Annotated in this window: 97 protein-coding genes, 1 tRNA gene, 1 pseudogene and 3 riboswitches (1 of these 102 running past the window's edge); of the genes and pseudogenes, 41 read left to right on the forward strand and 58 right to left on the reverse strand. The window is 72.9% G+C overall.

All coding sequences use genetic code 11. The features are described from left to right. Positions 1-152: 152 nt before the first annotated feature. Genes AB0D10_RS02120 through AB0D10_RS02130 form a run of 3 tightly spaced genes read right to left on the reverse strand, consistent with a single transcriptional unit; the run spans position 153 to position 3,381 of the window. Positions 153-1,229, reverse strand: a complete 1,077-nt coding sequence (locus AB0D10_RS02120; RefSeq protein ID WP_360250614.1) for a low specificity L-threonine aldolase — start codon at positions 1,227-1,229, stop codon at positions 153-155. After that, positions 1,226-1,984 carry an SDR family NAD(P)-dependent oxidoreductase gene (locus AB0D10_RS02125; RefSeq protein ID WP_360249744.1) on the reverse strand — a complete coding sequence of 253 codons (759 nt, stop codon included), beginning with the start codon at positions 1,982-1,984 and terminating at the stop codon, positions 1,226-1,228. Before AB0D10_RS02125 ends, AB0D10_RS02120 begins: the two co-directional genes overlap by 4 nt. Next, positions 1,981-3,381, reverse strand: a complete 1,401-nt coding sequence (locus AB0D10_RS02130) for a DUF6421 family protein (RefSeq protein ID WP_360249747.1) — start codon at positions 3,379-3,381, stop codon at positions 1,981-1,983. The genes AB0D10_RS02125 and AB0D10_RS02130 overlap by 4 nt, the downstream gene beginning before the upstream one ends. A 603-nt stretch (positions 3,382-3,984) precedes the next feature. Between AB0D10_RS02130 and AB0D10_RS02135 the strand changes: the two genes are divergently transcribed. The 5 genes from AB0D10_RS02135 to AB0D10_RS02155 all read left to right on the forward strand — a co-directional run bounded on the left by AB0D10_RS02135 (position 3,985) and on the right by AB0D10_RS02155 (position 8,703). Continuing rightward, positions 3,985-4,872, forward strand: a complete 888-nt coding sequence (locus tag AB0D10_RS02135) for an ABC transporter substrate-binding protein (protein WP_360249750.1) — start codon at positions 3,985-3,987, stop codon at positions 4,870-4,872. Positions 4,873-4,979: 107 nt separating this feature from the next. Continuing rightward, positions 4,980-5,870: an amino acid ABC transporter permease gene (locus AB0D10_RS02140; RefSeq protein WP_360249753.1), complete on the forward strand. Its 891-nt coding sequence runs from the start codon at positions 4,980-4,982 to the stop codon at positions 5,868-5,870. Next, positions 5,867-6,622: an amino acid ABC transporter ATP-binding protein gene (locus AB0D10_RS02145; RefSeq protein ID WP_360249756.1), complete on the forward strand. Its 756-nt coding sequence runs from the start codon at positions 5,867-5,869 to the stop codon at positions 6,620-6,622. Before AB0D10_RS02140 ends, AB0D10_RS02145 begins: the two co-directional genes overlap by 4 nt. A gap of 401 nt (positions 6,623-7,023) precedes the next feature. Continuing rightward, complete coding sequence (locus tag AB0D10_RS02150; RefSeq protein WP_360249759.1) at positions 7,024-7,587, forward strand: DUF5134 domain-containing protein; 564 nt, start codon at positions 7,024-7,026, stop codon at positions 7,585-7,587. A gap of 168 nt (positions 7,588-7,755) precedes the next feature. Then, on the forward strand, positions 7,756-8,703 hold the full coding sequence (locus AB0D10_RS02155; RefSeq protein ID WP_360249762.1) for a M56 family metallopeptidase: 948 nt from the start codon (positions 7,756-7,758) through the stop codon (positions 8,701-8,703). An 81-nt stretch (positions 8,704-8,784) separates the two neighbouring features. Here the strand turns inward: AB0D10_RS02155 and AB0D10_RS02160 are convergent, their stop codons facing one another. Beyond that, positions 8,785-9,219, reverse strand: coding sequence for a MarR family transcriptional regulator (locus tag AB0D10_RS02160; protein WP_360249764.1), 435 nt, complete (start codon positions 9,217-9,219; stop codon positions 8,785-8,787). Positions 9,220-9,306: 87 nt separating this feature from the next. On the opposite strand from AB0D10_RS02160, the gene AB0D10_RS02165 reads away from it, so the two are divergent. Both AB0D10_RS02165 and AB0D10_RS02170 read left to right on the forward strand, forming a co-directional pair. Next, positions 9,307-10,821 (forward strand): MFS transporter, encoded by a 1,515-nt coding sequence (locus AB0D10_RS02165; protein WP_360249767.1) that lies wholly within the window; start codon positions 9,307-9,309, stop codon positions 10,819-10,821. Between the two features lie 229 nt (positions 10,822-11,050). Continuing rightward, positions 11,051-11,656 carry a helix-turn-helix domain-containing protein gene (locus AB0D10_RS02170; protein ID WP_360249769.1) on the forward strand — a complete coding sequence of 202 codons (606 nt, stop codon included), beginning with the start codon at positions 11,051-11,053 and terminating at the stop codon, positions 11,654-11,656. A 79-nt stretch (positions 11,657-11,735) separates the two neighbouring features. Here AB0D10_RS02170 and AB0D10_RS02175 read toward each other — a convergent pair whose 3' ends face one another. Next, positions 11,736-12,602, reverse strand: coding sequence for a helix-turn-helix transcriptional regulator (locus AB0D10_RS02175; protein WP_360249772.1), 867 nt, complete (start codon positions 12,600-12,602; stop codon positions 11,736-11,738). A gap of 418 nt (positions 12,603-13,020) precedes the next feature. Here AB0D10_RS02175 and AB0D10_RS02180 point away from each other — a divergent pair, with 418 nt between their 5' ends. Next, the gene (locus tag AB0D10_RS02180; protein WP_360249775.1) at positions 13,021-13,602 is read left to right on the forward strand and encodes an ATP-binding protein; all 582 of its coding nucleotides are present in this window, start codon (positions 13,021-13,023) and stop codon (positions 13,600-13,602) included. Between the two features lie 568 nt (positions 13,603-14,170). Here the strand turns inward: AB0D10_RS02180 and AB0D10_RS02185 are convergent. After that, positions 14,171-14,434 carry a DUF397 domain-containing protein gene (locus AB0D10_RS02185; RefSeq protein WP_360249778.1) on the reverse strand — a complete coding sequence of 88 codons (264 nt, stop codon included), beginning with the start codon at positions 14,432-14,434 and terminating at the stop codon, positions 14,171-14,173. 558 nt (positions 14,435-14,992) lie between these two features. On the opposite strand from AB0D10_RS02185, the gene AB0D10_RS02190 reads away from it, so the two are divergent. The 3 genes from AB0D10_RS02190 to AB0D10_RS02200 all read left to right on the forward strand — a co-directional run bounded on the left by AB0D10_RS02190 (position 14,993) and on the right by AB0D10_RS02200 (position 18,354). Beyond that, positions 14,993-15,952: a hypothetical protein gene (locus tag AB0D10_RS02190; protein ID WP_360249781.1), complete on the forward strand. Its 960-nt coding sequence runs from the start codon at positions 14,993-14,995 to the stop codon at positions 15,950-15,952. Between the two features lie 525 nt (positions 15,953-16,477). Next, a riboswitch (cyclic di-AMP (ydaO/yuaA leader) is annotated at positions 16,478-16,635 on the forward strand. Then, the gene (locus AB0D10_RS02195) at positions 16,622-17,896 is read left to right on the forward strand and encodes a transglycosylase family protein (RefSeq protein WP_360249784.1); all 1,275 of its coding nucleotides are present in this window, start codon (positions 16,622-16,624) and stop codon (positions 17,894-17,896) included. (Overlaps the previous riboswitch by 14 nt.) Before the next feature lie 257 nt (positions 17,897-18,153). Next, the gene (locus AB0D10_RS02200) at positions 18,154-18,354 is read left to right on the forward strand and encodes a DUF2191 domain-containing protein (protein WP_360249787.1); all 201 of its coding nucleotides are present in this window, start codon (positions 18,154-18,156) and stop codon (positions 18,352-18,354) included. 73 nt (positions 18,355-18,427) lie between these two features. Here the strand turns inward: AB0D10_RS02200 and AB0D10_RS02205 are convergent, their stop codons facing one another. The 5 genes from AB0D10_RS02205 to AB0D10_RS02225 form a co-directional block, all read right to left on the reverse strand. Then, positions 18,428-19,447 carry a LacI family DNA-binding transcriptional regulator gene (locus AB0D10_RS02205; RefSeq protein WP_360249790.1) on the reverse strand — a complete coding sequence of 340 codons (1,020 nt, stop codon included), beginning with the start codon at positions 19,445-19,447 and terminating at the stop codon, positions 18,428-18,430. Between the two features lie 25 nt (positions 19,448-19,472). Continuing rightward, complete coding sequence (locus AB0D10_RS02210; RefSeq protein WP_360249793.1) at positions 19,473-21,170, reverse strand: glycoside hydrolase family 13 protein; 1,698 nt, start codon at positions 21,168-21,170, stop codon at positions 19,473-19,475. 65 nt (positions 21,171-21,235) lie between these two features. Beyond that, entirely contained in the window at positions 21,236-22,141 is a 906-nt protein-coding gene (locus AB0D10_RS02215) for a carbohydrate ABC transporter permease (protein WP_360249796.1), read from the reverse strand. Between the two features lie 40 nt (positions 22,142-22,181). Further along, the gene (locus AB0D10_RS02220) at positions 22,182-23,183 is read right to left on the reverse strand and encodes a sugar ABC transporter permease (protein WP_360249799.1); all 1,002 of its coding nucleotides are present in this window, start codon (positions 23,181-23,183) and stop codon (positions 22,182-22,184) included. Positions 23,184-23,334: 151 nt separating this feature from the next. After that, positions 23,335-24,612 carry an extracellular solute-binding protein gene (locus AB0D10_RS02225; protein WP_360249802.1) on the reverse strand — a complete coding sequence of 426 codons (1,278 nt, stop codon included), beginning with the start codon at positions 24,610-24,612 and terminating at the stop codon, positions 23,335-23,337. Between the two features lie 310 nt (positions 24,613-24,922). Here AB0D10_RS02225 and AB0D10_RS02230 point away from each other — a divergent pair, with 310 nt between their 5' ends. After that, positions 24,923-25,426 carry a GNAT family N-acetyltransferase gene (locus AB0D10_RS02230; protein ID WP_360249805.1) on the forward strand — a complete coding sequence of 168 codons (504 nt, stop codon included), beginning with the start codon at positions 24,923-24,925 and terminating at the stop codon, positions 25,424-25,426. Between the two features lie 165 nt (positions 25,427-25,591). On the opposite strand, the gene AB0D10_RS02235 is transcribed toward AB0D10_RS02230, so the two are convergent. Both AB0D10_RS02235 and AB0D10_RS02240 read right to left on the reverse strand, forming a co-directional pair. Then, positions 25,592-26,656 (reverse strand): aldose epimerase family protein, encoded by a 1,065-nt coding sequence (locus AB0D10_RS02235; protein ID WP_360249808.1) that lies wholly within the window; start codon positions 26,654-26,656, stop codon positions 25,592-25,594. 200 nt (positions 26,657-26,856) lie between these two features. Beyond that, positions 26,857-29,868 (reverse strand): AAA family ATPase, encoded by a 3,012-nt coding sequence (locus tag AB0D10_RS02240; protein ID WP_360249811.1) that lies wholly within the window; start codon positions 29,866-29,868, stop codon positions 26,857-26,859. Positions 29,869-30,177: 309 nt separating this feature from the next. Here AB0D10_RS02240 and AB0D10_RS02245 point away from each other — a divergent pair, with 309 nt between their 5' ends. The 3 genes from AB0D10_RS02245 to AB0D10_RS02255 all read left to right on the forward strand — a co-directional run bounded on the left by AB0D10_RS02245 (position 30,178) and on the right by AB0D10_RS02255 (position 33,783). Then, positions 30,178-31,125 carry a terpene cyclase gene (locus AB0D10_RS02245; protein ID WP_360249814.1) on the forward strand — a complete coding sequence of 316 codons (948 nt, stop codon included), beginning with the start codon at positions 30,178-30,180 and terminating at the stop codon, positions 31,123-31,125. 585 nt (positions 31,126-31,710) lie between these two features. Next, positions 31,711-33,234, forward strand: a complete 1,524-nt coding sequence (locus AB0D10_RS02250; protein WP_360249817.1) for an aldehyde dehydrogenase family protein — start codon at positions 31,711-31,713, stop codon at positions 33,232-33,234. Between the two features lie 225 nt (positions 33,235-33,459). Then, on the forward strand, positions 33,460-33,783 hold the full coding sequence (locus AB0D10_RS02255) for a nuclear transport factor 2 family protein (RefSeq protein WP_360249820.1): 324 nt from the start codon (positions 33,460-33,462) through the stop codon (positions 33,781-33,783). 91 nt (positions 33,784-33,874) lie between these two features. On the opposite strand, the gene AB0D10_RS02260 is transcribed toward AB0D10_RS02255, so the two are convergent. After that, positions 33,875-35,095, reverse strand: coding sequence for a serine hydrolase domain-containing protein (locus AB0D10_RS02260; protein WP_360249823.1), 1,221 nt, complete (start codon positions 35,093-35,095; stop codon positions 33,875-33,877). 102 nt (positions 35,096-35,197) lie between these two features. Here AB0D10_RS02260 and AB0D10_RS02265 point away from each other — a divergent pair, with 102 nt between their 5' ends. From AB0D10_RS02265 to AB0D10_RS02275, 3 genes are all read left to right on the forward strand, one after another. Then, positions 35,198-35,719 (forward strand): NUDIX domain-containing protein, encoded by a 522-nt coding sequence (locus AB0D10_RS02265; RefSeq protein ID WP_360249826.1) that lies wholly within the window; start codon positions 35,198-35,200, stop codon positions 35,717-35,719. Between the two features lie 90 nt (positions 35,720-35,809). After that, entirely contained in the window at positions 35,810-36,730 is a 921-nt protein-coding gene (locus AB0D10_RS02270) for a TetR/AcrR family transcriptional regulator (protein WP_360249829.1), read from the forward strand. A 175-nt stretch (positions 36,731-36,905) separates the two neighbouring features. Then, positions 36,906-38,888 (forward strand): hypothetical protein, encoded by a 1,983-nt coding sequence (locus AB0D10_RS02275; RefSeq protein ID WP_360249832.1) that lies wholly within the window; start codon positions 36,906-36,908, stop codon positions 38,886-38,888. Between the two features lie 70 nt (positions 38,889-38,958). Here AB0D10_RS02275 and AB0D10_RS02280 read toward each other — a convergent pair. From AB0D10_RS02280 to AB0D10_RS02335, 12 genes and pseudogenes are all read right to left on the reverse strand, one after another. Continuing rightward, positions 38,959-40,008 (reverse strand): annotated as a pseudogene (locus AB0D10_RS02280) (TetR/AcrR family transcriptional regulator C-terminal domain-containing protein). A 139-nt stretch (positions 40,009-40,147) separates the two neighbouring features. Next, positions 40,148-40,858 carry a spermidine synthase gene (locus AB0D10_RS02285; protein WP_360249835.1) on the reverse strand — a complete coding sequence of 237 codons (711 nt, stop codon included), beginning with the start codon at positions 40,856-40,858 and terminating at the stop codon, positions 40,148-40,150. Positions 40,859-40,987: 129 nt separating this feature from the next. Further along, on the reverse strand, positions 40,988-42,067 hold the full coding sequence (locus AB0D10_RS02290; RefSeq protein WP_360250617.1) for a putative sulfate exporter family transporter: 1,080 nt from the start codon (positions 42,065-42,067) through the stop codon (positions 40,988-40,990). Positions 42,068-42,126: 59 nt separating this feature from the next. Beyond that, the gene (locus AB0D10_RS02295) at positions 42,127-42,708 is read right to left on the reverse strand and encodes a cysteine dioxygenase family protein (protein ID WP_360249838.1); all 582 of its coding nucleotides are present in this window, start codon (positions 42,706-42,708) and stop codon (positions 42,127-42,129) included. A gap of 76 nt (positions 42,709-42,784) precedes the next feature. Continuing rightward, positions 42,785-43,690, reverse strand: coding sequence for a LysR family transcriptional regulator (locus AB0D10_RS02300; RefSeq protein WP_360250620.1), 906 nt, complete (start codon positions 43,688-43,690; stop codon positions 42,785-42,787). A 140-nt stretch (positions 43,691-43,830) separates the two neighbouring features. Continuing rightward, positions 43,831-44,700, reverse strand: a complete 870-nt coding sequence (locus AB0D10_RS02305; RefSeq protein ID WP_360249841.1) for an amino acid ABC transporter permease — start codon at positions 44,698-44,700, stop codon at positions 43,831-43,833. Next, positions 44,697-45,341: an amino acid ABC transporter permease gene (locus AB0D10_RS02310; protein ID WP_360249844.1), complete on the reverse strand. Its 645-nt coding sequence runs from the start codon at positions 45,339-45,341 to the stop codon at positions 44,697-44,699. The genes AB0D10_RS02305 and AB0D10_RS02310 overlap by 4 nt, the downstream gene beginning before the upstream one ends. A gap of 15 nt (positions 45,342-45,356) precedes the next feature. Continuing rightward, positions 45,357-46,238: a glutamate ABC transporter substrate-binding protein gene (locus AB0D10_RS02315; protein WP_360250623.1), complete on the reverse strand. Its 882-nt coding sequence runs from the start codon at positions 46,236-46,238 to the stop codon at positions 45,357-45,359. 93 nt (positions 46,239-46,331) lie between these two features. Next, positions 46,332-47,105: an amino acid ABC transporter ATP-binding protein gene (locus tag AB0D10_RS02320; RefSeq protein ID WP_360250626.1), complete on the reverse strand. Its 774-nt coding sequence runs from the start codon at positions 47,103-47,105 to the stop codon at positions 46,332-46,334. 2 nt (positions 47,106-47,107) lie between these two features. After that, on the reverse strand, positions 47,108-47,353 hold the full coding sequence (locus AB0D10_RS02325; RefSeq protein WP_360249847.1) for a LapA family protein: 246 nt from the start codon (positions 47,351-47,353) through the stop codon (positions 47,108-47,110). Between the two features lie 231 nt (positions 47,354-47,584). After that, the gene (locus AB0D10_RS02330) at positions 47,585-49,357 is read right to left on the reverse strand and encodes an ABC transporter ATP-binding protein (RefSeq protein WP_360249850.1); all 1,773 of its coding nucleotides are present in this window, start codon (positions 49,355-49,357) and stop codon (positions 47,585-47,587) included. A 55-nt stretch (positions 49,358-49,412) separates the two neighbouring features. Beyond that, positions 49,413-51,188, reverse strand: a complete 1,776-nt coding sequence (locus AB0D10_RS02335; RefSeq protein WP_360249853.1) for an ABC transporter ATP-binding protein — start codon at positions 51,186-51,188, stop codon at positions 49,413-49,415. 688 nt (positions 51,189-51,876) lie between these two features. Here AB0D10_RS02335 and AB0D10_RS02340 point away from each other — a divergent pair. Then, on the forward strand, positions 51,877-52,740 hold the full coding sequence (locus AB0D10_RS02340; protein WP_360249856.1) for an aldo/keto reductase: 864 nt from the start codon (positions 51,877-51,879) through the stop codon (positions 52,738-52,740). A gap of 192 nt (positions 52,741-52,932) precedes the next feature. On the opposite strand, the gene AB0D10_RS02345 is transcribed toward AB0D10_RS02340, so the two are convergent. Beyond that, entirely contained in the window at positions 52,933-53,829 is an 897-nt protein-coding gene (locus AB0D10_RS02345) for a MarR family winged helix-turn-helix transcriptional regulator (protein WP_360249859.1), read from the reverse strand. 371 nt (positions 53,830-54,200) lie between these two features. Between AB0D10_RS02345 and fabG the strand changes: the two genes are divergently transcribed. Continuing rightward, a complete protein-coding gene (gene fabG, locus AB0D10_RS02350) occupies positions 54,201-54,968 on the forward strand; it encodes a 3-oxoacyl-ACP reductase FabG (protein ID WP_360249862.1) in 768 nt (255 codons plus the stop codon). A gap of 231 nt (positions 54,969-55,199) precedes the next feature. After that, complete coding sequence (locus AB0D10_RS02355) at positions 55,200-56,156, forward strand: phosphatase PAP2 family protein (RefSeq protein WP_360249865.1); 957 nt, start codon at positions 55,200-55,202, stop codon at positions 56,154-56,156. Here the strand turns inward: AB0D10_RS02355 and AB0D10_RS02360 are convergent. Then, positions 56,107-56,325 carry an I78 family peptidase inhibitor gene (locus AB0D10_RS02360; RefSeq protein ID WP_360249868.1) on the reverse strand — a complete coding sequence of 73 codons (219 nt, stop codon included), beginning with the start codon at positions 56,323-56,325 and terminating at the stop codon, positions 56,107-56,109. The genes AB0D10_RS02355 and AB0D10_RS02360 overlap by 50 nt on opposite strands. A gap of 77 nt (positions 56,326-56,402) precedes the next feature. Here AB0D10_RS02360 and AB0D10_RS02365 point away from each other — a divergent pair, with 77 nt between their 5' ends. Beyond that, positions 56,403-56,675, forward strand: a complete 273-nt coding sequence (locus AB0D10_RS02365; RefSeq protein WP_360249871.1) for a DUF6343 family protein — start codon at positions 56,403-56,405, stop codon at positions 56,673-56,675. Positions 56,676-56,743: 68 nt separating this feature from the next. Here AB0D10_RS02365 and AB0D10_RS02370 read toward each other — a convergent pair whose 3' ends face one another. The 15 genes from AB0D10_RS02370 to AB0D10_RS02440 all read right to left on the reverse strand — a co-directional run bounded on the left by AB0D10_RS02370 (position 56,744) and on the right by AB0D10_RS02440 (position 74,384). Next, positions 56,744-58,144, reverse strand: a complete 1,401-nt coding sequence (locus AB0D10_RS02370; RefSeq protein WP_360249873.1) for an aspartate aminotransferase family protein — start codon at positions 58,142-58,144, stop codon at positions 56,744-56,746. Further along, entirely contained in the window at positions 58,134-60,044 is a 1,911-nt protein-coding gene (gene dxs / locus AB0D10_RS02375; RefSeq protein ID WP_360249875.1) for a 1-deoxy-D-xylulose-5-phosphate synthase, read from the reverse strand. Before dxs ends, AB0D10_RS02370 begins: the two co-directional genes overlap by 11 nt. A 112-nt stretch (positions 60,045-60,156) precedes the next feature. After that, entirely contained in the window at positions 60,157-61,185 is a 1,029-nt protein-coding gene (gene hpnH, locus AB0D10_RS02380) for an adenosyl-hopene transferase HpnH (RefSeq protein WP_360249877.1), read from the reverse strand. Between the two features lie 2 nt (positions 61,186-61,187). Next, positions 61,188-61,868, reverse strand: coding sequence for a 1-hydroxy-2-methyl-2-butenyl 4-diphosphate reductase (locus AB0D10_RS02385; RefSeq protein ID WP_360249880.1), 681 nt, complete (start codon positions 61,866-61,868; stop codon positions 61,188-61,190). Then, a complete protein-coding gene (gene shc, locus AB0D10_RS02390) occupies positions 61,865-63,871 on the reverse strand; it encodes a squalene--hopene cyclase (RefSeq protein WP_360250629.1) in 2,007 nt (668 codons plus the stop codon). Before shc ends, AB0D10_RS02385 begins: the two co-directional genes overlap by 4 nt. 88 nt (positions 63,872-63,959) lie before the next feature. Continuing rightward, complete coding sequence (locus tag AB0D10_RS02395) at positions 63,960-64,991, reverse strand: polyprenyl synthetase family protein (protein WP_360250632.1); 1,032 nt, start codon at positions 64,989-64,991, stop codon at positions 63,960-63,962. 251 nt (positions 64,992-65,242) lie between these two features. Next, on the reverse strand, positions 65,243-66,676 hold the full coding sequence (hpnE, locus tag AB0D10_RS02400; protein ID WP_360249883.1) for a hydroxysqualene dehydroxylase HpnE: 1,434 nt from the start codon (positions 66,674-66,676) through the stop codon (positions 65,243-65,245). A gap of 127 nt (positions 66,677-66,803) precedes the next feature. After that, positions 66,804-67,661: a presqualene diphosphate synthase HpnD gene (gene hpnD / locus AB0D10_RS02405; RefSeq protein WP_360250635.1), complete on the reverse strand. Its 858-nt coding sequence runs from the start codon at positions 67,659-67,661 to the stop codon at positions 66,804-66,806. Between the two features lie 41 nt (positions 67,662-67,702). Continuing rightward, entirely contained in the window at positions 67,703-68,650 is a 948-nt protein-coding gene (gene hpnC / locus AB0D10_RS02410; RefSeq protein ID WP_360249886.1) for a squalene synthase HpnC, read from the reverse strand. A 320-nt stretch (positions 68,651-68,970) separates the two neighbouring features. Beyond that, positions 68,971-69,780, reverse strand: coding sequence for an ABC transporter ATP-binding protein (locus AB0D10_RS02415; RefSeq protein WP_360249889.1), 810 nt, complete (start codon positions 69,778-69,780; stop codon positions 68,971-68,973). Further along, positions 69,773-70,714: an ABC transporter permease gene (locus tag AB0D10_RS02420; RefSeq protein ID WP_360249892.1), complete on the reverse strand. Its 942-nt coding sequence runs from the start codon at positions 70,712-70,714 to the stop codon at positions 69,773-69,775. Before AB0D10_RS02420 ends, AB0D10_RS02415 begins: the two co-directional genes overlap by 8 nt. 140 nt (positions 70,715-70,854) lie before the next feature. After that, positions 70,855-71,700 (reverse strand): glycosyltransferase, encoded by an 846-nt coding sequence (locus AB0D10_RS02425; protein ID WP_360250638.1) that lies wholly within the window; start codon positions 71,698-71,700, stop codon positions 70,855-70,857. A gap of 50 nt (positions 71,701-71,750) precedes the next feature. After that, a complete protein-coding gene (locus AB0D10_RS02430; RefSeq protein WP_360250641.1) occupies positions 71,751-72,488 on the reverse strand; it encodes a CDP-alcohol phosphatidyltransferase family protein in 738 nt (245 codons plus the stop codon). Positions 72,489-72,579: 91 nt separating this feature from the next. After that, the gene (locus AB0D10_RS02435) at positions 72,580-73,641 is read right to left on the reverse strand and encodes an iron-containing alcohol dehydrogenase family protein (RefSeq protein ID WP_360249895.1); all 1,062 of its coding nucleotides are present in this window, start codon (positions 73,639-73,641) and stop codon (positions 72,580-72,582) included. After that, positions 73,629-74,384 carry a phosphocholine cytidylyltransferase family protein gene (locus tag AB0D10_RS02440; protein ID WP_360249898.1) on the reverse strand — a complete coding sequence of 252 codons (756 nt, stop codon included), beginning with the start codon at positions 74,382-74,384 and terminating at the stop codon, positions 73,629-73,631. The genes AB0D10_RS02435 and AB0D10_RS02440 overlap by 13 nt, the downstream gene beginning before the upstream one ends. 573 nt (positions 74,385-74,957) lie before the next feature. On the opposite strand from AB0D10_RS02440, the gene idi reads away from it, so the two are divergent. Then, entirely contained in the window at positions 74,958-75,605 is a 648-nt protein-coding gene (gene idi, locus AB0D10_RS02445) for an isopentenyl-diphosphate Delta-isomerase (protein ID WP_360249901.1), read from the forward strand. Positions 75,606-75,732: 127 nt separating this feature from the next. Here idi and AB0D10_RS02450 read toward each other — a convergent pair whose 3' ends face one another. After that, positions 75,733-76,347 carry an ATP-binding protein gene (locus tag AB0D10_RS02450; protein ID WP_360249904.1) on the reverse strand — a complete coding sequence of 205 codons (615 nt, stop codon included), beginning with the start codon at positions 76,345-76,347 and terminating at the stop codon, positions 75,733-75,735. Positions 76,348-76,712: 365 nt separating this feature from the next. On the opposite strand from AB0D10_RS02450, the gene AB0D10_RS02455 reads away from it, so the two are divergent. Then, a tRNA-Leu gene (locus AB0D10_RS02455) sits at positions 76,713-76,797 on the forward strand. A gap of 353 nt (positions 76,798-77,150) precedes the next feature. Beyond that, the gene (locus tag AB0D10_RS02460) at positions 77,151-78,809 is read left to right on the forward strand and encodes an APC family permease (protein WP_360249907.1); all 1,659 of its coding nucleotides are present in this window, start codon (positions 77,151-77,153) and stop codon (positions 78,807-78,809) included. 166 nt (positions 78,810-78,975) lie between these two features. On the opposite strand, the gene AB0D10_RS02465 is transcribed toward AB0D10_RS02460, so the two are convergent. After that, positions 78,976-79,977, reverse strand: coding sequence for a class I SAM-dependent methyltransferase (locus tag AB0D10_RS02465; protein WP_360249910.1), 1,002 nt, complete (start codon positions 79,975-79,977; stop codon positions 78,976-78,978). A gap of 597 nt (positions 79,978-80,574) precedes the next feature. On the opposite strand from AB0D10_RS02465, the gene AB0D10_RS02470 reads away from it, so the two are divergent. Next, the gene (locus tag AB0D10_RS02470; RefSeq protein WP_360249913.1) at positions 80,575-82,017 is read left to right on the forward strand and encodes an aldehyde dehydrogenase family protein; all 1,443 of its coding nucleotides are present in this window, start codon (positions 80,575-80,577) and stop codon (positions 82,015-82,017) included. 93 nt (positions 82,018-82,110) lie between these two features. Here the strand turns inward: AB0D10_RS02470 and AB0D10_RS02475 are convergent, their stop codons facing one another. Next, positions 82,111-83,568 carry a glycine hydroxymethyltransferase gene (locus tag AB0D10_RS02475; RefSeq protein WP_360249916.1) on the reverse strand — a complete coding sequence of 486 codons (1,458 nt, stop codon included), beginning with the start codon at positions 83,566-83,568 and terminating at the stop codon, positions 82,111-82,113. A 20-nt stretch (positions 83,569-83,588) separates the two neighbouring features. Continuing rightward, a riboswitch (ZMP/ZTP riboswitch) is annotated at positions 83,589-83,685 on the reverse strand. Between the two features lie 361 nt (positions 83,686-84,046). Here AB0D10_RS02475 and AB0D10_RS02480 point away from each other — a divergent pair. Beyond that, positions 84,047-84,457 (forward strand): cytidine deaminase, encoded by a 411-nt coding sequence (locus AB0D10_RS02480; protein ID WP_360249919.1) that lies wholly within the window; start codon positions 84,047-84,049, stop codon positions 84,455-84,457. A gap of 131 nt (positions 84,458-84,588) precedes the next feature. After that, positions 84,589-85,152 carry an EF-hand domain-containing protein gene (locus AB0D10_RS02485; protein ID WP_360249922.1) on the forward strand — a complete coding sequence of 188 codons (564 nt, stop codon included), beginning with the start codon at positions 84,589-84,591 and terminating at the stop codon, positions 85,150-85,152. A 110-nt stretch (positions 85,153-85,262) separates the two neighbouring features. Here AB0D10_RS02485 and AB0D10_RS02490 read toward each other — a convergent pair whose 3' ends face one another. Next, positions 85,263-85,838 carry a TetR family transcriptional regulator gene (locus tag AB0D10_RS02490; RefSeq protein ID WP_360249925.1) on the reverse strand — a complete coding sequence of 192 codons (576 nt, stop codon included), beginning with the start codon at positions 85,836-85,838 and terminating at the stop codon, positions 85,263-85,265. A 251-nt stretch (positions 85,839-86,089) separates the two neighbouring features. On the opposite strand from AB0D10_RS02490, the gene AB0D10_RS02495 reads away from it, so the two are divergent. Then, on the forward strand, positions 86,090-86,716 hold the full coding sequence (locus AB0D10_RS02495; protein WP_360249928.1) for a dihydrofolate reductase family protein: 627 nt from the start codon (positions 86,090-86,092) through the stop codon (positions 86,714-86,716). Here AB0D10_RS02495 and AB0D10_RS02500 read toward each other — a convergent pair. Beyond that, a complete protein-coding gene (locus AB0D10_RS02500; protein WP_360249931.1) occupies positions 86,655-87,764 on the reverse strand; it encodes an EamA family transporter in 1,110 nt (369 codons plus the stop codon). The two genes, AB0D10_RS02495 and AB0D10_RS02500, sit on opposite strands and share 62 nt — an antisense overlap. 132 nt (positions 87,765-87,896) lie before the next feature. On the opposite strand from AB0D10_RS02500, the gene AB0D10_RS02505 reads away from it, so the two are divergent. From AB0D10_RS02505 to AB0D10_RS02530, 6 genes are all read left to right on the forward strand, one after another. Then, positions 87,897-88,325: a gamma-glutamylcyclotransferase family protein gene (locus tag AB0D10_RS02505; protein ID WP_360249934.1), complete on the forward strand. Its 429-nt coding sequence runs from the start codon at positions 87,897-87,899 to the stop codon at positions 88,323-88,325. A gap of 367 nt (positions 88,326-88,692) precedes the next feature. Then, positions 88,693-89,931 carry a precorrin-6y C5,15-methyltransferase (decarboxylating) subunit CbiE gene (gene cbiE / locus AB0D10_RS02510; RefSeq protein WP_360249937.1) on the forward strand — a complete coding sequence of 413 codons (1,239 nt, stop codon included), beginning with the start codon at positions 88,693-88,695 and terminating at the stop codon, positions 89,929-89,931. Further along, the gene (gene cobM / locus AB0D10_RS02515; protein WP_360249940.1) at positions 89,928-90,689 is read left to right on the forward strand and encodes a precorrin-4 C(11)-methyltransferase; all 762 of its coding nucleotides are present in this window, start codon (positions 89,928-89,930) and stop codon (positions 90,687-90,689) included. The genes cbiE and cobM overlap by 4 nt, the downstream gene beginning before the upstream one ends. Beyond that, positions 90,689-91,429: a cobalt-precorrin-6A reductase gene (locus AB0D10_RS02520; protein WP_360250644.1), complete on the forward strand. Its 741-nt coding sequence runs from the start codon at positions 90,689-90,691 to the stop codon at positions 91,427-91,429. The genes cobM and AB0D10_RS02520 overlap by 1 nt, the downstream gene beginning before the upstream one ends. Before the next feature lie 78 nt (positions 91,430-91,507). After that, a complete protein-coding gene (locus AB0D10_RS02525; protein ID WP_360250647.1) occupies positions 91,508-92,011 on the forward strand; it encodes a DinB family protein in 504 nt (167 codons plus the stop codon). Between the two features lie 45 nt (positions 92,012-92,056). Beyond that, complete coding sequence (locus AB0D10_RS02530; RefSeq protein ID WP_360249943.1) at positions 92,057-92,563, forward strand: protein phosphatase; 507 nt, start codon at positions 92,057-92,059, stop codon at positions 92,561-92,563. 39 nt (positions 92,564-92,602) lie between these two features. On the opposite strand, the gene AB0D10_RS02535 is transcribed toward AB0D10_RS02530, so the two are convergent. Together AB0D10_RS02535 and AB0D10_RS02540 are read right to left on the reverse strand one after the other, a co-directional pair. After that, positions 92,603-94,132, reverse strand: a complete 1,530-nt coding sequence (locus AB0D10_RS02535) for a UDP-N-acetylglucosamine 1-carboxyvinyltransferase (RefSeq protein ID WP_360249946.1) — start codon at positions 94,130-94,132, stop codon at positions 92,603-92,605. 146 nt (positions 94,133-94,278) lie between these two features. Continuing rightward, on the reverse strand, positions 94,279-95,442 hold the full coding sequence (locus AB0D10_RS02540; RefSeq protein WP_360249949.1) for a cobalt-precorrin-5B (C(1))-methyltransferase: 1,164 nt from the start codon (positions 95,440-95,442) through the stop codon (positions 94,279-94,281). A gap of 452 nt (positions 95,443-95,894) precedes the next feature. Here AB0D10_RS02540 and AB0D10_RS02545 point away from each other — a divergent pair, with 452 nt between their 5' ends. After that, on the forward strand, positions 95,895-97,634 hold the full coding sequence (locus AB0D10_RS02545) for a TIGR03767 family metallophosphoesterase (protein WP_360249952.1): 1,740 nt from the start codon (positions 95,895-95,897) through the stop codon (positions 97,632-97,634). Positions 97,635-97,739: 105 nt separating this feature from the next. On the opposite strand, the gene AB0D10_RS02550 is transcribed toward AB0D10_RS02545, so the two are convergent. The 3 genes from AB0D10_RS02550 to AB0D10_RS02560 are packed head-to-tail and all read right to left on the reverse strand — an operon-like array spanning position 97,740 to position 101,163. After that, positions 97,740-99,269, reverse strand: a complete 1,530-nt coding sequence (locus AB0D10_RS02550) for a precorrin-2 C(20)-methyltransferase (RefSeq protein WP_360249955.1) — start codon at positions 99,267-99,269, stop codon at positions 97,740-97,742. Beyond that, positions 99,266-99,892 carry a precorrin-8X methylmutase gene (locus AB0D10_RS02555; RefSeq protein WP_360249958.1) on the reverse strand — a complete coding sequence of 209 codons (627 nt, stop codon included), beginning with the start codon at positions 99,890-99,892 and terminating at the stop codon, positions 99,266-99,268. Before AB0D10_RS02555 ends, AB0D10_RS02550 begins: the two co-directional genes overlap by 4 nt. Then, positions 99,889-101,163: a hypothetical protein gene (locus tag AB0D10_RS02560; protein ID WP_360249961.1), complete on the reverse strand. Its 1,275-nt coding sequence runs from the start codon at positions 101,161-101,163 to the stop codon at positions 99,889-99,891. The genes AB0D10_RS02555 and AB0D10_RS02560 overlap by 4 nt, the downstream gene beginning before the upstream one ends. Before the next feature lie 291 nt (positions 101,164-101,454). After that, positions 101,455-101,540: riboswitch (cobalamin riboswitch) on the forward strand. Between the two features lie 47 nt (positions 101,541-101,587). Between AB0D10_RS02560 and AB0D10_RS02565 the strand changes: the two genes are divergently transcribed. The 3 genes from AB0D10_RS02565 (at position 101,588) to lnt (ending at position 107,148) form a co-directional block, all read left to right on the forward strand. Beyond that, positions 101,588-101,764: a hypothetical protein gene (locus tag AB0D10_RS02565; protein WP_360249964.1), complete on the forward strand. Its 177-nt coding sequence runs from the start codon at positions 101,588-101,590 to the stop codon at positions 101,762-101,764. After that, the gene (gene cobN / locus AB0D10_RS02570; protein WP_360249967.1) at positions 101,761-105,390 is read left to right on the forward strand and encodes a cobaltochelatase subunit CobN; all 3,630 of its coding nucleotides are present in this window, start codon (positions 101,761-101,763) and stop codon (positions 105,388-105,390) included. The genes AB0D10_RS02565 and cobN overlap by 4 nt, the downstream gene beginning before the upstream one ends. 132 nt (positions 105,391-105,522) lie before the next feature. After that, complete coding sequence (lnt, locus tag AB0D10_RS02575; protein ID WP_360249970.1) at positions 105,523-107,148, forward strand: apolipoprotein N-acyltransferase; 1,626 nt, start codon at positions 105,523-105,525, stop codon at positions 107,146-107,148. On the opposite strand, the gene AB0D10_RS02580 is transcribed toward lnt, so the two are convergent. The 3 genes from AB0D10_RS02580 to gdhA all read right to left on the reverse strand — a co-directional run bounded on the left by AB0D10_RS02580 (position 107,124) and on the right by gdhA (position 110,421). Then, positions 107,124-107,888, reverse strand: coding sequence for a VOC family protein (locus AB0D10_RS02580; protein WP_360249973.1), 765 nt, complete (start codon positions 107,886-107,888; stop codon positions 107,124-107,126). The two genes, lnt and AB0D10_RS02580, sit on opposite strands and share 25 nt — an antisense overlap. A gap of 101 nt (positions 107,889-107,989) precedes the next feature. Then, positions 107,990-108,865, reverse strand: coding sequence for an AraC family transcriptional regulator (locus tag AB0D10_RS02585; protein ID WP_360250650.1), 876 nt, complete (start codon positions 108,863-108,865; stop codon positions 107,990-107,992). 155 nt (positions 108,866-109,020) lie between these two features. Beyond that, positions 109,021-110,421, reverse strand: a complete 1,401-nt coding sequence (gdhA, locus tag AB0D10_RS02590; RefSeq protein WP_360249976.1) for an NADP-specific glutamate dehydrogenase — start codon at positions 110,419-110,421, stop codon at positions 109,021-109,023. 284 nt (positions 110,422-110,705) lie between these two features. Here gdhA and ribA point away from each other — a divergent pair, with 284 nt between their 5' ends. Then, on the forward strand, positions 110,706-111,344 hold the full coding sequence (gene ribA / locus AB0D10_RS02595; RefSeq protein WP_360249979.1) for a GTP cyclohydrolase II: 639 nt from the start codon (positions 110,706-110,708) through the stop codon (positions 111,342-111,344). A gap of 319 nt (positions 111,345-111,663) precedes the next feature. On the opposite strand, the gene AB0D10_RS02600 is transcribed toward ribA, so the two are convergent. After that, positions 111,664-112,728 (reverse strand): GNAT family N-acetyltransferase, encoded by a 1,065-nt coding sequence (locus tag AB0D10_RS02600; RefSeq protein ID WP_360249982.1) that lies wholly within the window; start codon positions 112,726-112,728, stop codon positions 111,664-111,666. 204 nt (positions 112,729-112,932) lie between these two features. On the opposite strand from AB0D10_RS02600, the gene AB0D10_RS02605 reads away from it, so the two are divergent. Beyond that, positions 112,933-114,255, forward strand: coding sequence for a hypothetical protein (locus tag AB0D10_RS02605; protein WP_360249985.1), 1,323 nt, complete (start codon positions 112,933-112,935; stop codon positions 114,253-114,255). 113 nt (positions 114,256-114,368) lie between these two features. Here the strand turns inward: AB0D10_RS02605 and AB0D10_RS02610 are convergent, their stop codons facing one another. Continuing rightward, positions 114,369-114,395: the 3' end of a hypothetical protein gene (locus AB0D10_RS02610; RefSeq protein ID WP_360249988.1), read on the reverse strand. Its footprint extends 3,192 nt past the window's final position; the window shows 27 of its 3,219 coding nt (coding positions 3,193-3,219); its start codon lies off the right edge, out of view; it ends in the stop codon at positions 114,369-114,371.

The following is a 114,395-nucleotide window of genomic DNA, read 5'->3' on the forward strand; positions in this document are numbered from 1 at the left end:
CCGTTTTCCGGAGTTTCATTCATCGGATTTGCTTTCCGCTTTGCGCCCCGGTCTCCCGCGGCGACTCCGGAACTGTACGGGGACGGACCCGCCACATGCAAATCGCCCCTGCCCGGGCTCCCGGGCAGGGGCGATTCGTCGTTCGAGCACCGTCAGGCGCGGCCCATCTCCTCGGCGATGGCCGCCGCGAAGGCGTCGATGTCGGCCTCCGTGGTGTCGAAGGCGCACATCCAGCGCACCTCACCGGTGTGCTCGTTCCAGAAGTAGAAGCGGTAGCGCTTCTGGAGCCGCTCGCTCACCTCGCGCGGGAGGATCGCGAACACCGCGTTCGCCTGGACCGGGCGGACGACCTCGACACCGTCGATGTTCCGGACCGCGGCCTCCAGGCGGCTGGCCATGGCGTTGGCGTGGCCGGCGTTGCGGAGGTAGAGGTCACCGGAAAGCAGGGCCTCGAACTGGACCGAGACGAAGCGCATCTTCGAGGCCAGCTGCATCGAGGTCTTGCGCAGGTACTTGATGTTGCGGACCCGCTCGGGGTTGAGCACCACCACGACCTCGCCGAACAGCAGGCCGTTCTTCGTGCCGCCGAACGACAGCACATCGACGCCCACGTCGGTCGTGAAGGCGCGCAGCGGCTGGCCGAGCGACGCGGCGGCGTTGGCCAGGCGCGAACCGTCGACGTGGACGAGCATGCCCAGCTCGTGGGCGTGCTCGGTGATCGCGCGGATCTCGTCGGCGGTGTAGAGGGTGCCGAGCTCGGTGCTCTGGGTGATGGAGACCGCGAGCGGCTGCGCGCGGTGCTCGTCGCCGTAGCCCCAGGCCTGCTGGTCGAGCAGCTCGGGGGTGAGCTTGCCGTCCGGGGTGGGGACGGTGAGCAGCTTGATGCCGCCCATCTTCTCCGGGGCGCCGCCCTCGTCCACGTGGATGTGGGCACTCTCGGCGCAGACCACGGCGCCCCAGCGCGGGAGCAGCGACTGGAGGGCGACCACGTTGGCGCCGGTGCCGTTGAAGACCGGGTAGGCCTCGGCCTTGTCTCCGAAGTGACGGCGGAAGACGTCCTGGAGGTGGGCCGTGTAGTCGTCCTCGCCGTAGGCGACCTGGTGGCCGCCGTTGGCGAGGGCGATCGCGGCGAGGACCTCCGGGTGCACGCCGGCGTAGTTGTCGCTGGCGAAGCCGCGGACGGCGGGGTCGTGCCGCCGTACCGCGTCCGTACGGGAGAGATCGGTCATCGGGCTGTCAGCCACAGGTGCTGTCCGTTCAGTTCTGCTGCGGGGCGGTCCCAGAGGCCCGCCAGGTGGTCGGCGAGGTCGGCGGTGTCGGTGAAGCCGGCGAACTTCGCCTCCGGCTTCTCGGCCCGCATCTCGGGACTGACCAGCGCCTTGATCACCAGGATCGCAGCCGCCGCGGTGGGCTCGCCGTCCGGGTCGGTGGTCTCCTTCTTGAAGGAGTCGGCCATGGCGAGGGTCCACGCCTCGGTGGCGGCCTTGGCGGCCGCGTAGGCGGCGCCGCCGGCGGTGGGCTTGTGCGCGGCCGAGGCGGAGATCATCGCGTAGCGGCCGGCGGGGCTCCGGACCAGCGCGGGCTGGAAGGCCAGCGAGGTGTGCTGGAGGGTGCGCACGACGGTGTCGTGCAGGAAGTCCCAGTCATCCAGCCGGGAGTCGAAGAAGGTCTTGCTGCCGCGCCAGCCACCGACCAGGTGGAAGAGGCCGTCGACGTGGCCGTGCTCGGACTCCAGGTGGTCGGCCCAGTCGTGGACCTCCTGCGGGTCGAGCAGGTCGATGACCTGGCCGCTGACCTTGGCTCCGCGCACGGCCACCCGGGTGGCGTCCAGGGCGGACTCCAGGCGCTGGGCGTCGATGTCGGCGCCGATCACGGTGGCACCGTCGGCGGCGAGGCGGCGCAGCACGGCGCGGCCGGCCGGGCCGCTGGCTCCGGCGACGGCGATGACCTTGCCGGACAGCGGGGCGTTGGTGGACGTGGTCACGCGGCGACTCCCTGGATGCCGTTACCGGTGATGCCGGTGGTGGAGGCGATGACGCCGCTCAGCTTCTTGTTGAGGGCTTCGTAGAACATGCTCAGCGGGAACTCGTCCGGGAGCACGGCGTCGCACAGGGCCTTGTTGAGGGCCTTGCCGTCGGTGATGTCGAGCGGGAGGGCCTCGGCGCCCTTCGCCCAGGTCGAGGCCGGGTGCGGGGTGAGGTACCGGGAGACCAGCTCGTAGGCGGCGATCCAGTGGGCCGGCTTGGGCCGGTCGATGCCGTCGCGGTACAGCTTCTCGATCTCTGCGCACAGGCCGTTGGTGACCTGCGGCGCGCGCTCCCAGTCGATGCTGAGGCGGTTGTCGCGCCAGCGCAGCGCGTCGTGCTTGTGCAGGTAGGCGAAGAGCAGCTGGCCGCCGAGGCCGTCGTAGTTGCGCACGCGGTCGCCGCTGACCGGGAAGCGGAACATCCGGTCGAAGAGGATCGCGTACTGGACGTCGCGGGCGTGCGGGTTGCCCTCGGTCTCCAGCTGCACCGCCTCCTTGAAGGTGGTGAGGTCGCAGCGGAGCTCCTCCAGGCCGTACATCCAGAACGGGCTGCGCTGCTTGATCATGAAGGGGTCGAACGGCAGGTCGCCGTGGCTGTGGGTGCGGTCGTGGACGAGGTCCCACAGGACGAAGGTCTCCTGCGCGCGCTGCTGGTCCCGGAGCAGGCCCTCGGCGTCGGCCGGGATCTCCAGGCCGAGCTGCTGGACGGCGCTGGTGGAGACGGCGCGGAAGCGGGCGGCCTCGCGGTCGCAGAAGATGCCGCCCCAGGTGAAACGTTCCGGCGCCTTGCGCACGGACACGGTCTCGGGGAAGAGCACGGCGGAGTTGGTGTCGTAACCGGCCGTGAAGTCCGTGAAGGTGATCGGCACGAACATCGGGTTGTCGAAGCGGGTGCGCTCCAGCTCGGCCAGCCAGTCGGGCCACACGACGCGCAGCAGGACGGCTTCCAGGTTGCGGTCCGGGTTGCCGTTCTGGGTGTACATCGGGAAGACGACCAGGTGCTCCAGGCCGTCCTCACGCTGGTCGGCGGGCTGGAAGGCGAGCAGCGAGTCCAGGAAGTCGGGCTCGCGGTAGCCGGTGTCGGCCCACTTGGCGAGGTCCGCGTCGACGGCGGCGAGGTACGCGGCGTCGTGCGGGAAGTTCGGGGCGAGCTCCTCGACGGCGGCGCGGACGGAGGCGACCAGCGGGTCGACGGTGTGCCGCTGGACGGCGGCCAGGTCGATCGAGCCGTCCTTGGACTGCAGCGGGCGCAGGGTCTCGACGGCCTCCTTCAGGCGCAGCCAGGCCGGGTGGCCGGCGAGGGTCGAGACCGGGGCGTCGGCCGCCGCAGCGAGCCTTGGCGAAAGATTCTGCATCGTGGACTCACTTCGACAGGAGTTATTTCAACGAGGACACCATATGTACGAAAGGTTCTCCCGTTCAAGGGGGTCCGGACAGGCAAAGCTGCGGCGACGCGGCGCTCCGGCCCGAAAACCTGTGCCAGGAAGCCCGGTGTCCGGGATGTGGACATTGATCTGGATGTTCTGGACAGATGCGCCGCGCTGATGCGAACCTCCCGGCATGTTCCCGGCGGTGATCACGGTGGCCGTACGCCACGACAGCCCGTTCCGGCTGCCCTCCCGTCGGCACGCCGGCTCCTGCTGTCGCCGTCGCGCCGACGCCCTCCGCTGCCGCTGTTGCCGCTGCTGCTGATCCGGCCACCGGCCGCCGCCCGGCCGCCGTCGATCCGGCCGCTGCCGATCCCGCTCGACGGGCGCCGCGGGCGTGGGCCCGTACGCCGACCATGCCGTGTGTGTTCCGGCGCCGCCACTGGGGGGAAGTGACCCGCCGGGAACCGGCCCGTCCCGCCGCGCCCTTCCGCACCACCGAACCGCGCCACCCGGCCCGCACCACGCGCCCCGCCCCGTGCGACCGGTCGCCCGACCCGTCACGCCCGGTCCTTCTCCTGGAGCCCCGCCATGACCCTCCGCAAGCCGTCCGCCGTACTGTCCCTCGCCGTGCTGGTCGCCGCCGCGGCCGCGCTGAGCGCGTGCGCGCCGCAGGACCCGAAGTCCGACACCGCCTCCGGCGCCCAGGGCACGGTCGGCACGGCGGCGGGCTGCGCGCCGGGCGCGCTGGCGACGCGGACGGCCGGGACGCTGACCATCGGCACCGACAAGCCCGCGTACGACCCCTGGTTCACCGAGGACAAGCCGGAGAACGGCAAGGGCTTCGAATCCGCCGTCGCCTACGCCGTGGCCGAGAAGCTGGGCTACCCGAAGGGCAAGGTCGACTGGGTCGTCGCACCGTTCGGCAAGGCCACCGCACCGGGTGCCAAGGACTTCGACTTCGACGTCAACCAGGTGTCCATCAGCGCCGAGCGCAAGCAGGCGGTGGACTTCTCCTCCGGCTACTACGACGTGCGCCAGGCCGTCATCGCGCTGAAGAACTCCAAGGCGGCGGCCGCGAAGAGCATCGCCGACCTGAAGGACGCCAAGCTCGGCGCGCAGGTCGGCACCACCAGCCTGGACACCATCACCGGCACCATCAAGCCGACCGGCCGGCCGGCCGTCTTCGACTCCAACGACCTGGCCAAGGCCGCACTGAGGAACGGCCAGATCGAGGCCCTGGTGGTGGACTTGCCGACCGCCTTCTACATCACCGGCGCCGAGGTGCCCGAAGCCCAGGTGGTGGGTCAGTTCGAGACGGCCTCGCAGGGCGAGCAGTTCGGCCTGGTGCTGGACAAGGGCTCCAAGCTGACCGGTTGCGTGTCGCAGGCGGTGGACGCGCTGCGCTCGGACGGCACGCTGGCGAAGCTGGAGAAGCAGTGGCTCTCCGACGCCGTCTCGGCACCGGTGCTGAGGTGAGCGCCGGCACGAGCCCCGGTGTGAGCGGGGACGCGACGGCGGCCGGCCACGCCGGGGCAGCGAAGGACGGAGGCGCACCGGGGCCCGCGAAGGACCCGGGCGCCGCTGTGTTCCCGAAGGACGCCGGGGTCACGGCCGCCGCAGCGGACGAGGGCTACCGCCCGTCCGCGCGGCGCCTCTCGCACGAGGCGTACCGGCGCGGCCGGGCCCGCCGCTCGGCACTGATCGCCGCCTCGTCGACCCTGGCGACGGCCGTCGCGCTCTACCTGCTGGTCGTCAACTCCCCCGGCTGGGAGGTGACCCGGCGGACCTTCTTCAACCTCGACTACGCCCGGCAGGCGCTGCCCGAGGTACTGCGGGGGCTGCGGGTGAACCTGGAGCTGATGCTCGGCTGCGGGGTGCTGATCCTGGTGCTCGGCCTGCTGCTCGCGGTGCTGCGGACACTGCGCGGACCGGTGTTCCTGCCGGTGCGGCTGCTGGCCACCGCGTACGTGGACTTCTTCCTCGGGCTACCGATGATCATCTGCCTGCTGGTGATGATCACCGGGGTGCCGGCGCTCCGGCTGACCGGGGTGACCACCGATCCGCTGCTCCTGGGCGGGGCGGCGCTGGTGCTGACGTACTCGGCCTACGTGTCGGAGGTGTTCCGCTCCGGCATCGAGTCGGTGCACCCGAGCCAGCGGGCGGCGGCGCGGTCGCTGGGGCTGACCAACGCCCAGGCCATGCGGTACGTGGTGCTGCCGCAGGCCGTCCGGCGGGTCGTGCCGCCGCTGCTCAACAACCTGGTGAGCCTGCAGAAGGACACCGGGCTGGTCTCGATCGGCGGCGCGATCGACGCGGTGTACGCGGCAAAGATCATCGCGTCGCGGTCCTTCAACTTCACGCCGTACCTGCTCGCGGGGCTGGTGTTCATCGTGTTGACCGTTCCGCTGACCCGGATCGCCGACTGGCTGACCGCGCGGATGAACCGGCGGCAATTCCAGGGAGGTGCGGTGTGACGGCGGAGGTGCTCCGGCTGGAATCGGTGCGCAAGGCCTTCGGCACCCAGGTGGTGCTGCGCGACGTGGACCTCGCCGTCCCCGAGCACTCGGTCACGGCGCTGATCGGGGCCTCCGGCTCCGGGAAGTCCACGCTGATGCGGTGCGTCAACCTGCTGGAGGGCATCGACGACGGCGCGGTCTTCCTCGACGGCGAGGAGATCACCGATCCGCGCACCGACGAGGACGCCGTACGGCGCCGGATCGGGGTGGTGTTCCAGTCGTACAACCTGTTCCCGCACATGACCGTGCTGGAGAACGTCACGCTGGCGCCGCGCCGGGTGCACGGCGTCGGGCGGGCCGAGGCGGAGGCCCGGGCGCTGCACCTGCTCGACCGGCTCGGGCTGGCGGCCAAGGCCGCCGAGTACCCGGACCGGCTCTCCGGCGGACAGCAGCAGCGCGTCGCCATCGTGCGGGCGCTGGCCACCGGGCCCCGGCTGCTGCTCCTGGACGAGATCACCGCGGCGCTCGACCCGGTGCTGGTCGGGGAGGTCCTGTCGGTGGTGCGGGACCTCAAGGACCAGGGGATGACGATGGTCCTCTCCACGCACGAGATGGGCTTCGCGCGCGAGGTCGCCGACCAGGTGTGCTTCCTCGACGGCGGGGTGGTGCTCGAACAGGGGCCGCCGGAGCAGGTGTTCGGCGATCCGCGGGAGGAGCGGACCCGGCAGTTCCTCAGCCGGGTGGTCGCCTCGGGGCGGCTCCAGGGCTGAGCCGCAGAGGAAGGGGAGAGCGGGAGGAGGGGAAGAGCGGGAGGAGCGCAGGGGCGGGAGGGCGAGGACGGGGAGAGCGGCACGGAGAACGGGCCGGAGGGCGAGGCAGAGGGCGAGGCGGAGAACGGGCGCCACCGGACGGCGGGGGCACGGCCACGGCTTCACCACGGCGGGCACCACTGTGCGCCCCTGTACGCGCCCTGGCCGCGCCCGGCCGCCAGCGGTGATCGTGGAGCAAACGATCGTCGCCGCGCACAGGGCCGGCAAGCCGACGAACAGATGACAACCGACAGATGTCAGCTGACAGATTTCATCATCTGTTCGCTGAAATCTGTTCGCCGCTCTCCGGCCGCTGTTCGCCGCTCGCCACCCCCGTCGCCCACCGCCCCGGGAGGCCGCCGTTGCACGGACCCATCCTGGTCAACTGGCTCCTCGCCCTCCTCACCGCCGCCGCCGGCGCATCCTGCCTGGTCCGACTGCGGCGGTCCCCGTGCGCCGTGGACGCCCCGACCGACGCGCACCGCCCGCTCGCCCGGGAATCGGACGCCGCCGAGGCCCTGATGGGGCTGGGCATGGCCGCGATGGCCGTCGCCGGCGCCACCGTCCCGCCTGCCGTCTGGGCTGCACTGTTCGGCCTCCCGGCCACCGCCTTCCTGCTCGCCGCCGTCCACGCCTCCGTCGGCCGGGCCCACCGGCTGCACCACGCGGTCGGCGCGCTCGCCATGACGTACATGGCCCTCGCGATGGCGGCCACCTCCGGCGGCGAGCACCACCACGCGGCCGGCCCGGGCGTCCCGCCGCTGACCGGCGCCCTGCTCCTCTACTTCGGCGGATACACCGTCTGGGCCGGCAGTCGGCTGCTGCGCACGTCGTCGGGCACCCTCGCGGTCGGCACCGCCGGACTGCCACAGGCCTGCCGACTGACCATGGGCATCGGCATGTTCGCCATGCTCCTGACGATGTGACGCGCCCACCCCCGCGCCGGCCCCCGCGCCGGCCCCCGCGCCGAGACCCGGCCGCCCGCGTGGCGTTGGTCACTGGCCGGTCGAAAGCCGTTCCACCGGGCGTCGGCGGCACATAGGTTGGCGGGGAGCGCGCTGTCGCGTTCCGTGCGTACTCGGGGAGCCCATGCGATGCCTGCCCTGATCGGCCTGCTGCTGCTCGGACTGATGCTCTCGACTGTCGCGCCCCGGCTGCTGGCCCGGGCCCGCTGGGTGGAGCGCGAACCGGTGCTGGCACTGCTGGTGTGGCAGTGCCTCGTGGTGGCGGTGCTGCTGTGCTGTGCACTGGGCCTGGTGCTGGCCGCCTCCGCCGCCCTCCCGGAGCTGCGCGCCCTGGTGTTCTCGGGCGCGCCGCACGGCGTGGAGGCGGCGTACGGCCTCCAGGGCGCCGAGGGCTGGGGCCGGCTGTGCGCCGCGGTGCTGGCCGCCGGCGCGGTGCAGACGGTGCTGGCGCTCACCAGGGAGGTCCACACGGCCAAGGCGCTACGCGACCGCCGGCACGCCCAACTGGCGACCCGTGCACCTGAGTTGCCGGAATCGATCGAGGCCGCCCGGAGCGACCGGGAGCGCCTGGTGGTGCTGGAGAACGTCCGCCCGGAGGCGTGGTCGCTGCCCGGTCCGAACTCCCGTCTGGTGGTCACCACCGGCGCCCTCCAGCAGCTGACCGACCGGGAGCTGGCCGCCGTGCTGAGCCACGAGCGCGGCCACGTCCGGGCCCGGCACCACTGGCTGCAGCAGTTCGCGCAGGCGCTGGCCTCCGGCTTCCCCGGCGTGGGCGTGTTCAGCGCCTTCCGGGACCAGGTGTCGGAGTTGGTCGAGCTGGCGGCCGACGACCGCGCCGCCCGTCGGCACGGTCGGCACACCACTGCCCTCGCGCTGGCCGAACTCAACCTGGATCGCGGGGTGTTCGGTTCCTGTCCGCCCGGTCTGGCGCAGTCCCCGAAGCGGGTGGACCGGCTCCTCGCCGGCCGGCCGCGGCTCTCCGTTCCGCACCGGCTCCGGCTCACCGTCGCGGCCCTCGCGGCACCCGCCGTGGTGGTCCTGTTGGCGGTCGCCCCGGGCCTGCGTTCGCTGCTCTGAGCCGACCGGCCCGCATCGGCGCACAACGATTTGACGAGCCGCCGGTTACGGCTGCCCTGCCGATCAGGGGGGTGCGCCCGGTCAGTCCGACGGGACTTCGCAGGCCTTTCCGGGGCCGCCGCCGAGAGTGAGCCCCAGCACTTCGCGGTGCAGCGGCCTGGCCTGTTCGTAGCGTTCCCGGCCGGCCTCGGTGAGGGTGAGGACGATGCCCCGCCTGTCGCTCTCGCACATCGCCCGGGTGACCAGTCCGGCCTTCTCCAGTCGGGCGATCAGCCGGGAGAGCGCGCTCTGGCTGAGGTGGACGGTGGGTGCGAGTTCGCTCACCCGCAGCGCGTGACCGCCGCCGGCGGCGCACCCCTCGACGAGGCGTTCCAGCACCTCGAACTCGCTCATGCCCAGCCCGAAGCGGTCGCCCAGCTCGCGGTCGAGCGCACAGGCGGCCGTCGCATGCCGGGCCAGCAGCTCGCGCCACTGCGCGACCAGGCCGGCCTCCGCCGGGGTGTCGAGTTCAGCCACCCCGCCACCCTAGCACCTGCAGCGTAAATTATTGCGTTCACATCTAATTCATTTGCATTGAATGCATGCGCATGTACTGTCCTCCCCATGACCACCGCGACCGTCACGCCACCCGACGCCTCGTCAACCAGCGGGCTGAACTGGACACCCCGCCTCTGGGGCACCCTGATCGTGCTCTGCGCCGCCATGTTCCTGGACGCCCTGGACGTCTCGATGGTGGGCGTCGCCCTCCCCTCCATCGGCTCCGAACTCGACCTCTCCACGTCCACCCTCCAGTGGGTGGTCTCCGGCTACGTGCTCGGCTACGGCGGCCTGCTACTGCTCGGCGGCCGCGCCGCCGACCTGCTCGGCCGCCGCCGGGTCTTCCTGGTCGCACTGGGCGCCTTCGCCGCCGCCTCGCTGATCGGCGGCCTCGTCGACGACGGCGCCCTGCTGATCGCGGCCCGCTTCCTGAAGGGCGTCAGCGCCGCCTTCACCGCCCCGGCCGGCCTGTCGATCATCACCACCACCTTCGCCGAGGGCCCGGCCCGCAACCGCGCACTGTCGATCTACACCACCTGCGCCGCCAGCGGCTTCTCGCTCGGCCTGGTGCTGAGCGGCCTGCTCACCTCGGTCGGCTGGCGCTGGACCTTCCTGATGCCCGTCCCGGTCGCACTGCTCGCCCTGGTCTTCGCGATCCGCCTGCTCCCCCGCCCGGTCGAGGAGCGCGCCAAGGGCGGCTACGACGTCCTGGGCGCGATCACCGGCACCGCAACCGTGCTGCTGCTGGTGTTCACCGTGACCGAAGCGCAGGGCGCCGGCTGGCTGAGCCTGCGCACGCTCGGATCGCTGGTCGTGGTCGCCGCGCTGGCCGCGGCGTTCCTGCTGGTCGAGAGCCGCACCGCCCACCCGCTGGTCCGGCTCGGCATCTTCCGCAACGGCTCGGTCGCCCGGGCCAACCTGGTCGCCTTCGCGATGACCGGCGCGTACGGCGGTTTCCAGTTCGTGGTGACGCTCTACCTGCAGCACCTGCTCGGCTGGTCGGCCCTCCAGATGGCCCTCGGGCTGCTGCCGGCCGGCGCCTTCATCGCCCTCTCGGCACCGTTCATGGGCCCGATCGTGGACCGCTTCGGCACCGGGCGGCTACTGCCGATCGGCCTGCTGGCCCTGGTCGGCGCCTTCGCCCTGTTCCTGCGGCTGGACGAGCACAGCTCCTACCTCGGCCTGGTGCTGCCCTCGATGCTGCTGCTCGGTGTGGGCTTCGCGCTCGCCTTCCCCTCGGTGAACATCGCCGCCACCGACGGCGTGGCCGACGAGGAGCAGGGCCTGGCCTCGGGCCTGGTGAACACCGCGATCCAGGTCGGCACCGCGGTGGTGCTGGCCGGGGCGACCGCGATGATCACAGCCGGCAGCGCGGGCGGCGACGGCCCGCAGGCCCAGCTGGACGGGTACCGCCCGGCGCTGGCGTTCGTCACGGCGGTCGCACTGGTCGGGCTGGTGGTCGCGGCGGTCGGCGCCCTGGTGGACCGGCGCCGGAATTCAGACCCCGTGCCGGTGCCTGATTATGATTATCCGTCAGTCGGGTCGACGACGACCCGGACCGAAGTCCTGAGCAAGCACTGATCCGTGGGCTCCGCCCGCAGCCGACCCCGGGCCGTCGGGCAATGGCGCCGGCTCCACCAAACCCCCGTGTTGGTGGAGCCGGCCGTCTTCGTACCGGCCGCCCGAGGCGGTGCCCGTCCGGGCACGGTTCCACAGGGCGGCTGTCGGCTTCGCAAGTATATTGGCCCGGAGCCAACGAACGTTCGGAGCAGTCACGATGGCACCTCGCGGGGATTCGGTCAATGAGGAGATGCGGCAACGCTCCCGCCGGCGCATCATGCGGGCCACCCTCGAACTGGTCGACCAGCGCGGTTACGCGGGCACCACGCTGACCGACATCGCCGAACGGGCCGGACTCGCCCGCGGACTGCTCTCCTACTACTTCGACGGCAAACGGCTGCTGATGCAGTCCGCAACCCACCGGATGATGCACCAGGCGCTGTCAGCCGCGCTGGCGGAACTGGCGCCCGGCTCCTCCCCCGAGTCCCGGCTGGCCCGCGCCATCGACGCCGTGCTCGGACTGGCGATGGACCACCCCCGGGTGATGCGCTCCCACCTGGCGCTGATCCTCGACCCCGACACCGGCGCCTTCGTCCAGGACCCCGAGCAGCAGCAGCTCGGCGCCATCCTCCAGGGGCTGCTGTGCGACTGGGGCGCGCCGGACCCGGTCGCCGAGCACGCGGTGCTGCGCAGTGCGCTGATGGGCGGCTGCATCGGAGTGCTGCTGCCGGGCGCCGAGATCCCGCTGGCCCCGATCCGGGCCGACCTCTTCCGCCGCTACGACCTGGCCTGGCACCTGGGCGACCCGCCGCAGACCGCCCCGCCGGAACGCGAAAGGCCGCCGGCCCGCGGTTGACGCCGGGTGGGCGGCCTGCAAGCGACCTGCTGCCGGGGGCTCCGCGGGGGAGGGGCCCGCGGGTCCGAACGGCAGCGGCTCAGCGCTCCTTCAGGATCGAGGCGAGCAGGTCTATGGTGCGCTCCGGCGTGAGGCTGTCCACACAGAGCCGCTCCATGACCTGGATGTACGCGTCCACGTCGTCCCGCTTGTCCAGGTAGAGCGCGCTGGTGAGCTGCTCCAGGTAGACCACGTCCGCGAGGTCCTGCTCCGGGAAGCGCAGGATCGTGAACGCCCCGGACTCGCCCGCGTGCGCGCCGAAGCGGAACGGCATGACCTGGATCACCACGTTGGCCTGCTCGGCGACGTCGATCAGGTACTGCACCTGACCGCGCATCACCTTGGGCCCGCCGACCGGCCGGCGCAGCGCGGCCTCGTCGATGACCGCCCACAGGCGCGGGCTGCCACCCTCGGCCAGCAGCTTCTGGCGGCGCAGCCGGAGGCTGACCCGCCGCTCGACCTCCTCCTCGCTGATGACCGGCCGACTCTGGCCGAAAACCGCCCGTGCGTACTCCTCGGACTGCAGCAGCCCGGGGATGAACTGCACCTCGTAGGTGCGGATCAGCTGAGCGGCCTCCTCCAGTCCGACGTAGGTCTGGAACCAGCCCGGCAGCACGTCGTTGAAGCTGTGCCACCACCCGGACTTGTTGGCTTCGCGGACCAGGCCGAGCAGGGCCTCCCGCTCCATCCCGTCGTCGACGCCGTACAGGCTGAGCAGGTCGGCGACGTCGCGCTCCTTGAAGCTGACGCGGCCGAGTTCCATGCGGCTGATCTTGGACTCGGAGGCCCGGATCGCGTAGCCCGCGTCCTCACGGGTGATGCCGCGCGCCTCACGCAGGCGACGCAACTGCGAGCCGAGGAGGATCCGGCGGACCATCGAGCCGCCGCCCGGCTGAACTGTGGTCATGCGGTCGAAACCTCCACCTAGGGCAAACAGCGCACAGTCTGCCATCAGTTGAGCGCTCACGGTGCCGATACTGACGGATGTTCCTATCAGTTCTGCACTCCGCACACCAGGATGCACGTGCATCCGGCGCTTGCATATGCCAATAGTGCGACTGCACGTGAATCGACTCTTGCATCTGCAGTGAGCGCACACCACCATGGTGCACGTGCACCTGCACATCCCTGGCAATCCCGCGGGCTCCGCGTCGACCCCACGCGCGACTCCGTGCACCGGCCCGACGGCGTCCCCCGCGCCATCGGGCGTTCGAGTGCGCGCGCGTGTGGTCGAGGGGGCGGCCGTGCGGCCGAGCGAGTCGGAGGTGACCGGCATGACCCCGGCGGGTCCAGCCGTGTCCGCCCCCTTATGGGAGGAGCTCTTCATGGGCACCGGTACGGCTTTGGCGGTTGACCCCCATGTGGTCACCTGTACGCTCGCTCCTCGCTTCGAAGCCGTCAGAACCGCGCGCGACTTCGCCCGGACCACGCTCCAGCGCTGGGGACTGCCGGAGCTGTTCGACGACGTCGCGCTGGTGGCCTCGGAACTAGTGACCAACGCGCTCCGGCATGCGATCGGCGCACGGCCCGACCCGTCGGGCGGCGCCCAGGGCGAGTATGACTTTCCCACACAGCCGACCCCGGACGGTCGGCTGCCGATCCGAATAAGCCTGGTGCACCGCGCACCCCAGGTGGTCTGCGCGGTGAGCGACCCGAGCAGCATCGGCCCGGTGGCCCGGGAGGCGGACTTCGTCGCCGAATCCGGCCGCGGACTGCACCTGGTGGAGTCCTTCAGCCGCTCCTGGGGCTGGCACCCGCTGGGCAGCGGCAAGGTCGTCTGGGCGATGTTCGAGGCGGAGCCGGCGGTCGGCCCGCTCGACGGACACCCGGAGATCGGCGGACGCCCGGCGCTGGAGGCGCTCGGCGGACCGGTCGACATCGGTGGACGGCACCGGCGCTCGGCCTAGCGCCGGGCGGCGTACGGCCCGCCCGGTGCCTGGTCGGAGGGCACAACCGGCACCCGCTCCGGTGGCACGCCGAACGGCGTGCCCGGCAACGGCCAGGACGACGGCCCCGGCGGTGGCAGCGCCGCGGACGGCAGGACCGGTGACGGACCGGACGTCAGACCCGACAGCGGGTCGGACGGACCACTCAGCGGCAGGTCGAGGGAAACCCCGGGAGGACCACGCCCCGGGTGCTTGCACCAGGCCCCGCCGGTGGTCGATCCCGGCCGGCGGCCCCGAGGGCGGCGGTGTCCACCGCGCCCCCCGCTGTGGCAGCACCGGAAGCAACGGCCCCGATTACGGCGGTCCCGAAAGCAACGGCCCCGATTACGGCAGTTCCGGAAGCAGCGGCCCCGATTACGGCGGCTCCGGAAGCAACGGCCCCGATTACGGCAGTTCCGGAAAAGGTGGCGGAAACGGCCCCGTTCGGGGCGGCTCCGAAAACGGTGGCGGAAACGGCTGCGGAAAAGACAAAGGCCGTCGTGGTGTCGGCACCCACGACGGCCCCCCGATGGTGAAACAGGACGGCTGGTCAGACCGCCAGGTGGTCGAACTCCCCGTCCTTGGCCCCCAGCAGCAGGGCGGCGATCTCGGCCCGGGTGTAGATGAGCGCCGGACCGTCCGGGAAGCGCGAGTTGCGCATCGCCACGTCGCCGCCCGGCAGGGCCGCGAACTCGACGCAGTTGCCCTGGGAGTTGCTGTGCCGGCTCTTCTGCCAGACCACTCCCCGGAGATCGGCCGCGGCCATCCCGTTGTAGGTGTCGTGCGAGCCGTGAGTGTCCTGCGAGTCGTGCATAGAAGTCTCCCGAAGAGCTCCGGAGTTGTTGTCCAGCGCGGCGCCCCCGGCACCGCCGAACGAACGGACCGGCCCCGTACCGGTCCGGCACAACGCCTCACTTGACGCGATGATAGCTGCAGTGCACGTGCATCAGCACGGGACATTGCAGGTGCACGAGGCCTTTCACCGGCGGCCCCGAACTCTTCACGGGGCCTTCTCCTGACGGTACGTAAACGGACATAGCCGACTGAATCGTCGGGGTCGCGATAACCGGCCGTGAGCGAATCCCCCCTGAATGTTGATCTTCGAATGCCGGGAGTCGCGCCGCCGTGACCCTCCGTCAGGCGACCTCCGGGCTGTGAGACATCTCACGCACCGCGGGTGCAACGCAGCGCCTCGCGGCGTACGTCAAGGCAATGGCCCGCGCCCGCACGGGGGTTGGGCGAAGAATGTCCGGATTGCGGGCAAACCGCCCGGACCGGCCCACCGAGGACACCGGGTCCGCACCGCCGCTGCGCGAAACCCGTACGGCAGCCGACTGCAGGCCGGACGGGCCGATGTCCTACGATCTCCGGCATGAGCACCGCAGCCATCCCGGGCGCGCCACTGCCCGTCCGCACTCCAGGCTCCCGTGCGCGGGGGCGCCACCGTCGTCCCGAGCGCCCCGAGATTCCCTCCGGCGCCCCGGCCCTGGTGCTCGCCGTACCCGCGACCGCCGGGCCCGAGTCCCGCTCGGTCGTCGAGGAACTGCTCTCGATCGTCCGCAGCGAGCAGAACGGCGTCCAGGCCACGGCCGGATACCTCCCCGGCGAGTCCGCCGAGGGTGAGGGCGGCGAGGAGCGCACCGTCGCCGAACTCCTGGCCACGGCCGCCGAGGCCGGGCTGCCGATGCCCGTCCTGGTGCCGCTGGTGCCCGGACCGCACGGTTTCCTGCCCGAACTCCACGCACTCGCTGCCGAGTACGGCGCGCCCGTCACCGACGCACTGGGCCCGCACCCGCTCCTGGCCGAGGCCGTGCACGTGCGACTGTCCGAGGCCGGACTGGCGCGCGCCGACCGAGCCCGTCTGTTCGCCATCGCGACCGCCGCCGACGGCGTGGTCCTGACCACCGTCGGCGGCGAGGACGCCGCCGCCGCGGCCGGCATCACCGGCGTGCTGCTGGCCGCCCGGCTGGCCATCCCGGTCGTGGCCGCCGCGCTCGACGTGCCCGGCTCGGTGGCCGCGGCCGTCAACCACCTCAGGGAGACCGGCGCGCAGCGCCCGGCGCTGGCCCCGCTGGTGATCGGGCCGGAGGCCGACTCCGAGCTGCTCGCCACCGCGGCCGAGGAGACCGGCTGCCCGTCGGCGGCGCCGCTGGGCGCGTACCCGACCGTCGGCCAGCTGATCGCCTCCACCTACCTGGCCGCGCTGCCCGCGCCCTCCCCGGAGGAGCTGGCGCGGGCCGAGGCGGAGGCGGCTGCCGCCGCCGAGGCCGAGGGGGCCGCAGAGGGCACCCGACGGGCCCACGCGGCCGCCGAGGGGCCTGCCGGACAGTAAGCGACACCGCGCGCCCGCCGGCGCGCACACGGGGCCCGGAACGGATTTCGTTCCGGGCCCTTCGCCGTACCCTCGCGCCCCCACAGGAGATTTGTGGGGGTTGTGACGATTGTGGAGGTTACGGGAGTTTCAGTGGCCACAGGAACCTTCGGGGGTTAACGGAGCTACGCGGCAATGATGGAGATTGTCCGTTCTTGCGTCATTTGCAAGGAAAAGGGGAGCACACTCATCAGCGCTCGAACTCCGGCCACTCCCCCGACTCGACCGATGCGCCACCGCGCACCTCGACGCACCGTCACGCGATTCCTGAAACCGAGCCAGTTGTGGATATCCGCAACGCGATTGCCGAAAAACGATCATTTACGATCATGGATACGCGCCATTTTGGCAGTTCCCACTAAACCGTGATGGGCGTCACAGCTGTTTGCAGTTTGAACTTAAGTCTGCTTAACGTGCTCCCCGTTCGTGACCACACGGACCCAGTTCATCCGCGACGCCGAGTCCTGCCGTCGGATGTCCTGGCAGCGCGAAAACGCACCACGGCAGGAGCGGGGGACCCACAGGTAAGTCGCCCCGGACCGTTCCCGGAACGGTTCAGGGCTAGGGGTGAAGCCGCGCCAAGCGCGGCCGGGCAACTCCAGCCCGAATCCGACAGCTCACCTCGCAGGCGTGGGAGAGGACCACGTCTTCATGCTGCCCACCAACGGCACCCGCCTGTCCAGCCGCACCCGCCGCGTGATCGCCGCCATCGGCGTCGCGGGCGTCGGCCTCACCGTCCCGTGCCTCGTCTCCGGCACCGCCTCCGCCGCCTCCGTCGCCACCTGGGACAAGGTCGCCCAGTGCGAGAGCGGCGGCAACTGGGCCATCAACACCGGCAACGGCTTCTACGGCGGCCTGCAGTTCACCTCCAGCACCTGGGCCGCCTTCGGTGGCACCTCGTACGCCTCGCAGGCCAACCTGGCCACCAAGGACCAGCAGATCGCCGTCGCCGAGAAGGTCCTCGCCTCGCAGGGCCCCGGCGCCTGGCCGGTGTGCTCGGTCCAGGCCGGCCTGACCAAGGGCGGCGCCCCGGCTGCCGTCGACACCTCGGCCGCCGCCAAGCCGGCCGCCCCGGCCGCCGCGGCCCCGGCTGCCAAGCCTGCCCAGGCCCCCGCCGCCAAGCCCGCCGCTCCCGCCCAGGACGACGCCAACGCCACCACCGACTCCGCCACCGGCAACTGGACCCAGAAGCACCAGCAGTGGGCCCAGGACGGCGACTACACCGTGGTCGCGGGCGACTGGCTGTCCTCGATCGCCGACAAGAACCACGTCCAGGGCGGCTGGCAGCGGCTGTACGAGCTCAACCGCGGCACCCTGACCGACGGTCCGGACAGCATCTACCCGGGCCAGCACCTGTCCTTCGGCGACCACGCCCAGGGCCCGAAGTCGGCCTCCACCGACAAGTCCGGCTCGGACTTCACCTGGTTCAACCGCTCGCAGAAGTCCGGCCAGTCCACGAACGGCGGTTCCGTGAACGCCAAGCCGGCCGCCCAGACCCAGACCCAGGCCGCGGCCCCGGCCCCGGCCCCGGCCCCGGCCGCCACCGGCAGCATGGCCGCCGCGGTCTCTTTCGCCGAGTCCAAGGTCGGCCAGGCCTACGTCTACGGCGGCACCGGCAACGGCGGCTGGGACTGCTCCGGCCTGACCCAGGCCGCGCTGCGCGCCGCCGGCGTCTCCGTCCCGCGCGTCGCCGCCGACCAGGCCGCCGCCAGCACCCACGTCTCGCTGGACAGCCTGCAGCCGGGCGACCTCCTGTTCTGGTCCAACAACGGCCAGGACTCGGGCGTCTACCACGTCGCGATCTACGTCGGCGGCGGCAAGTACGTCGAGGCCGCCAACCCGAGTTCGGGCGTGCGCGAGCAGACCATCGCCAACTGGGCCCCGGACTTCGCCGGCCGGGTCTGAGCACGACGAACCGGCTGACGGCCGACGGGTACCAGCCGACAGCCGACACGTAACAGTTGACGTGTAACAGATGACAGCTGACAGATTTCAACATCTGTCAGCTGTCATCTGTCACCTCTCGGCGGTCCGCCCGAACGCCGACCACCCGCCACCCCCGGAGAGAGTCTGGTCCCTCTCCCCGGGGGTTCCGGCGTATCCCCGTGGTGAAACCCCGCCCCGACGGGCGTGCTGCCGCTCCGCACCCGAGGAGAAGTCACATGGCCCGTGCCACCCTCACACTCGACGCGAACCGCGCGATCGACGCGACGATGCTCTCCGGCGCCGGGAACCCGCAGGACGTCGTCGAACTGGTCCTGCGCGACTGCCCGGCCCGCAGCCGCCGCACCGAGACCCGTACCGGCGACGCGGCCGACGGCCACCGCCCCACCTCCGACCGCCCCACCGCCCGGCAAGGCTGACCGGGCGCACGCCGAAGGGCCCCGGGGAGCGACTGGCTCTCCGGGGCCCTTCCGTCGGCCCTGCGACCGGCGCTCAGCGTGCGCAGGCCCCCGTGGATCCGCGCATCACCAGTTCCGGCTGGAACATGAACTCGCCGCGCTGGACGGCGTTCCCGCCGACCTCCTCCAGCAGCGCGTCCACCGCCGCCGTGGCCATCGCCTCGACCGGCTGGCGGATCGTGGTCAGCGGCGGCTCGGTGAAGGCGATCAGCGGCGAGTCGTCGAAGCCGACCACCGACACGTCCTGCGGCACCGACAGTCCGCGCCGGCGCACCGCCCGGATCGCCCCGAGCGCCATCATGTCGCTCCCGCACACGATCGCCGTACAGCCCTTGTCGAGCAGCGCTCCGGCCGCCGCGTGCCCGCCCTCCACGCTGAACAACGTGTGGTGGACGAGCTCCTCGGCCTCTTCCTGAGTGCGCCCGAACACCTCCCGCATCGCCGCCGTGAAGCCTTCTATCTTGCGCAGCACGGGCACGTACCGGCGCTGCCCGACGGCCAGCCCGATCCGCTCGTGGCCGAGTTCGGCGAGGTGCTGGACGGCCATCCACATCGCGGCCCGGTCGTCCGGCGAGATGAACGGCGCGTCGATCTTCTCGCTGAAGCCGTTGATCAGCACGAACGGCACCCCGCGCCCGGCCAGCCGCGCGTAGCGGTCGTGGTCGGCCGTGCTGTCGGCGTGCAGCCCTGAGACGAAGACGATGCCCGCCACCCCCCGGTCGACCAGCATCTCCACCAGTTCGTCCTCGGTGGATCCGCCCGGGGTCTGGGTGCACAGCACCGGCGTGTAGCCGTGCCGGCTGAGCGTCTGCTCGATCACCTGCGCCAACGCGGGAAAGATCGGGTTGCTCAACTCCGGTGTGATCAGCCCGATCAGTCCGGCGCTGCGCTGGCGCAGCCGGGTCGGCCGCTCGTACCCGAGCACGTCGAGCGCCGCCAGCACGGTCTGCCGGGTGGTGGCGGAGACGTTCGCCTTGCCGTTGAGCACGCGGGAGACGGTGGCTTCGCTGACCCCCGCCTGTGCCGCGATGTCTGAGAGTCGCGCCGTAGTCACGGTCCCAGAGCCTATTGCAACCACGTCAGACCGCCCACCAGCCGGTGCTGTCCGGAGCGAGTACCGTCTCGCCGCCGTCCACCACGAGGTCGGTCGAGGCGAGCAGCAGCGTGCCCGGGGCCGCGATCCGCACCGGCTCGCCGGTGGTGTTCACGGTGCAGACGAAGGAGCCGCGGCGGAAGGCGAGGGTGCCCTCGGGGCCGTCCAGCCACTCGACCCCGGTGCCGGCGCCGAGGTCGGCCTGCGCCCGGCGGACGGCCAGCGCGCTGCGGTAGAGCTCCAGGGTGGACGTCGGGTCGCCGGTCTGCGCCTCGACGCTCAGCTCCGCCCAGGAGGCCGGCTGCGGCAGCCAGGACGGCCCGCCGGCCGCCGGTCCGAAACCGTACGGGGCCTCGGTGCCGGACCACGGGATCGGGACGCGGCAGCCGTCGCGGTACCCGTCCTGCCCGGCCTGGCGGAAGAACGACGGGTCCTGGCGCACCTCGTCGGGCAGGTCGGTGACGTCGGGCAGGCCGAGTTCCTCGCCCTGGTAGACGTACGCGGAGCCGGGCAGCGCGAGCATCAGCAGGGTGGCGGCGCGGGCGCGGCGCAGGCCGAGCTCGCGGTCGCCGGCCGTGCGGATCTGGGTGCCGAGGCCGGGCTCGTTGGCGAAGCGGGTGGCGTGCCGGGTGACGTCGTGGTTGGACAGCACCCAGGTGGTGGGGGCGTCGACCGGGCGCATCGAGTCGAGCGAGAGGTCGATCACCTCGCGCAGCGCGGCGGCGTCCCAGTCGGTGCCCAGGTACTGGAAGTTGAAGGCCTGGTGCAGCTCGTCCGGGCGGACGTAGTTGGCGGTGCGCTGGACGGTCGGGGTCCAGGCCTCGGCGACGCCGATCCGCTGGCCCGGGTACTCGTCGAGAATCCTGCGCCAGCTGCGGTAGATCTCGTGCACGCCGTCCTGGTCGAAGAACGGCATGACGTCGTTGCCGAGCAGCTTGAGCTGGTCGGAGCCGCCGAGGTCGGGCAGGCCGGGGGCCTTGACCAGGCCGTGGGCGACGTCGATACGGAAGCCGTCCACGCCCATGTCGAGCCAGAACCGCAGGATCGAGCGGAACTCGTCGGCGACCGCCGGGTTGTCCCAGTTGAAGTCGGGCTGCTCGGGGGCGAACAGGTGCAGGTACCAGTCGCCGGGGGTGCCGTCCGGGTTCTCGGTGCGCGTCCAGGCCGGGCCGCCGAAGATGGACTCCCAGTCGTTGGGCGGCAGTTCGCCCTCCTCGCCCTTGCCGGGGAGGAAGTGGTAGCGGTCGCGCAGCGGGGAACCGGGGCCCTCGCGCAGGGCGCGCTGGAACCACTCGTGCTGGTCCGAGGAGTGGTTGGGGACCAGGTCGACGATGATCCGCAGCCCCAGGCCGTGGGCGTCCCGGATGAGGGCGTCGGCGTCCAGCAGGGTCCCGAACATCGGGTCCACCGCGCGGTAGTCGGCGACGTCGTAGCCCGCGTCCGCCTGCGGCGAGGCGTAGAACGGCGAGAGCCAGACCGCGTCCACGCCGAGGTCGCGCAGGTACGGCAGGCGGCTGCGGATGCCGGGCAGGTCACCCATGCCGTCGCCGTTGGAGTCGGCGAAGCTGCGCGGGTACACCTGGTAGATGACCGCGTCCCGCCACCAGCCTCTGGACGCGCCGACGTTCGCCTCGTGAGCGGTGTCGGCGGCAGGCCGGGAGGTGTCGGCCAGGTTCTGGGTCATGGACGGTATCCCTCGGGGATCGGAGGAGCGGGGGGCCTTGCGCGCGGGGTGTGCCGCGGCAGGCGTCACGACTTGGAGGCGCCGGCGGTCAGACCGGTGACCAGGTGGCGCTGCACCAGGTAGAAGAAGGCCGCGGACGGGATCGCGATCAGCACCGCGGTCGCGGCCATCAGGTTCCACTGCGCGTCGTGCTCGCTGACGAAGGTCTGCAGGCCGACGGCCAGCGTGTACTTGTCGGAGCTGAGCATGAACGTCGAGGCGAACGGCACCTCGGCCCAGTAGGTAAGGAAGGAGTAGAAGGCGGCGACCGCCAGGCCCGGGCGGGCGAGCGGCAACACCAGCCGCCAGAAGGTGCCGAACGGGCTGAGCCCGTCGACCCGGCCTGCCTCGTCGATCTCCACCGGGATGGTGTCGAAATAGCCCTTCAGCAGCCAGGCGCAGTACGGCACGGTGGTGGTCGAGTACACCAGGATCAGGCCGGTGTAGCTGTCCAGCAGGCCGAGCTCGGAGAGCATCGTGTACATCGGCACGATCAGCACCGCGATCGGGAACATCTGGGTGACCAGCAGCGACCACATCAGCGGCTTGTGCCCGGGGAACTTCATCCGGGAGACGGCGTAGCCGGTGGTGGCCGCGAGCATGACGCCGAACACGGTGGTGATGCCGGAGACCAGCAGGGCGTTGCCGAACCAGGTGAAGAAGTCGGTGTCGGACAGCACGTGCTGGTAGTTCGACAGCGTGAGCTTGTCGAGGATGTGGCCGGGGTGGAGGTAGTCGGTCTTGTCCGGGCCGAGCGAGACGAAGAGGATCCACCCGACCGGGAACAGCGCGATCAGGCTGGCCACGATCAGGGTGCCGTGGGACAGCGCCCGGACCAGCGGGCTGCTCTCGCCGCGGCGGCGGACCCTGACCGGCCGGGCGGCCGGGGCCGCGGTCGCTGCGGGGGCCGGGCGTTCGGTGGTGGTGCTCATCGGGGTTACCTGCCTTCGTGGGTCAACTGGGTCCGGGGCCTCAGCCGTTGGCCTGCTCGTTGCGGGCGAGCCAGCGCCGGTAGAAGGCGGTGAAGACGATCAGGATGGACAGCAGGATCACGCCGTAGGCGGCGGACTGCGCGTAGTCCCGGGGGATCTGGCCGAAGCCGAGGCGGTAGGCCCAGGTGACCAGCAGTTGGGCGTCGGGCGCGCCGGTGCCGAACAGCAGGAAGATGACGTTGAACTGGTTGAAGGTCCAGATCACGCCGAGCAGGACGACGGTGGAGGAGACGGTGCGCAGCCCGGGCATGGTGACGTACCGGAAGCGCTGCCAGGGGGTGGCGCCGTCCATCTCGGCGGCCTCGTACAGCTCGGCCGGGATCGACTGCAGGCCGCCGAGCAGCGAGATCATCATGAACGGCACGCCGGCCCAGGTGTTGACCAGGATGGCGGCCGCCTTCTGCGCCCACGGGTCGGTGAGCCAGCCGGGCTCGGGCAGGTGCAACACGGAGAGGATGCCGTTGACGACGCCGCCGTCGGCGAGCATCAGGCGCCAGGAGAAGACGGTGACGAAGGTCGGCACGGCCCAGGGCAGGATGAGCAGCAGCCGGTAGGCGGCGCGCCCGCGCAGCTTCTTGTTGAGCAGCAGGGCGAGGCCCAGCCCGAGGGTGTAGTGCAGGAAGACGCAGACCGCCGTCCAGGCGATGGTCCAGACGAAGTGCGACCAGAAGCGGTCGTACGAGCCGGGGCCCCACAGGATGTCGGCGTAGTTGTGGAAGCCGACGAAGTTGTAGCTGGCCGGGATCTCGTTGACGCCGATCTTGCGGGCGACGTTGAGGCTGTTGGCGTCGGTGAGGGTGAGCCAGATGCCCTCAACGAGCGGGTAGAGCACCAGCACGCCGAGCACCAGCACGACCGGCGCGATCATCGCGTAGGCGTACCAGTGCTTGGTGTAGGAGCGCTTGACGCGTTCCAGTAGGCCCGGACGCTGCTCGCGCTCCCGGCTGCCCTTGCCGGTGGCGCCCTGCACGGCGACTGACATCGTTCACACCTTCTCGGGGGGATTCTCGGGGGGAGCCGACGGCCCGGCCTGCCGGGGGCGGCGGATGACGGTCGACGACTGACAGCCGATGAAGTCGGTTCGCTGTCGTTCGTTCGCCGTCATCCGCCGGCCGGCGGACCGGGCACGGGGACTACTTGGCGAAGCCCGGCAGGAGCTTGGCGTAGTCGGTGGCGACGGTGTTCAGCGCGTCCTGGGTGCCGGTGCCCTGGACGGCCTTGCCCAGGTTGGTGCCGAGCGAGGCGAACAGCGAGCTGTACTCGGGCAGTTCGGGGCGCGGCTTGGCGCTGGTCAGGATGCCCTGGAAGCCGGCGATGCCCGGGTCGGCCTTGACGTCGCCGGTGAAGGCGTCGGTGCGGGTCGGCAGGGTGGAGTTCTTCTGCGCGATGAACGCCTGGCTCTCGGCCGAGGTCATGAAGGCGGCGAACTTCTCGGCGGCGGCCTTGTGGGCCTTGTCGGCACCGGCGTAGACGGAGATGTTGTGGCCGCCGGTGGGGGCGCCGGCCTTGCCCGCGGAGCCGCCGGGGACGGCCGCGATGCCGAGGTTGTTCTTGTCGGCGAAGGCCGAGCCCTTGTAGATGTTGGTGATCTCCCAGGGGCCCTGGATGATCGCCGCGACCTTGCCGCTGTTGAAGGCGTCCATCATGTGCGCGTAGGCGTCGGTGGTGACGTCGGCCTTGGCGGTGCCGGGCGCGGTGAACATCGTCTTGTAGGTCTCGACGGCCTTGACGGCCTCCGGCGAGGTGATGGTGATCTTCTTGCCGGTGGCGTCGACGGTGTCGGTGCCCTCGCCGAACAGGAACGGCATCGCGTAGTAGCCGTCGGCGGCCTTCAGCCAGAAGCCGTCCACGCCGGCCTTGTCCTTGACGGCGGCGGCGTCGGCCTTCAGCTCGTCCCAGGTCTTCGGCGCGTCGGTGATGCCGGCCTTCGCGAACAGCTCCTTGTTGTAGAGCAGGCCGAGGGTGTCGGTCACCAGCGGGACGCCGTACAGCTTGCCCTCGTACTTGGCCTGCTGGATCAGGCTGGGCTGGAAGGCGGAGGTGTCGGCGGCGGCCGGGGTGCCGTCCAGCGGCTCCAGGTAGCCGGCCTTGGCGAAGGCGGCGGTCCAGCCGACCTCGGAGCGGAACACGTCCGGAGCGCCCTTGGCCCCCATCGCGGTCTGGAGCTTGTTCTGCGCCTGGTCGAACGGGACGTTGACGAAGTCGACCTTGACGTTCGGGTTGGCGGCCTCGAACTTCTTGACGAGCTCCTGGTAGTTCGGCGCCTCGTTGGTGGCGTTCGAGGTGTCCCAGTACGTGAGGGTGACCGGCCCGTCGGCCTTGCCGTCCGAGCTGGAGCCGCTGCTGCCACAGGCAGCCATCGAGACCGCGAGGGCCACAACGAGGGCAGAGGCCGCGATGCCACGCCGCATGAGAACTCCTTGGGAGGGTGGGGGTGCCCGAGATGTTCGGAGACAGGCGCATAATGGCTGCCTCGTGCCGACCGCACCGTTGCTGCCGTCGGGCTCGGGAAGGAAGTTAACAGCGGTGAAAGATCAACGGAAAGTCCTTGCAGCAAGTTTCTGCAAGAAACACCGATCGTTACAACCGCGTGTCCTGGACGTTGCCGCACGGTAGTTGACACTCGCGGCTATTGCCCCGGCTCGTCCGATTCACCCCGTCCCGGGGCGGCCGACGGGACCACCCTGCGTGGCTGAAAGCCGTTTGCAGCAGACTGGACGCATGCGCATCAGAGCCGTCACCGAGGACGAACTCCCCCTGCTCACCGAGCTGGAACGGGCCGCAGGCGCTCCCTTCGCCGCGATCGGCATGCCGGAGATCGCCGCGGACGAACCCCCCGCCCCGGAGGAGCTCGCGCACTACCTGGAGCGGGGCGTCGCCCTGGCCGCCGAGGCCCCCGACGGCACGGTCGTCGCCTACCTGCTGGCCGAGCCGGTCGACGACGCGCTGCACGTCGAACAGGTCTCCGTCCACCCCGACCACGCCCGCCGCGGCATCGGCCGGGCGCTGCTCGACCACCTCGCACGGACCACCGACGCCCCGGCGCTCACCCTGACCACCTTCGCCGAGGTCCCCTGGAACGCCCCCTACTACGCGCGCTGCGGCTTCCGGCCGCTGGCCGACGCCGAGGTCACCCCGGGCCTGCGCGAGATCCGCCGCAAGGAGGCCGAGCACGGGCTGGACCGCTGGCCCCGGCTCTGCATGCGCCGGGACCTGCGGCCGTGACCGTGAGCGGCCCGACCTGCCCGCGGCCGTGACCCGCCGGCGGACCGCCCGCCGCCGGGCCGCCTTCACCGGGTGGGCCACCGACAGGGGGTGGGCCACCGACGGGGGGGTGGGCCACCGACGGCGCCCGCGACCTGCTGGGTCCTGTCCGGGGCCGGACGAGGCCTAGTTCGTGCCCAGCCGCAGCACCGTCGTCGAGCGGAACTCCTCCCCCGGCCGCAGCACCGTGCTGGGGAACGCCGGGTGGTGCGGGGCGTCCGGGAAGTGCTGGGTCTCCAGGGCGATCCCGGCGAACGGCCCGTACGGGACGCCGCTCGCGCCGGTGACCGCCCCTTGGAACTTGTTCGCCGTGTAGACCTGAATGCCCGGCTCGGTGGTCAGCACCTCCAGGGTGCGGCCGCTGACCGGGTCCTCCAGCAGCACCGCCCGCGCCGGGCTGCCGTCCGCCGGCCGGGCGCGCAGCACCCAGTTGTGGTCGTAGCCGCCCGGCCCGGCCAGCTGCGGGTGCCGGTCGTGCACCGACTTGCCGATCGGCGTGGCCGCCGTGAAGTCGAACGGCGTGCCGGCCACCGGCTCGGTCCGACCGTACGGGATCTGCCGTTCGTCGGCCGGGGTGTACTCGTCGGCGTCCAGGGTCAGCAGGTGGCCGAGGACGTCGCCGCTGCCTTCACCCGCGAGGTTGACGTACGCGTGGTTCGTCAGGTTGACGACGGTCGGTTTGTTGGTGACCGCGCGGTAGGCGATCATCAGCTCCCCGGAGGCGGCCAGCGTGTAGTCGACGCTGACGTCCAGCGCGCCTGGGAAGCCCTGGTCCCCGTCCGGGCTGTGCAGCCGCAGCCGGACCCCGTCCTCGACCGGCTCGGCCGCCCACATCCGGTGCGCGAAGCCGTCCGGGCCGCCGTGGAGGGTCACGCCGCCGCCGGTCGGGGCGAGCGGGTGCTCCTCGCCGTCGATGGTGACCGACGAGTGGTCGATCCGGTTGGCGTACCGGCCCACGACCGCGCCGTAGTGCCGGCCCGGGCCCAGGATCTGCGCCAACTGGTCGCCGGCGAGCAGCAGTTGTGCGGACCGGCCGGAACGGTCCGGCGCGCTGAGGGTGTGCAGGGTGGCGCCGAGGGTGAGCACGCTCGCCTCGTACGGGCCGGCCGTGAGTGTCCAGCGCTCGATCGCGGCGCCCGCGCCCGCGGGTTCGAGGGGTTCGTGCCGGACGCTGGTGGCCTCGCTCGCCATGACCTGCTCCTCACTGTCGGCCGCGGCGCACCGCGACCGCCGGCTTCCTGGTCCGTCGAGGGGTCGCCTCGGCAGCCCCGGTGTTCGTCAGCCTAGCGACGGCGGCGGTGTCCGGGGCGCACCCTCGTCCACGCGCGCCGCCCGTGCGCGACGGCCTCCGGCCACCGGACCGGAGCCGCCGCCGCGCCGGACGCCGCCCGCTACTGCTCGCCCTCCGTCGAGGTCGACTCCCGCTGCTGCGGCGGCAGCCCGAGCGCCGAGGCCAGCCCGTCCGGCCCGCTGCCCGCCTTGCGGTAGACCGCCGCCAGCCGCCTGTTGACCAGGCTGATGTGCAGCCCGAGTTCCTCGGCGATCCGCTGCGGCGGCAGGCCCCGCACCGCCTGCCGGGCGACCTCCATCTCCGGGCCGCTGAGCGTGTCCAGGGTGTCCCGGAAGTCGCGCAGCCCCAGCCGGTTGGGCCGCAGGCCGTAATTGGCCAGCTCCCGCCGCGCCTGGTCGACCAGTCCCTCCGCCGAGCAGTGCTGGGCCAGCTCGATGCCCTGGTACAGGTACTCCTGGGCGTCCTCCAGCCGCCCGACCCGGCGCAGCGCGGCACCGAGGTCGACCAGCGCGACGGCGTGCTCGTAGCCCGCCGGGGACTGCCCGAGGTACATCACGGCCTGCTCCAGCAGTTCGACCGCCTGCTGGCCGTCCTCGACCTGCGCCTGCAGCCGCAGCGCGGTGCCGATCGCCGAGGCGGTGCCGAACACGCGCGCGTCCCGGACGGCCTTCTGGGCGTACTCGCGGGCGCGCTCGGGCTCGTCGTCGGCGATCGCGACGGCGAGGTGGCCGGCCCAGGGCGCCCAGACGGTGTTGCGCCAGCCGCGCACCTCCAACTGGGCGCCGGCCTCGGTGAGCGCGGCGGCGGCGCCCGCGTGGCGGCCCTTGGCGATCAGCAGCTTGCCGTACAGCGAGGCCGCGTCCGGCAGCACCATGGCGGTCGCGTGGTACGGCGGGTGGAAGCCGAAGTCGTTGGCCAGCTCCCAGGCCTCGTCGACCCGGCCGCGGGCGATCAGGGTGTCCACCAGCACGCCCACGGCGTCCCAGGCCAGCGGCAGCTTCTGCCCGATCCGCTCGGAGATGCGGTACGCCCGGCGCAGGAAGTCCTCAGCCTCGGCGAGCAGGCCGCGGCGGAACCGGGCCAGCCCCATCAGGAAGTACGCGAAGCCCCGGTGGGCGCCGCTCCAGCCGGCCACCTCGAACTGGATGATGGCGTCGGCGGCCAGCCGCTCGGCCTGGGCGACCCGGTCGTTGTAGATGTACGTGAGGCCGAGCATCGAGGGCAGTTCGAAGCCCCAGGTGGTGTCGGTCCAGCCGAGGCCCTTGGGCAGTCGGCCGCCGTCGAGGACCTCGTCGGCGAGGGCCAGCGCCTCGGCCGAGGGCTTGCCGCTCAGGGTGAGGTCCCAGGCCCGCATGGCGAGCACGGCCCGGTCCGCGGCCTCCCGGCCGGTCAGGCCGGCACACATCTCGCCGAGCCGGGCGGAGCGGCCGGGGCCGTCCTCCTCGGACTTGCGGAAGGCGTGCCACATGAACGAGGCGGCCTGCAGCCGCTGCTTCCCGGCCGGGTCGTCGGTCTTGCGGGCCTCGTCCTGGCAGACCAGGGCGGCCTCGCGCAGCTCGCCGCTGTGCGCGAGCACCTCGGACAGCCGGAAGGTGGCGTCCACCCGCAGTTCGGGGCGCAGCGGCACCTCGTCGGGGTCGAGGGCAAGCTTGAGCTGGTTGACGGTGGCGACGGGGTCGGTGAGCAGGGCGGAGCAGCCGAGTTCGTACAGCACCTCGGCCTTGATCTCGTCGGCGGGCGGCTCGTTGAGCGCGCGGTGCAGACAGCGCTGGGCGGCCTCGGGGGCGCCGATCAGCTGGTGTTCGACGGCGGCGCGGCGCAGCTTCTTGACGATCCGGTCGTCGCCCTCCCCGGAGTGGGTCTCGACCAGGTGGCGGGAGGCGGCGAGCAGGCCGAGTCCGGCGTTCTCGATCTCGACGGCGGCGATGCCGTGCATGCCGAGGCGGGTGGCGTCCGGCATGGTGTTGTAGATCGAGCTGGCGATCAGCGGGTGGACGAACTCCAGGTTCCCGTTGGGGGACTGGGTGAGCACGCGCTGCTTGCGCAGTTGCTTGATGGAGTCGCGGGCGCCCTCGGTGCTCTGGGTGGAGATCCGGGTGGCGAGGTCGATCCGGATGTCGGTGCCGAGCATGGCGCAGGCCCAGGCGAAGCGCAGGGTGCTGGCGCCGAGTCGGTCCAGCCAGCTCTTGAGGGTCATCCCGGTGGCGTCGACGGCGAGTTCGCGCAGTTGCCGGGAGTTCTCCTCGACCGGTTCGAGCTCCTGGTCGCGGACCTGGTCGAGCAGGGCGACGACTTCGAAGGGGTTGCCGTTGACGACGTTCCAGAACTCGTAGCAGAAGGCGTCCTCGGCCTTGTCGCCGAGTTCGGCGCGGATCATGTCGGTGACGGAGCTGAGGTTGAGCCGGTTGAGCTCGTGCTTGCGGGCCTTGAGGCCGATGATGTCCCGGCGGAACTCCTGGGTCGCGGCGGGCCAGTCGCTCTCGTCCTCGCGGAAGGCGAACACGAGCAGGACGGGCAGTTCGCCGGAGCGGACGGCGAACTTGGCGAGCCAGGAGAGCGATTCGGCGTCGGCCCAGTGCAGGTCGTCGACGATCATCACCATCGGCGCGCGGCGCGGTGCGAGCTGGGTGAGGACGTAGTCGAGGCCGTCGCGCACGCCCTGCGGGTCGAGCCGGCGGGCCCCGGCCTTGGGCTGCTTGAGGCCCATGGCCGGCCCGACGACCTCTTCCCAAGTGCCCATGACCTGGCGGAACACGTCCGGCTGCAGGTCGCTGAGCACCGGCTGGAGCAGCTGGCGCAGGACGTGGTACGGCTCCTTGAACTGCCGTTCGCCGCCACGGGCGAACAGCACGGTGGCGCCGTCGCGGAGCTTGGCGATCCGTCGGACCTCGTGCAGCAGGCTGGTCTTGCCGATGCCGGGACGGCCGGAGAAGGCGAGCAGGTCGCCGATCTCGGTGCCGCCGGCGGCGAAGTCGCGGCAGAGCCGGTCGACGGCGGCTTCCACCGAGCGCAGTTCGGCGTCGCGGTCGCGCAGTCGGACCCGGGGCGCGGAACCGTCGCCGTCCCGGCCGGAACCGGCCCCCGTCCGAAGTTCGTTGTCCTGCTCGGTCACCGTCGCGCCTCCGCCTCGCCCGATCCCGTCACAGCTCCATCACTGCGTGGAGCCGAGGTTAGCGCTGCGTGGCCCTCACCGTGCGGCATTCGTGCAGGCTGGGACGGACGGTGAGGGTTCGGAGTGCTTGCCAAGGGCAATTGCCCTATATCCCTAACGTCCGATCATTACATCAGATACCCTACGGCCCTCGGGGCGCAGATGATCTTGTCAACCCCACCCTCACGTCTTCGCCTCGCCACGTCAACTCCCTCCACTATCAGTACTCCAACCAGAAGCGCCCCCACCCTCCGCTGCACCGGGAGTCCGATGTCTGACGACACCTCACTTCAGATCCCGTTCCCGCACCGCCGCAGTCCGCACGGCCCCTACGCCACCGCCCTGCACCGCGACTGGCTGGTCCGCCATCCCCTGTTGCCCGACGCCGACCACCCCGGCTACGCGCACTGGGAGGTGGTGGACCTCGCCGCGCTCGGCTACCCGGACGCCGGACCGGACGAACTCGCCCTGGCCGCCGACCTGATGGGCTTCTACTTCCTCTTCGACGACCAGTTCGACGGCCCGCTCGGCCGCCGCCCCTCGGAAGTCGCGCCGATCTGCGAACGCCTGATCGCCGTCCTGCACGGCGCCCGCCCCGACCAGGAGTCTGCGGTCGAGACCGCCTTCGCCGACCTCTGGAACCGCAGTGCGCACGGCATGCCCGCGCGCTGGCAGGCGCGCGCCGCGTACAACTGGGAGTACTACCTGGCCAGTCACCCGGCCGAGGCGGCCGGCCGGATCTCCGCCCGGCCACCGGACCGGGACGGCTACCTCGAACTCAGACGGGGCACCGCGGCGATGGAGACCATCTTCGACATGGTCGAACGGATCGGCCAGTTCGAGGTCCCCGCCGCCGTCCTGCACCACCCGGTGCTGCGTCAACTCCGCCAGCTGGCAGCGGACATACCGTCACTCAGCAACGACGTGCGGTCCTACCCGCTGGAGGCGCCGCGCGGCGACGTCAACAACCTGGTCATGATCGTCCAGCGGGAACGTCGCTGCTCGCCCGACGAGGCCTGCGCGGCGGTCATCGCGGAGGCCCAGCTGATGGTCGAGCGCTGCGAGGAACTGCACGGCCGACTCCTCGACGTCTACCGCGAGTTGGGCCTGTCCCGGATAGAGCGCGCGATCGCCCAGCGGTACGCGGACGGGCTGCTCACCTGGCTGGCGGGCTACCTCAGCTGGGAGGCCCGCACCGGCCGGTACCACGCGGTCTGACGCCCACCCGCCGGCCCCCGGCCGCCACACCCCGACCGGGGCAGCCGGCCGGCGGAGTCGGGCGCGCCCGCGCCGGCACCCGCCCCCTGCGCGACCGATCACGCCGGGGTGAGACCGCGCGCGGCGGGCCTCCCGCGCCGGGCGCCGACCGCACCCGGGGTCAAGGACCACCCGGACAGGACCCGGACGGGCCGACACGGGAGCCGCCGCAACCCGGCCTCGCGGCGCGCCCCCGCGACCCGACCTCACGACCCGGCCTCGCTGCGCGCCCTCACGGCACGCCCCGAACGACCCGCCCTCGCAGCACGCCCTCACGGCACGCCCCGAACGACCCGCCCTCGCAGCACGCCCCGAACGAGCCGACCGCGAGAACGGCCGGAACGCGCACCCTCCGTACGGACCCGGCGCACGGACCGTAGCCGCGCGGGCGCCCGGCGGTTATCGTGCTCGACGGCGGGCGCCCCGGGCGTCCGGCCCGTGTGCGTGTCCTTACCCTCCCGCCGGGCCGCCCCGACCGGGCGGTCCGGCGCGCCGCCCCGGCCTGCGGCCCGGGCGGCGCCCGACGTCGCGAGGAGACACCAGAGCATGACGGTCTACCAGCCCCCCGGTGCGCCCGGCAGCATCGTCGCCTACCGCTCCCGGTACGAGCACTGGATCGGCGGCGGATGGACGCCCCCGGTGCGCGGCCGGTACTTCGGCGACCCGACCCCGGTCACCGGCGAGGTCTTCACCGAGGTCGCCCGCGGCACCGCCGAGGACATCGAGGCCGCCCTGGACGCGGCCCACGCCGCCGCCCCCGCCTGGGGCCGCACCCCGGCCGCCGAGCGGGCCCAGGTGCTGCTGCGGATGGCCGACCGGATGGAGGCCGACCTGGAGCGGCTGGCCGTCGCGGAGAGCTGGGAGAACGGCAAACCGGTGCGCGAGACGCTGGCCGCCGACCTCCCGCTCGCCGTCGACCACCTGCGCTACTTCGCCGGCGCGCTGCGCGCCCAGGAGGGCGGCCTCTCCCAGCTGGACGAGGACACCGTCGCCTACCACTTCCACGAGCCGCTGGGCGTGGTCGGCCAGATCATCCCGTGGAACTTCCCGATCCTGATGGCGGTCTGGAAGCTGGCCCCGGCGCTCGCGGCCGGCAACGCGGTGGTGCTCAAGCCCGCCGAGCAGACCCCGGCCTCGGTGCTGCTGCTCGCCGAGCTGACCGCCGACCTGCTGCCGCCCGGGGTGCTCAACATCGTCACCGGCTTCGGCGAGGAGGCCGGCGCCCCGCTGTCCGCCAGTCCGCGGATCCGCAAGCTCGCCTTCACCGGCGAGACCTCCACCGGCCGGCTGATCTCCCGTGCGGCGGCCGACAACCTGATCCCGGTCAGCCTGGAACTCGGCGGCAAGAGCCCCAACGTGTTCTTCGCGGACGTCGCCGACGCCCAGGACGCCTTCTACGACAAGGCCGTCGAGGGCTTCGCGATGTTCGCCCTCAACCAGGGCGAGGTCTGCACCTGCCCCAGCCGCGCGCTGATCGACGCCCCGATCTACGAGCGGTTGCTCGCCGACGGCCTGCAGCGGGTGCGCGCGATGCGCCAGGGCGACCCGCTGGACACCGACACCCAGGTCGGCGCCCAGGCCAGCGCCGAGCAGCTGAAGAAGATCCTCTCCTACTTCGAGATCGGCCAGGCCGAGGGGGCCAAGGTCCTCACCGGCGGCGAGCGCGCGGACCTCGGCGGCGCCCTGGTCGGCGGGTACTACGTGACGCCGACGGTCTTCGAGGGCGACAACTCGATGCGCGTCTTCCAGGAGGAGATCTTCGGACCGGTCGTCTCGGTGACCCGCTTCGACGGCTTCGACCAGGCGGTCGCGCTCGCCAACGACACCCAGTACGGGCTCGGCGCGGGCGTGTGGACCCGCAGCCTCAACACCGCGCACCGGGCCGGACGCGCCATCCAGGCGGGCCGTGTCTGGACGAACTGCTACCACAACTACCCCGCACACGCGGCCTTCGGCGGCTACAAGAACTCCGGGATCGGGCGGGAGAACCACAAGGCGCTGCTGGAGCACTACCAGCAGACCAAGAACCTGCTGGTCAGCTACTCCCCCGACGCGGTGGGCTTCTTCTAGGCCGGCCCGGGCGGAAAAGTGCGGAGCGGGAGACCGGACCCGGTCTCCCGCTCCACCGCCACTCCCCGCGGCGGACCCCGGTCAAGCGATGGGGCAAATCGCCTGTTTCGGGATCCAAGCACATGAATGCTGCTATTTTCCCGACGCGCCGCCGACATGCCCGGACGGCCCCCGCGAACGCCGTAGACAGGACTCCCGACCCCTCACCAGCCCCGGGAGCCCCACATGACCATCGCCACCGCCAAGCTCAGCGACCCCGTCGTCCGCGCCCTCGTCACCGCGATCAACGCGGGCGACCGCGAGGCCTTCGTCGGCCTGCTCACCGCGGACGCCAGCATGTCCGACGACGGCTCCGACCGGAACCTGGAGGAGTGGATCGACCGCGAGATCTTCACCGCCCACGGCCGGATGGACGTCCAGACCGAGTCGGACGGCGGCCGGGCACTGGTCGCCAACTTCACCAACGACGCCTGGGGCGAGATGCGCACCGCCTGGCGCTTCACCCTCGACGGCGGGAAGGTCAGCCGCTTCGAGACCGGCCAGGCCTGAACCACAGGGTCAGCCGCTCCGAGACCGGCCAGGTCCGAGCCGCAAGGTCAGCCGCTTCGAGACCCGCCGGGCCTGAACCGCGACGCCGGGCTCAGGACAGCCCCAGGCACCCCCGCACCGCGCGGATCAGGTTGCGCGAGCGGACGTCACCGGTGACGCCGGGCTGCATGCCGTTGGTGACGTACCCGAAGCCCAGCCCGAGTTCCGGATCGGCGAAGCCCAGCGAGCCGCCCCGCCCCGGGTGCCCGAAGCTCGCCGGGGAGGCCATCGGCGCGGTCGGGCCGTGCCGCCAGAAACCCAGGCCGAAGGTGGAGTTGACGATCAGCACCCGGTCCGGTCCGCTCACCGCCGGCCCGACCGCGCGGGTCAGCACCTCGGGCCCGAGCAACGGCGGCAGCAGCGCGCCGGAGCCGTCCGGGCGGTCGGCCGCCCCGATCAGCGCCGCGTAGAACCGGGCCAGCGAGCGGGCGGTGCCGATGCCGCCGGCGCCGGGGATCTCGGCGGCCTGCACCGCCGGGTCGTTGAGGTCCACCCCGGGGCGCACGGAGGCGAAGGATCGCGCGGTCAGCGAGGCCGGGTCCTGGTAGGCGTCCCGGACGGACTGCTTGGGCCGCAGCCGCAGCCCGCTCGGGCCGGTCCTGGCCGCCTCCGGGGCCGGCAGGTCGACCAGCTTGCCGACCCGCGGCGCGGCCCCGGCCGGCAGGCCGATCCACAGGTCCAGCCCGAGCGGCCCGGCGATCTCCTCGGCGAAGTACTGCCCGACCGTCCGGCCGCTCACCCGCCGCACCACCTCGCCGACCAGCCAGCCGAAGGTGTACGGGTGGTAGCCGTGCGCCGTACCGGGCTCCCAGGCGGGCGTCTGCGCCGCGACGGCCGCCGCCGCGCGCTCCCAGGTGAGCACGTCCTCCAGCCGCAGCGGCGCGTCCAGCGCGGGCACCCCCGCCTGGTGCGAGAGCAGCCAGCGCACCGGCACCCCGCCCTTGCCGGCCGCCGCGAACTCCGGCCAGTACGACGCCACCGGCGCGTCCAGGTCCAGCAGCCCGCGCTCGACCGCCAGCAGCGCGGTGGTCGCGGTCAGGCCCTTGGTGACCGAGCGCAGCACCTGCGCGGTGTCCGCCGTCCACGGCACCGCGGGAGCGGGCCGCCCGCCGACCTCGGGCCGGGCGTCACCGCCCCACAGGTCGACCACCTTGCGGCCGCGCACGTACAGCGCGAAGGCCGCGCCGAGTTCGCCGAAGTCGGCGAAGTTCCGTGCGAAGGCCGCCCGTACGGGCTCGAACCCCTCGGCCGTCCCGCCCCAGATCTCCACCACCGCGCGCCGCCTCCTGCCCGATCCGGTCATCACCGTCCGCCCGCGTTCGAAAGTTCGTGAAGATCCGTTCGAGCCGGGCCCGGAAACCCTAACCTGTCGGTCATGACCAACCCTGCCGAAGAGCTGATGGACGTCGTCGACGAGCACGACCGGGTGGTCGGCACCGCCCTGCGCGCCGAGGTCTACCGGCGCGGACTGACCCACCGCTGCGTCTTCATCCTGGTCCGCGACCCCGCCGGGCGGATCTTCGTCCACCGCCGCACCGACACCAAGCTGTTCGCCCCCGGCGCGTACGACATGTTCGTCGGCGGCGTGGTCGGCTCCGGCGAGACCTACGCCGAGGCCGCCGTCCGCGAGGCCGAGGAGGAACTCGGCGTCCACGGCATCGCCCCGCGCCCGATGTTCAAGTTCCACTTCCGGGACCCCGACGGCGGCAAGCTCAACTGGTGGTGCGACATGTACGAGGCCGAGTGGGATGGCCCGGTCTCCCCGCAGGAGTCCGAGGTCGCTTGGCACGCCTGGATGACCCCCGACGAGCTCGCCGAGCGCCTCACCCGCGACACCTTCGTCGCCGACGGCGTCGAGGCCTACCGCCGCTACCTGGAGTTCCGGGCGGCTTCCTAGACCGCCCCGAGCCGCCGGGCCCACGCGCCTCACGGGCCGGGTCCACCGGCCTCGTGAGCCGCCGGACGGCCGCCGGATAGGCTGGCGCGCATGGCCTCCCGTACGCCGTCCCCGACGGCCGACCGCGCAGCACGGACCTCCGCTCCAGACCGGGCGGCAGCGGGCGAACGGCCCCGCCGGCGGCTGAGCGTGGACGAGCGGCGGGAACAGCTGATCGCCGTGGCGCTGGAACTGTTCAGTCGGCGGCCGCCGGAGGAGGTGTCGATCGACGACATCGCCGCCGCCGCGGGCGCCTCCCGGCCGCTGGTCTACCACTACTTCCCCGGCAAGCAGGCGCTGTACGAGGAGTCGCTGCGACGGGCCGGGCGGGAACTGTCGGCCCGCTTCGAGGAGCCGATGGAGGGGCCGCTGTCGGAGCGGCTCCTCCGGGTGATGGGCCGCTACCTGGACTTCGTGCAGAGCCACGGGCCGGGCTTCGCGGCGCTGCTGCGAGGCGGCTCGGTCGCGGCCAGCGCGGGCACCTCCGCGGTGATCGACGACGTGCGCCGGGCCGCGCAGGAGCAGATCCTGGCCCACCTGGCGATCCCGTCGCCCAGCCCCGGGCTGCGACTGACCGTCCGCGCCTGGATCGCCAACGCCGAGATCACCTCGCTGGAGTGGCTGGTCGAGCGCTCGGTGCCGCTGGAGGAGCTGCAGCTGCACCTGGTGCAGGAGTTCGTCGCCGCGCTCACCCTCACGGCCGCCCGGGAGCCCGCGCTCGCCGCCGAGCTGGGCTCCTTCTTCGCCGACGAACACCCGGACGGCCCGACCGGGCGCCTGGTGCGGGACCTCGCCAGGCTGTTCGCCGTCCCGGGGATCCTCGACGCGGTCACCGCACTCGCTGCCGGGACCACCGAAACCGCCGAGGGCTCCGAGGTGACCGGGGCCTCCGGAGCCTCCGAGGACCCCGAGCCCGCCGGGGCTTCCCAGCCCTCCGAGACCACCGAGACCTCCGGGGCCGCCCCCGAGTGACCGCCGAACCGGTGGTCACGGCCCCGGCCCGAGTGATCATCGGGCCATCCTGCGGTTCGGTCAGGACGGTGGGCTCTGATAGGAATGGGCAGGGATTTGACGGCGCGCCGCCCCGGCGGGCCCGGTCCCACCCGAACCACCGACGGCAGACGGAGCAGAGCGGGGGGCTCACCAGTTGACCCAGGACGTCCAGTTCAGTGCGGAGGCCAACCCCTTCGCGGCCGCCGAGCAGGTCTGCGCGACCCTCGGCACGCTCACCGACGCCCTCTTCGACGAGCACACCTCGCGCCACCCGGCGGCCTCGCTGGGCGCCCTGCGCACGGACCCGGCCGAACACCCCGACGCCGAGGCACTGTTCGGCCTGCCGCTCGCGCCCAACGGCCCGGTGCACGTCGCCCTCGACCGGCTCGGCACGGTGGTCACCGCCGGCACCGCCCGACCCGGCACCGGCGCACGGATCGCCGACCGGGTGATCGGCGCCCTGCAGGCCCGCTTCGGCGGCGGGGCCGTACGCGGCGCCATCGCCGACCGGGGCACCACCTCGGCCGCGCTGTTCCAGCTGCCGGTCACCGGCGAGTTCGCCGACGCCAAGCTGCGCCCGCCGTTCGCCCCCGCACTGGCCGCGCTGGCGGCCGGACAGCAGACCCGTCGGCCGGTCGAACTGCCCACCGGCGCGGGCGCCGAGGTCCGCCTGGTCGTCCCGCCCGGCTTCCACCCGCTGACCTCCCCCGGCGGGCCCCCCGGGGTCTCCTCCCGTACGGTGCCCCCGCTGCCCGCCGACGCGGACCCGGCCGACGGGACCGCCGCCACCGTGGCGGCGGCCGCCGAACTGAGCGGGCACCTGGCCGAGGTCGCCGAGGAACTGTTCAGCGCCACCGGCAGCGAGCCGCGCCGCGACTTCGCGGTGATCGCCGCCACCCTGGCCGACCTGGTCCACGACGCGGGCGTCGCGTACGCGGGCGTCTGCGCCCTGGAGCTCGACGGCCACACCTCGGACGCCGCCCTCGTCGTCTCGCTCGCCCGGCACCCACTGCCGCTCACCGCGCTCGCCACCGAACTGGCCACCGTCCGACGGCACGCCGAGGTGTGGACGGTCCTGCTGCCGGCCGGCCCGGCCGCCGTCCTCGTCGAGGGGCGCACCGCCCCGGTGCCCGGCCCCTTGGCCGCCGACGGGCAGCGGCGCTGGGTGGTCACCTCGGCCGTCGAGGCCTTCGTGCCACTGCCGGACGGCGGGACGGTGCTGTGCGTCCAGTTGTCCACGGCGCGGCCGGAGGACTGGGAGCTGTACACCGAGGCGTTCGCGGAGCTGCTGAAGAGCATCCAGTTCGGCTGGGACGGCGAGTCGGCACCGGCCGCCGCCACGCCCACCGGCGTTCCGGCGACCGCTCCGGGCGCGGCCCCGACCCGGGCACCGATTCAGGAACCGGCTCAGGCCCCGGCCGCAGCACCGACCCCGGTGGCAGCCGCCGCAGCCGCCTCCGTGGAGCCCGTTCCCGTCGAGCCCGTTCCCGTCGAGCCCGTTCCCGTCGAGCCCGTTCCCGTCGAGTCTGCCGCCGTCGAGGAGGAGCCGACGGAGGCGCCGGTCCACCTGCGCGGCACACCGGTGCGCGTCCCGCCCGCGGACTTCAATCCCTTCGCCCCGGTCGCCGAACCGCTTACCGCCGGTGCTGGTACTGGTACTGGTACCGCTGCCGGCTCGGCCCCGGAGGACCGTCCGAAGGGCACCCCGGTCATGGTCCCGCCGCCGGACTTCGACCCCTTCGCCATGCCGGACTTCTCCACCTCGGGCGCCACTGCCGACGTCCGGCCCGTAGGAACGCCTGCGGGAGCGCCCGCGATCGCCGACCCGTTCGGCACGACGGTCGCGGGTGAGCCGAAGAGCGACCCGTTCGGCACCACCCTGGCCCCGCAGGGACCGGCCGTCCCGCCGCCGCCGTCGGCCCCGCCGATCATCCCGGCGCCCCCAGCCGTTGCGGTGGCGGCCACCGCGGCGCCGGCTGCGGCCGGGGAGGAGACGCCGCGCAAGGGCACGCCGGTCATGGTTCCGCCACCGGACTTCGACCCCTTCGCCATGCCCGACCTCTCCGCCACGCCCGCGGCGGCGCCGGAGCCCACCGCGGAGGCGGACGCGGCACCGGAACACCGCCCCTTCGGCTGAGCCCTGACCTCCTGCCCCGGCGGCGTGCCGCGCGCGACGCGCAGCACGCCGCTCAGCGCACAGTCATCCGTCACGCGCGCCGCCGCTCGATCATCGTCTCGATCCCGTCCAGCATCCGTGCCATGCCGAACTCGTACAGCGCCTCCAGGCTCAGGTCGATCTCCGGCCCCCGGTTCATCGCGTCGAACATCGGGAACCGCTCCGGATCCGCCACCAGCCGGTCGTGGTCCTCGTCGTCCAGCCGGTCCATCCACTCGTCGGCCGACAGCCCGCTGTCCTGCTCGGCCTGCGCCTCCCGCTCGAAGTGGGTCGCCAGCCCGCACACGAACGCGGCCAGCGCGACGGAGGCCTAGGCAATCTCCTCCCAGCTCAGCCCCACCCCGGAAAGCGCCGCCATCGACCGCTCGGTGTGCAGCGCGGCGTCCGGCGCCAGCACCGGCCGGGTGAAGGACATCGTGGACGCCAGCCACGGGTGCCGGCGGTAGATCCGCCACTGCAGCCGCGCGACCTCCTCCAGTGCCTCCCGCCAGTACGGCGAGAGGCGCTCCGGCAGCGGCTGCTCACCGAAGGCCACGTCCATCATGAGCCGCAACAGCTCGTCCTTGCCCGGCACATGACGGTAGAGGGACATCGTCGCGACGCCGAGATCGGTCGCGACCCGCCGCATCGACAGCGCCGCCAGCCCCTCCGCGTCCGCCACCTGGAGGGCCGCGGCCACGATCCGTTCCCGGGTGAGTTCGCGCTCACCGCCGGTCCGTGTGCGCCGCCCTCCGGGCGCGCCGGGCGACACCGGCGTCGTCGCCGACTCCGGCGCACCGGAGGCCCGTTGCGGTTCCCGGTCGGTCACCGGGGCGTGCGCCCCCGCCGCAGTGGTCCCGCCCGCCTTCGCGCCGGCCGTCGGCGTCCCGGCCACCACCGTCCCCACCCCGGGGACGGCCCGGACCAGCCCCTCGTCCCGCAGGCGGTTCAGCACCTTGGTCGCCGTGGCCATCGCGACGCCCCACTCCTGGGTGATCCGCCGGGTCGACGGCACCCGCGTCCCCGGCGCCAACTCCCCCGTCGCGATGCGCCGTCGAAGCTCGGCCGCGATCCGCTCCGAGGGAGTCCCGTGCTCAGCCATCGCCCACCACCCGCCAGACCGTCGACCACTCCAGGGAGGAACCCGCACCGGAGAGTAGCCCGAACCGGAGAGTAGCCCGAAGGGCAGGCCCCCGCGGGTCGTCGTCACCAACTGCCCGACGCCGCCGCCGGGTTCACCCTCAGCCCGCGCGCCGCGCCAGGTGCACCACGTCCGGCACCCCGCGGGACACCGGGATCTCGTGCGTCACCACGTCCGAGAAGCCCGCCGCCCGCAGTGCCTCCTCGAAGGCCGACGACGGCTGCGCGCTCCACACCGCCAGCACCCCGTCCGGCTGCAGCCGGTGCCAGAGCACCGCGAGCCCGTCCGCGCCGTACAGTCCGTTGTTGGAGTCGGTGACGGTCCAGTCCGGCCCGTTGTCGATGTCGAGGCACAGCGCGTCGTAGCGCTCGCCGTCCGCGGCCGCGAGGTACTCCAGCAGGTCGGTGTGGAGCACCGCGACCCGTTCGTCCTCCAGCGCGCCGCCCGAGAAGGCGCCGAGCGGTCCGCTGCGGTGCCACTCGATGATCGCGGTCTCCCGCTCGACGATGGCGATCCGCCCCCAGCGCGGCTCGGCGGCCGCGTAGGCGAGCGAGAAGCCGACCCCGAGGCCGCCGATCAGCACCGCCGGCCGTTCGGCGCGACTGCCCGTCCGGTCCAGCTCGTCGAGTGCCGCCTGGATCAGCAGCCGCTCGGAGCGCCCGTCGGCGGTGTCCATCAGGAAACAGCCGTTGGCGATGATCTCGAAGTGCCGTCCGCGCTGCCGCAGCACCACCTCGCCGTACGGGCCCTCCCGCCGGTCGAGCGTGACGACGACCTCGGGGCCGTCCCGTTCGGGCAGTGCGGTGGTCATCCGTCCTCCTTGACGAACGCGGGTGGACTCCGGCGAACTCGGGGCCCGGACCGCGCCGGTGCGGTCGCGGGACCGTCCCGGTGCGGACGAGTACCCGCCCGACAATAGCCGAGTCCGCACCCGCTCCCGTCAGGTCGTGATCAACACCCCCGCGTAGGAGACGCCGGCCACGACGACCCAGGAGCCGAGCCCGAGCAGGGCGATCCGCCCGCCGGTCCGGATCATGGTCGGCAGGTGCACGGCGCTGCCGAGTCCGAAGAGCGCAGCGGCCAGCAGCAGCTCCTGGGCGTCCCCGGCCAGGCCGAGCGCCCGCTCGGGGAGCACCCCGGTGGTCCGCAGGACGATCATCGCGAGGAACCCGGCCACGAACAGCGGCACGATCGGCGGGCGGCTCCCGGTCTTCACCGGATTCTCCGCCGCCCTGGCCGCTCCGTCCGCTCCCGCTGCCGTTCCCGGCTCCGTTCCCGGCTCCGTTCCCGCTGCCCCGGCGGCCCGGGCCGCCCGCAGGTTCCGCCGCGCGACGACGGCGACCCCGGCCACCAGCGGTGCCAGCAGCACCACCCGCATCAGCTTGACCAGCACCGCCTCCCGCAGCGCCCCGGCCCCGCCGGTCTGCGCGGTGGCGACCACCTGCCCGACGTCGTGCACGCTCGCGCCGACCCAGCGCCCGAACTCCACCTCGCCGAGCCCGAGCGGGTGCTGGAGCAGTGGCAGCACGGCGATCGCCAGGGTCCCGCACAGGGTGACCAGGGCGACCGAGGCCGCGACGTCCTCCTCCTCGCTGCCCGCCGCCTGGCTGACGGCCCCGATCGCCGAGGCCCCGCAGATCGAGTATCCGGTGGCGACCAGCAGCGGCTGGTCCCCGGGCAGGCCGAGCCGCCGGCCGAGCCAGAGTGTCCCCGCGAAGGTCGCCGCGACCACCGCGAGCACCATGACGACGGTGGCCCAGCCGAGGCCGAGCACGTCGCCCAGGCTGAGCTTGAGCCCGAGCAGGACGATGCCGGCCCGCATCAGCCGCTTCCCGGCCGTGGACAGCCCGGGTCGGGCAATCCCGCGGACCACCGGGCGCAGCCCGGGCAGGTGGGCCGCCGCCATGCCGAGCACGACGGCGGCGGTGAGCTTGGGCACGGCCGGCACCACCGCGTGGACGCCCAGCGCGGCGGCCACGCCGAGGGCCGCGAGCAGCAGCCCGGGGGCGTCCCCGCGCATCGGGGGCAGCGAGTGGGTCCGGGCAGCGCGCTGCCGGAGGGTCAGTGCCACGCCGCCGCTCACTGCTCCTGTTCGGCGGGGAGCCGGTAGACCCGCCGGATGCTGGTGCCGAGCCGCGAGACGTCGGCGCCGTACACGTGGATGGAGATCGCCGTGGTGCTGCATGAGTTGCGCACCAGGTGGATGTCGCCGGGCGGGGCGAAGGCGGCGACGGTGCCGGCCGGGCCGGCCACGTGCTCGGTCTCGACCAGCCGGGCCCTGCGGCCGTCGGAGACGAGCCGGTAGCGGGTCTCGCTCTCCTGGCCGCGGTGGACGCCGGCCACGCACCACGAGACGTGGTCGTGGATCGGGGTGTGCTGGCCGGGCAGCCAGACCAGGGCGACGACGGAGAAGCTGCCGTCCTCCTCGGCGTGCAGGACGTGCTGGCGGTAGCGCTGCGGGTCGCCCTCGCACTGGGCGGGGGTGAGCAGCGCGTCGGGCCCGTCCGGGTCGGCGTGGAGGTGCGGGGCGAGCCGCTCGCCGACGAGGTAGGCGGTGAGCTCCGGGGGCAGTCCGCGGTCCACGACGGCGCGGATCTCACTGATCAGCGCGGTCATCCGCTCGGTGAGCCGGTCGCTGCCGACCGTGGCTGAGGGCGTCATGCCAGCAGGTTCGGACCTACTGACCTATCACGTCCAAGGAGGGTTCGTAAGCGACATCCCCATCAAGGCTTATATGTCAGCACCCGACGCGGCTCGCGGCCGCCTGCCGCAGGTGGTCCAGCACCAGCCCGGTGGCCGGGATCCGACGGTGCTCGCGCAGCACGTACGCGCTCACCTGGCGCCGCAGGTGCGGCTCGACGGCCCGGCCGGTGACCTTGCGGTGGCACATGAAGGAGAGCACCAGCGCGGGCATCAGCGCGATCCCGACCCCGGCGGCGACGAGCGACTGCACCGCGAGGTTGTCGTCGGTGGAGAAGACGATGTCCGGTGCGAAGCCCTCCTCCGCGCAGACGTGCAGCAGGTTGGCCCGACATCGCGGGCAGCCGGCGATCCAGCGCTCGCCGTCGAGGTCGGCGAGCCGAACGGCGTGCCGGCGGCCGAGCGGGTGCCCGACCGGCAGCAGCACGGTGAGCAGGTCCTCCATCAGCGGGATCTCGTCCACCCCGTCGGGGACCTCGGTGGCCGCGCCCGGGTAGCGGAAGGCCAGCGCGATGTCGCACTCCCCGCGCAACAGCCGCTGGACGGAGTCGGGCGGCTCGGCCTCGAGCAGTTCGACCCGTACACCGGGGTGCTCGGCCAGCAGCCGGGCCATCGCCTCGGGTATCAGGGTGGCGTTGGCGCTGGGGAAGGCGCAGACCCGTACCCGCCCGGCGCGCAGCCGGGCGAGCGCGGCGAGCTGCTGCTGGGCGGCGGACATGCTGCCGAGGATCAGTTCGGCGTGCCGGGAGAGCGCCTCGCCCGCCTCGGTGAGCCGAAGTCCGCGCCCGGCGCGGGTGAACAGCGGGACGCCTACGGTGCGTTCGAGCGCCTTCATCTGCTGGGTGATGGCGGGCTGGGTGTAGCCGAGTTCACGGGCGGCGGCCGAGTAGGAGCCCGCCCGGACGACCTCGTGGAACGTCCTGATGTGCCGCGAGTCGAACACCGGCTCCATGGGGCCCTCCCGTCCGGGTCGTCGTCCGGACCGTCGAGGCGGTCCCGTCCAGCCTCGCAATCATAAGAGGAATTTGGAGGTACCGGCCCCTGCCCCACCCGCATCTATGGTTCAGCCTCGAACCACACTCCTCACTGCTGCGCCGACGGCGGCAGTCCCGTCGCCACCCCGGCCCCGGCCACCGGCGCCCCGCCCTGTGCCGCCGGACTGCGCCGGCTGCGCCTCTCGACCGTCCGGGCGAGCCAGGAGAGCAGCAGGCACATGCCGATGTAGATCGGGGTGATCACCATCACCACCGGGATGAACGGCAGGTCGTAGTCCAGGTTGGTGGCGATCAGCTTGCCCGCGTGCAGGAACTCCTCGTAGGTGATCAGGAAGCCCAGCGAGGTGTCCTTGAGCGCGACCACCAGTTGGCTGATGATGACCGGCAGCATCGCCCGGTTGGCCTGCGGCACCAGCACGTAGGCCATCACCTGCGTCTTGCGCAGGCCCAGCGCGTACGCCGCCTCCCGCTGCCCCTTGGGCACCGCGAGGACGCCGGCCCGGAACACCTCGGCCAGCACCGAGCCGTTGTAGAGCACCAGCCCGGTCACCAGTGCCCAGAGCGGCTGCACCTTGAGGGCGACGAACACGAAGAAGATCATCACCAGCACCGGCATGGCCCGGAAGAACTCCACCACCAGCGTGGAGAACCAGCGCACCGCCCGGTGGTCGGACAGCCGCCCGGCCGCGAACAGCGCACCGAAGGGCAGTGCGAACAGCACCGTCAGGCCGAAGGCTTTCAGGGTGTTCCCGAGCCCGCGCAGCAGCAGTTCCTGCACGCCCCGGTACTCGAAGGCCATCCACTTCTCGTACGTGAACTGCTCGGTGTGGAAGAGCATGTAGACGACCCAGCCGATCACCGCCGCGATCAGCAGCAGCGCGATCCCCCCGTACAGCCGGTGGCGGGCGAGCGCCTTCGGTCCGGGGATGTCGTACAGCGCCGAGGATTCAACGGTCATCGGGACACCGCCACTCGTCGTTCCAGCAGGTTGAAGACGGCGCTGATGGTCAGGGTGATGATCAGGTAGCCGACGGCGATCCAGACGAAGGTCCAGACGATGCTGTAGCCCAGCTCGTTGATGGTCCGGTAGGTGCCCAGCAGTTCGGTGACGCTGAACGAGCCGGCGATCGCCGTGTTCTTCGCCAGCGCGATCATCACACTGCCGATCGGCGCCACCACCGACCGGTACGCCTGCGGCAGCACCACCAGGCCCATCGTCTGCCCGAAGCTCATGCCCAGGCTCCGGGCCGCCTCCCCCTGCCCGGTCGGCACCGTGTTGACGCCCGAACGCATCGCCTCGCAGACGAAGGCCGAGGTGTAGCAGCCCAGCGCGAGCACCGCGAAGGTGTAGAAGGGCAGGGTGATGTCGAACCGGGGCAGGCCCAGGACGACGATGAAGAACAGCAGGGTCAGCGGGGTGTTGCGCAGGATCGTCACCCACACCGCCCCGAAGATCCGCAGCGGTCTGACCGGCGAGACCCGAAAGCTCGCGACCAGCACCCCCAGCACCAGCGACAGCACGGCGCTCACCGCGAAGAGCGAGAGCGTGCCGAGGAAGCCCTCCCAGTAGGTCGACCAGTTGTCGGTCAGCGTTTTCACGGCGCGGCCGCCCTCTCAGTACCGGTTGATCTGCGGCGGGGCCGGTGCGGGCTCCCCGGAGAGGCCGAGGGTCGCCTCGAAGGCCCGTTTCCAGTCGCCGTTCTGCTCGTGCTGCTCCAGCGCGTCGTTCAGCGTCGCGCGCAGCCCGGTGTCGTTCTTCGGCACCCCGACCCCGTACGGCTCGGTCGAGAACAGCGGGCCGACCACCTTGAGCTCGTCCGGCACCTTGGCCGCGTAGCCGAGCAGGATCGCGTTGTCCGTGGTCACGGCGTCGACCTGGCCGGTGATCAGGTTGTCGACGCAGGCCGAATAGGTGTCGTAGCCGATCAGCTTGGCCTTCGGGTACTGCGACTGGATGCGCTGGTACGGCGTCGAACCGGCCGCCGAGCAGACCGTCTTGCCGTCCAGGTCCTCCGGACCGTGGATGGTGTTGTCGTTCTTGCGCACCAACAGCGACTGCCCGGCGACGAAGTACGGCCCGGCGAAGCCGACCAGCTTCTTCCGGTTGTCGTTGATGGTGTACGTGCCGACGTAGTAGTCCACCTGGCCGTTCTGCAGCGCGGTCTCGCGGTTGGCCGAGGCGATGGTCTTGAACTGGATCTTGTCCGGGGGGAAGCCGAGGGAGGCGCCGAGCATCTTGGCGATCTCGATGTCGAAGCCCGAGTACTCGCCGGTGGCCGGGTTCTTCTGGCCCAGGTACGGCTGGTCCTCCTTGACGCCGACCACCAGGTGGCCCCGGTTGCGGGCGGCGTCCAGGGTCGGCGAGCCGGTGATCGCGGAGGCGTCCTGCACCTGGTAGCTGGGCAGCGCGCTGGGCTGCGGGCCCTTGGGTGGCGGCGTGCCGGCCTTGCCGCAGCCCGCCGCCAGGGCGGCGAGCAGCAGGGCGGCGACGAGCAGGAACTTCCCCGCCCTCCTCCCGCGCGCTCCGGCCGGCGCACCGGATTCCCCCGCCGGCCCGCCAAGCGTCGTCTCACGGTTCACGGCGCCGCCTCAGTGCTTCAGGATCTTGGACAGGAAGTCCCGGGCGCGCTCGCTCTCGGGGGCTCCGAAGAAGTCCTCCGGGGCCCGGTCCTCGACGATCCGGCCGTCCGCCATGAACACCACCCGGTTCGCGGAGGCCCGGGCGAATCCCATCTCGTGGGTGACCACGACCATCGTCATGCCCTCGTGGGCGAGCTGGCGCATGACGTCCAGCACCTCGTTGATCATCTCGGGGTCGAGCGCCGAGGTGGGCTCGTCGAAGAGCAGCGCCTTGGGGTCCATCGCCAGTGCGCGGGCGATCGCGACCCGCTGCTGCTGTCCGCCGGAGAGCTGGGCCGGGTACTTGTCGGCGTGCGCGGAGAGTCCCACCCGCTCCAGCAGCGCGCGGGACTTGGCGTCGGCCTCCGCCTTCGGCCGGCCGCGGACCTTGACCTGCGCGAGCGAGACGTTCTGCAGCACCGTCTTGTGCGCGAACAGGTTGAAGGACTGGAACACCATGCCGACCTCGGCACGGAGCCGGGCGAGCCCCTTGCCCTCCTCGGGCAGGGGCTCGCCGTCGATCAGGATGGTGCCGTCCTCGATCGGTTCCAGCCGGTTGATGGCCCGGCACAGCGTGGACTTTCCGGAGCCGGACGGTCCGATGACCACGACGACCTCGCCCCGGCCGACCGTCAACTCGATGTCCTGCAGCACGTGCAGGTCACCGAAGTGCTTGTTGACCCCGCGCATCTCGATCAGCGGCGCGAAGGCCGGAGCGCCGGCGCGGGCCGGCCCGGGATCCATGGTCACCGGCTGCGCCGCCCCTTCAGCAGCCAGCCGAGCGCCCCTCCGGCGATCAGCGTGGCCAGCAGAGTGATCCAGAGCGGCGCGGTGACGGTGAACACCCAGAACTGGATCTTCACCTTGTCGAGGTTGGCGAACAGGAACCACACGGCGAGGACGACGATGACGCCGATCCCGATGTAGCGCGTGGGGATCCCACCGATCTCACCGCGCGGGGAGCGGGCGGAGCCGTCTGAAGTCTTGGTCACCGGAGCAGTCTGCGGGCCTGTCCGCCGATTTGCCCGGTTACGCGCCCTTCCGGGCCAGGGAGTAACCCGCACGGGGCAATCCGACCCGGTGCGGGTTTACCGATCTCTCCCCTCCCGTCTCCCCCCTCCCGTTCCGGGCGCGTCCTCCTCCGCTTCTCCGGCCCGCGACCCGGCCGCTCCCGACCCGGCCCCTCCCGACCCGGCCGCTCCCGACCAGGCTGCCATCGGCCGCTACCGCTCGTCCCGCCAGGACCGCCAGAGCGCCGCGTACGGCCCGCCGGCCGCGACCAGCTGCGGATGGCTGCCGTACTCGCTGATCCGTCCGCCCTCGACCACCGCGATCACGTCCGCGTCGTGCGCGGTGTGCAGCCGGTGGGCGATGGCGATGACCGTCCGGCCCTCCAGCACCCGGGAGAGCGAGCGCTCCAGGTGCCGGGCCGCCCGCGGGTCCAGCAGGGAGGTGGCCTCGTCCAGCACCAGGGTGTGCGGATCGGCCAGCACCAGTCGGGCCAGGGCCAGTTGCTGGGCCTGCGGCGGGGTCAGCGAGGTGCCCCCGGAGCCGACCTCGGTGTCCAGTCCCTCCGGCAGGGCGTCCACCCAGGCGCCGGCGTCCACCGCGTCCAGCGCGGCCCGCAGTCCGGTGTCGTCGGCGTCGGGCGCGGCCAGTCTCAGGTTGTCCCGCAGGGTGCCCACGAAGACGTGGTGCTCCTGGTTGACCAGGGCCACCTCCGCGCGTACCCGTTCGGCCGGCATCCGTGACAGCGCCGTCCCGCCGAGGGTCACGCTGCCGCGGCCGGGGGTGTAGATCCCGGCCAGCAGTCGCCCGAGCGTGGACTTGCCCGCCCCGGACGGCCCGACCAGTGCGACCCGGCTGCCCGGCGCGACGTCCAGGCTGATCCCGTGCAGGACGTCCGCGCCCTCGCGGTAACCGAACCGGACGTCCCGGGCCTCCACTCGGCGTCCGTCCGGACGGGCGCTCTCGTCCCCCTCGTGTTCCGGCACCTCGCGCACGCCGACCAGCCGGGCCAGCGAGGCCTGCCCGATCTGCAGCTCGTCGTACCAGCGCAGAATCAGGTCCACCGGGCCGGTCAGCATCTGGGCGTACAGCACACCGGTGGTCAACTGACCGACGGTGATCCAGCCCTTGATCGTGAACAGCCCACCGAGCACCAGGGTGGCGAGCACCGCTGCGGTGTAGACCGCGTCGATGGTCGGGAACCAGACCGAGCGCAGCCACAGGGTGTACCGCTCCCAGTCCAGCCACTCGCGCAGCTTGTGGTCGGTCAGCCCGATCCGGCGGTCACCCAGGCGCAGCGCCTCGACCGTCCGTCCGGCGTCCACCGTCTCGGCCAGGACGGTGTTCACCGCCGCGTACCCGGCCGATTCGTTGCGGTAGGACTGGGGCGCGCGCCGGAAGTACCAGCGGGACGTCGCCAGCAGCAGCGGCAGCCCGATCAGCGAGGTGAGCGCGAGCAGCGGCGAGGTGACCAGCAGCGCGCCGAGCACCAGCAGCAACGACACCACGGCGACGGCGAGTTCGGGCACCGCCTCGCGCACCGACTTGTCCAGCCGGTCGACGTCGGTGGTGCCCCGGGACACCAGGTCCCCGGTGCCGGCCCGTTCCAGCACGCCGGTCGGCAGCGCGACCGAGCGGACCAGGAAGTCCTCGCGCAGGTCGGCCAGCACCCGCTCGCCGAGCACCGCGCCGCGCATCCGCGACCAGCCGGTGAACGCGGCCTGCGCCACGAGCGCCAGCAGGTACCAGGCGACCGCCACCGTGATGGTGGACCCGGCGGTGCCGGTGGCCAGCGACTCGACCAGGCTGCCGAGCACCCAGGGGCCGACGAGTCCGGCCAGCGTGGCCACCGAGTGCAGCGCCACCACCGCGGAGAAGCCGCCGCGGTGCCGCCGTGTGAGCAGCAGCAGGTACTCGCGCACCGCGGCCGGGGAGCCGACCGGCAGGGTGGTGGCCGGCCCCTGTTCCTCGTGGACGGGGGGTTTCATGACGTACTCCTCGTGTGCGTGGCGGGGCGGTCGACGAACCGGTTCGAGAGCCCGCTCACACGGCCTCACCCACCGGCTGGGCGGCTTCCTCGTCGCGGGTGACCACGGCCCGGTAGGCCGGCTCGGTCCGCATCAGCTCGCGGTGCCGCCCGGCCGCGACCACCCGGCCGTCGCGCAGCAGCACCACCCGGTCCGCCTGGTCGAGCAGCAGCGGGCTGGTCGCGAAGACCACGGTGGTGCGGCCCGCCCGGGTGTCCCGCAGACCGGTGGCGATCCTGGACTCGGTGTGGGCGTCCACCGCGCTGGTGGGCTCGTCCAGTACCAGGACCGGTGGGTCCGCCAGCAGCGCGCGGGCCAGGGCGAGCCGCTGGCGCTGCCCACCGGACAGCGAGCGCCCGCGCTCGGTGATCCGGGCACGCATCGGATCGCCCGCGCACTCCGGCGAGCCGTCCACCAGTGCCTCCAGCACGTCGTCCGACCGGGCGGCCGCCAGCGCGGCGGCCGCCGGGACCCGCCCCGAGGACGGGATGTCGAACAGCTCGGCCAGCGTGCCGGAGAGCAGCACCGGTTCCTTGTCGTGGACCAGCACGGCCGCCCGCGCCTCGGCCAGCGGCACGGCGTCCAGCTCCGTACCGCCGAGCCGCGCGGAGGGCCGGGCCGGCTCGTCCTCGGCCCGCGGGACGTGGCCGCCGAGCCGTTCGGCGAGCTCCCCGGCGAAGTCCGGGTCCCCGCAGACCACCGCGGTCAGCTCGCCGGCCCGCGCGGTCAGCCCGCTGGCCGGGTCGTGGAGGTCGGCCTTGGCCGGCCGGGTCAGGGCGGCCCCGGTCGCGGCGCCGGTCCGGCTGAGGGACAACACCCGGACGGCCCGCCCGGCGGATACTCGGGCCACGCTCCAGGCGTGCGCGGCCTCGCCCAGGATTCGCAGTGGCGCGGCCAGGAAGGCGGTCGCGCCGTACACCGCGATCAGGGTGCCGACGGCAAGCTCGCCGGCAGCCGCCAGTCGGGCGCCGTACCAGGTGACGCCGACGACGAACAGGCCGGGCAGCAGCACCTGTTGAGCCTGCATCAGCGACCAGATCCGGGCCGAGCGGACGGCCGCCGCCCGGACCTTCTGCGAGGCGGCCCGGTAGCGCTCCAGGAAGAGCTCCTCACCGCCGATGCCGCGCAGCACCCGCAGGCCCGCCACCGTGTCGGCGGCCAGCTCGGTGGCCTTGCCGCCCAGCGCGCGCTGCTGCTCGTAGCGCCGCTCGAACGGCCCGATCAGCGGCCAGACGGAGGCGGCCAGCACCGGGACGCCGAGCAGCACTCCGATGCCCAGCACGGGTTCGACCACCAGAACCACCGAACTGACGGCCAGCCAGACGATCACCGCGGACCGGACCCGGGCGATCAGTTCGACGTACCAGCCGATCCGCTCGACGTCCCCACTGCCGACCGCGACGACCTCGCCGGTGGCGATCCGGCGGGACAGTCCGGCACCGAGGTTCGAGGCCTGCCGGGACACCAACTGCCGTACCTGGCAGGCCGCGTGGATCCAGTTCCAGACCGCCTGGCGGTGCGACAGCACGGTGCCCAGCGCGGCGCCCGCGGCAAGCAGCAGGGCGAGTCCACCGGCCTGCCAGATCCCGCCGGTGTCACCGTCGACGGCGGCCTGCACGCCCATCCCCAGCGGTATCGGCAGGGCGGCCTGACAGCCCATTTCGAGCAGCGTCCAACAGGTGGCGAGCAGCTGCCCGCGGCGCTGGCTGCGCTGCAGCCAGCGCAGGAAGGCAAGGGGCGAGGAGAGGTCGGGACTGCCGGGATCGGCCAGCGGCAGGGGGGTGAGCGGCATGACACTCCGATACGAACGGTGCGGAGGTACAGGGGAACGGGGGAACGGGGAACGGAGCCCCGGGAGGAGGGGGTCCACGGGACGGAAACGGAGGTGCGGACCGGCACGGGCCGCGCGGCACGCAGACCCCGCCCACGTGGACGGCCCAAGCCGACGGGCGACGGACGCGCGGCGCGACGGCGCGGCAACACCGGGGCGTCCGGAGGTAGCGCCGGCGGCAAACGCAGGCGGGAACGCCGGAGAGCGCCGGACGGACACAGGAGGGGCACGAAGGGCCCGGGTTTCAGGAGGCCATGTCCGCGAGACTGCCAACCCCGGTGTGACCCCCGCAACAGGTTTTCCGCCGCCGTGTCCCCCACACGGCCCAGCCGATGGCCCATCCACGACCCCCACCCGGCCACCCACGACCCCTGCCCGGTCACCCGCGGTCCCTGCCGCAGCCCGCCGCCCCCGCCGCCCGGACGCTCCCGGGCCTGCCCACGGCCGCCCGCGCAGCCCCGGCACGGGCCCGACACGACCCCGGCACGGCCCCGACCCGGGACGCGCACCCCCTCCCCCGCGCCCCGCCGCCCCAGGCGGACCCCTGCAAATCAGCACCCAAGATTCACCCGTTTGGCGGGAACAATCACGTTCCGGTGCCAGTTGCCCACCTCTGGAAAGACCTACGACCAGGAGGGCACCCCGTCCCGTGAGCAACATCCCCAGCGTCACCCTCAACGACGGCGCGCAGATCCCGCAGCTCGGCTTCGGCGTGTGGCAGGTCCCGGACGGCGAGGCCACCGCCGCCGTCCGCTCCGCGATCGACGCGGGCTACCGTTCGATCGACACCGCCGCCATCTACGAGAACGAGGCCGGCACCGGCGCGGCGATCGCCGGGGCACTGGCGGGCGGCGTCGCCCGCGAGGACCTCTACATCACGACCAAGCTGTGGAACTCGGGCACCCGCGACTGGTCCGGCGAGCAGGGCCGGGACGCGGTTCTGCGCGAGTTCGACGCCTCGCTGGAGAAGCTCGGCCTCGACTACCTCGACCTGTACCTGATCCACTGGCCGCGCCCGATGCACGGCACCTACCTCAACGTCTGGAAGGCCCTCGAGCAGCTGAAGGCGGACGGCCGGGTCAAGTCGATCGGCGTCTCGAACTTCGGCACCGAGCAGCTGACCCGCCTGCTCGACGAGGCCTCGGTCGTCCCGGTGCTGAACCAGGTCGAGCTGCACCCGTACTTCCCGCAGGAGGAGCTGCGCGCCTTCCACGCCGACCACGGCATCGCCACCGAGGCGTGGAGCCCGCTGGGCCAGGGCGGGGAGCTGCTCGCCGAGCCGGCCCTGGTGAAGATCGCCGAGAAGCACGGCCGCACGGTCGCCCAGGTGGTGCTCCGCTGGCATCTGCAGAGCGGCGTGATCGCCATCCCGAAGTCGGTCACCCCGTCCCGGATCCGGGAGAACCTGGACGTCGCGGGCTTCGAGCTGGACGCCGAGGACCTCACGGCGATCGCCGCCGTCGCCACCGGCAAGCGGATCGGCCCGGACCCGCAGGGCTTCGACTGGAACTGACGCGGGGCCGGGGCCCGGATCCGGGCCCCGGGCAACCGCACGGGCCCGTCGGGGCCCCGCCGCCGGTCATGACGAAGAGCGCCCACCCCGGACGGGGCGGGCGCTCTTCGTCATGCGCGATTCACGACGCCACGGGGCACGGGCCCTCGGTACGTTGGCGAATCGTTTTGGCTGCTGTTACCAATGCTTGGTCTAGAGCCTGGCCGCCTTGCCGATGAGCACGAGTGCAGCCTCGTGCTCACCTTCCTCCAACGGAGCCAGCAGCAGTCGCTGGACCTCGGCCACGCCGGCGGCCGAGCGGTGCAGCAGGTCCTGTCCCGCCGGTGAGAGCGAGAGCAGGTTGCGCCGTCCGTCCGAGGGGTCGCGCCGGCGCTGCACCAGACCGCGGCGCACCAGCCGGCTCACCATCTCGGCCATGGTGGCCTTGTCCAGCGAGGCCAGCTCGCCGACCGTGCGCTGGTCGGCGCCCGGCTCCAGCTCCAGCGCGTCCAGCACCGCGTACTGCGGGGCCGTCAGCTCGGCACCGACGTGCTCCGACCAGAGCTTGGTGTGCACCTGCTGGCTGACCCTGATCAGGTAGCCGATCGCCCGCTGGGCGTCCAGTATCGGCCGCGCGTCGGTGAAGACGGCGACCGCCGCGGGCTCCAGCCTGGCTATCTTGGCCATCACCCGGACGATCTCGACCTGCTCGTCCGCCGAGAGCGGCTCGAACAGGACGCGCTGCACGCGGACCACACCACCGGTGGCCTCGCGCACCGCCTGGGCGCCGCTCTGCGAGAGAGCGAGCAGCTTGCGCCGACCGTCGGCCGGGTCGCGCCGGCGCAGCACCAGGCCGCGGCGGACCAGCCGCGCGACCATCTCGGCCATCGTGGCCTTGTCCAGCGAGGCCCGCTCGCCGACCGTGCGCTGGTCCGCGCCCGGTTCGAGGGCCAGGACCAGCAGCACGGCGAACTGCGGAGCCGTGAGATCGGCTCCGACGTGCTCGGACCACAGCCGGGTGTGAACCTGCTGTGCAACGCGAATCAGGTGACCGGGCGACTGCTGCAGTCGCGCGGACACGCGGGTTGTCGGGATCTCCCCCAGCACCATGTATCCGTCCCGATGTCACACCCGGTGTGTGTGGGACACCCGGGTGGGGCAGTAACGGCGAGTGGGCGTCCAGCTATGAGGGAGGGCGCTCCAGCCGTGCAGCCGGTGGCTGCTGGCGGACACTATACAAACGGCGGGCCCTTGCTGGCAGGCAGGGGCGGATAGTAGACGCAGGTTCGGCAACATTGGCATATTTACGCGCTGCGACACCCTTGCAGTAACCCGTTCTGAGCAGAAAGCCGACCGGTCGGTCCTTACCGACCGTCACCTGCGCCTCTCCGCTCTGGTCGCCCTCCCTACTCGCCGGTAGGGTGTGGCCACCCTCTCCGGGGGCTCCCGGAGGCACTCCCCCGAGAGAGACGAGAGCGAGCATGACCGAGCAGAGCACCGCCCCCCGGGTCGCCGTCGTCACCGGCGCCGCCCGCGGCCTGGGTGCCGCCACCGCCGTCCGGCTGGCCGCCGACGGCTTCGCGGTCGCCGTCCTGGACCTGGACGAGGCGGCCGGCAAGGACACCGTCGACCGGATCACCGCCGCGGGCGGCAGGGCCCTGGCCGTCGGCGCGGACGTCTCGGACGCCGAGCAGGTCCAGGCCGCCGTCGACCGGGTGGTCGCCGAACTCGGCACCCCGGTCGTCCTGGTCAACAACGCGGGCGTACTCCGCGACAACCTGCTCTTCAAGATGTCCGAGTCCGACTGGGACACGGTCATGAACGTTCACCTCCGCGGCGCCTTCCTGATGACCCGCGCGGTGCAGAAGCACATGGTCGACGCCGGTTTCGGCCGTATCGTCAACCTGTCCTCCTCCTCGGCCCAGGGCAACCGCGGTCAGGCCAACTACTCGGCCGCGAAGGCCGGCCTGCAGGGCTTCACCAAGACTTTGGCCATCGAGCTGGGCAAGTTCGGCATCACGGCCAACGCGGTCGCCCCCGGCTTCATCGCCACGGACATGACGGCGGCCACCGCGGCCCGGGTCGGCATGGACTTCGAAGACTTCAAGCGGGCCGCGGCCTCTCAGATCCCGGTCCAGCGGGTCGGCCTGCCTGAGGACGTCGCCCACACCATCTCGTTCCTGGCGAGCGAGGGCGCCGGCTTCGTCTCCGGACAGGTGATCTACGTCGCAGGCGGCCCCCTCGACTGAGCACCGAACCTACACAGGGTTACCACGGAGTGGGAAGTCGGTCGGACCGGCCTCCCACTCCGCTTCCTTTACCGGCGCTTTTGCAGAATCATTCGAAGACCACACTGGCATTCGATCCCGAAATAGCGGAAATCACTCCCCGCGGCACCCCACGCGGACCCGATTGTCGATTTCCCGGGAAAATGACAATTACCCCCGGAATGACCCTCCCCGGATGGGTAAGGTCACCCCGTGCAATCCAGAAGTACCCCCGCCCCCATTCCGCGGCAGGGCACAGGGCGGGAGTCGCGACCGGGGGCGGAACACCACACCGCCACCACCGGCCCGGGACGCTCCGCAGCCCCCGGCAACGCCCCCGGCCCGATCGGCCCCGGCCACCGCCGACCCGACACCCGTCACCCCGCCGACCGCTCCGCCGGCCACGACCACCGCGACCCGGGCTGGCCGCCGATGGGCCGGCGCCAGGCCGCCCTCCTCGCCGCCACCCTCGTCGTCTACCTGCTGGTGGTGGCCGGGGTCCTGCTCAACACCGCCCTGGTCGACCTCGACTGGTCGGTGCGACTGCTGCGCCCGTACGAGCGGTGGCCCCGGCTGGAGCCGCTGCTCGACACCTGGGTGGTCGCCGGGCAGCGCGGTCCCTCGGCGATCGCCGCCTTCGCCTGGCTCGCCTGGCGCGCCCGCCGCCTCGGCCGGCTGCGTCCGCTGCTGGTCATGGCTGTCGCGCTGCTCCTGCTCAACGTCACGGTCGGCGCGGTCAAGATCGTCACTGGTCGACTCGGTCCGCACTACGCCCAGTACGTCGGCTCCCCCGAGCTCTTCGCCGGGGGCACCATCTTCCCGTCCGGCCACACCGCCAACGCGGTCGTCACCTGGGGGGTGCTGGCCTACCTCGCGGTCCGCTGGCGCCGCACCGGCGCGGTGATCGCCGCCGCCACCGCCTGCTCGATCGGCCTGACCACGGTCTACCTGGGCACCCACTGGGTCACCGACGTGCTGGCGGGCTGGGCCGCCGGACTGCTCGTCCTGCTCTCCCTGCCCCTGCTGGAACCCCTGGTCGCCGCCGCCGAGCACCGGCTGCACCGCCGTTTCGGCCGCCGACCCCCGCCATACCGGGCCCCACCGGCCCGGGCAGCGGACGCTACCCCTCCCAGCTCCGCTCGACCACGCCGTCCCGCACCGCGAGGTTGAGCCGCCCCTGCCGGTACTCCATGGTCATCAGCTCCCCCGGTTCCAGCACCCGGACCGCGGCCCAGCCGTGCCGCCGGGCCAGCTCCCGGGCCCGCTCGACCCGCAGCCCCGCGTAGCCCTCGGCATCCGCCCCCGCGGCACCCGACCCCACCGCGTCCGACCCCGACATCGTGCCTCCCCCGGCCAGTCCCCTCGGACGTACGCTGGAATCGTAGCCCGACCCACCCGGTCCGGAGGTGAACAGCCGTGCGCACCACCACCCCGCGCCGCTGGCGCAGCGGCACCGAGCCGGCGACCGCCCGCAGCGACCTCAAGCTCCGCTACCTGCTGTCGCTCACCTTCACGCCGCTGTTCATCCTGGCCACGGTGGGCTTCGCCCTCTGGGCGGCCGCCTCGCCGGTCGACGGCGCCCCCAGCCGGGGTACGCTGACCGGCTTCGCCATCGCCTGCGGCCTGCTCTCCCTGTTCGCCGTCGTCGATCTCGTGGTGGTCATCCGGCGCCGCCGGACCGAGCTCTGACGCGGTGTCTCCCACGGAGTGGGAAGTCGGCCCGTCCGACTTCCCACTCCCCGCGTCCGCCCGGGGCCTCAGCGGTTGCCGACGGCCTGTTTCACCAGCGTCCGCCCGAAGTCCCACATCAGTCCGCTGCCCCGGTGGGCCTCGTCCATGATGTCGGTGAAGGCGTCCATGAACCGGTCCACGTCCCGATCGGTGATGATCAGCGGCGGAATCAGTTTGATCACTTCCAGGTGGTCCCCGGACACCTGGGTCAGGATCCGGTGCCGCTGCAGCAGCGGCACCACGACCATCTGCGCGAACAACCCCTTGCGCGCCGCCTGCAGGGCGGTCCACCCGGTGCGCAGCCTGAGCGACCTGGGCCGGCCGAACTCGATGCCGATCATCAGCCCGCGGCCGCGCACCTCGGCGAGCAGCTCGTACCGGTCGACCAGCGCGGTCAGCCGCTCGCGGAAGCGGTCCCCGACCGCGCGGGCGTTCTCCACCACCTTCTCGTCCCGCATCACCTCCAGGGTCGCCAGCCCGGCCGCCATCGCCTGGGCGTTGGACCCGAAGCTGGCCGAGTGCACCAGCACCCGGTCCATCGAGGAGTACACCTTCTCGAAGATCCAGCCCTTGCCGAGCGTCGCCCCGACCGGCACGTACCCGCCGGAGAGCGCCTTGGCCGCGCAGACCAGGTCGGGCAGCACGCCGTCCTCGTGCTGGTAGGCGAAGAACTCGCCGGTGCGGCCGATCCCGGTTTGTACCTCGTCGCAGATCAGCAGCGCCCGGTGCTCGTGCAACAGCGCCTGGGCGGCGCGCAGCCAGCCGGGCGGCGGTGCCTGGACGCCCTTGCCCTGGATCGGTTCGACGATCAGGCCCGCGACGTCGCCGCGCTTCAGCTCCTTCGCCAGCGCGCCGATGTCGCCGAGCGGGATGGCGGTGTCGGGGAGAAGCGGGTCGAAGCCCTTGCGGAAGCCGCTCTCCCCGTTGACGGAGAGCGAGCCGGTGGTCAGGCCGTGGAAGGCGTGGTCGGCGTAGAGGATCCGCCGGCGTCCGGTGGCGTACCGGGCGAACTTCAGCGCGGTCTCGACCGCTTCCGTCCCGCTGTTGCCGAAGAACACCCGGTCCAGTCCGGGTGCGTGCGACAGCAGCCGCTCCGCGAGCAGTCCGGGCAGCGGCGAGCAGTCGAAGCGGACCAGGTCCGGCAGGTCCAGGTCCATCACCTGCTGGATCGCCGAGCGCACCACCGGGTGGTGGCGGCCGAGGGCGAAGATGCCGAAGCCGGCCAGCATGTCGAGATACTCGTTGCCCTCGGCGTCGTAGAAGTACTGGCCCTTGGCGCGCTCGTAGTACTTGTCGAAGCCGATGGTGTGGAGCATCCGGGACAACTGCGGGTTGAGGTAGCGGCTGTTCAACTCGTAGCGCTCACGGCCACGTTCGGCGATGAGGGCGGCGAGGTCGAAGGCGGGACGGTCGGGGTCAGCCGGCATGGCGCGGGTTCGCTCCTCGGGTCGGCAGCAGGTTCTTGGCGAAGACGGCGGCCTGCGCGGCGACCCCGGTCCCGGTCAGCCCGGCCTCCTCCAGGATCTCCCCGCGCGACGCGTGCCCGAGGAACTCCTGGGGCAGGCCGAGCACCCGAACCGGTACGTCCACGTCGGCGTCGCGCAGCGCCTGGGCGATTGCCGAACCGACCCCGCCGCTACGGCCGTTGTCCTCGACGGTGACCACCAGCCGGTGCGCGGCGGCCAGTTCGGCCAGTGCCGGGTCGACCGGCTTGACCCAGCGCGGGTCGACCACGGTCGCGGTGAAGCCCTCGGCGAGCAGCAGTCGCGCGGCGTCCAGGCAGGCCGGGGCGGTGGTGCCGACGGCGACCAGCAGGATCTCGGCGGGCCGTCCGGTGCGCAGCAGCACGTCCACGCCGCCGATCCGCTCGACGGCCGGCACGGCGGGGCCGACGTTGCCCTTCGGGAAGCGCACGACCGTCGGCGCGTCCTCGACCTCGACGGCCTCGCGCAGCTGGGCCCGCAGCTGGTCGGCGTCGCGCGGCGCGGCGAGCCGCAGACCCGGGACGACCTGCAGGATCGACATGTCCCACATGCCGTTGTGCGAGGCGCCGTCCGGTCCGGTGACCCCGGAGCGGTCGAGCACGAAGGTGACGCCCAGCCGGTGCAGGGCGACGTCCATCAGGACCTGGTCGAAGGCCCGGTTCAGGAAGGTCGCGTACACCGCGACCACCGGGTGCAGCCCACCGGTCGCCAGCCCCGCGGCGCTGGTGACGGCGTGCTGTTCGGCGATCCCGACGTCGAAGGTCCGCGCCGGGTAGGCCTTGGCGAACGGTGCCAGGCCCACCGGCTGCAGCATGGCTGCGGTGATCGCCACCAGGTCGGGCCGCTCCGTCCCGAGCGCGAGCAGTTCCTCGCCGAACACCGAGGTCCAGGAGACGCCGCCGCTCGGCGAGATGGGCAGGCAGGTGTACGGGTCGATCGGGTTGACGGCGTGGAAGCGGTCGGCCTCGTCCTGCTCGGCGGGCCGGTAGCCGCGTCCCTTGACGGTCAGGCAGTGCACGATGACCGGCCCGCCGAAGTTGCGGGCCTGGCGCAGCGCCTGCTCGACCGCTCCCAGGTCGTGGCCGTCGATCGGCCCGAGGTACTTGAGGCCGAGGTCCTCGAACATGCCCTGCGGGGCGAAGGCGTCCTTGAACCCCTTCTTGGCGCCGTGCAGCGCGTCGAAGATCGGCTGGCCGACCAGCGGGGTGCGTTGCAGCGCCTCCTTGCCGAGGGCGAGGAAGCGCTCGTAGCCCTGGGTGGTGCGCAGGGTGGCGAGGTGGTGGGCGAGACCGCCGACGGTCCTGGCATAGGAGCGCTCGTTGTCGTTGACGACGATGACGAGCGGCCGGTCCCGGGCTTCGGCGATGTTGTTGAGCGCCTCCCAGGCGAGGCCGCCGGTGAGCGCGCCGTCGCCGATCACCGCGACGGTGTGCCGGTCGTGCTGGCCGAGCAGCCGGGCGGCCTTGGCCAGGCCGTCGGCGTAGGAGAGCGCGGTGGAGGCGTGCGAGTTCTCGACCAGGTCGTGCTCGGACTCGGCCCGCGAGGGGTAGCCGGAGAGCCCGCCCCGCATCCGCAGCCGGGCGAAGTCCTGGCGGCCGGTGAGCAGCTTGTGGACGTAGCTCTGGTGGCCGGTGTCGAAGACGATCCGGTCGTACGGCGAGTCGAAGACCCGGTGCAGCGCGATGGTGAGCTCCACCACGCCGAGGTTGGGCCCGAGGTGTCCGCCGGTGCGGGTGACGGCGTCGATCAGGAAGTCGCGGATCTCGTCCGCGAGCAGCGGGAGTTCGGCCGCCGGGAGCTTGCGCAGCTCGGCCGGCAAGGTGACGCGGGAGAGCAGTGACATGGGTACACCTCACGACTGGAAGCGGTGCGGTGATGCCTCCGCCCGACTGGGGCGGAGCCGGCCCGGGCGCGGGGCCCGGGCCGGGGTGCCGACCTGGCGGTCAACTCCCGTCTCAGCGGCTCTGGTTGCCGGTGACGGTCTCGGTGATCGCGCGCAGCGACTGCTGCAGCGAGCCCATGGTCGCGAGGACGGCCGTCGGCTCGTAGCCGCAGTGGGCCATGCAGTTTTCGCAGCGCGGGTCCCTGCCGCGGCCGTACTTGCTCCAGTCGGTCTTCTCGACCAGCTCGCGGTAGGTCGGGACGTATCCGTCGGCCATCAGGTAGCAGGGCCGCTGCCAGCCGAACAACGAGTAGTTGGGGATGCCCCAGGGGGTGCACTCGAAGTCGGCCTTGCCCTCCAGGAAGTCCAGGAAGAGCGGGCTGTGGTTGAGGCGCCAGCGCCTGCGGTTGCCGCCGGCGAAGGCCGTGCGGAAGAGCTCCCTGGTCTGTTCGACGCCGAGGAAGTGCTCCTGGTCGGGGGCCTTCTCGTAGGCGTAGGCGGGCGAGATCATCATCTCGTCCACCTTCAGCTCGTCGTTGAGGTAGTCGAGCACGTCGATGACGGTCTGCGGGGTGTCGGTGTTGAAAAAGGTGCTGTTCGTGGTGACCCGGAAGCCGCGCCGCTTGGCCTCCTTGATCGCGGCCACCGCCTCGTCGAAGGTGCCCTCCTTGGCCACCGACTCGTCGTGCCGCTCGCGAAGGCCGTCGATGTGCACGGCGAAGGTGAAGTACGGCGAGGGCGTGAACTTGTCCATCTTCTTGCGCAGCAGCAGCGCGTTGGTGCAGAGGAAGACGTACTTGCGGCGTTCGACCAGCTGGCGGACGATCTCGTCGATCTGCGGGTGCATCAGCGGCTCGCCGCCGGCGATCGAGACCATCGGGGCGCCCGACTCCAGGACCGCGCCGACCGCCTGGGCGACGGGCATCCGCTGCTTGAGGACGCCGGCCGGGTGCTGGATCTTGCCGCAGCCCTCGCAGGCGAGGTTGCAGGCGAACAGCGGTTCCAGCTCCACGATCAGCGGGAACTTGTCGCGTCGCTTGAGCAGCTTCTGCTGCATGAGGTAGGTGCCGACCCGCACGGTCTGGCGCAACGGCATGGCCATGGCTAGCTCGCCTCCTGGGGGAGCGTCGAGGATGTCGGGTGGATCAGCTCAGGGGGGCGGGGCGCGAGCGCCTGCCGGGACCAGTCGACGAGGGCGGGCACCGTCGCCCGCAGGGTCCGCCAGGCCCGCACCCCGGCCGGGAGGGTGCCGGGCCGCAGCAGCTCGTGCTCGGGGGTGTCGACCACCACGCGCAGGACGGCCGCGGGCAGCGCGGGCCGCACCTCGCGCAGCGCGGCCAGCACGGCGGCAGCCTCCATGTCGACGGCGAGCGCGCCCTGCAGGTGCAGGGCCCGCCGTTCGATGCCGCGCACCACGTGGTCGGCGGTGTGGTGCACCCCGGTGTGGACGGTCAGGCCGCGTTCCTTCAGCGCCCGGGTGAGCTCCGGCCCGGAGCCGACCGGGTAGAGGTGGCCCTCGGCGTCCCGCACGCCATCGGCCGCGACCACGTCGCCGGGCAGCACGCCCGGGCCGAGCGCGGCGCCGAAGCCGACCACCACGACCGCGCCGTAGGCGCCGGGGGCGGAGCCGAGGAGCCGGCGGACGGTGATCCCGGCGCGCCGTCGGCCGACCCCGGTGCGCACCAGCACCGGGGGTCCGCCGGCCGCGCCTCGCCAGTCGCCGCCGCGCAGGGCCCAGACCTCGGGACCCAGCGCGCAGAGCACCAGCAGGGGGGCGGTGGTCACCGCACCGCCCCGATCGCCGGGCTGCCGCCGGCCCGGCCCCCGCCGGTCGCCGGGCTGCCGTGGACGTAACGGCCGAGCGCGGTGACCGGGAAGACCAGCCGGTACAGGTGGTAGTTGATGGAGAAGTCCCACGGGAAGCCGGTGCCGGTGAACTGCGGCTCGTCCCAGGTGCCCTCGGGCAGCTGGGTGCGCACCAGCCAGTCCGCGCCGCGCTCCACCGCCGGGGTGGCCCGGCCGTCCGGTCCCTCACCGGCCGCGAGCAGCGCCATCAGCGCCCACGCGGTCTGCGAGGCGGTGGAGTCGCCGCGCCCGGCCCAGCGCGCCGGGTCGTCGTAGGAGCGCATGTCCTCGCCCCAGCCGCCGTCGGCGTTCTGCCGGTCCTCCAGCCAGCGCACCGCCCGGCGGATCGCCGGGTGCTCGTCCGGGACGCCCGCCGCGACCAGGGCGGGCAGCACCGAGCCGGTGCCGTAGATGTAGTTGGTGCCCCAGCGGCCGAACCAGGAGCCGTCGGCCTCCTGGTTGCGCAGCAGCCACTCGATGCCGCGCCGGGTCCGGGGGTCGCGGGCGCGGCCGGTCTCCGCGAGCATCTCCACCACGTGGGCGGTGACGTCGGCGGACGGCGGGTCGACCACCTCGCCGAAGTCGCAGAACGGCAGCTTGTTGGGCAGCGTGCTGGTGTTGTCGACGTCGAAGGCACCCCAGGCGCCGTTCTTGGACTGCATGCCGAGGTTCCACATCACGCCCCGGTCGACCGCCGCGTCGACCTTGGCCTGGTCGGGGTGGGCCACCCGGCGCAGCGCCAGGACCACTTCGGCGGTGTCGTCGATGTCGGGGTAGGTGTCGTTCTCGAACTCGAAGGCCCAGCCGCCGGCGGGGAGCCCGGGGCGCTGGACGGACCAGTCGCCGCGCTTGCGGATCTCCTCGCCGAGCATCCAGTCGACGGCGGAGACCAGCGCCGGGTGGTCGGCCGGCACCCCGGCGTCGGCCAGCGCGACGGTGGCCAGGCAGGTGTCCCAGACCGGGGACTGGCAGGCCTCCATCCAGCGCTTGCCGTCCTCGGTGTGCACGGTGAAGCGGTCGAAGGAGGAGAGCCCGGCCTGCATCACCGGGTGCTCCAGTTCGTAGCCCTCCAGGTGCAGGGCGATCAGCGAGTACACGGCGGGCGGCTGGATCCCGCCCCAGCAGCCGTCGGCCTCCTGCCGTTCGACGATCCAGCGGCAGGCCTGGGAGACGGCGAGTCGGCGCAGCGGGCGGAACGCCCGGTGGTGGTAGGCGTGCAGTGCCTTGTCAAGGCGTTCGAAGAGGCCGTCCCAGGTGGTGGCGGGGGCGAGCGGCCGTTCGGGGTAGGGGTCGGCCGGGTCGGTGTGCAGTTCGGTGAGCGGGAAGGGCGCCGGGCGGACGGGCCGGTGAGCCGAGACGACGGTCAGCGGGACGATGGTCTGGCGGGCCCAGCAGCCGAAGGCGTAGATGTTAAGCGGCAGCCACCTGGGCAGGAAGATGATCTCGGGCGGCATCTCCGGCAGGCGTTCCCAGGGCCACCAGCCGAACAGCGCGAGCCAGATCCGGGTGAACACCCGGGCGGCCGCGATGCCGCCGGCGGAGCGGACGTACCGGGCGGCGGTGAGCATGTGCGGGGCGTTCGGGTCGTCACCGGCCAGCCTGAGGGCGACGTACGCCTCGACGGTGGTGGACAGTTCGGGCGGTCCGCCGTGGAAGGTGCCCCAGGTGCCGTCCTCGCGTTGCTGGGAGCGGATCCACTCGGCGGTGGCGTTCGTCTGCTCCTCGGTCCGGATCCCGAGGAACTGCCGGAGCAGTAAATCCTCGGCGTCCATGGTGACGTTGGTTTCCAGGTCGCCCTTCCACCAGCCTTCGGAGGACTGCAGCGAGAGCAGGTGGGTGGTGGCGCGGGCCAGGGCCTCCCGCGCGTCGGCCGGCGGGAGGTCCGCCTGATCGGCCGGCCGCGGCTGGTCGGCGTCCTCGGGCTGCCACCGCCCCGGACCCAGCAGGGCCGGGGGGCGGTCGCCCACCGCGACCGGCTCGGAATCGTACTCAGGGTCGAGCCGGCCGTCCGCGGTTGCTGTCAACGTAACGTCACCTCTCTCGTACCACCACGAATTCGGCGAGTGCGACGAAGTGCTCGCGCACCTCGTCGGACATGGGCACCTCGTCCAGGGCGGCGAGGGCAGTCGTGTGCTGGCGGCGGGCCTCCTCCTGGGTCCATGCGCGACCGCCGGCCTGCTCGATCAGCGCGGCCCGGGCGGCGAGCTCGGGCTCGCTCTCCTCCCCGCGTCCCCGCGGGTCGGCCAGTTCCTCGGCGAGCCGGCGCGAGGCCGGTCCGCCCTCGGCCAGCGCGGCGGCGACCGGCAGGGACTTCTTGCGCTGGCGCAGGTCGCCCCAGTGCGGCTTCCCGGTGACTTCGGTGGCGCCCCAGATGCCGAGCAGGTCGTCCACCGCCTGGAAGGCCAGTCCCAGGTGGTGGCCGTAACGCTGGAGGGAGTCGGAGACCTTGTCGTCGGCCCCGGCCAGGACCGCGCCGATCGCCGAGGCGGCGGCCAGCAGGGCCGCCGTCTTCCCGCCCTCCATCTCCAGGCACTCCGCGACGGTCACGCTGTCGCGCTGTTCGAAGGCGACGTCCATGGCCTGGCCGTCGATCAGTCGGCGGGTCGCCGTGGTGAGCAGCCGGACGGCGCGCGCGGCGTCGGTGGGGCCGGCCCCGCCGGTCACCGCGGCGTCGAGCAGCACCTCCGTGCCGAGCGTCGCCAGGGCGTCGCCGACCAGGATCGCCTGGGCCGGGCCGAAGACCGTCCAGGCGGTGGCCCGGTGCCGCCGGGTCTCGTCACCGTCCATCAGATCATCATGGAGCAGGGAGAAGTTGTGCACCAGTTCAACAGCCACCCCGCCGGGCACTCCCACCTCGGCGGCCGCACCGGCGGCCTGGGCGGACAGCAACGCCAGCGCGGGGCGCACGGCCTTGCCGCCGTCGCCCGTGACCGCGGTGCCGTCGCGGTCGATCCAGCCGAAGTGGTAGGCCGCGACGGTGTCCATCGGTGCGGCCAAACGGGCGACGGCGGCCCGTAGCGGCGGGGTGCAGAGCGTACGGCTGCGAGCGAGCAGCTCCGGCACCGAGACCGGTTCGGCGTGCGCCGTGCCTCCGACGGCGAAGCCGGTGCGTGACTCCACGTGCGTTCCCTCTCCCTCGTGGTGCCGGACCGCACGGGGCGGCCGGGTGCCGTCGGTGCGGCTGGTGTCGATTCGGGTGGTGCCGGTGCCGGGGACGTCGGTGCGTCCGGTCCGACCGGTCCCGCTGATTCCGCCGACGCGCTCGACGGTACGCCCGTCGGCTCTGGCGGGCTCTCCGGCGGCGGGGCCCGCCGTCACCTGGGCCACCTCCCGTCGCCGCGGTCGGTCGGCACCCGGGTGCCGGCCGCGGCGAGCGCGGCGTCGGCCGCGGCGTGGCCGCTGCGCACGGCGCCCTCCATGGTCGCGGGCCAGCCGGTGGCCGTCCACGCGCCGGCCAGCAGCAGGCCGGGGACCCGGGTACGGGCCGACGGGCGCAGCGCCCCGCCGCCCGGGGCCGGGTCGAAGGTCGCGGTGCGCTCGCGCGTGACGAAGAAGTCGAGCACCTCGGCTCCGGCCGCGGCCGGCAGCAGTCGTTCCAGCTCGGGCAGGTAGCGGCGACGCAGTTCGGCGACCGGCAGATCGATCTCGTCCTGCACGGCGGACTGCGAGAGGGCCAGGTACTGGGCGCCCGGGTGGGCGCGGCCGAGTTCGGTCGCGGCCAGGCCGGAATGCGCGGTGCGGTCGAAGACCCACTGGACCGGTGAGCCGAGGGCGGCGAAGAACAGCTGGCGCAGCAGCTTGCGGTCGTAGATCACGTGCACGTTGAGGATCGGCGCGGTGCCGAACTCCGCCAGGCGCTCCTGCCCCGGGATCGCGTCCGGCGGCAGCAGGGCGGCCGCGGTGTCCTGGGCGCCGGCCAGGACGACGGTGTCGGCGGTGAGCAGTTCCCCGCCCTCCAGGAGGACGGCGTGCTGCGGCGCGGCCGGCTTGAGCTCCGCCACCCGGGCGCGCAGCAGGACCGTCACACCCGCGTGCTCCAGCTCGGCGAGCGCCCGGTCGTGGTGGATCGCGCCCAGCGGGGCCGCGGCGATGCCGATGTCGGCGGCGCCCGGGTCGGAGAGCAGGCCGGTCTGGAACACCTTCGCCGCGAGCGCCATCGAGACCTGGTCGGCCCGGGCGTTCAGGGTGGCGACGCCGACCAGGTCCCACAGGGCGGCCTGGGTGGCGGCGTTCTGCCCGTTGCGGCGCAGCCACTCGCCGAAGGAGATCCGGTCCAGCGCCGGGTCGGCGAGGTCCAGGCCCTTCAGGGCGAGCGCGCCGCGGACCACCCGGGCGCGGTCCGCCGGGGACAGGTGCGGGTAGCGGGCGAGGCTGGCGGCCAGGTGCAGCGGGACGGGCAGGCCGGCCCGCCGCAGCCGCCCGAGGGTGCGCACGGGTGCGTCCTCGGGCCCGGTGACGGAGAGCACCGGGACGTCGAGGCGCTCCTGCAGGTGGACCAGGCGGGTGGCGCCGAGGCGCTCCAGCAGGCCGCGGTAGGCCGTGCAGCAGCGGAGGTAGACGTGCTGGCCGTTGTCGACGGTCAGCTCGCCGCGCCGGAAGGAGAACGCCAGGCCGCCGAGCCGGGGACGGCCCTCGACGAGGGTGACCCGGTGGCCCGCCTCGGACAGGCGCAGCGCCGCGGTGATGCCGGCCAGACCGCCGCCGACCACGACGGAAGCCGGGCGCGCGGCATCGGCTCGCCCGGTCATCGGCCCTCCCCCTCGCAGTCGCTGGACCGCCGGGAGGCGGTCACTGAAGCCGGTACGCGTTCGGTCGACACGGAACTACCCGCACGTGATTCCCCGCTGACACAGCGTGACAGAACTGTCGCGAGAATCAAGAACGCCCCCCGGCGAGCCCGGAAAGCGCCACGTACGCCTTCTCCCAGCCCGGCAGGGAGACCCGGCCGCGCAGCACCGACTCGGGGTCGGCGGCGATCCGGCCGAGCAGCCGGTGGTAGATCCCGGCCATCGCGGCCGTGCAGGCGCGGCTGCGGCGGTCGAGCATCGGCAGCAGCCGCAGGCCCTCCTCGAAGGCGGCCTGGGCGCGGGCGGCCTCGAAGGCCACCAGGCCCGTGAAGTCCGCGCCGACCGGCGGCTTGGGCAGGGCGAAGCCCTGCTCGCAGCCGAACCGGACCAGGTCCTCGGTGGGCAGGTAGGTGCGGCCGTTCAGGGCGTCCTCGCGCAGGTCGCGCAGGATGTTGGTGAGCTGCAGGGCCAGGCCCAGGGTGTCCGCGTACTGCGCCCCGCGCTCGGGGTCGTCGCAGCCGTAGACGCCCAGCGAGAGCCGGCCGATGGCGCCGGCCACGCAGCGGCAGTAGACCTTCAGTTCCTCGTACGTCTGGTACTCGGCGCCCTTGAGGTCCATCTCGACGCCGTCGATGAGCTCGTCGAAACCGCCGAGCGGGATCGGGAAGCGCCGGGCCGTGTCGGCCAGGGCGACCTTGATCGGGTCGGTGTCGTCCTCGGCGACCGCCCCGGAGCGGACCTCGTCCACCAGTTCCCGGGTGCGCAGCAGTGCCTCGGCCTTGCGGTCGGCCGGGAGGTCGCCGTCGCCGATGTCGTCCACCCGGCGGGCCAGGGCGTACAGGGCCGACATGGCCAGCCGCTTGGGTTCGGGCAGCAACCGGATGCCGTAGCTGAAGTTGCGCGCCTGCAGCCCGGTGACTGCCTCGCAGTACCGGTACGCCGCCATGACCTGGGCCGACGCCAGTGGTGATGCCGCCACGCGGGCGTTCACCTTCCCTTCGCGAAGATGGCCGCCGCCTTCGCTGCGAGGCGGCGCTTGTCCGGCTTCGCCTGCCGGGCGAGCACGTCGTACCCGGCGTCCTCGACGGCAGCCAGGGCCGCGTACCCGCCGGCGGTGAATCCCGCCAGGAGCAGTCGAAGCCTCCCCTGAACCGTACCTACCAATGGTGCGCCGTGATCGAGCAGGGTGCGGGCCCGTTCCGCTTCGAAGGCGATCAGCTCCCGGACCGCGCCGTCGGCGGAGGGGGCGGCGAGGTCGTTTTCGGTGACACCGAAGCGCTCCAGGTCCTCGGTGGGGAGGTAGATCCGGCCGCGGCGCAGGTCCTCGGCGACGTCCTGCAGGTGTTCGACCACCTGGAGGCCGCTACAGATCGCGTCGGAGAGTTCGGTCCGCTCGGGGGTGGAGACGCCCGCGATGGCCAGGACGAGGCGGCCGACCGGGTCCGCGGAGAGGGTGCAGTAGCCGATCAGGTCGTCGTAGGTGGCGTAGCGGGTGGTGGTCTGGTCCACCCGGTTGGCCTCGATCAGACGGCGGAACGGTTCGGGGGTCAGGCCGCGCCGGTCGACCAGCGGGACCAGGGCCCGCATCAGCGGGTGGCGGGGGCGGTCGGCGCCGGTGGGGTGCAGTGCGGACTCGAAGACCCGGTCCAGGTCGTGCTCCAGCGCGTCGAGCAGGGCGAGCCGGAAGGCGGTCTCCTGCGGGGTCGGCGGGCCGGACTGCTCCGAAGGGGTGGCCGGGGGCGCCGGCTCGACGCCGAGCAGGCGGGCGGTGGCGGCCGGGTCGGCCAGGTCGCCGTCGCCCGCGTCGTCGACGAGGCGGGCGAAGCCGTACACCGCCATCAGGTCGTCGCGCCAGGCCGCGGGCAGGAAGAACGGGGCGACCGGGAAGTTCTCGGCCCCCGCCTTCTCCAGGGTCTGACCCGCGGAACGGTTCACCGGCGTATCACTGGGCTGGGCCGAAGCCGACACTGCTGTCACTCCCCCGTTCTACACCGCTGGGTACCACCGGTCCGACTCGGACACGCGTCCGAGCGCGGGCGTCACGTCCGGCACACCGCCCCCGCGTCCACCAGCCTGACACCGCGGGCCACGCCGGAGAAGGGCGCCCCGCCTGCCGGGCCGGGCCGCTCACCCCCGCGGCGGCGGCCACCCGGGGTAACGGCCGGGCACGCCGAAGGGCCGGTCCCGGAGGTTCCGGAACCAGCCCTGGTGGCGGGGGGTGACTCACACGGCCGTCCGTGGGGCGGCCCGCGGTGCTACGGGCGCTCGCCGCGCTCGTAGCGGCCGACGACCTCGTCGGTCGGGCCGTCCATGACCAGCTCGCCGGCCTCGATCCAGATCGTCCGCTCGCAGACCTCGCGGATCGAGTTGTTGTCGTGGCTGACCAGGAAGACCGTACCGGCAGACCCGCGCAGCTCGTCGATGCGGCGCTTGCTGCGCTGCTGGAAGGCCTGGTCACCGGTGGCCAGGGCCTCGTCGATCAGCAGCACGTCGTGGGTCTTCGCGGCGGCGATCGAGAAGCGCAGACGGGCACCCATGCCGGAGGAGTAGGTGCGCATCGGCAGGGAGATGAAGTCGCCCTTGTCGTTGATGCCGGAGAACTCGACGATGTCCTGGTAGCGGGCCTTCACGTCGGCCGGGGACATCCCCATCGCCAGGCAGCCCAGGACGACGTTGCGCTCGCCGGTGAGCTCGTTCATCAGCGCGGCGTTGACGCCCAGCAGCGAGGGCTGGCCGTTGGTGTAGATGCCGCCCTTCTCGGTCGGCAGCAGGCCCGCGATGGCGGCCAGCATGGTCGACTTGCCGGAGCCGTTGGAGCCGATCAGGCCGATCGCCTCGCCCTTGTACGCGGTGAAGCTGATGCCCTTGACCGCGTGCACCTCGCGCACGCCGGCGGCGCGCCTGCGGCTGAGGATGCGGCTCAGCGCCGAGGTGGCGCTGCCCTTGCCGGAGCCGGCGCCGTGTACCCGGTAGACGATGTGCACGTCGTCGACGACGACGGTGGGCTCGCGGGCCACGTCGGTGTCCCGGACGAAGTCGTTCTTGCTCAGGTCGACGTCAGCCACGGCCGTACTCCTCCTCGGCCTTCCAGAAGAAGACGTATCCGATGACGAACATCCCGACGCCCCAGGCGAGCCCGTACACCCACTGGTGCGGCGGCAGGGACTGGTGCGCGGGCTGGTGCTTGTTGTAGATGATCGGCGCGAAGGCGTGCCGCAGCAGGTCCATGTAGACCGAGGCCGGGTTGATGGCGCAGATCACCTGGATGTAGTGCGGCCACTTGTGGACCCGGTCCTGGATGCTGAACATCACGCCGGACAGGAACATCCACGCGCGCATCACGAAGGGGATCAGCTGGGAGATGTCACTGGTCTTGGCGCCGATCCGGGCCATGATCAGCGAGATGCCGGTGTTGAACATCGTCTGCAGGAGCAGCGCCGGGACGATCAGCAGCCAGGTCTTGCCGGGGGCGATGCCGCTGGCGAGGACGGTCACGACCAGCACCACCATCGAGATCAGCAGCTGCTGGAGCTGGATCACGGTGAAGGCGATCGGGAGGCTGGCACGCGGGAAGTGCAGCGCCCGGATCAGGCCGAGGTTGTCGGAGATCGCCCGGGTGCCGGACTGCACCGCGTTCTGGGTGAACTGGAACACGAAGACGCCGATGCAGAGCCAGGCGATGTAGGTGTTCGGCGGGAAGCCGTCCTTGTTCTCCAGGATGACGCCGAAGACCAGGTAGAAGACCGCACAGTTGAGCAGCGGGGTCACGACCTGCCACAGCTGGCCGAGCTTGGCGTCGGTGTACTGGGCCACCAGTCGGGCGGTGGCGAAGGCCCAGATGAAGTGACGCCGGGCCCAGAGCTGCTTGGTGTAGGCGACCAGACCCGGCCGGGCGCCGCTCACCGACAAGCCGTACTTGTCCGCGAGCTGCTTGGGGGTAAGGCCCGCGTCCACCCCCCTGGGGGTCGAGAGGCTGACGGGTTCACTCACTGTCGACACATTCGTCCTTCACGCGGGATCGGTCGGGGCGGCCGGTCGGCGGGGTCCGCCGGCCGTTGCGCCGATGGTGATCCACTGGGATCTCGGGGGAGCCGGCCGGTGTGTGGTCACCGGCCGCGGCGATCGATCATTCGATCAGATCAGATGATCGGTGGTCGGCCCAGCCTGGTCAGTCGCCAAACGGTACGCCATCGCATGGGCCGTCGCGGACCGCAGGGTTCGCGCCAGCCCGCCCGGAATCCGCCCCACCAGGCCTTCAGCGCCTCGGGGGAGGGGCGACGGGCCAGGGTGAGCAGAAGCCAGGTTCCCAGATAGAGAGGCACCAACAGGGCCGGAAGGTTCCGCCGCGCGAGCCAGACCCGGTTGCGGGCCACGTTGTGGAAGTAGGTCGCGTGCCGGGCGGGGGAGGTCGTCGGGTGGTGCAGCACCACGTCGGCCCGGTAGTCGATGGCCCAGCCGGCGTCCGCCGCGCGCCACGCGAGGTCGGTCTCCTCGTGGGCGTAGAAGAACTCGGCGGGCAGCTGGCCGGCCCCCTCGAACACCTTGCAGCGCACGGCGCTCGCACCGCCCAGGAAGGTGGTCACCCGGGACGAGCGCAGCGGGTCGCTGGCGCGCAGCCGGGGGACGTGCCGGCGCTGGGTGACGCCGGTGTCCGGGTCGGCGATCCGGAACGAGACGATGCCCAGCTCCGGGTCGGCGGCGAAGGCCTCGCGCAGCAGGCGGGCGGAGTCGGTGCGCGGCAGGTGGCCGTCGTCGTCCAGGAAGAGGACGGCGTCCACCTCCTCGCCGTCCCGGCCGAACAGCTCGATGCCGACGTTGCGGCCGCCCGGGATGCCGAGGTTCTCCGGCAGCTCGACGCTGCGCACGCCCTCCGGCAGCGGGGGCAGCGGGGCGCCGTTGGCGACCACGGCCAGCTCGACCGTCGGGCCCTCCTGGGCGCGGACGGACTCGATCAGGGCGTTGAGCTCGGCGGGCCGGTTGCCCATGGTGATGATCACGGCGCCGAGGCGGACGTTCTCCGCACTGGTCACGGCGGTCACCGCAGCCTGCTCGACAGGACGATGCTCAGCAGGTGCAGCACGGTCTGCAGCATGGCGATCGCCGCCAGGACGACCACCGCGAGCCGGGTGAAGAACAGCCCGCCGTGCACGGCGTCGGCGACCCCGGCCGCGAGGATGAACAGCGAGGCCTCGACCGCGCCGACCAGGCGGTGGAACTTCAGCAGCGAGGCCGCCCGGCGGGCCTTGGCGACGGTGGCCGAACGCGGCACCGAGGCGCTGTCCTCGACGGCCGTCAGGCCGCTGCGGGCCCGGGCCACGTCCACCAGGTCCGTCTCGGACTTGATCAGGATCGCGCCGAGCGCGGCCAGCGTGCCGAGGAAGGCCCACTCCCAGTGCGAGCCACCGCCCTCGCGGTGCAGCAGGTCGGTGGCGCGCAGACCGAGGCCGGTCAGCAGGGCCGCCTCGGACATGTAGTGGCCGACCCGGTCCAGGTAGACGCCGGTGAGCGAGGTCTGCCGGCGCCAGCGGGCGACCTCGCCGTCCACGCAGTCCAGCAGCAGGTAGACCTGGATCAGCAGGGCGCCCAGGACCGCGCCCACGATGCCCGGCACGACCAGCGCGGCGCCGGCCAGGACGCCGGTGAACATCATCAGGTAGGTCAGGCCGTTGGGCGTGATCGCCGTCACGGTGGAGAGCACGCGGGTGATCCGCAGCGAGATCTTCCGCATGTACAGGCGCCCGGCCCAGTGCTCGGCGCTGCGGCGCTGGAGCATGCCCTCCGGGTGGATCACCGCGCGCAGCTCCTCGATCGAGGGCCGGCGGGTCAGGTCCACCGGGGGCCGTTCGGCGCCCGCGGTGGAGGGGTCAGCTGTTGACGGCTTGGACATAGTCGGCGTACGCGTCCCTGATTGCGGAAGGGGAGAGGTCGAGGTGTTCGAGAATGGTGAAGCGCCCCGGGCGGGTGTTCGGGGCGTAGTTCACCGCTTCGGTGAACTCCGCCTCGGTGAAGCCGATCTGAGCCGCGGTCACCGGCAGCCCGTGGCTCGCCAGGCGCTCCACGATCAGACCGGACAGCTCGCGCTCGCCCCGCAGGAAGCTGGCGAACGCGGCACCGAGGCCGACCTGTTCGCCGTGCTGGGCGGACCGCTTGGGATACAGCACGTCCAGGGCATGCGAGATCTCGTGGCAGGCGCCCGACGAAGGCCGGGTGCTGCCCGCGATGTTCATCGCGATGCCGGACAGTACCAGGGCTTCCGCGAGGGCTGTCAGGAGGTCCTGATCCTGAGTGTTTCCTGGGTGCCGCAGCAGGTTCTCACCGGCCGAGCGGGCCATCGCGACGGCCAGTCCGTCCACCGGCTCCCCGGTGACCGCGTGCGACAACTCCCAGTCCGCGCAGGCCGAGATGTTGGAGACGACGTCGCCGATGCCGGCCGCCACGAAGCGCGGCGGGGCCTGCCGGATCACGTCCAGGTCGACGATGATGCCAATCGGGCTGGGCACCCCGTAGGAGCCCCGCCCGGCGTCGTTGTCGAGGGTGGAGACCGGCGAGCAGATGCCGTCGTGGGCCAGGTTGGTGGCGACCGCGACCAGCGGCAGGCCGACCCGGGCCGCGGCGTACTTGGCGGCGTCGATGATCTTGCCGCCGCCGAGGCCGACGATCGCGTCGTAGTGCCCGCCGCGCATCGCCTCGGCCAGGCGCACCGCGCTGTCCAGGCTGCCGTCGTCGACGTTGTACCAGTCGGCGCCGGGCAGGGCCGGCTCCAGGCGCCGGCGCATGGCCGCGCCGGATCCGTTGCTGATCGCCACCGCGATCCGGCCCGAGGCCGACAGGCGCTGGTCCGCGAGGATCCCGCCGAGCGCGTCCAGCGCACCCGGTCGGATCTCCACGAACAACGGCGACGGGACCAGCCGGGTCAGTACTGGCACGCGATCTCCCGTGCCTTCGCCAGGTCGTCGTGGTTGTCGACCTCGACCCAGGAGACCTCGCCGATCGGCTGGACGTCGATCCGCAGGCCGCGGTCGACCATCTCCTGGTAGCCGTCCTCGTAGTACAGCTGGGGGTCGCGCTCGTAGGTGGTGCGCAGCGCGTCGGTCAGGTCGGCGGCGGCGGCGGGGTTGATCACCGTGACGCCGATGTACTCGCCGCTCGCCTCGGAGGGGTCCATCAGCTTGGTGATGCGGCGCATGCCGGCGGCCGGGTCGACGACGACCTTCATCTCCTCGTCGGCGAGCTTCTTCACCGTGTCGAGGGCGAGCAGGATGCCCGGGGCGGTGCCGGCGTCGATCAGGCGCTGGTTGCCCTCCAGCATGGTGCGCTGGACCGAGGCGGGGTGGACGGTGTCGCCGTTGGCCAGCAGCAGGCCCTCACCGAACAGCTCGCGGGCGCACCAGAGCGAGTACGCGTTGTTCCACTCCTCGGCCTTGTCGTTCTCGACCAGGTGGAGCTTGACGCCGTACTTGCCCTCCAGGGCGTCCTTGCGGTCGTACACCGCCTCCTTGCGGTAGCCGACGACGATCGCGGCCTCGCGCAGTCCGACCTCGGCGAAGTTGCCGAGGGTGAGGTCCAGGACGGTCCGCTCCCCGTCGACCGGCACCAGCGCCTTCGGCAGGGTGTCGGTGTACGGGCGCAGCCGGCGGCCGGCGCCGGCTGCCAGAACGAGGCCGATCATGCGGGGTCTCCTGATCCGTCGTGCTGTGCGCGCGGGCCGTGCCGAAGGGCGGCGGCGCTGCTTCGCCGGACCGGTGTGCGACCGGACCGGGCAGCGGCGCGCCGGTGCCGGCACGGATCCGGGCACCGTGTCGTATGTGATGGTAGGCGACTCGGACGACCGGCCCGAACGCGCCCGGAGACGGAACGGTGACGGAGCGGTGACCGGGGGCCGACGCCTGGGTGCGGGAGGCGGTTCCGGTCGGGCGGTTCCGGGCCGGGGCGGGGCATGGCGTGGTGGAGTGAGGCGGGGTGAGGCGGGACGGACCGGTCGAACGGCCGCCGAACGCACGTCGAACGGTTCTGCGACGATCGTGACCCTTGTGGGGGCTTCCCGGATCCTTCTCTGCCCGGATTCCGACTCCTCCGAGTCATGATCCGCCCGGTTGTGCGTGGGACCCCAACCCGGCGCCACCCATACGGCAGACTGGATGCCGACGCCGGCGCCGGTGCCCCCGCTGCGTCCGCCGCGCGCCACCCGGTGCGCCGGACGCACCCGATGCTCCCGTCGCTCCCGCCCCCGGAAAGAGGCCCCATGCCCCAGAGTCTGCCGACCGACCCGACGCACTTCACCGCCGAGATCGACACCGGTCTCGACGTGGAGGCCGATGTGTCGGTCGCCCCTCCGGGCGACTCGGCCGCCGGCACCGAGATCCTGCTGGAGCTGGTCGACGACGAGGGCGTCACCATCGGCACCGCCGAGAAGCACTGGGCCCACCAGCAGCCGGGCCGGCTGCACCGCGCCTTCTCGGTGTTCCTCTTCGACCGCCAGGGCCGCATGCTGCTCCAGCGCCGGGCCCTCGGCAAGTACCACTCCCCCGGCGTCTGGTCGAACACCTGCTGCGGCCACCCCTACCCGGACGAGCCGCCCTTCGTCGCCGCCGCCCGGCGCACCGCGGAGGAACTGGGCGTCGCCCCGGCGCTGCTCTGCGAGGCCGGCACCGTCCGCTACGACCTGCCGGACGAGGCCTCCGGGCTGATCGAGCGGGAGTGGAACCACCTCTTCGTGGGACTGGTCACCGCCCCGGTCGAGCCGAACCCGGACGAGGTGGACGACTTCGCCTTCGTGACCGCACAGGAGCTGCGCGAGCTGCGGGCCGAGCGGCCGTTCTCGGTCTGGTTCGAGACGGTCTTCGAGGCCGCGCTGCCGGGGATCCGGGAGATCGCCGGGCGGGACTGGTAGGCGCTTCCGGTGCCGGGCCGAAAGGCGGTCCGCCGGTGCGGGGCCGGCGGCCGGGGCCGGACCGGTCTCGGCGCGCCGAGCGGGGCCGGTCGCCGGTCCCCTCGCGCCGGCCGCCGCGGCGGACCGGTCAGCGGTCGGGCTCCGGGGGGACGGGCAGCGAGGCCCAGATGACCTTGCCGCCCTCCCCGGTCCGCTCGACGTCGCACACCCCGCCGGCCTGCAGCGTGACGCTCTTCACCAGCAGCAGGCCGCGCCCGCCGGTGCGCGCGGTGTCGTTCTCCAGTGCCTTCGGCCGGTACGGATCGCCGTCCTCGACCGAGACCCGCACCCAGCCCCCGCGCACCGACAGCTCGGTGACCACCTCGGGCGACAGCTCGGCCGCGTGCGTCACCGCGTTGCTCACCAGCTCCGAGACGATCAGCAGCAGGTCGTCCACCAGCTCCTGGTAGCGCACCCCGGCCATGCCCTGGGCCAGCAGGCGGTCGCGCACCGCGTGCCGGGTGAGCGGCACCGAGGCCTCGGCGGCGGGTACCGGGAAGCGCCACAGTCCCTCGGCGGGGCCGTCCGCCGGACCGGCCGCCGGGCCGCCGGGCGCCGCGGCCGGACCGCCGGGCGCCGCGACGGCACCGCCCCCGCCGTCCCCCGGCCTGCCGCGTCTCGGTTCGGCCTCCGCCGTCCCGCTGATCTGCTCCACGTCCAGCCGCCCTTCGTCCGCGACCCGGGAATCAGGCGATCCGCTCATGGCGCCCTCGGTCCACAGAGGCTAGGAGAGCCGTCGCGGCGGCTGTGGCACCGTCGACAACTTGCCCGTGTCGGACCGATTCCGGCCGGAACCGATCGCGGCTGGTAGCGGAGTCGACCGGTTCCTTCGCGGTCGTCATCGGTTCGGCCGGGGTTCGAGCGCGTTCGCCAGCCGTACCAACCTGTGCGGCGGCCTCCCCGGCGGCCCGGGCGGGCTCCAGCCCCCGTCCGCACCGCAGGCCGGGCACCGGGCCGGGCACCGGGGTGCGGGCCCGAGGAACCGCAGGTGAGAAGCACTCCAGAACCCTGGTAATGTTCTCTCTGTCGCCGAGGGGGCGAGAGAAAAACCCCCGAAGCACACACCCTGTCCGGGTGGCGGAATGGCAGACGCGCTAGCTTGAGGTGCTAGTGCCCTTTATCGGGCGTGGGGGTTCAAGTCCCCCCTCGGACACAGCCGAATTCCCCGTGGGATCCGAAAGGAACCCACGGGGAATTTCTTTTTCCCCGGACGCCCCCGGGACGCTCTCCGAGCACTTCCCCGAGCACTTCCCGGCCGCTTCCCCCGATTGATCTGCGCAGGCCCCCGGCCACCACCGCCGGGATGGTGTGGCGCCGGTCTCTCCACGGGGGTCCGCCGGTCCGGAAACCGGACACGAGATGGCAACGATCGAACGGTTTGAGCTTCCCCTGAGGTATTCGCCCGTTTTTGGACCATAAGCTGCTGTGCGTTTGTCCGGAATACCGACTCAAAACCGCAAAAACACCGACACCACCCGATGAGCCCCGAGCGAAAGGACCGATACGTTGAGTGAGACCGAATCCTCGACGGCATCACACCAGAACTACCGCCGATCGCTCGGCACGATCAGCCTGACCGCGGTCGGGCTGGGGTCGATCATCGGATCCGGGTGGTTGTTCGGTGCCGAGCGCGCCGCCAAGCTCGCCGGGCCGGCCTCGATCCTCGCCTGGGTGATCGGCGCCGCGGTGGCCCTGACCATCGCCCTCACCTACAGCGAGCTGGGCTCGATGTTCCCCAAGGCCGGCGGCATGGTCCGGTACGGCCAGTACTCGCACGGCTCGCTGGCCGGCTACCTGGCCGCCTGGGCCAACTGGATCGCCATCGTCTCGGTCATCCCGGGCGAGGCCACCGCCTCCGTCCAGTACATGAGCTCCTGGCACTTCGGCTGGGCGAAGGGGCTCTACAACGGCCAGGAGCTCACCCTCAGCGGTGTGGCGTTCGCCAGCGTGCTGCTGCTCGTCTACTTCGCCCTCAACTGGTTCGCGATCACCCTGTTCGCCAAGACCAACACGGCGATCACCGTCTTCAAGGTCATCGTGCCGACGCTGACCGCCGGCGCGCTGCTCCTCGCGCACTTCGACACCGCGCACTTCACCGACCACGGCGGCTTCGCGCCGAACGGCTGGAGCGCGGTCTTCACCGCCGTCGCGGTCTCCGGCATCGTCTGGGCCTTCAACGGCTTCCAGTCGCCGCTCAACCTGGCCGGCGAGGCCAAGGACCCCGGCAAGTCGCTCCCGAAGGCCGTCATCGGCTCGATCCTGATCGCCCTGGTGATCTACGTCGCGCTGCAGATCGCCTTCCTCGGTGCCATCCCGGCCGCCGATCTGTCCAACGGCTGGAGCAGCCTCTCCTACACCTCGCCGCTGGCCGACCTGGCCATCGCCTGGGGCATCAACTGGCTGGCCATCCTGCTCTACGCGGACGCCTTCGTCTCGCCGTCCGGCACCGGCATGATCTACGCCGCCACCACCTCGCGCATGATCCACGGCGTGCAGGAGAACGGCCACCTGCCGAAGATCTTCGGCAAGGTCGACGCCAAGACCGGCATCCCGCGCCCGGCGCTGGTGCTCAACCTGGTGGTCGCCTTCCTCTTCCTCGCGGTCTTCCGCGGCTGGGGCTCGCTGGCCGAGATCGTCTCGGTGGCCACCGTGATCTCGTACATCACCGGCCCGGTCGCCGTCATGGCGCTGCGCCGCCTCGCCCCCGACCTGCCCCGGCCGGTCCGGCTGCGCGCCATGCCCGTCATCGCCCCGGTCGCGATGGTCTTCGGCTCGCTGGTGCTGTACTGGGCCCGCTGGCCGCTCACCGGCAAGGTCATCCTGCTGATGGCCGCCGGTCTGCCGATCTGGGCCTGGTACGAGCTGCGCAAGCCGTTCGCCGAGCTCAAGCCGCACCTCATGGCGGGCGCCTGGATGGTCGCCTACCTGTTCGTGATGGCGGGCGTGTCCTGGGCCGGCAGCAGCGACTTCGGCGGACACGGGTACCTGCCGGAGGGCTGGGACCTGCTGATCGTGGCCGCGATCGGTCTCGCGTTCTACTACTGGGGCGTCGCCAGCGCCTGGGCCAACCCCTCGCTGGCCGCCGTCCGGCAGGAGATGGCGGACGCGGAGCACGCCGGGGACGCTCCGGCGCCGGCCACGGCGGACGAGCTCTCGCGGGTCTGAACCCGCGCTCACGGCGCCGCGCCGACGGCGAGGCGTCGCAGGCCGAAGGGCCGGTCGGATGTTCCGACCGGCCCTTCGGCGTTCCCGCGGCGCGCGGCGTCGGCGACAGTCCGTGGCGGCGCGGTGAGGTGCTCCCGCAGTGCGGTGCTCCCGCGGGCGGGGACCGTCAGCCGCGGCGGGCCCGGCGGATGGCGGTGGTGACGACGGGCGGGAGGAGGTCCCGGGCCGCGCGCTTGGCGACGTTGACGGGGCGGCGTGCCTCCGCGGCCCGGGCCCGGCGGGCGGCCAGGTCGCCGACGGCCTCGTCGCGGGCCGACCGGAGCGCCCGGTCGGCCTCCACCGCGGACTGCTCAGCCTCGCGGCGGGCCGACTCGGCGGCCAGCCGGCCGTGGTGGCGCGAGCCGCGGAACCGCTCGATGCCCTCCGAGTCCCCGGTCATCCGCAGCACCGGGCGACCGTTGAGGGTCTCGGAACTCAGCTGACAGCCCGCCGCAAGGTCGATCCGGTCCAGCAGTTCGCGCTGGAAGGGCTCCGGGTCGCCCCAGGTGCCGTAGAACTTGCACTCGGTGAGCAGGATCGGCTTCAACCCGTGGTTGAACACGGCCTCCCAGGTCGCGGCCGCCACTCCGGGGGTGTGCTGCGAGCGGTAGTCGTCCAGCACCACGACGCCTTGCTCCTGCAGGGCGACCCGGGCCACCTGGAGGTCCCCCACGACGTGCTCGTACAGGTGGGAGGCGTCGATGTGGATGAACCGGAACGCGCCGACGGGGACCTTCCCGCCGGCCAGGACCGAGGTCGGCGCCTGGATGATCTCCGGCAGCTCGTCGTGGAAGGACAGGTAGTTGCTCTCGAAGGCCGAGCGGGTCAGCGTCTTCCGGTAGGAGAGGTCCATCTCGGCGGCGTTCTCGTCGTCGGGCGCGTCCGAATCGAAGAGGTCACAGACGGTGAACGTCTCGCCGGGCTGGAGGTGCTCGCCGATCACGATCGCGCTGCGGCCGAGGTAGGCCCCCATCTCCATCAGGTCACCGGTGACGCCGGTCTTCTCCTGCCGCCCCAGGAACCATTCGAAGGAATGCCGGTCGTGGTCCCAGAACCACCCGGGGACGTCGTCCAGGCTCGCCGGCTCGGTGGTGTGCTGCGACTCGCCCGACAACGCGGCGTCGGTCATGGAAGCTCCTTCGGGGCACGGGTGGACCGGTGGATCTCTCACCGGACCTCAGCGGGAGGGGAGTTCCGGGGCGGTCGCGGTACGCGCCGGCCCCGACCGTGCGCAGCACGTCGAGACGTCGTCAGCAGTATTCCCCCGCCGCTGAGTTCACAGCAATGTACCTGCGTACCGACCACTGTGTGGAGGTCTTCGCGCGGGGAGTTTCCGGAACCGTCACCGAACCACCGGAAGGTGAACACGGTGGTCGTCGGACGGGGATTCCTCATGTCCCGTTCGATGCCTCCGCATGACCGGTTCGGGGACGATCCCGGTGTCGGCTCCGCACCCGGCGCCGGCGTGCCGGCACCCCGGCGTGCCGGTCGCCGCGCGCCACGGGGACAGGTTGCCGCGCGACACGGGGACCGGCAACTCGGAGGGCGCCGGGGGCGGCACCGGCCCGGGTGCCGATCCGTTCGACGCGTGCGCCGGGCGGTTCGGCCCGCGGTGACCGGCAAGTCTGCCGGGCCGGACCGGCTCTTGCGCGCGCCCGCCCGGGCCGTTTTGACTGGCCTCCGACGAGCGCCGTCGGTCAAACGGCTGAGCAGATGAGCTGAGCAGATGAGGGGACAATCGGTGCAGCAGTACGCGGAGTACAGCGACCAGTACATCGACGGGGCCTGGCGGCCCTCCGGGGACCCCGGCTCGATAGCAGTACTGAACCCTGCCACCGAGCAGGTGCTCGCCACGGTGCCGGCCGGCGGGACGGCCGACGTCGACGCGGCGGTGACGGCAGCCCGCCGGGCCGCCCGGTGCTGGGCCGCGACCACCCGCGAGGAGCGGCTGGACCTGCTGACCAGGCTGCGGGACGGCCTCGACGCCGCACAGAACGAGATCACCGAGACGGTGGTCGCCGAACTCGGCGCCCCGGTCGGCTTCACCGCCGCCGTCCACGCCGGGCTGCCGCTGACCGTGGCGACCTCCTACCTGACCCTGCTCGCCGAGCACCCCTTCGAGGAGCGCATCGGCAACTCGGTGGTGCACGCCGAGCCGGCCGGCGTCGTCGCCGCGATCACCCCGTGGAACTACCCGCTGCACCAGATCGTCGCCAAGGTCGTCCCCGCGCTCGCGGCCGGCTGCCCGGTGGTCCTCAAGCCCGCCGAGGACACCCCGCTGGTGGCCCGGCTGTTCGCCCGGCTGGTGCACGAAGCCGGTTTCCCGGCCGGGGTGTTCAACCTGGTCACCGGCACCGGGGAGCTGGCGGGCGCGGCGCTCGTCGCCCACCCGCAGGTGGACGTGGTGTCCTTCACCGGCTCCACCGCCGTCGGCCGCCAGGTCGCCGAGACCGCCGGCCGGGGCCTCAAGCGGGTCGCGCTGGAACTCGGCGGCAAGTCGGCCAACGTGGTGCTGCCCGGCGCCAACATCACCCGCGCCGTCAAGAACAACGTCGCCGGCGTCTTCGCCAACTCCGGCCAGACCTGCAGCGCCCTGACCCGCCTCCTGGTGCACGAGGACCAGTACGAGGAGGCCGTCACGCGGGCCGCCAAGGCCGCCGCCCAGTACGTGCCCGGCGACCCGACCGACCCGCAGACCCGGATCGGGCCGGTGGTCAACGCCAAGCAGCTGGCCCGGGTGCGCGGCTACATCGACGGCGCGCTCGCCGAGGGCGCCCGGCTCGTCGTCGGCGGCTCGGAACCCGTCGCCGAACTGCCCACCGGCTTCTACGTCCGCCCGACCGTGCTCGCCGACGTGACGCCGGAGATGGCGGTCGCCCAGGAGGAGGTCTTCGGCCCGGTCCTGGTCATCCTCGCCTACCGCGACGAGGACCACGCCGTCGAGCTGGCCAACGGCACCCCGTACGGCCTGGCCGGCGGCGTCTGGGCCCGCGACACCGACACCGCCGCCGCCTTCGCCCGCCGCCTCGACACCGGCCAGGTCGACCTCAACGGTGGCCGCTTCAACCCTCTCGCCCCCTTCGGCGGCTTCAAGAACTCCGGTCTCGGCCGCGAACTGGGGCGCCACGGGCTGGAAGAGTTCCTGCAGTACAAGTCGTTGCAGTACTGACCGGACCGGCACGGGATCGGGATCGTCGCCCGGGGCGCCGGGACGGGCCCTGAGCCCCGGGCTGCCGGGGATGCGGCAGCCCGGGGGTGTCGGTCAGGCGAGATCGATGCCCGGGTAGAGCGGGTAGGGGGTGAGGAGGTCGGCGGCGCGCTTGGCCGTGGCGTCGCGGAGGGCGGGGTCGAGGGCGTAGCCGGCCTTGGACGGGGTGCCGTTGGCGGCGGTGGTGGGGGTGGTGGCGCGCAGGACGGTGTCGATCAGCTCGGCGATCTCGTCCATCTCGGCGGTGCCGAGACCGCGGGTGGTCAGGGCCGGGGTGCCGAGGCGGACGCCGGAGGTGTACCAGGCGCCGTTCGGGTCCTGCGGGACGGAGTTGCGGTTGGTGACGATGCCCGAGTCGAGGAGTGCCGCCTCGGCCTGGCGGCCGGTCAGGCCGTAGCCGGAGACGTCGGCGAGGACGAGGTGGTTGTCGGTGCCGCCGGTGACCAGCGTGCCGCCGCGGCGCAGCAGGCCCTCGGCGAGGGCCCGGGCGTTGGCGACGACGGCGTGGGCGTAAGCCTGGAACTCGGGGCGGCGAGCCTCGGCGAGGGCGACGGCCTTGGCGGCCATGACGTGCGAGAGCGGGCCGCCGAGCACCAGCGGGCAGCCGCGGTCGACGTGTTCGGCCAGCTCGGAGGTGCAGAGCACCATGCCGCCGCGCGGGCCGCGCAGGGACTTGTGGGTGGTCGTGGTGACGATGTGGGCGTGCTGGACCGGGTCGTGGTCGCCGGTGAGCACCTTGCCCGCGACCAGGCCGGCGAAGTGCGCCATGTCGACCATGAGGGTGGCGCCGACCTCGTCGGCGATCTCGCGCATCGTGCGGAAGTTCACCAGGCGCGGGTAGGCGGAGTAGCCGGCCACGATGATCAGCGGGCGGAACTCGCGGGCGGTCTCGCGCAGCGCGTCGTAGTCGAGCAGGCCGGTGGCCGGGTCGGTGCCGTAGCTGCGCTGCTCGAACATCTTGCCCGAGATGTTGGGGCGGAAGCCGTGGGTGAGGTGGCCGCCGGTGTCCAGGGACATGCCGAGCATGCGCTGGTTGCCGAGGTCCCGGCGCAGCTGCGCCCAGTCCTCCTCGGTGAGGTCGTTGACGTTGCGGACCCGGGCGCGTTCCAGGGCCGGGCTCTCGACCCGCTGGGAGAGGACGGCCCAGAAGGCGGTGAGGTTGGCGTCGATGCCGGAGTGCGGCTGGACGTAGGCGTGGTCGGCGCCGAAGAGTTCGCGGGCGTGCTCGGCGGCGATGGACTCGACGGTGTCGACGTTGCGGCAGCCGGCGTAGAAGCGGCGGCCGACGGTGCCCTCGGCGTACTTGTCGCTGAGCCAGTTGCCCATGGTGAGGAGGACGGCCGGGGAGGCGTAGTTCTCGCTGGCGATCAGCTTGAGCGAGGCGCGCTGGTCGGCGAGTTCCCGGCCGATGGCGGCGGCGATCCGCGGTTCGACGCCGGCGACCACGTCGAGGGCGCTGCGGAAGGCGGTGTCGGCGGCGGGGGTCGCGGCGGTGTGGGGCTGCTGGGCCAAGGCGGTCTCCTGGTGGGGATACGGATGGCCCAGGCGCTCGGCAACTTCACGTGAGGTTTCACGAGGCCGCTTCCCGATGGTTGATTCCATCCCTGCGCGCCAGTCGCAGCCCACCGGGAGCCTACCAACACCGGACGGACTGTGGCGGAGGTCTCGGAATGCGGGACAGCCGAACCGGTTTGCAGGCTTATGTCCGGTCTCCTGCAACGCCGGCGGTGCACCGAAATGAAGCCTCCACTCCGATCTGATGTCGCTCGAACGGCCCACGGGAAACCCCCGGGGACCGGTCCGGAAATGCGGGTTGAGCGGGCCGTACGGGTCCTGGAAGACGAGCTGGATCTCGCGGCCGAGCCGGCGGCGCAGCTCCCGGTCCGGGCGCACCAGGACTCCCGCAGGGCTCAGGAAAGCACTGGAACGATCAGGGGCGGGTGGATCATGATCGGATCCCGTCGGATCCGATCGAGGAGGGGCAACCACCATGTCCACCCATGACCACCCGCCCGTGGACACGGAGCTCGTCGCGGCCGCCCGGGAGGTGGCCCGGCGGTACGCGCGGGGCGACAACCACACCGTGGCGGCCGCCGGGCGCAACGCCGACGGGCGGATCGTCACCGCCCTGAACGCCTACCACTTCACCGGCGGGCCGTGCGCCGAGCTGGTGCTCATCGGGGCGGCGGCCGGGCAGGGCGCGTACGAGCTCACCACCGTCGTGGCGGTCGGCGACCGGGAGCGTGGGGTGATCCCGCCGTGCGGTCGCTGCCGCCAGGCGCTGCTGGACTACTTTCCGGACCTGCGGATCATCGTCGGGCAGGGGTCCGCGCTGCGCACCGTCCCGGTGCGGGACCTGCTGCCGGAGACGTACGTCTGGGCCGACCACCAGGAGGACTGACGGGCGGGCGGCGCCGGGACGGACCGGCACGGCCGTTCGCCGTTCGTTCAGCTGCGCGAGCGCGGCTCAAGGGGTTAGCGTGCAGGCGATATGACGTAGGAGAGCCAGGAATCGCCAGCCGAGGGGGCACATTGTCGGACGACCTGCTCATCGCAAAGATCAACCACGGTTTCGATCACCTCGACGCCGACGGCGACGGACTCATCACCGAACGGGACCACGTCCTGATGGGCCACTCGGTGGCCCGCTCGCTCGGCCACCAGGAAGGCTCGGAGGCGGAGGCCGTCATCGTCCGCGCCTACCTGACGATCTGGCACGACCTGCACCTCGCCCGGCTGCCCGCCGGCACCGAGGCGATCACCCGCGACCAGTTCGTCGCCTCGACCGGGTCGCTCGCCGACGACCCCGAAGCCGCCCGGGACAGCCTCGGCGCACTCGCCGAGGCCTTCCTCGCCGTCGCCGACGCCGACCGCAGCGGAACCATCGACGCCGGCGAGTTCTTCGTCTTCCAGCGCGGCCACTTCGCGGGCCTCTGCCGCGACGACGCCGACGAGGCCTTCCGCCACCTCGACACCGACGGCGACGGCGTCCTGTCCGCGGCCGAGTTCACCACCGCGATCATCGAGTACTGGACCAGCCGCGACCCCGACGCACCCGGCAACTGGTGGACGGGCAAGCCGCCGCACGCCCTCTGACCCGAAGGCTCCGTCCACCCCGAGGCGCCGACCCGGCGCCCCGGCGACCCGCCCCCGCGAACCGGACGCGCGAACCCGACGCGCGGGGGCGACCGCTGCCCCCGGCGTGGTCAGACCGCCGGGACGATCCGCTCGACGATGGTGTCGATCAGCGCCGCCAGGCCGTCGACGCCCAACACCTCGGGCAGGGTGAGGTGTTCGAGGATCAGGCCGGTCATGGCGAGGTAGAGCACGAGGACGGTCTCGCGGTCGCCGGGGAAGCCCTCGTCCAGGTGGTAGGCGACGTTGGCCTCCAGGTCGTCCCGGATGGTGCCGGTGAGCTGGGTCCTCAGGTCCGGGCGGCGGGTCGCCTCCAGCCGTAGTTCCAGCATCGCCAGGTAGCCGGCCCGGTCGGCGGTGATGCGGCGGATCAGCTCGTGCATCAGGGCGGTGACCAGGGCGCGGTCCCGGGGGGCGCGCATCAGTTCGTCGAGGATCGCCGGGTCCGGGACGAGCCGGTGGTGGATGTGCCGGGCGGTCTGGTGGAGCAGGTGGTCCCGGCTGGCGAAGTAGTTGGAGGCCGTGCCCTTGGGGACGCCGGCCTCGACGTCGACCGCGCGGAAGGTGAGGCCGCGGGCGCCGTCGCGGGCGAGGACCTCGATGGCGGCGTCGGCGAGGGCGGTGCGGCGGGCTGGGTTCTGGACCATGGGCCGATTCTCCCCCCTGTGACGTCGAGGGCTCGGGGCGGTACCGGATCGGGGCCGGTATCGGATCAGGGCCGCTATCGGATCGGGGCGGTACGGCATCGGGACCGCGTGAAATCGGACCGCGTGGGATTCGAGCGGCACACCCCTAGCAACCACTACGCACGGAGTACTATAGTTGTCGTGGTTCGCCAAGCAGGCCGGTCCCGGCCCGCACCGCGCCCCGATCCCGTTCCTCGACCCCAAGGACCTGCATGCGCAAGCTCACCTACTTCGTCGGCGCCAGCATCGACGGCTTCATCGCGGCCCCGGACGGCGACTTCGGCTTCTTCATGCCGTACGTGACCGAGGACTACGCCCCGACGCTCCACAGCGAGTACCCCGAGACCATCCCCACCTTCGGCCGGGCGGCGGTCGGCATCGCCGACGCCCCCAACAAGCGCTTCGACACCGTGCTCATGGGCCGCGGCACCTACGAGCCGGGGATCCGGCTCGGAATCGCCAACCCCTACGCCCACCTGCGGCAGATCGTCTTCTCCCGCACCCTCGGCACCAGCCCGGACCCTGCGGTCGAGCTCACCGCCGAGGACCCGCTGAGCGTCGTCCGCCGCCTGAAGGCGGAGGACGGGCTCGGCATCTGGCTCTGCGGCGGTGCCGACCTGGCCGGTCAGCTGCTGCCCGAGATCGACGAGCTGATCGTCAAGCAGTACCCGGTGGTGATCGGCTCGGGCATCCCGCTGTTCGCTCCGGGCGCCGGCTTCACGCCCCGCGCCTTCACCCTCACCGACAGCCGGGTCTTCGAGCGCGGCAACGTCGTGCTCACCTACGAGCGGACGGCTCCGACCCGCGACGCCCGGGACGACGCCCGGGACGCCGGCTGACGCTCACCACCAGGCAGACGCCCGCGACCACGATCCCCCCGCCCGCCAGGGTGGGGCCGGTCAGCGGCTCGGCCAGGATCAGCCAGCCCAGCAGCACCGCCACCACCGGATTCACGTACGCGTAGGTGGCGACCAGCGTCAGCGGCGCGGAGCGCAGCAGCCAGGCGTACGCGGTGAAAGCGAGCAGCGAGCCGAACAGCACCAGGTAGGCGAGGGCCAGCCAGGACCGGCCGGACACGGCCGCCAGGTCCAGCCCCCGCTGCTCGCCGCGGACCAGTCCGATCAGCAGGTTGCAGAACCCGCCGGCCAGCATCTGGTAGGCGCTCGCGGCGAGCACGTTGCCCGGCATCGGGACCTTCTTGCTCGCGAACGAGCCGGCCGCCCACAACAGCGTGGCGCAGATGATCAGGACCACGCCGAGCGGCGCGACGGACCCGCCGATCGCCGGGGCCGACAGCACGCCGAGGCCGACCAGGCCGAGCAGCACCCCGGCGAGCTCGGCGGCCTTCGGGCGCTCGCCGCCGAAGGCCGTCAGCACCACCATCCACAGCGGGACGGCCGCCACCAGCAGGGCGGCCAGGCCGGAGGGGACGGAGGTCTCGCCCAGGACCACCAGTCCGTTGCCGCCGGTCAGCAGCAGCAGGCCGACCAGAGCGGCGGAGGCCAGCTGCCGCCCGCTCACCTTCAGCCCGGCCGGACCCTGACGCACCAGCAGGTAGCCGACCAACAGGAAGCCCGCGATGAGGAAGCGGGCGGCGGCGGAGAGGAAGGAGGGCATCGTCTCCACCGCGATCCGGATCGCGAGGTAGGTCGAGCCCCAGACGATGTAGACCACGGCGAGGGCCAGCCAGACCGCGCCGCCGAGGCGGCCGGCGGGGCGGGGGTCGGCGGGCGGGGGCGGGCCGACGGTGGCGGTCTTCGTGAGGGCCACGGGGGGTACGTCGGCAGGGGGTGCGTCGGCGGGACTCCCGGGGGTGGCGGGGGTCGCGGCGGTCGTGGGGGTGGCACCGGCGGTGGTGGCCGGCTGGGAGGAGGCGGGCGATGTCATGTGTGTCCCCCTTGGACGGTGCTGGCCGAACATCCGATATGACAGCGCATGACCGGCCCGGCGCGCCAGTCGGTATCACGAACCGGACCGGAGGACGTACCGTGGGCGCTCCCCGGTGAGGAGGTCGAACCCGTGTCCGCGTCCGAGGAGGAGCTGCCGTTCTTCGTCTACGGCACTCTGCGCAGCGGCGGCCGCAACCACGCCGCACACCTGGCCGGACGCTGCGCCGACGTCCGGCCGGCCGTGCTGGACGGCGCCGCGCTGCACGAGGGCCCCGGCTTTCCGTACGCGGTGCTCGACGCGACGCCCGGGCGGCGGATCGTGGGCGAGCTGATCACCGTGCGCCCGGGCGCCTACGCCGGAGCACTCGCCGCCCTCGACCTGCTGGAGGAGTGCCAGGCGGACGGGACAGGGCTGTACGTGCGGCAGCGGATGGCGGTCCGGACGGCGGTGCCGGGCGGGCGGCGGGACGCGTGGGTCTATCTGGCCGGACCGGACGCCGAAGCCCGGCTGCGCGAGCGGCCGGCACTGATCGCTTCGGGGGACTGGGCGGACCGGTGACCGGGTGCGACAGGTGAGCGGCGCAGAAGGTGAACGGTGCAGCGGGTGAACGGGGATGGGCGACGGATCGCGTGTGACGGATCGCGGCTGACAGATCACAGCTGACAGCTTTCAGCGAACAGATGATGAAATCTGACATCTGAAACCCGTCGACCGTCAGCCGCCCGAGCCCCCGCCCCCACCGGACCCGGTCCGGACGGACCGGCCGCCAGGGCCGCCCCGTTACCCTCCGGATACCGCCAGGTAGGCTGCCCCGGCCGGCAGGATCGCCGGCCCCAGGACCCCGGGACCTCAGGACCGCGAGACCCCAGGACCGCGGGACCACGAGTCGCGACAACCGCAGGATCGAACGACGAGGAGCCACCCGGTGCCCGAGCTGCCACCCCCGATCACCGTCGTCGGGATCGGGGCCGACGGCTGGCCCGGCCTCGCCGCCACCGCCCGGGCCGCGCTCCGGGAGGCCGACGTGGTCATCGGCGGCCCCCGCCAGCTGGACCTGCTCCCCCGGGAGGAGGTCACCGCCGAGCGCGTCCCCTGGCCCTCCCCGCTGCGCCCGGCCGTCCCCGGACTGCTCGCCGCCCACGCCGACCGCCGCGTCGCCGTCCTGGCCAGCGGCGACCCGATGTTCTTCGGCATCGGCCGCACCCTGGCCGAGACCATCGGGGCCGAGCGGCTGCGCGTCCTGCCGCACCCCTCCTCCGTCTCCTACGCCTGTGCCCGGCTCGGCTGGCCGCTGGAGGCGACCGAGGTGGTCAGCCTGGTCGGCCGTCCGCCGGCCACCCTCGCGCTCGCCCTCCACCCCGGCCGCCGCCTGCTGGTGCTCAGCGCCGACGCCGCCACCCCGGCCGCCGTCGCCGCCCTGCTCACCGAGCGCGGCTACGGCACCGCCCGCCTGCGCGTGCTCGAAAAGCTCGGCCACGCGCGCGAACGGCAGTTCCACGGCCCCGCCGACGGCTGGCCGCACCCGCCGGGCGACCCGCTGAACCTGATCGCCGTCGAGCTCGGCGACGGCCCCCGCACCTCCCTCGTCCCCGGCCTGCCCGACACCGCGTACGAGAGCGACGGCCAGCTGACCAAGCGGCACGTCCGCGCCGCCACCCTCGCCACGCTCGCCCCCTCCCCCGGCGAGTTGCTCTGGGACGTCGGCGGCGGCTCGGGCTCGATCGCCGTCGAGTGGCTGCGCGCCCACCGCGACTGCCGGGCGGTCAGCGTCGAGCGCGACCCGGTGCGCGCCGGGCGGATCGCCCGCAACGCCGCCGCGCTCGGCGTGCCGCGGCTGCGCGTGGTGACCGGCCCCGCGCCCGCAGCCCTCGACGGACTCCCCACCCCGGACGCCGTGTTCGTCGGCGGCGGCCTCACCGCGCCCGGCCTGCTGGAGGCTTGCTGGGCGGCGCTGCGCCCGGGAGGCCGGCTGGTCGCCAACACCGTGACCCTGGAGTCCGAGGCGCTGCTGACCGAGTGGTACCGGCGGCACGGCGGCGAGCTCGTGAAACTGGCCGTCTCCCACGCCGTCCCGGTGGGCGGCTTCACCGGGTGGCGCCAGGCCATGCCGGTCACCCAGTGGTCCGCCGTCAGGACCGACACCCCCCAGGAGGACGCCTCGTGACCGTCTACTTCATCGGAGCCGGCCCGGGTGCCGCCGACCTGATCACCCTGCGCGGCCAGCGCATCCTGGCCCGCACCGAGGTCTGCCTGTTCGCCGGCAGCCTGGTCCCGCGCGAGCTGCTGGACGAGTGCCCGCCCGGCGCGCTGCTCGTCGACACCGCCCAGATGACCCTGGACCGCATCGTCGAGCGGATGGCGCGCGCCCACCACGAGGGCAAGGACGTCGCCCGGCTGCACTCCGGCGACCCGTCCGTGTTCTCCGCCGTCGCCGAGCAGATGCGCCGCCTCGACGCGGCCGGCATCCCCTACGAGGTCGTCCCCGGCGTGCCCGCCTTCGCCGCCGCCGCGGCCGCGCTGAAGCGGGAGTTGACGGTGCCGACCGTGGGCCAGACCGTCATCCTCACCCGGATCGCCAAGCGCGCCACCCCGATGCCCGAGGGCGAGGACCTCGACACCCTCGGCCGCAGCGGCGCCCTGCTGGTGCTGCACCTGGCCGCCGGGTACGTGGACGACGTGGTCGAGCAGCTGCTCCCGCGCTACGGCGCCGACTGCCCGGCCGCCGTCGTCGCGATGGCGAGCCGCCCGGACGAGCTGGTGCTGCGCGGCACGGTCGGCGACATCGCCGAGCAGGTCAAGGCGGCGGGCGTGGTCCGCACGGCCGTCATCATCGTCGGCCGGACCCTGGCCGCCGAGCACTTCCGGGACAGCCACCTCTACTCGGCGGACCGCGAACGCCCGCACGAGCCCTGCGGGGCGTGATGCGCCACCTGCTGATCCTCGGCGGGACGACCGAGGGGCGGACGCTGGCCGCAGCCCTCGACGGCCGCCCGGCCCTGCGGGTCACCAGCTCGCTGGCCGGCCGGGTCGCCGAGCCCCGGCTGCCCGCCGGGGAGGTGCGGATCGGCGGCTTCGGCGGCCCGGACGGCCTGGCCGACTGGCTGCGCGCCGAACGGGTGGACGCCGTCGTCGACGCCACCCACCCGTTCGCCGCCGGCATCTCGCACAACGCCGCCCTGGCGTCCGCCGCCGTCGGCGTACCGCTGCTGGTGCTGCGCCGCCCCGGCTTCACCCGCGTCGACGGGGACCACTGGCTCCCCGTGCCGTCGCTCGCCGCGGCGGCCGACCTGCTGCCTCGGCGCGGCGAGCGGGTCTTCCTGACCACCGGGCGGCAGAGCGTCGCCGCCTTCGCCCACCTCGACGGGGTCCACTTCCTCGCCCGCTCGGTCGACCCGCCCGAGCCGCCGCTGCCGCCGTCCTTCGAAGTCCTGCTGGACCGGGGCCCGTTCACGATCGAGGGCGAGCTGGCGCTGCTGCGCGCGCACGACATCGACGTCGTGGTCACCAAGGACAGCGGCGGCGCCGCGACCGCGCCCAAGCTCACCGCTGCCCGCGGGCTGCGGCTGCCCGTCATCGTCGTGGAGCGTCCGCCGGTGCCGGACGGCGTGCCGGTGGTGACGGACGTCGAGGGCGCGCTGCGCTGGCTGGAGCGGTCGGGCTGAGCCCGGTCCGTGGAATGCCGGGCGAACCCGCCGACCGCCCGGCAGGATGACCCCATGACCGACGCCCAGCGCACCGAGATGACCGCCGACCGGCGCACCGAGACCCCGCGGACCGCCGACGAACGCACCACCCTGGCAGGCTTCCTGGACTTTCAGCGCGACACCCTCGCGATGAAGTGCGCGGGCCTGACCACCGAGCAGCTCCGGGCCCGGGCGCTGGAGCCCTCCGCCCTGTCGCTGCTCGGTCTGGTCCGGCACCTCGCCGAGGTGGAGCGCGGCTGGTTCCGCAACGTCCTCGACGGCGAAGGGCTGCCCGGGTTCCGGAAGCACCCCGACGGCTCCTTCGCCGAGTTCGACGTGAAGGAGGCCGACCCGGACGAGGCCTTCGCGATCTGGCACCGCGAGTGCGACCGCGCCCGGGAACTCGTCGCCGCCGCAGAGTCGTTGGACGTCCTGGGCCACCACGGCGAGGAGGTCTTCTCGCTGCGCTGGATCCTCACCCACATGATCGAGGAGTACGCCCGCCACAACGGCCACGCCGACCTGCTGCGCGAACACCTCGACGGCAGCACCGGCGAGTAGCCCCCGGGCCGGGGGCCGGGCGGGCCGACGGAGAGGGAGCAGGTCGTGCGGACCCGCCGGAAGGAACGCGGCACCCCCGGGCCGTCGGAGCCCTGGAACGAGATCGCCCCCGGGCTCTGGATGGGCGGGCACTACTTCACCCCGCCCGGCGGCGATCTGGAACCCGCCGTCGTCCGCGACGAGTTCGACCTGGTGGTCAGCCTGTTCACGCTCCCGGGGCACGGCCCGGCGCCGTGGGTGGAACACGTCGTCCGGGAGGTGCCCGACGCCCCGCTCTCCCCCAGTCGACTGGAGGCCGTGCGGGAGGCGGCGGAGCTCACGGCGGAGGCCGTCCGCCGGGGCCGCCGGACGCTGGTGCGCTGCCACTCGGGCTACAACCGTTCGGGCCTGGTGGTGGCGCAGGCCCTGGTCGGCCTGGGCCTGGACACCGGCGAGGCGGTCCGGCTGATCCGGGAACGGCGGTCGCCCTGGGCACTGAACAACCCGGTGTTCGTGGACTACCTGGACACCGGGTTGGACGTGGCCATCCTGCTGACCGGGCTCACCGGTTGAGTCCGGACGGCAGGCGGCGGGCAGCTCACTGACGAACCGTCAGATGTCGCGGAAGGTCTCGATCCGGGCGCCGATGGAGTTGAGGCGCTCGGCGAGGTCCTCGTAGCCGCGGTTGATGACGTAGACGTTGCGCAGGACCGAGGTGCCCTGGGCGGCGAGCATGGCGAGGAGGATGACGACCGCCGGGCGCAGGGCCGGCGGGCACATCATCTCGGCGGCGCGCCAGCGGGTGGGGCCCTGGACCAGCACGCGGTGCGGGTCGAGGAGCTTGACGTCCGCGCCGAGACGGGTCAGCTCGGTGAGGTAGATCGCGCGGTTGTCGTACACCCAGTCGTGGATCATCGTGGTGCCGTGCGCGGCCGCGGCGATGGCGGCGAAGAACGGCACGTTGTCGATGTTGATGCCGGGGAAGGGCATCGGGTGGATGGTGTCGACCGGTGCGGTCAGCTTGGAGGGGCGCACGGTGAGGTCGACCAGGCGGGTGTGACCGTTGTGGGCCCGGTACTCGGGGGTGCGGTCGTAGTCGAGGCCCATGCCCTCCAGCACCGCGAGTTCGATCTCCAGGAACTCGATCGGCACCCGGCGGATCGTCAGCTCGGAGGAGGTGACGACCGCGGCGGCGAGCAGGCTCATCGCCTCCACCGGGTCCTCGGCCGGGGTGTAGTCGACGTCGCGGGTGATCTCCGGAACGCCGTGCACGGTGAGCGTGGTGGTGCCGATGCCCTCGATCCTGACGCCCAGCTCCTCCAGGAAGAAGCAGAGGTCCTGGACCATGTAGTTGGGCGAGGCGTTGCGGATGACGCTCACGCCGTCGTGCCGCGCGGCGGCCAGCAGGGCGTTCTCGGTGACGGTGTCCCCGCGCTCGGTCAGCACGATCGGGCGGTCCAGCGGGGCACCCGGCTCGACCGAGGCGTGGTAGGCGCCGCCGGTGGTGGCGACCTCCAGGCCGAAGCGGCGCAGCGCGGTCAGGTGCGGCTGGACGGTGCGGGTGCCGAGGTCGCAGCCGCCCGCGTACGGGATGGCGAAGCGCTGGGCGCGGTGCATCAGCGGGCCGAGGAACATCAGCACGCTGCGGGTCCGCCGGGCCGCCTCGACGTCCATCGCGTCGAGGTTCAGCTCGGCGGGCGGGGTGAGTTCGAGGTCGCGGCCCTCGTTGATCCAGCGGCTCTTGACGCCGATGCTGGTGAGCACCTCGAGGATGCGGTAGACCTCCTCGATCCGGGCGACGCTGCGGATCGTGGTGCGACCGGTGGTCAGCAGCGAGGCGCAGAGGATCGCGACGCACGCGTTCTTGCTGCTGCGGACGTCGATGGCGCCGGAGAGGCGGGTGCCGCCGGCGACGCGCAGGTGCATCGGGCCGGAGTAGCCGAGGGAGACGATCTCGCTGTCGAGGGCTTCGCCGATGCGGGCGATCATCTCAAGGCTGACGTTCTGCTTGCCCTGTTCGATGCGGTTGACCGCGCTCTGGCTGGTGCCGAGCGCTTCTCCGAGCTGCGCCTGGGACCAGCCGCGGTGCTGACGCGCGGTACGGATGAGGGTGCCGATGCGGGTGAGGTAGTCGCCTGTCACTCGGCAGACCATATCTCATGGCTGAGATGGCGATAGAAGCGAGAGGCGGCGCAGCGCTCCTTTTGTCCGTTTCTTTCCCTGTATGGCCGTCGGATCTTCACATCACCAGGTGATGTTGTCGCGCTCCCGTGACAGTCGTGACATTGTCACGGCCCGAGCGGCTCGGCCCGGCCGACGACGGTGCCCGCGCGGTCGATGCAGATGACGTCCACCGCGACCGGCGAGCCCAGCAGGACGCCGAGCGCCGTCGCCCGGGCCGCCTCGGCGACCAGGTCCCCGAGCGGCACCCCGGCCGCCCCGCAGAGCTGCACCGCCTCCAGACCGGTGTTGGCCGCCGCCACCGCCTCCGCCAGCGCCTCGTGCGCCCCGCCCCGCCGGGCCAGTTCGGCCAGGTACCCCTTGTCCACCTGGGAACGCGCCGAGTGCAGGTCGAGGTGACCGGCCGCGAGCTTGGACAGCTTGGCGAAGCCGCCCGCGATGGTCAGCCGGGGCACCGGGTGGCGCTTGAGGTACTTCAGCACGGCTCCGGCGAAGTCGCCCATGTCCAGCAGCGCGTCCTCGGGCAGGCCGTGCACCGCGACCGCGACCTTCTCCGACGTCGAACCGGTGCACCCGGCCACGTGCATGCGGCCCGCCGCCCGGGCCACGTCCACACCGCGGCGGATCGAGTCGATCCAGGCCGAGCAGGAATAGGGGACGACGATCCCGGTGGTGCCGAGGATCGACAGGCCGCCGAGGATGCCCAGCCGCGGGTTCCAGGTCGAGCGGGCGATCTCCGCACCGTGGTCGACGGAGATCTCGACCACCACGTCCCCGCTGCCGCCGTGCTCGGCGGCCACCTCGGCGACCGCGTCCCGGATCATCTGCCGGGGCACCGGGTTGATCGCGGGCTCCCCGACAGGCAGCGGCAGGCCCGCCTTGGTGACCGTCCCCACCCCCGGTCCGGCCCGGAACACCACCCCGGCCCCGGGCTCTCCGGCCCGGACGGTCGAACGGATCAGCGCGCCGTGGGTGACGTCGGGGTCGTCGCCGGCGTCCTTGACCACCCCGGCCATGGCGTACGGCCGCCCGTCCGCCGCAGGCCGCTCGGCGGCGAGCGCGAAGGCGGGCCGCTGCCCCTTGGGCAGGGTGATGACCACGGGGTCGGGGAACTCTCCGGTGAGCAGCGCGGTGTACGCGGCCTTGGTGGCCGCGGTGGCGCAGGCGCCCGTCGTCCAGCCGTGCCGCAGGCCGCTGCTCTTCAGCTGGCCGGCCCGGCCCCCCGCCCCGGACTGCGCCCGGGCTCCGCCTTCGGCTGCCGCTGCGGCCACCTGCGCCTCGCTTCCGACGGCGCCCGCGCCGTCCTGCTCTCTCCGGCGGCCGCACCGGCCGCCGCCGCCGATTTTCCCCCATTCGCCCGGCCGCGGCCCGACCGGGGTGGCCGACGACGACCCGGGGCGCCACCCGCCGGACCACCTGCGCGAGCCGCGCGGCAGCTCTCCGGGGAGCCGCGCGGCGGGCCGTGCGCGAGCCGCAACGGCAGGCCCCGCGCGAGCCGTGCGGCCGGTCACGCGCGAGCCGTGCGGCGGGCCGTGCGCGAGCCGTGCGGAAACTGCGCGCAGCCGGCCTCCCGCGTTCCCGAAGTGTTCGCTGCACGGGCCTCGCCGCCGAGCCCTACCAGTGAGTAATCTGGCGGTCCGCCAGAAGCGGGTTCATGACACGTGGGTCGGTGAACGGGTCGTCCGCCCGGCCGGCCATCAGTATGGGGGTTTTTGTGGCAGGGATGAGTCGGCGTACGTTCCTCACGGGTACGTCGGTGGCCGCCGCGTGGTCGGCCTTGTCGCTGGGCGGCGCGCAGTTCGCCTCGGCCGCGACGCGCGACCAGGCGCTGGCGACGACGGCCGCGAGAGCGGTCAAGGTCACCGGGACCACGCTGGAGCAGGTGGCCACGCCGGTCGGCACCGGCGGCTACAAGCGGCTGACGGCCGGTCCGGGCTGGCCGCTGGTGGTGCGCGGCGAACTGGCGGCGCCCGGCACCGGCCGGGACGACCGCCGCATCGGGCTGGCCAGCTTCGTCCAGTTCAGCGACCTGCACCTGGTCGACACCGAGTCCCCGGTGCGCTTCGAGTACCTGGCCCGGTTCAACGGCAGCGCGTACCGGCCGCAGGAGGCCCTGAACGCCCGCGGCGTGTCGGCCCTCGTCGAGCGGGTCAACTCGCTCGGCGGCGGCCCCTACACCGGCATGCCGTTCAGCATGGTGATGGCCACCGGTGACAACACCGACAACCACGAGCTCGCCGAACTCGACTGGTACCTCAAGGTCATGGGTGGCGGACGACTGGCCCAGAACACCGGCGACCCGAACCGCTACGAAGGGGTCCAGAACTCCGGCAACGCCGGCTACTGGAACCCCGAACTCTCGTACACCGACGGCTACAAGGCCAAGGGCTTCCCGCTGGTGCCCGGCTTCCTGTCCGCCGCCGGCCGCCCGTTCGACGCGCCGGGCCTGCGCACCCCCTGGTACACCACGGTCGGCAACCACGACGACAGCATCGAGGGCACCCTGCCGGACCTCGGGCTGCTCAACGACCTCTACACCGGCCAGTACAAGCTGGAGGGCTGCGACGACGCGACCGCCGCCCAGCTGATGGACTCCCTGCGCCGCGACCCGGCGGGCGCCGTGTTCCTGCTCGCCAAGCTGATAGCCAGTGGCGACGCAGTGCGCCGGATCACCCCGGACGAGCGCCGGAAGCCGTTCACGCTCAAGGAGTTCGCCAAGGCCCACCTGAACCCGGCGGTCACCGGCGCCGGCCCGTACGGCCACGGCTTCACCTCGGACATGGTGAGCAGCGGCAAGCTCTACTACACCTTCCGCATCTCGGAGAAGGTGGTCGGCATCAGCCTGGACACCACCAACCAGGCCGGGTTCGCCGACGGTTCGCTCGGCACCGCGCAGCTGCGCTGGCTGGAGCAGCAGCTGCAGGCGCACAGCGGGCACTGGTACGACGCCGACGGGCGCCGGGTGACGGGCGGCAGCACGGACGACGTGGTCCTGCTCTTCAGCCACCACACCAGCACCTCGATGGGCAACCTGCTGCCGGACCCGCGCAACATCTTCGAGAAGCGGCACGACGGCAACGAGCTGGTGACGCTGCTGCAGCGCTACCCGAACGTCGTCGCCTGGGTGAACGGCCACACCCACATGAACAAGATCACGCCGCACGGCCACTCGGTGCCGGAGCGGGCGTTCTGGGAGATCAACACCGCCTCGCACATCGACTACCCGCAGCACGGCCGGGTCATCGAGGTCGTGGACAACGGGGACGGCACGCTCTCCCTGTTCACCACGTTGATCGAGTCCTCCGCGCCGTACGGGACGGACTTCGGCAGCACCTCGGACGCCAACCTCGCGGCGCTCTACCGCGAGCTGTCGTACAACGACCCGAACGGGCGGCCGACGGCGCTGCTGGGCGCGGGCGAGGACCACAACACGGAGCTGCTGGTCGCCAAGCCGACCCGGTAACGGTCGGCGGGGACGCGAACAGAGGACGGCAAACACATGACAGCCGACGGATGATGAAATCCGTCGGCTGTCATGTGTCATCCGCCATTCGTCAGCCGCCGGCCGTCAGGCCTCCGGATACCGCCGGGGCGTCCAGACGACCTCCACGCCGCCGCCCCGCTCGACCGCCCGGGTCTGCGAGGAGCCGATCAGCAGGATCGTCCGCATGTCGACCAACGCCGGGTCCAGCTCGCCCAGCCGGACGATCCGCACCCGCTCGGTCGGCCCGCCGACGTCGCGCGCCATGACCACCGGGGTCTCGGGCGCCCGGTACTCCAGCAGCAGGTCCCGGGCGAGGCCCACCTGGGTGGTGCGGGACTTCGAGCCCGGGTTGTAGAGGGCGAGCACCAGGTCCGCCGCGGCGGCGGCGCGCAGCCGCTTGGCCACCGCGTCCCAGGGCTTCAGCCGGTCCGAGAGCGACACCGTCGCGTAGTCGTGTCCGAGCGGGGCGCCGGCCCGGGAGGCGGCCGCGTGGGCGGCGGTCATCCCCGGCAGGACCCGCACCGGGACGTCCCGGTAGACCTCCTCGCAGGCGACCTCCAGCACCGCGGTGGCCATCGCGAACACCCCCGGGTCGCCGGAGGAGACCACCGCGACCCGGTGGCCGCGCCGAGCGAGGTCGAGCGCGTACTCGGCGCGCTCCGACTCCACCTTGTTGTCCGAGCCGTGCCGCCGCTGCCCCGGGCGCTCCGGCACCCGGGCCAGGTAGGTGGTGTAGCCGACCAGGTCGGTGGCCTCGGCCAGCGCGCCGCGCGCCTCGGGGGTGAGCCAGAGCGGCCCGGCCGGCCCGGTGCCGACGACGGTCACGCTGCCCGTGCCCTCCGACAGCCGGACCTCGGGCTCCAGCGGCGCGACCTTGCTGGGCAGCACCGCGACCGAGAAGTACGGCACGGTCTCGCCGTCGACCTCCGCGAGCGGCGCGATGCGCTCGCCGGCCATGAAGGCCCGCTCGACGTACTGGGCGTCGGCCAGCCGCCCGGCCCGCTCCAGGGCGCGGCGGACGGTCGGGAAGGTGCGCCCGAGCTTCATGATCACGGCGGAGTCGGCGGACGCGATCCGCGCCGTCAGCTCCTCCTCGGGCAGCGTGCCGGGAATGACGGTGAGCGTCTCCTCGGCCTCGGTCAGCGGCTGTCCGAGCCGGGCCGCCGCGGCGCTGACCGACGTCACGCCGGGCACCACCTCGGTCGGGTAGCGGTGAGCGAGCCGCTTGTGCATGTGCTGGTACGAGCCGTAGAAGAGCGGGTCTCCCTCGGCGAGCACGACGACGTCGCGCCCGGCGTCCAGGTGGGCGGCCAGCCGGTCGGCGGCCTCCTCGTAGAACTCGTCCAACGCGCCCCGGTAGCCGCCGGGGTGGTCGGTGGTCTCCACGGTGAGCGGGTAGACCAGCTTCTCCTCGATCTGACCGGCCGTCAGGTACCGCTCCGCGATCGAGCGTGCGATGGACCGGCCGTGTCGGGCACTGTGGTACGCCACCACGTCGGCCTTGCCGATGAGTTCGGCGGCGCGGACGGTCACCAGCGACGGGTCGCCGGGGCCGAGCCCGACGCCGTACAGTCGCCCGGTCGAAGGCTCCTGACGTTCCTGATGTTCCGTCATTCTTCTTCGCTCGCAATCGCGTTGACGGCGGCGGCGGCCATCGCACTGCCGCCGCGCCGGCCCCGCACCACCAGGTGCTCCAGGCCGGACGGGTGCTCGGCCAGGGCCTGCTTGGACTCCGCGGCGCCGATGAAGCCGACCGGGACGCCGATCACCGCGGCCGGGCGCGGCGCGCCCGCCTCGATCATCTCCAGCAGCCGGAACAGCGAGGTCGGCGCGTTGCCGACGGCAACCACCGCGCCCTCCAGCCGGGGCAGCCAGAGCTCCATGGCGGCGGCGCTGCGGGTGTTGCCCATCGTGCGGGCGAGTTCGGGCACCGACGGGTCGGTGAGGGTGCAGATCACCTCGTTGTCGGCGGGCAGCCGCTTGCGGGTCACGCCGCTCGCAACCATGTTGACGTCGCAGAGGATCGGCGCACCGGCGTGCAGCGCGGCGCGCGCGGAGGCGACCACGCCGGGCGAGTACACCAGGTCCTCGACCAGGTCGACCATCCCGCAGGCGTGGATCATCCGCACCGCGACCTGGGAGACGTCCGCCGGGAGGGCGGCCAGATCGGCCTCCGCGCGGATGGTGGCAAAGGACTGGCGGTAGATGGACGCGCCGTCCTTCTCGTACTCGATCACTTCGTGGTCCTCCTGGCCTCGGCGACCGCCTCGGCCATCTGCTCGTTCGTCACCTCGGCGGCCATGGGGGCGGCCGCCGGTCCGTTCACCGTCACCCGGTAGCCGTGCCCCGTGGCGAGCACGTCCACCCACCGCCCGGCCGGGTGGCCGCAGCGCCGTTCACAGCCCGACCAGTGGACGGGCAGCGCACCGGGGCCCGGGTGCGCACCAGCGGAGCCGGCGTCCAGCGCCCCGGCCGCGTCCGAACGGACGTCGGCGAGCGACTTGGCGCACCCCGGCAACCCGGTGCAGGCCGTGGCCCGCTCCCAGGCGGAGCCCGGCTCGGTGCGGAACCCGGCAGCGGCCAGCCCGGGCAGCAGATCGGCGGCCGCTCCGGGCACGACCGCGCCGCGCCAGGGCGTCAGCCGCAGTTCACCGGCGGAGGCCGCCGCGGCGGCGACCAGCGCCCGCCACTGCGCGGCGCTCGCCCGGCCGAAGCGCAGCCCCACCGAGAGCCCGCCGGGATGCGCGCCGACGGCGGGCGCCGCACCGGCGAAGGCGGGCAGCGGCACCGGGCCGGCGGGCAGCAGGTCGGGCACCTCGCGCAGGTGCCAGGCCCGGCGCCCGCTGGTGCGCAGCGCGTCCAGGAAGGAGCGGGCCGCGTCGAGCACGGCCGTCACCTCCTGCCCGGCCTCGACCGGGTGCCCGTGGCCCGAACGCCCGAGGCGCAGCAGCGCGGGCGTTCCCGGCGCGGCCCCCGAGGCTGCGATCAATGTCACATCGGCGTCGAGCGCGGCGACATCGCCCCGCCCGTCGTCCAGCGCGAAGAGGAACTTGCCGGAGAGCCCGGCCGCCCAGTCGCTCGCGCACAGCCGCGCGTCCAGTTCCCGCACCCAGGCCCGGACGTCGGCGCCCGGGCCGGAATCCAGCCCGGCCAGCGGCGAGGCGACGATGTTGCGGACCCGCTCGTGGGTCTCCGAGGGCAGCAGCGCGACGGCGCGCAGCCGCTCGGCGAGGTCCGCCCCGCACTGCGCGGCCAGGCCCCGCAGTTGGACGTTGCCGCGCGAGGTGGTCTCCACCTGCCCGTCACCCAGGGCCTCGGCGGCCTCGGCCAGCGCGAGTGCCTGACGATCCGTCAGCAGACCTCCGGGCAGCCGGATCCGGGCCAGGGCGCCGTCGTCGGCCGGGTGCAGGCGAAGCGCCCCGGGGCAGGCGTCCGCGCGCCCCCGGTCGGGCACCTCCCGGTCGGGCACGGCGGCGCCCGGCGCGGTGGCGTCGGGTGTCGGTGGCATGGCGGCGAGCATACAGATGATCCGATCGGTTGCCTCCGTCCGCTGCATCACACTCCGGCGCACCCGACGCATGCGCCCGGCGCCGCCGTGCCCGACCGGCCCGGACGCCCGCACCGGACGGCCCCGAGCCGCCTGCCGACCGGCCCGGACCCGTACGTCCACCGCCCCCGGGCCGCGCGCCGCCCCCTCCGGGCCCGGCCGAAAGCTCACTCTCCCCCAGGTCAGCCGTACCCCGTACGATGCAGGGCGGACGGTCCGGCGGACCGTCCACACGCCAGCGACGGCGCAGGGGAGGAAACCGGTGCAAACCCGGTGCGGTCCCGCCACTGTGACCGCGGTTCACCGGGCAACCGGTCGGCCGCGGGAGCCAGGAACTCCTGCCGTCCTCCACCGGCCCGGGGCGCGGACCCCGAGGAAGGCAGAAATGCACCAGCGCTGTCGCATGCCCGCGCACGCGTCCACGGCCGCCAGCACGGCGGCCCCGGCCCGAGTCACGGCCGCCGCGGCCGACTCCACGGCCGACCCGGCCCGCGTCCGGGCCACCCCGACCGGCTCCACGGCCGGCCCGGCCACCGACGAGGCCGGGAGGGCCTTCGCATGATCCTGCTGCTGTCGACGTCCGACACCGACCTGCTCAGCGCCCGCGCATCCGAGGGCCCGGTGCCCTTCCGGCTCGGCAACCCGGCCCGGCTCACCCCCGACGACCTGCCCGCGCTGCTGGAGGGCACCGAGCTCGTCGTGGTCCGCCTGCTCGGCGGACGCCGCGCCTGGCAGGAGGGTCTGGACGCGCTGCTGTCCGGCCCCCGCCCGGTGGTGGTGCTGACCGGTGAGCAGGCCCCCGACGCCCAGCTGATGGAGCTGTCCACCGTCCCGGCCGGCATCGCCGCCGAGGCACACGCCTACCTCGCCCACGGCGGCGCCGCCAACCTGGCCGAGCTGGGCTCCTTCCTCTCCGACACCGTGCTGCTCACCGGCCACGGCTTCGCCCCGCCCGCGTCCGCGCCGGCCTGGGGCCCGCTGGAGCGCGAAGCCCGCACCGGCGACGGCCCCGGCGCCGACCGGCCGACGGTCGCGGTGCTCTACTACCGCGCCCACCACATGAGCGGGAACACCGCCTTCGTGGAGACGCTCTGCCAGGCGATCGAGGACCAGGGCGCGCGGGCGAAGGCCTACTACTGCGCCTCGCTGCGCGGCGCCGAGCCCGAGCTGCTGGCCGCGCTCGGCGAGGCCGACGCGATCGTCACCACCGTGCTCGCCGCCGGCGGCACCCGCCCCGCCGACGCCCAGGCCGGCGGCGACGAGGAGGCCTGGGACGCGGGCGCGCTCGCCGCCCTGGACCGCCCGATCCTCCAGGCGCTCTGCCTGACCTGGTCACGCGCCCAGTGGGAGAGCAGCGACGACGGCCTGTCCCCGCTGGACACCGCGACCCAGATCGCCGTGCCGGAGTTCGACGGCCGCCTGATCTCCGTCCCGTTCTCCTTCAAGGAGCTGGACGAGGACGGCCTGACCGTCTACGCCGCCGACCCGGAGCGCGCCGCCCGCGTCGCCGGCACCGCCGTCAGCCACGCCCAGCTGCGCTACGTCCCGGCCGCCGAGCGCCGCCTCGCGCTGGTGCTCTCCGCGTACCCGACCAAGCACGCCCGGGTCGGCAACGCCGTCGGCCTGGACACCCCGGCCAGCGCCGTCCGCCTGCTGCACCGGCTGCGCGAGGAGGGCATGGACCTCGGGAACGAGCTGCCCGGCCTGGACGACGGCGCCGAGGAGGGCCACGAGGGCGACGCGATCATCCACGCCCTGATCGCGGCCGGCGGCTACGACCAGGACTGGCTCACCGAGGACCAGCTGGCCCGCAACCCGGTGCGCATCCCCGCCGCCGACTACCGCCGCTGGTACGCCACCCTCCCGCAGGCGCTGCGCGAGCAGGTCGAGGAGCACTGGGGCCCGGCGCCCGGCGAGCTGTACGTCGACCGCTCGCAGAACCCGGACGGCGACATCGTGCTGGCCGCGATCCGCTCCGGGAACCTGCTCGTCCTGATCCAGCCGCCGCGCGGCTTCGGCGAGAACCCGGTCGCGATCTACCACGACCCCGACCTGCCGCCGAGCCACCACTACCTGGCCGCGTACCGCTGGATCGAGGCCGCGCAGGAGGACGGCGGCTTCGGCGCCCACGCCGTCATCCACCTCGGCAAGCACGGCAACCTGGAGTGGCTGCCCGGCAAGACCGCCGCGCTGTCCGCCGAGTGCGGCCCGGACGCCGTCCTCGGCAACCTCCCGCTGGTCTACCCCTTCCTGGTCAACGACCCGGGTGAGGGCACCCAGGCCAAGCGCCGCGCCCACGCCACCCTGGTCGACCACCTCGTCCCGCCGATGGCCCGCGCCGACTCCTACGGCGACATCGCGCGCCTGGAGCAGTTGCTGGACGAGCACTCCAACATCGCCGCGATGGACCCGGCCAAGCTGCCCGCCATCCGCGCCCAGATCTGGACCCTGATCCAGGCCGCCAAGCTCGACCACGACCTCGGCCTGGACGAGCGCCCCGAGGACGACGGCTTCGACGACTTCCTGCTGCACGTCGACGGCTGGCTCTGCGAGGTCAAGGACGCCCAGATCCGCGACGGCCTGCACGTCCTCGGCCAGGCGCCGGCCGGCACCGACCGGGTCAACATCGTGCTCGCCATCCTGCGCGCCCGGCAGATCTGGGGCGGCGTCAGCGCGCTGCCCGGCCTGCGCGAGGCGCTCGGCCTGGACGAGGCCGCGCTGACCCTCGGCGCCACCGACGCGGCCGAGGCCAGGGCCCGCGCCCTGGTCGAGGCGATGGAGGCCGAGGACTGGGCGCCGGAGGCGGTCGAGAAGGTCGCCGCCGGGCTGCCGGAGGCCGTCCACGACGTGCTGGCCTTCGCCGCCACCCAGGTGGTGCCGCGCCTGGCCGCCACCACCGACGAGCTGGACGCCGTGCTGCACGCGCTGCAGGGCGGCTTCGTCCCGGCCGGCCCGTCCGGCTCGCCGCTGCGCGGCCTGGTCAACGTCCTGCCGACCGGCCGCAACTTCTACTCCGTCGACCCGAAGGCCGTACCCAGCAAGCTCGCCTGGGAGACCGGCCAGGCGCTCGCCGCCTCGCTGGTCGAGCGGTACACCGCCGACAACGACGGCGCCTACCCGCCCTCGGTCGGGCTCTCGCTCTGGGGCACCAGCGCGATGCGCACCGCCGGCGACGACATCGCCGAGGCGTTCGCCCTGCTCGGCGTCCGCCCGGTCTGGGACGACGCCTCCCGCCGGGTCACCGGCCTGGAGCCGATCCCGCTGGAGGAGCTGGGCCGCCCGCGCATCGACGTGACGCTGCGCATCTCCGGTTTCTTCCGCGACGCCTTCCCGCACGTGGTCGCCCTGCTGGACGACGCGGTGCGCCTGGCCGCCGCCCAGGAGGAAGCCGACTCGGACAACTTCGTCCGGGCTCACGTCCAGGCCGACGTGGCGGTCCACGGCGACGAGCGCAAGGCCACCGTCCGCGTCTTCGGCTCCCGCCCGGGCACCTACGGCGCGGGCCTGCTCCAGCTGATCGACAGCCGCGACTGGCGCACCGACGCCGACCTCGCCGAGGTGTACACGGTCTGGGGCGGCTACGCGTACGGACGCGGGCTGGACGGCCGGCCGGCCCGCGAGGAGATGGAGACCGCCTACAAGCGGATCACCGTCGCCGCGAAGAACACCGACACCCGCGAGCACGACATCGCCGACTCGGACGACTACTTCCAGTACCACGGCGGCATGGTGGCCACCGTCCGCGCCCTCACCGGCAAGGCACCCACCGCCTACATCGGCGACTCCACCCGCCCGGAGACGGTCCGCACCCGGACCCTCACCGAGGAGGCCGCCCGCGTCTTCCGCGCGCGGGTGGTCAACCCGCGCTGGATCGAGGCGATGCGCCGCCACGGCTACAAGGGCGCCTTCGAGATGGCCGCGACCGTCGACTACCTGTTCGGCTACGACGCCACCACGGGCGTGGTCGCGGACTGGATGTACGAGAAGCTGACCCAGGAGTACGTGCTCGACCCGGTCAACCGGGAGTTCCTCGCGGGCGCCAACCCGTGGGCGCTGCACGGGATCAGCGAGCGCCTGCTGGAGGCGGCGAGCCGCGGGCTGTGGGAGCAGCCGGACCCGGAGCTGATCGCGCAGCTGCAGGCCGCGTTCCTGGAGACGGAGGGTGACCTGGAGGGCGGCGAGGGCTAGGTCCTGGCCTGGGCCCGGCCTCCGGGCGGCCGCCCGACAGGTGGGTCGCCACCTCGCCACCAGTGTTCCCGTCGTCCATCCGGGTGACGGGAACACTGGTGGCGTCCGCCGTCCGAGCGGACAATACAGGTCATGTCGCGGCGCATCGGTCCCACCAGCCCAGCACTGAGCACGACCCCCGCGGACGAAGCGGGGGAACCGGAGGAAACCGGGGAACGGGAGACGCACCCGCCGCACCGGTACCGGGCCCGGTTCGGGGCGCTGGCCGCCGGGGCGGTGCCGGTGCTCGCGTTCCCGGCCCCCGGGCAGGCCTGGCTGGCGTGGATCGCCCTCGTCCCAGGGCTGCTGCTGATGCAGCGGGCGCCGTCGGGTCGGGAGGCGGCGGTGCGCGGCTGGTGGTTCGGGTCGGGGTTCATCCTGACCGCGATGTACTGGCTGGTGCCCTCCATCGGCCCCGCGCTCCCGGTGCTCGCGGTGCTGTTCGGTGCGCTGCAGGCCGCCGTCGGGTACACCGTGCACCGGCTGCTGCACCCGCCGTTGACCACCCGTCGGGCGCTGCTCGCGTTGGTGGTCGTCCCCGCGGTCTGGGTGTCCGCCGAGTACGCGCGGTCCTGGCCGGCGCTCGGCGGACCGTGGGCGCTGCTCGGCGCCACCCAGTGGCAGCACCCGGCGGTCCTCGGGCTGGCCTCGGCCGGCGGGATCTGGCTGGTCAGCGCGGCGGTGGCGGCGGTGAACACCGGGGTGCTGATCGCGCTGACCGCCGTGCAGTGGCGGCCGCGGGCCGCCGCGGCGGCGACGACCGTGCTCGTCCTGGCCTCCGGTCCGGCACTGTTCGCGCTGCGCGAGGCGCCCGTCGGAGCCGGCGCCGTCACGGTCGCGCTCGTCCAGCCCGGGATCGTGGAGGACCCGCAGGCCCGGTTCGACGCGAGCGCCCGGGCCACCGCCGCCCTGGTCGGGCAGCCGGTGGACCTGGTGGTGTGGGGCGAGAGCAGCACCACGGCCGACCTGGACCACGACCCGGCCGCCCTGGACGCGCTGCGCGGACTCGCCGCGACCACCGGCGCCCGGATCATCGCCGGGGAGGACGCGCGCAAGGCGGACGGGCGGATCTCCAAGGACGCGGTGCTGGTCTCCCCGGCGGGCGTGGTGGACCGCTACCGCAAGATCCGGCTGGTGCCGTTCGGCGAGTACATCCCGCTGCGGCCGGTGCTCGGCTGGATCGCCGGGGTCAGCCGGGCGGCGGGCGAGAACCGGGCCCCCGGAAGCGCGTTCCACCTGCTGCCGGCCACCGACCGGACGGGCGCGCCGCTGCCGCTCGGGACGCTGATCTGCTTCGAGTCCGCCTTCCCCGACATGGCCCGCACCGCCGCGCGGGACGGCGCCCGGGTGCTGGTCTACCAGTCCTCGACCTCGACCTTCCAGCGCACCTGGGCGCCCGAGCAGCACGTCTCGCTGGCGGCGATCCGGGCGGCCGAGACGGGACGGCCTGCCGTCCAGGCCGCACTGACCGGTGTCTCGGCGGCCTTCGACGCGCAGGGCCGGGAGCTCGCCCGGCTCGGCACCGACGGCACCGGCTCGCTGACCGTCCGGCTGCCCCTCACCGCGCCCGGGACGCTGACCTGGTACGACCGCGTCGGCGACGTGGTACCGGCGGGGGCGCTGCTGATCACGGCGGGGGCCGCCGTGGCAACAGTGGTGACGAACCGACGCTCGCGCGCGTCGCGTCGCCCGGCTCAGCCCGCCGACGGGGCGTGGTAGACGCCGAAGGCCGCCCCCTGCGGGTCGCGCAGCACGGCGATCCGCCGGGCGCCCGGCGCACCGGACGCGGGCACCAGCACGTCCGCGCCCAGTGCGACCGCCCGGCCGACGGTGAGGTCGGCGTCGACGCACGAGAAGTACGGCTGCCAGTGCGGCGGCACCTCCGGCGGGAAGCCCTCGCCCATCACCAGCATGCCGCCGAAGTCCTGACCGGCCAGGCCCCACTGGGTGTAGTGCTCGGAGGCCGCGACGGACCAGCCGAAGACGGCCGGGTAGAAGTCGGTCGCGCCCGCCGGGTCACGGGTGAGCAGTTCCACCCAGCCGAGCGAGCCGGGCTCGTTGAAGACGCCGGCGCCCGCGAAGGCGCGGGCCTGCCAGAGGAGGAAGACCGCGCCGGAGCGGTCGGCGGCGACCGCGAAGCGGCCTTGGTCGCGCACGTCGGCGGGCTCCTTCAGGAGGCTGCCGTCGGCGTCCCTGATCCTCGCCGCGGTGGCGTCGGCGTCGGCGACCGCGAAACAGACCGACCAGGCCGTCGGCTGCCGCGGCCCGTAGCGCGGGGTGATCGCGGCGACCGGGACGTCCCCCAGGAGCATCCGGGCGTGGTCCCCGGTTCCGGGGTGCCCGCCGTCGTCCTCCCGCCAGCCGAACAGTTCCCGGTAGAAGGCCCCGGCGGCGGCCGGGTCGGAGGTGCCCAGTTCGACCCAGCAGGGGGCGCCGGTGGTCACGGAGGTCTGCTTCATTGGCGTCGGTTCTCCAGCTCGTTGTCGCTCCCGGCCCTCCCCGCCCAGGATGCGGGGCGGGGAGAGCCGGGGGCGGGAGCTGGTGGGCCGAACGGGGGCGGTCAGCGCCGCAGGGCCCGCGCCACCGGGATCCAGAGCTCGGCCTCGGCGTCACCCGTCCCCGGGACGAAGCGGGTCCGCAGGACCTCCGGGCCCGGCCGGGCCTCGTACGGGTTGGACGGGAACCACTGGGCGGCCACGTCCCCCCACATCTCCTGCAGGGCCTGCGGGAACGGCCCGCTGTTGGTGAACACCGCCCACGTCCCGGCCGGGACGTCCAGGACGTCCAGGTCCGCCGGGACGACGGCGTCCTCGCGCGCCACCACCGCGTGCCAGTAGTCGAGTTCGGACCCCTCCTCGCGGTTGGGCGAGAAGCCGTCGGTCACCGACACGATGCCGGCCGGGTCCTCGCCGGCCAGGCCGGCGATCCGCTCGACGGTCTCCTCGCCGAGTCCTCTGATGAACTCGGCGATCCCCGGGTTGATCCCCTGGTAGATCAGGGTGACCCGGGCCTTCCTGCCGACGATCCGGAAGTCCGGCCTGTCGACGATGCGGTACTCCATGCTGCTGCTCCCCTCCACGACGAGTCGGAAGGACATCCGGGGCTGGGAGGTGAGCGTCGCACCGTCGCGCCGGGCCTCTCCCGGCCCGACCCCGTGCATCGCCCGGAACGCCCGGGCGAACGCCTCGCCCGAGGTGTACCCGTAGCGGACCGCGACGTCGAGCAACGTCCGCCCGCCGTCGAGGACCTCGGCCCCCGCGACGGTCAGCCGCCGGCGCCGCACGTACTCCGACAGCGGCATCCCGGCGAGCATCGAGAACAGCCGCCGGAAGTGGTACTCCGACGTCATCGCGATCCTCGCCAGCTCGGCCGCGTCGACCTCGCCGTCCAGTTGCCGTTCGATGTGGTCCATCGCGCGGTTCAGGTGTTCCAGCACGTCCACCCCGTCCTTCCTTGCTGATCACCACCATAGGAAGGACCCACCCTGCCGTACCCGACGATCGGTGCCCGCTGCGGTCGGGTGCCGATCGCCGGGTCCCCGGCGCCGGGGATCGGACCGGGTCGCCGGGGATCAGGCCGGGCCGCCGGGGATCAGACCAGGCCCTGGGCCAGCATCGCGTCCGCGACCAGCTCGAAGCCCGCGATGTTGGCGCCCACCACGTAGTCGCCGGGGCGGCCGTAGCGCTCGGCGGTGGTGAAGCAGGAGTCGTGGATGTGCTTCATGATCCCGGCCAGCCGCTCCTCGGTGTGCTGGAAGGTCCAGGAGTCGCGGGAGGCGTTCTGCTGCATCTCCAGCGCGCTGGTCGCGACACCGCCCGCGTTCGCCGCCTTGCCCGGCCCGAAGGCCACCCGGGCCTCCTGGAACACCCGCACCGCCTCCGGGGTGGTGGGCATGTTGGCGCCCTCGGCAACCGCCAGCACCCCGTTCCGGACCAGGGCGAGCGCGTCGACCCCGGTCAGCTCGTTCTGGGTGGCGCAGGGCAGCGCGACCTCGCAGGGCACGCTCCACACCCCCGGGCCCTCGACGAACTTGACGTGGCTGCCGCGCAGTTCGGCGTACTCGGAGATCCGGCCGCGCCGGACCTCCTTGACCTCCTTGAGCAGGGCGAGGTCGATGCCCTTCTCGTCCACCACGTAGCCGGAGGAGTCGGAGGCGGTGAGCACCGTCGCGCCGAGCTGCTGCGCCTTCTCGATCGCGTACAGCGCGACGTTGCCGGAGCCGGAGACGACCACCCGGCGGCCGTCCAGGCCGTCGCCGCGGCTGTGCAGCATCTCGGCAGTGAACAGCACGCAGCCGTAGCCGGTGGCCTCCGTCCTGACCTGAGCGCCGCCCCAGCCGAGGCCCTTGCCGGTGAGGACGCCGGACTCGTAGCGGTTGGTGATCCGCTTGTACTGCCCGAAGAGGTAGCCGATCTCGCGGCCGCCGACGCCGATGTCCCCGGCCGGCACGTCGGTGTGCTCGCCGAGGTGGCGGTGGAGCTCGGTCATGAACGACTGACAGAACCTCATGACCTCGGCGTCCGAACGGCCCTTGGGGTCGAAGTCGGAGCCGCCCTTGCCGCCGCCGATCGACAGCCCGGTGAGCGCGTTCTTGAAGATCTGCTCGAAGCCGAGGAACTTGACGATGCCGAGGTCGACCGAGGGGTGGAAGCGCAGCCCGCCCTTGTAGGGGCCGAGGGCGCTGCTGAACTCCACCCGGAAGCCGCGGTTGACGTGGACGTCGCCGGCGTCGTCCGTCCACGGCACCCGGAACATCAACTGCCGCTCGGGCTCGCAGATCCGCTCGATGATCCGGGCGTCGAGGAGTTCGGGGCGCTGGGCGAGCACCGGGGCCAGGGTCTCCAGCACCTCGTGGACGGCCTGGTGGAACTCCGACTCGCCCTTGTTGCGGCGGACCACGTCCGCGAAGAGGGCCTCGACGGCGCGCTGTTCGGCGTCGAAGCGGGGCCCGGTCGAGCTCTCGGGAGTGGCATCGGGGCGGCTCATGGGCATCTGATCAGGACCTTCCGTGGTCGTCGGTGGTCGTGCGCGGGGCGTTCCCGTGCCCAGGAAACGGGACGAAGTCCCGCAGTGTCGACACCCCGGACCGTTCCCCCTCCACATGCTGGTACATCGGGCGGGAACAGGCGGGACGGGCGGGGTGTTGTGCGCCACCGGGGTCGCGTCGGACATCGGGCGACCCAGTTGTTCAAATTGGAACAACCGAGTACGGTCGACACCCGGTCCACCCGGACCCGATCCGCCCCGGTCCACCCACGATCGACGAAGGCCCGCCCATGCCCCGACCCGGCCCCGCCACGGTGCGCTCCCGCGTGCGCATCCCGCTGACCTTCCCCGACGGCTACCGCGCCGAGGCGGAGGTCTTCACCTTCCACGGACTCACCGACGGCGCCGAGCACCTGGCACTCGCCCTCGGCACGGTCCCCGAGGGCGGAACGCCGCTCGTGCGGCTGCACTCCGAATGCCTCACCGGCGACGTCTTCGGCTCGGACCGCTGCGACTGCGGACCCCAGCTGCGCGAGTCGGTGGAGCGGATCAGCGAGGCCGGCGGGTACCTGCTCTACCTGCGGCAGGAGGGCCGGGGCATCGGGCTCTACAACAAGCTCGACGCGTACGCCCTGCAGGACTCCGGGCTGGACACGTACGACGCCAACACCGCGCTCGGCCTGCCCGAGGACGGCCGGGACTACACCGCCGCCGCCCAGATGCTCGCCGCCCTCGGCACCACCGGCATCGACCTGCTGAGCAACAACCCCGACAAGGCGGCGCAGTTGGCCGACCTCGGGATCACCGTGCGGCACCGGGTGCCGACGGGCGTGCACCTGTCGGCGAGCAACGTCCGCTACCTGACGGCGAAGGTTCGCGGAACGACCCTTTCACTCGCTCATGATCTTTTGCGGGGGCGCGTCAGCTGACCGAAGGTGTGATCGTGGACGGCCCCGATGTGATGGATCTCCACATCAAGGCCGACGCCGAGCACGGCGAGACCGGTCACGTCGTGAAGATGCTGCCCGCAGCCTCGCCACCCATCACCGGGGCAACCGCATCCGACCCACCGAGAGCACCAGGCCCCGGCCGCCCATCGAACTGGCAGCCGGGGCCTACCGTCGTTCCCGGACCACGTCGATCGAGCTCTCCCGGCTGGTCGGCTGAGCGGAACCGGCCGCCGGGCGACCGGGCCCGGTCCGGCAGGTCCTCAGGCGAGTCAGCGGGTCGGTCCAGCGAGTCGGCGGGTCAGGCGTCCCGGAACCCGATGACCCGTTTGACCGCGCCGCGCAGCCGGCGGTCCGCCGCCGTCAGCGGCAACCGCTCGCGGTAGTACGCCGGGGACGCCACCGGCCGCGCCCCGAAGCTCTGCTTGAACCCCGCCAGCGAGGAGTCGGGCCTGGCGTCGCCCATGTCGTAGAGGCGGCTCCCGGCCGCGCACGCGTCCTCGACGGCGAGCCGGTGCAGCAGGTGGTTGGCATGGACCGGGTGCGCCAGGCGCCGGTCCATGGCCCCGCGCCAGTACTTGGTGTGGGTGCCGTGCCGCAGCACGACGATCGCGGCGGCCGGCTCCCCGCCGCACCTGGCCAGCCAGATCGCGCAGGACGTACCGAAGCGCTCCGCGACCGCCTCCAGCAGGCGCGGCGGCTCCTCCCGCCGACGGCGCCGGCGGGCCAGGGCCAGCGGCTCGTGCTGCTGCTCGGCCCAGCGGACCACCGACACGTCGTAGAGGCGCTGGAACTGCGGCACCAGCCGCCCGCTCCGGTCCACCTCCACCTCGACCTCCTCGCGTTCGGCCCGCCGCACGCCCCGGCGCACCTGCTGGCGGAAGCGGTGGGCCCAGACCTCCTCGAACCCGCCCTCCAGGTCGAGCAGGTAGGTCGTGCGGTCGACCGGCGCGAAGGCGCCCGGCACGGCCTCGCCCCAGACCGGGGCCGCCCGGGGACCGAACCGCACCGCCACCCGCAGGGCGGGCCGGGCCGCGAGGTCCTCCAGGACGATCCGGGCCTGCCGCGCGTCCGGTGCGCCGTCCGGCACGACGGGGCCCCCGACGCCCCAACCGGGCCAGGACTCCTCCGTCAGCAGCCGGGTCGCCCGGCGGCGGTGCCGGACCAGCGGGACGAGGACCAGCCGGCCGTCGTCGAACCGGTAAAGCCTGCTCGCGTCCTCCAACGGCCAAGCCGCACAGAGGCAGTCGAGCCAGGTCGGCGTCTGCGTGACCAGCGCACCGCCGTCGCGCCCGATCAGCTCCCACCACAGCTCGCGCGGCGCCGGACTGGTCACCTCGACACCGGCGGGAAGCGTCCTGGGCATGGCGCGCCGTGCTCCTCTCCGGTCGGTCCGCCGGGGTCCCCGCCTCCCAGGCTAGGTTCGCCCCCCGGCGCCCGCCCGCCCGACGGGGGCGGGCGCCGCCGTGGCCGGGCGGCGGGTCGTGGTCGGGTCATAGGATTGGCACGCCGGCCCGTACCGGCTGCGGGCCGCGTCCGGACCGGGGTGGGCCGGGGACGGGAGCTGCTGGTGGTGAACAACGGAGCCGGCACGTCCGCAGCCGTCCTCCGGTCGGTGCGGACGCGGGGCCGGGCACTCCTCGACTCCGCCAAGAGCTACGACCCGTTGCTGCGCAACGCGCACGTGCTGACCCTCAGTTCGCTCCTGACCTCGCTCTTCGGCGCCCTCTACTGGGCGCTGGCCGCCCACTGGTACGACCCGGCCACCGTCGGCCGGAACTTCGCCGCCGTCTCCGCGATGATGTTCCTCGGCGGGATCGGCCAACTGAACCTCGCCAACGCCATGGTGCGCTTCGTACCCTCCGCCGGGAAGCGCACCGGGCGGCTGGTGGGGCTGGCCTACCTCGCGGCCTCGACGCTCACCCTGGTGTTCGCCGCCGGGCTGGTGCTGCTGATCCCCGTGCTCTCGCCGGGGCTGGACTTCCTGCACAGCTGGGTCCTGGGCCCGGCCTTCGTCCTGGCCACCGCCGGCTACGCCGTCTTCAACCTGCAGGACGGCGTCCTCACCGGCCTCCGGCGGGCGGACTGGGTGGCCCTGGAGAACGGGCTCTTCTCGGTCGAGAAGATCGGGCTGCTGGTCCTGTTCGCCGCCGCCGGCGCGCAGAACGGGATCCTCGTCTCCTGGATGATCGGGATCGCGCTCGCCGTCGCCGTGACGAACACCTTCATCTTCGGCCGCGCCGTGCCCCGGCACGAACGGACCCCGCCGAAGGCCCGCGCGGACACCTCGGCACCGACCTTCGGCTACCTCGCCGCGGACTACGCGGGCGCGATGTGCTGGCTGGCGGCGGTCAACCTGCCCCCCGTGATGGTGCTCAACCGCCTCGGCGCCGCCGACAGCGCGTACTTCTCGCTGGCCTGGATGGTGCCGTTCGCGCTGTACTGCTTCAGCTCCAACATGGGCTACTCGCTGGTCGTGGAGTCCGCCCGGGACATCAGCAGGCTGGACGACTACCGGCGGGTGCTGCGGCACTCCGGCCGCGTGCTCGTCGCGGCGGTCGTGCTGCTGATCGCCGTCGCGCCGCTGGCGCTGCGCCTGTTCGGCCGCGACTACGCCGACCACGGGACGGTCGTCCTGTGGCTGCTCGCCCTGTCCGCGCTGCCGAACCTGCTGAACACCACGGTCGTCGCACTGTCCCGGGCCCGGCGCCGGATGGGCGTCGTGGTGGGCGTGCTCGCCGGGCTCTCGACCGTCGTGCTGACGCTGACCGCGCTGCTGCTGCCGGTGCTCGGCATCACCGGCGCAGGCGCGGCATGGCTCATCGGCCAGACCCTCGTGGCGGCCGTGCTGCTGTGGCGCCGGTCCTGGTGGCTGCCCGGCCCGCCGCGGTGACCGGGGTGCCCGGCCCGCCGCGGTGACCGGGGTGTCCGCCCGCGGCGATGACCGGGGTGCCGGGACCGGGGTGCCGGGACCGGGGAGCGGTGCGGCCGCTCCCCGGTCGCGTGTCAGCGGCCGGCGCGCAGCACCGTGCG

This window comes from Kitasatospora sp. NPDC048545 (assembly GCF_040651155.1).
In the GTDB taxonomy this organism is placed as follows: domain Bacteria; phylum Actinomycetota; class Actinomycetes; order Streptomycetales; family Streptomycetaceae; genus Kitasatospora.

Bases quoted from the DNA above. Each gene is read 5' to 3' on its own strand.
- dxs (WP_360249875.1), bottom strand. From the start codon at position 60,044: ATGTCACTGCTCTCCCGCGTCACCTTGCCGGCCGAGCTGCGCAAGCTC.
- AB0D10_RS02550 (WP_360249955.1), bottom strand. From the start codon at position 99,269: ATGACGGAACATCAGGAACGTCAGGAGCCTTCGACCGGGCGACTGTAC.
- AB0D10_RS02465 (WP_360249910.1), bottom strand. From the start codon at position 79,977: ATGACCGACGCCGCGTTGTCGGGCGAGTCGCAGCACACCACCGAGCCG.
- AB0D10_RS02495 (WP_360249928.1), top strand. From the start codon at position 86,090: ATGCGCAAGCTCACCTACTTCGTCGGCGCCAGCATCGACGGCTTCATC.
- AB0D10_RS02255 (WP_360249820.1), top strand. From the start codon at position 33,460: ATGACCATCGCCACCGCCAAGCTCAGCGACCCCGTCGTCCGCGCCCTC.
- AB0D10_RS02345 (WP_360249859.1), bottom strand. From the start codon at position 53,829: ATGGTGCTGGGGGAGATCCCGACAACCCGCGTGTCCGCGCGACTGCAG.
- AB0D10_RS02215 (WP_360249796.1), bottom strand. From the start codon at position 22,141: ATGAGCACCACCACCGAACGCCCGGCCCCCGCAGCGACCGCGGCCCCG.
- AB0D10_RS02130 (WP_360249747.1), bottom strand. From the start codon at position 3,381: ATGCAGAATCTTTCGCCAAGGCTCGCTGCGGCGGCCGACGCCCCGGTC.
- AB0D10_RS02230 (WP_360249805.1), top strand. From the start codon at position 24,923: ATGCGCATCAGAGCCGTCACCGAGGACGAACTCCCCCTGCTCACCGAG.
- cobN (WP_360249967.1), top strand. From the start codon at position 101,761: ATGATCCTGCTGCTGTCGACGTCCGACACCGACCTGCTCAGCGCCCGC.
- AB0D10_RS02180 (WP_360249775.1), top strand. From the start codon at position 13,021: ATGGGCACCGGTACGGCTTTGGCGGTTGACCCCCATGTGGTCACCTGT.
- AB0D10_RS02440 (WP_360249898.1), bottom strand. From the start codon at position 74,384: ATGATCGGCCTCGTTCTGGCAGCCGGCGCCGGCCGCCGGCTGCGCCCG.
- AB0D10_RS02210 (WP_360249793.1), bottom strand. From the start codon at position 21,170: ATGACCCAGAACCTGGCCGACACCTCCCGGCCTGCCGCCGACACCGCT.
- AB0D10_RS02290 (WP_360250617.1), bottom strand. From the start codon at position 42,067: ATGCGCGGGGACGCCCCCGGGCTGCTGCTCGCGGCCCTCGGCGTGGCC.
- AB0D10_RS02200 (WP_360249787.1), top strand. From the start codon at position 18,154: ATGGCCCGTGCCACCCTCACACTCGACGCGAACCGCGCGATCGACGCG.
- lnt (WP_360249970.1), top strand. From the start codon at position 105,523: ATGTCGCGGCGCATCGGTCCCACCAGCCCAGCACTGAGCACGACCCCC.
- AB0D10_RS02190 (WP_360249781.1), top strand. From the start codon at position 14,993: ATGAGCACCGCAGCCATCCCGGGCGCGCCACTGCCCGTCCGCACTCCA.
- AB0D10_RS02430 (WP_360250641.1), bottom strand. From the start codon at position 72,488: ATGCTCCAGCGCCGCAGCGCCGAGCACTGGGCCGGGCGCCTGTACATG.
- AB0D10_RS02225 (WP_360249802.1), bottom strand. From the start codon at position 24,612: ATGCGGCGTGGCATCGCGGCCTCTGCCCTCGTTGTGGCCCTCGCGGTC.
- AB0D10_RS02235 (WP_360249808.1), bottom strand. From the start codon at position 26,656: ATGGCGAGCGAGGCCACCAGCGTCCGGCACGAACCCCTCGAACCCGCG.
- AB0D10_RS02270 (WP_360249829.1), top strand. From the start codon at position 35,810: ATGGCCTCCCGTACGCCGTCCCCGACGGCCGACCGCGCAGCACGGACC.
- AB0D10_RS02580 (WP_360249973.1), bottom strand. From the start codon at position 107,888: ATGAAGCAGACCTCCGTGACCACCGGCGCCCCCTGCTGGGTCGAACTG.
- AB0D10_RS02370 (WP_360249873.1), bottom strand. From the start codon at position 58,144: ATGCCGGCTGACCCCGACCGTCCCGCCTTCGACCTCGCCGCCCTCATC.
- AB0D10_RS02135 (WP_360249750.1), top strand. From the start codon at position 3,985: ATGACCCTCCGCAAGCCGTCCGCCGTACTGTCCCTCGCCGTGCTGGTC.
- idi (WP_360249901.1), top strand. From the start codon at position 74,958: ATGCCCCAGAGTCTGCCGACCGACCCGACGCACTTCACCGCCGAGATC.
- AB0D10_RS02175 (WP_360249772.1), bottom strand. From the start codon at position 12,602: ATGACCACAGTTCAGCCGGGCGGCGGCTCGATGGTCCGCCGGATCCTC.
- AB0D10_RS02320 (WP_360250626.1), bottom strand. From the start codon at position 47,105: ATGGATCCCGGGCCGGCCCGCGCCGGCGCTCCGGCCTTCGCGCCGCTG.
- AB0D10_RS02450 (WP_360249904.1), bottom strand. From the start codon at position 76,347: ATGAGCGGATCGCCTGATTCCCGGGTCGCGGACGAAGGGCGGCTGGAC.
- AB0D10_RS02120 (WP_360250614.1), bottom strand. From the start codon at position 1,229: ATGACCGATCTCTCCCGTACGGACGCGGTACGGCGGCACGACCCCGCC.
- AB0D10_RS02560 (WP_360249961.1), bottom strand. From the start codon at position 101,163: ATGCCACCGACACCCGACGCCACCGCGCCGGGCGCCGCCGTGCCCGAC.
- AB0D10_RS02600 (WP_360249982.1), bottom strand. From the start codon at position 112,728: ATGCCCAGGACGCTTCCCGCCGGTGTCGAGGTGACCAGTCCGGCGCCG.
- AB0D10_RS02480 (WP_360249919.1), top strand. From the start codon at position 84,047: ATGTCCACCCATGACCACCCGCCCGTGGACACGGAGCTCGTCGCGGCC.
- ribA (WP_360249979.1), top strand. From the start codon at position 110,706: ATGCCCCGACCCGGCCCCGCCACGGTGCGCTCCCGCGTGCGCATCCCG.
- AB0D10_RS02185 (WP_360249778.1), bottom strand. From the start codon at position 14,434: ATGCACGACTCGCAGGACACTCACGGCTCGCACGACACCTACAACGGG.
- AB0D10_RS02285 (WP_360249835.1), bottom strand. From the start codon at position 40,858: ATGACCACCGCACTGCCCGAACGGGACGGCCCCGAGGTCGTCGTCACG.
- AB0D10_RS02165 (WP_360249767.1), top strand. From the start codon at position 9,307: ATGACCACCGCGACCGTCACGCCACCCGACGCCTCGTCAACCAGCGGG.
- AB0D10_RS02500 (WP_360249931.1), bottom strand. From the start codon at position 87,764: ATGACATCGCCCGCCTCCTCCCAGCCGGCCACCACCGCCGGTGCCACC.
- gdhA (WP_360249976.1), bottom strand. From the start codon at position 110,421: ATGCCCATGAGCCGCCCCGATGCCACTCCCGAGAGCTCGACCGGGCCC.
- AB0D10_RS02250 (WP_360249817.1), top strand. From the start codon at position 31,711: ATGACGGTCTACCAGCCCCCCGGTGCGCCCGGCAGCATCGTCGCCTAC.
- AB0D10_RS02520 (WP_360250644.1), top strand. From the start codon at position 90,689: ATGCGCCACCTGCTGATCCTCGGCGGGACGACCGAGGGGCGGACGCTG.
- AB0D10_RS02265 (WP_360249826.1), top strand. From the start codon at position 35,198: ATGACCAACCCTGCCGAAGAGCTGATGGACGTCGTCGACGAGCACGAC.
- hpnH (WP_360249877.1), bottom strand. From the start codon at position 61,185: ATGGCCATGCCGTTGCGCCAGACCGTGCGGGTCGGCACCTACCTCATG.
- AB0D10_RS02545 (WP_360249952.1), top strand. From the start codon at position 95,895: ATGAGTCGGCGTACGTTCCTCACGGGTACGTCGGTGGCCGCCGCGTGG.
- AB0D10_RS02305 (WP_360249841.1), bottom strand. From the start codon at position 44,700: ATGACCGTTGAATCCTCGGCGCTGTACGACATCCCCGGACCGAAGGCG.
- AB0D10_RS02155 (WP_360249762.1), top strand. From the start codon at position 7,756: ATGCCTGCCCTGATCGGCCTGCTGCTGCTCGGACTGATGCTCTCGACT.
- AB0D10_RS02295 (WP_360249838.1), bottom strand. From the start codon at position 42,708: ATGACGCCCTCAGCCACGGTCGGCAGCGACCGGCTCACCGAGCGGATG.
- AB0D10_RS02470 (WP_360249913.1), top strand. From the start codon at position 80,575: ATGAGGGGACAATCGGTGCAGCAGTACGCGGAGTACAGCGACCAGTAC.
- AB0D10_RS02565 (WP_360249964.1), top strand. From the start codon at position 101,588: ATGCACCAGCGCTGTCGCATGCCCGCGCACGCGTCCACGGCCGCCAGC.
- AB0D10_RS02425 (WP_360250638.1), bottom strand. From the start codon at position 71,700: ATGGGCAACCGGCCCGCCGAGCTCAACGCCCTGATCGAGTCCGTCCGC.
- hpnD (WP_360250635.1), bottom strand. From the start codon at position 67,661: ATGGCGGCGTACCGGTACTGCGAGGCAGTCACCGGGCTGCAGGCGCGC.
- hpnE (WP_360249883.1), bottom strand. From the start codon at position 66,676: ATGACCGGGCGAGCCGATGCCGCGCGCCCGGCTTCCGTCGTGGTCGGC.
- AB0D10_RS02360 (WP_360249868.1), bottom strand. From the start codon at position 56,325: ATGTCGGGGTCGGACGCGGTGGGGTCGGGTGCCGCGGGGGCGGATGCC.
- AB0D10_RS02335 (WP_360249853.1), bottom strand. From the start codon at position 51,188: ATGCCGCTCACCCCCCTGCCGCTGGCCGATCCCGGCAGTCCCGACCTC.
- AB0D10_RS02245 (WP_360249814.1), top strand. From the start codon at position 30,178: ATGTCTGACGACACCTCACTTCAGATCCCGTTCCCGCACCGCCGCAGT.
- AB0D10_RS02220 (WP_360249799.1), bottom strand. From the start codon at position 23,183: ATGTCAGTCGCCGTGCAGGGCGCCACCGGCAAGGGCAGCCGGGAGCGC.
- AB0D10_RS02330 (WP_360249850.1), bottom strand. From the start codon at position 49,357: ATGAAACCCCCCGTCCACGAGGAACAGGGGCCGGCCACCACCCTGCCG.
- AB0D10_RS02170 (WP_360249769.1), top strand. From the start codon at position 11,051: ATGCGGCAACGCTCCCGCCGGCGCATCATGCGGGCCACCCTCGAACTG.
- AB0D10_RS02490 (WP_360249925.1), bottom strand. From the start codon at position 85,838: ATGGTCCAGAACCCAGCCCGCCGCACCGCCCTCGCCGACGCCGCCATC.
- fabG (WP_360249862.1), top strand. From the start codon at position 54,201: ATGACCGAGCAGAGCACCGCCCCCCGGGTCGCCGTCGTCACCGGCGCC.
- AB0D10_RS02525 (WP_360250647.1), top strand. From the start codon at position 91,508: ATGACCGCCGACCGGCGCACCGAGACCCCGCGGACCGCCGACGAACGC.